We start from the raw sequence: 115,343 nt of genomic DNA, 5'->3' as shown, positions 1-115,343 counted from the left end.
CATGCGCCCGTTTTTCTTTTTGACATGCTATTCGCCCCTTTATGGATAAGTTGATGGTAGGTATCGTTATTCTTTGACCGCGCCCAGCACAATGCCTTTGACGAAATATTTTTGCAGAAACGGATAGACCGCGATGATCGGCACCGTGCTGATAAAGATCTGCGCGGCCTTGATGCTTTGCTCCGACAGCGCAGCGGCTTCCGACGGACTGAGCGCCACGTTTTGAGCCGAGTTTTGCACCACGACCGTTTGCAGGAACGACGCGAGCGGATATTTTTCCGTCGTGGACATATACAGCAGACCGTCGAACCAGGAGTTCCAATGACCGACCATGATGAACAAACCGATCGTAGCGAGTCCGGGCAGCGACAGCGGCAGATAAATCCGGGTAAAAATCACGAAAAACGAAGCTCCGTCGATAAAAGCCGCTTCTTCCAGCGCTTTCGGGATCGTTTTGAAAAAGTTCATGATCAGGATCAGATTGTACGCCCCGAATGCCCCCGGAAGCACAAGCGCCCAAATGGTGTCTTTGAGCCCCAGTTCGGAGATCAGGATATACGACGGGATCAACCCGCCGGAGAACAGCATGGTGAACACGAAAATCCACATCAACGCGTTGCGTCCGCGAAAGTCTTTGGATAACGCGTAACCCGCTGTCGTGATGACGAACATGCCGATCAGCGTGCCGAGCACCGTACGAACGATCGAGATCCACATCGAGCCCATGAAGTTGCGGTTGTTGAACGTTTTAACGTAAGCATCCGTATTGAACTCGATCGGCCAAAACGAGACCAGTCCTCCGTTGACCGCCGCTTTGCTGCTGAACGACTGCGCGAGCAGATGCAGCAGCGGCAAAAAGCAGGACAACGCCACGACGATCAGCAAAATATGGTTGAATACCGAAAAGATGCGATATCCTTGCGATTTATGATACATCCGGCTGCCTCCTCGGTCAGAAAATTTTGTAGTTGGCGAATTTGTACGCGATCCGGTACGAGATCACGATCAGGATCAGACTGATGCCCGATTTGAACAACCCGACCGCCGTGCCGAAGCCGTATTGGCCGTTGAGCAGCGAGGAGCGGTACACGTACGTGTCGATAATATCGCCGGTGCTGTAGACCAGCGGATTGTAAAGGTTGAAGATCTGATCGAAGCCCGCGTCCAATATGCCGCCCAGGCTGAGCGTCGCGATCACGATAATCATCGGCAGCATGCTCGGCAGCGTCACGTGCCAGATCTGCTGCCAGCGGTTGGCGCCGTCGATCTCCGAAGCTTCGTAAAACGACGGGTCGATCCCGGCGATGGTCGCCAAATACACGATCATGCCGAACCCGAAGTTTTTCCACAGATCGCTCACGATGACGGTCGGCCGGAACAAATTCGGATCGCCGAGGAAAAAGATCGGTTCACTGCCGAACCAGCCGGTGATGATCCGGTTGATACCGCCGTCGAGTCCGAGAATATCGATCATGATGCCCGCGATCGTCACCCAGGACAGAAAATGCGGCAAATAAACGAGCGTTTGGATACTTTTTTTCAATCCGGCCAGCCGGATCTCGTTCAGCAGGATCGCCATCACGATCGGGACGATAATGCCTACGACAATCTTGATAACGGCGATAATAAGCGTATTGACGATCGCCTGCGTCGCTTCTTCATATTGAAAAATACGCTCGAAATTGTCCAACCCGATCCAGCGCGAGCCGGTCATGCCCAACCAGGGCTTATAATCCTGAAACGCCATGACCAACCCGACCATCGGGCCGTACGAGAAAATAAGCACGAACACCAGCGCCGGCAAACAAAGCAGATACAGCGGCCAGTGTTTGCGGATTTCGATCTTCCAGGGTGTCTTATGCGTTTTTTCCCGTTCTCGTACTTTGGTTTTTTGGTTTTGAACTTGCGCTGTTTTAGTGATGACCCGGACCCCCTTCGCTGTTTTTCGTCGCGACGACTTCTGTCTTTTTTAGGCTAACAAAGAATGTCTGTACAAAAAATGGCCCAATTTCAATATCGTAGCCCCATCCTCAACCTTTTTAAAAGCGCTTACAAATTTTCTTTTTATTTTGCCCGTTGCCCTTTATGATAGAACTAGTACTCTGTACCAGGCTCTTTTGGCAGGAAAACGAATCGATTGCCGCCGGGAAGTGAAGAAGATGCAAAAAGTCGACATGAAGCGATTTATTTATTTTTTCGTATTTTTTCTGTTGCTGACGCTGAGTTTGTTTTTTGTCATGAACACGTTGGACTCGCGCACCATTCAGCAAAGCCTGGTCGCCAACGCCAAAAATCAGGTCGGCTACGCGGAAAGTGTCGTCGACGATATGCTGTACGAAGCAAGTATGTACGGCATTCAATACACCGCCGACAGCTCCGTGCGCTTTTACCGACAGCAGATTCGCGAATTGGACAGCTACAACGCCCAGATGAAAAAAAACGCCTTGGTCGAACGCATGGATAACTCCCTGCTGTCCAACCAGTCGATTGAATCGCTTGCCGTGTATTGGAAACAGGAACATGCGATTATCGCAACCAGGCAGGACCCTTTCGCTTACGAAATCTACGGATCGGTAGAACAACGCGGCTGGAAAATGGTGAATGGAAACCTGTACTATTTCTCGTTATACCCTTACATACGCGAACCCCGCACACCCGATGAGATTCAATACGTGGTCGGCGTCAAGCTGAAAATGGACTATTTGCGCAACGTGCTGCAAAAGTCGTTCAACGAAGGCGGCTCGGAAGCTTTTTTTCTTGTCGGAAACGGACCTACGATTAGCAACGGACCTCTGGTCGAAGGCATTGCGAATCAAGCGCGCGATACGATCACCCCTGATCCGGAAGAGATTGTTAAATTCGACTATACATCGGGCGGCGAAGATTATTTCGTGCTGTCCCGGTATATCGAGCCGATCGATACGTATCTCGTCACCTACACGCGCACCAGCGACCTGCTGGAGCCGCTCAACCGCAATCGGCAGATGTTCGTCGGAAGCATTATGGTCGTGCTGCTGATCGGATTGACCGTGATCGGCATCTTTTACCGGAATTTTTACCGCAACGTGCAGCTTCTGCGCAGTCGGTTCCACCAGGTGGAGCGCGGCGATTACGGCGTGCGGATCGGCAGCATTCCCGGTGCGGCCAGTACCGAATTCGGGACGTTGTTCGGCGGATTCGATCATATGGTGGCGCGTACGGAAAGTCTGCTTGACTCGCTCAAGACCGAGACCGATCTGAGACGAAGCGCGGAAATGAAGCAGCTTCAAGCGCAGATCAACCCTCACTTTTTGTACAACAGCCTATTTTTCATCATGTCGATGGCCCATAGTTCGCCGCAAGCGGTCATTCGCATGAGCAAGCACTTGGCCGAATATTATCGTTATTTGACGCGGCTCGGTTCGGAAAGCATCACGCTGGAAACGGAGCTTGAGCTGGCTGACCATTATCTGGGCATCATGGCGCTGTGCAAAACGATGGAGTACGAGATTCGTCTGCCTGATCTGTTGAAAAAACAACCGATCATGCCGCTGATTATCCAGCCGATCGTGGAAAATGCTATTTTGCACGGGATTGAGGAGCGTCAAGGCGCACACCGTGTGTCGATCGTCGTCGAGCCTACGGATACGGGAGCGGTCATTACCGTAGCCAACGACGGACGCGGCCTGACTGCGGATGAACTCAGCCAGCTCAAAGCGGACATCGCAAGTGCCGAACCACCGCCCGGAACTCACGGAGTCGGACTATGGAATATTGAAAAAAGACTCAAAAATGCTTACGGCAGCGCAGGCGATCTGGATTTTGCTATCAATGAATGGGGAGGACTTTCGGTCGCCGTACGGATCGAATTCGCCGCTCAAGAAGGAGGAAGCTATGGAGTTATTGATCGTGGATGACGGGCAATACGTCGTGGAATATTTGAAGCATCTTTTGGATTGGAAAAAGTTCGGGATGGAGCACGTGGAGACGACGACCAACCCTGCCGAAGCGCGTGCGTTGATCGACAGCGGCCGGTTTCATCTCGTCATTAGCGATATTCGCATGCCGGAGATCTCGGGACTGGATCTGCTGGAGCATATTCACGAGAGCCGGCTGCATACCAAAGTGATTTTCCTGTCCGGCTACTCGCAATTCGATTACGCGCAAAAAGCAATCCGGTTCGGCGCGCTGGATTATTTGCTGAAACCGGTAGATCAGAGCGATATGGAAAAAGCAATGACCCAAGCGGCCAAACAGTTGCACAAGCAGCACCCGGTTCCCAGCGAGTATGACCAGCCGGCAACCCAAGTGTCGCCGCAAAACGTGGTTCGGGTCGTTCAGGCCTATATTGCCGACCATCTGGGCGAACCGCTGAGTCTGGACGATCTGGGACGCATCGTGCATCTCCATCCGGTCTATCTCTCCCGTCTGTACAAACAGGAAACGGGAGAAAATCTATCGGCTCATATTCTGGGCATGCGGTTGGAGCGCTCGGCGCGTTTGCTCCAAAACTCGACGCTGCATGTGGTCGATATCGCGCGGATGGTCGGGTATCGGAAACCGCAGTATTTTATTAAGCTGTTCAAGGAACGGTACGGGACCACGCCTTACCAGTACCGGCGGGGGACGTAAGGATGAAGCAGGACGGGAAAAGAGAGAAATCAGGATCAAAAGTCAACATTGGCTCGATAAATAGCACGTTTTAAGAAAAAAGTTGACTTTATGCTCACAATCTTTTAAAAAAAAGACCAAAACGGCTTTTTTTATCGGAGAATGTGTGCAAAAAGTCAACATTGGACAAAAATCGGGGTGTTGTTGGCGCGAAAAGCGATCGGAACGACAACATTCGTAGAGCCAATCCGGCTTGCGGTTTATGTCGGCGGAGACAAGCGAATAGTGAGCGTACGGTCAAACGGCGTCAGAAGGTTTAGCAGCACGATTTTGCAGCCGCTCGGCGGGTTGGCTTCGCGAACGCTCTGTGACAGGTGGGCAAGCTCGGCTCCCTCCAGTTCGATCCAGTCGTCGCCGTATTGATAGCGAAGCGTGCCGCCGCTCCAAAGCCAGCGATCGTGTCCGGCTTCCAGCAATTCGCCGGAGGTGATCTCGCCTTCGGAGCCGAATACGAAAGCGAGCTGCGTCATAACGTCAGCCGGTTCTTGAGCCGCGATACGCAGCGTCCAACTCTGTCCGTTCTTCGAAGGTTGGGCTTCGATCCGGACACCGAAAGTCTGTTCATGCGTCAGTTCGCGGGCTTGGTGAGGGAGCAGATACCACGGACTGACCGGCGTGGCGGAAGATGCAGGCAACAGCTCGCTTTTGACAGGGCCGTAGTAGCCTTTCTTTTGCTCGCCGGATAATACGTAACCTCCACCCTCAAGCGTCTTCATCTCCTGCATAGGCACGTATCCGGGCGAGAAATACGAAGACGCTTGCACAGCCAGCATCCGGGTTGATCCGTGACGCAGCGCGAAGAAAGACGGAGTCTCGGTCATCAGCGTAACACTCGTATTCCCGTCGCGAACACGCGCTACCGGAGCCCCGAAATCGGTATGCAACCGACTATGGAAAATACGTCCGTGATGCCCTGCCCCCTCTATCTGCTCCAAATAACCGCCGCGCAGAAATTCACCATTTAATACTTTCTCGTATTTCTTGGGCACAGCGTCGGCTGCGGACGTACCCTCCGGCGCAAACGGTCCGCGAAGCTCCGGTTCAAGCAGCATGCGTACCAGAACATTGACCGAAGCAACCCCCGGATCTTCCAGCGCCCGTCCCGCTAATTCCGCCATACCCGCAAACAGCGGATCTCCGTCTTGAAGCGCCAACATGGCATACGGCAAATAATACGGAGACAGATTATGAAAATGTCCCAAGTCCTGACGCCCGGAATAATCGGTCACGACTTCGCCTGACGGATGCACCAGATACACCATCATGCGCAAATTCAGACGTACCGGCTCCAGCAGCTCCGGACGATCCAGCAGACGCGCCGCGTAGATCAGCATAATATCGCTCACTGCGCTATAAATCCCGTTGCTGCGTTCCGTCCATTCCCCGTCCGGCGTAATATCCATCCCTTCAGCCAGCCATTCATCGGCGCGCATCCGCGTAGCCTCGCCGCCGAAAAGCTTGTGCAAACAGCCCAATGCGGCGCACAGAACCCAGCGATGATTCGGGGTATGACAGCCGCCTGTGACCAATGCCGGAACCGTGCGTTCCAGAAAAAGCTTCATTTTTTCCAAAACAGGTGCAAGCGGCTCCCAACCGGATCGTTCCAACAACTCATACAATTGCGAATATCCCACCACCACAAAAGCGGTATCCGGCGGAGAGTGGTAATTGGTCCATCCCGGCGAAATCGAACCGTCAGCGTGCTGCGCCCGCAGCACAAATTCCGAAGCCAGCAACAACCTGCCCGGCAGTTCCTCATCGTGATAAAAAGCAGAATCCGGATTGACCAGCGCCGTTCCCCAGTTGCACATATCTGTCGGCGTTCCCGAGGTATGATTCACCCAGGCGATTCCTGTCGAAGGATCGACGGTCCCGCCGTAATATCGACTCTCCTGCTCCAATACCTGTCTTGAAAGTCCCTGTCGTACGGCTTCATCATTTTTTTGCACCAGCCGCTTGTATAGCATGGCGTTGTCCCCCTGTCTTTAGCTCCCGTTCATCCAAAGGCATCACCCGTACGTGACGCATCCACGCATCGCCAAGCGCACATCTTCTTCCACTTAACGAGCTTCCGTTGCTTCAACGCTGGACATAAGCGCTTCCCTGCTGCCTTGACGCCAACTTTTCCAGCAGCAACCGATGGCTTTCGTGGATTTGATGTGGTTCGCATGCGGCTTTCAGCTCATACACTTTGACTCCGGCACGTTCGATCATCGGTAGATACGCATCGTAAAAGCGGGAATCGCCGCTATGCACATACGGGCACCAGTGGTCAGACAGCCCGATCGTTTCGTGAATATGTACGCCGACGATATGATCCATCAATCCTTCCATCTCGCCGACGCTATCGTACAAACCGAGCCGATCCATCATGATCGCGTGTCCGGTATCGTACCAGATGCCGACAGGCGCTCCTTTTAACGCATCAATGATCGTTTTCGCTTCCGCCAGCGTCGGCATCTGGTTCGGACGCGAACGCGTTTCAATGCCGAAGCGCACATCCAGTCCTTTCGATGCGGCCAGATTGCCGACTTCGTCGAGACTGGCAATGATGCGTTTGATATAGCTGTCCGCTTCGCTTTCCCTGCGCTCGATAAACGCAGCCCAGGCTGTGCGGTAAACGTCCGATTCCCGTCCGTTTTCGTGGTACAGCTTCTCTAACTGCTTCACGTCGGCGTGGGCAATCGGAACTTCTCCGGGATGTACCACAACCGCTTTTGCCCCGTAACGATGCGCATACTCGGCCGAACCGACCAGCAGCTCCACCGCTTTGCGCCGGCGTGTTTCATCTTCGAACCCGAGCAGCACAGAGTCTGTACCATAATCCGGGTCGGGCGTATGGGGAAACGTATTATGCACGCTGGAGATGCCGATCTCGCCGCGTTCGATCATCGGCTCGATCTCTTTTAGCATCTCCGTCGTCACATTATAATTCAGCTCCACGCGGCGAAAGCCGAGTTCGGCAATCTCTTCGATCATCGCTCGCCCACCGGGCTGCCGGCGAATATTCCAGCAGGTGGAAAAGGAATATTCGCCTTTGTCATGCAGATGGCTTTCTTTCATCCGGTAACGCTCCTTCCACTATCCGTTTTGCCGCGACCAACGACGATTAGCCTTTGACCGCTCCGAGCATAACGCCGCTTACAAAGTATTTTTGCAACCACGGATACACAAGCAGAATCGGTACGGTCGCGAAAATAACGGTTGCCGCTTTTAGCGCTTCAGGCGTCAACGCCGTGCGGTTCGCGCCTTCCATCTGAGTCAGCTCGGTCACCATGTTGTTTTGCACCATCTGGAACAATTTGAGCTGAAGCGGATAGATTTGCGGATCATTGATATACATCAGAGCATCCTGGAACCCGTTCCAACGTCCCACCGCGTAAAAAAGAGCCAGCGTCGCCATAACCGGCAGCGACAGCGGAAGCACGATTTTGATCAAGGTGTGCATGTACGAACTGCCGTCGATCTCCGCGGATTCTTCCAGGCTCGGCGGAATGTTTTTGAAGAAAGTGATCAGGATAATCAGGTTGAACGGACTGACCAAGCCCGGCAGGATCAACGCCCATACCGTATTGATCATATGCAGATCGCGGATCAGCAGATATTCCGGAATGATCCCGCCGCTGAAGAACATCGTGATCACGATCAGATACATAAAGAATTTGCGGCCTTTGAGATTGCCTTTGGTCAGCGGATAAGCCGCCGCGATCGTGAATAGCATGCAGAGCAGCGTCGTCGCCACCGTCAGAATGACCGTGAAACCAAGCGAAGTGAGCATCGAATGATCGGAAAAGACCTGAGTATAGGCTCCCCAGTTCAATTCAACAGGAAATAACGTCACTTCCCCCGACGTAATCGCCCGGTTGGAGCTGAGCGATACCGCGATCATATGCACGAAAGGCAATAAACAGAAGAGGACAAACAGCGATACGCATGTAATATTGACGATATCGAAAATCCGGTTCGAGGTGCGTGCGCTCATCTCGGAGTCTCTCCTTTCCCTGGTTCAAAAATGGATTGTGCCGCAGCAGTTACGGTTACAGGATGCCGTCTCCCGTCACTTTTTTCGAAATATAGTTGGAGCCCAAAATGAACACCAGACCGACGACCGCCTGGAACAGTCCGACGACGGTTGCCAACGTATATTGTCCCGCTTCAAGACCGATCCGGTACACGAAGGTACTGAGCACGTCCGAATATTCGCGTACAGCCGTGTTACCGATAATGTAAGGACGATCGAAGCCGATACTGACCATTTTGCCCAGATTGAGAATAAGCAGCGTGATGATCGTCGGCTTGATGCTCGGTAGGGTGATATGCCAGATTTTCTTCATCCGCGACGCCCCGTCGACGTCCGCAGCCTCGAACAACTCCTTGTTGACGCCTGTCAAAGCTGCCAGATACAGAATCGTTCCCCAGCCTGCGCTTTGCCAAACGCCCGTGAACAAGTAGGTGATCAACCACGAGTTTTTGTCGGTCAGGAAAGGAATCGCATCCATCCCCAGTGCTTGCAGAACCGCGTTCACCATCCCCGATTGGGTACCGAACAACTGATACACGATCCCGCCGATGATGACCCAAGAGATAAAGTGAGGAATGTAAAGCAAGGTCTGCGAGATTTTTTTGAACCAGGCATTCCGGATCTCGTACAACATGATCGCCAGAATGATCGGAGCCGGGAACGAGACCAGCAGATCAAGAAAATTCAGCATAAAGGTATTGCGCAGGGTAATGTAAAAATCATTCATGGCAAACACTTCGCGGAACGCCTCAAGACCGATCCATTCGCTGCCGTTGATGCCCTGGAACAAGTTGAAGTCTTTAAAAGCAATCTGTACCCCGTACATCGGGCCGTAGCGGAAAATCAGGAAGTAGGCAATCGGCAGCGAGAGAAGCGCGTACAGCTGCCAGTAACGTTTGATGTAAGACTTTCTTTTGCCGAAATCTCCCGTTTTGGTTACTTGAGTCGCTTTGGTCAAAGTCAAGTCGGTCTCCTCCTCGCGGACAGGTCGGGCGTCGTCGCCTGGGTAGGGAAGGCTTCGATCCGATCTGAAAATGAAACCGGGGCAAACTGCTCACCGTCTGGCGTTTGCCCCGATCCTTTCTGTTTGCGGCTTAGTTTTGAGCTTGCAGCGCTTGCTCCAATTCTTCTTTGAGCGCGGAGCCGCCGATATTCATGTAGTCGTTCATTTCACGTTCGTACACGGCTTCGAACTGATCCGGTTTCGCCATAGCCGATTGCACGATGATGATTTTGAGCTTGTCGTTCAGCGCCGTACCGTATTTCGATTCGGCTTCGATCGGACGGTCGAAGATGATCGGACCGACGGTATCGGCATTCGCCACGTCGATCGACGCTCTCATTAGTTCCTGATTGTTTTTCGGGAACCCGGCAATCCAGGCTTTTTCGTTCATTTCCTGATCGCCGATCACTTTGCCGTTCGCCATGATCGCCATATCGCCGGCATTGTACACACGGTCTTTGATATCTTGCGCCGCATCTTCTTTGATCACCGGAATGCCGTCCGTCATATCGTAGTTTTCGCCTTCCACGCCGTTGGACATCGTCAGCAGGTTATCGCCGGATGTCATCCAATCCAGGTATTTGACCGCTTCCACCGAGCGTTTGCTGCTTTTCGGAATCATGATGTACAGGCCGTTCGTGCCATAGCGGGACTTGATATGTTTGCCGTCCGCATTGTCGTTGGTGTAAGCGTCGAGCGCCACGACTTTGCTGTCCGGAAGGTTTTTGTACAGATTTTCCAGCGTACCGTCCGCGTACAGGATTTGGCCGACGTCTTCGGTCATGAAGCCGGTCAGGCCGTTTTGGAAGTCTTTGTTCAGTTGTTCCCGTTCTTCATCAAGACTGAAGTCCTGGCTGATCAGACCTTCGTTGTACAGCTTGTTCAGGAACTGCATCGCGTCTTTGAAGCCTTCGTGTAGAGGCAGCTCATACCGTTGGCTGTAAGTCAGATCGCCTTGAACCGGCTTGATGAACGAGTAGATCAGCGGTTCGTATTGAGCAGGTGCGAGTGCCATGCCCATCGGGATGACTTTGGAGCCTACGCCGCCCGGATCTTTCTCTTTAAACGCTTTCAAAGTTTCATACAGCTCATCTGTTGTGGTTGGAGCCTTCATACCGAGCTTATCCAGCCAATCCTGACGGATATAGGAGTTGTAACGCGCCGTGATCGCCCGTTTGCCCGGAATCGCGAATTGCGTGCCTTCGAGTTGGCCGAACTTCAACGTATCGTCGCCTAAGTAGGATTTGAGATTCGAACCATGTTCTTCAAGCAGCGGGCCGACATCTGTCAGACCTCCTTGCTGCGCATAACGGAAAAATACGCTGGAATCATAAACGAATACGATATCCGGCACGTCGCTTGCGCTTGCCATCAGTACGTTCAGCTTGGTCGTTTCTTCGGAGCGCTGGATCGGTACGAATTCAACGTCGATGTTGTTCGGATCGCCGAATTCTTTTTGTACATATTGCGTCAGCCAGTTATTGGTGATCGTGTACGGCGATGGGCTGTTGCCGCGGTCGAACACTTCTACCTTCAATGTAACGCGTTCCCCATTCGTGCTTGTCGATCCCGACGCCGCTTCTTCATTGGAAGCAGAGCCGCTACAGCCCGACAGCAGCGCGACGCCCATTACTGTAGCGAGTGCGGCCCCCATCGCTTTTTTCATGACCCCTCTACGCGTGTTCCGTGTCATTTTCCCATCTCCTTTTTCTGTGGTATGGCAGACTATCGGAAAATCTTTGGCCTCCATCCGGCAAGCTTGCACGTTGACCGTTTCGGAGTGACCCCAGTATTCCATATCACGACGCCGGGTGGCAATAAACCTCTTTCGGATGCCACCTTCCAACCAAAATCTACCTTTCGGTTTATTGCCCTGACTTTTTTCGTCCAACCTACTTTTTTCGTAAAAAAGTCAACAAAGAAATCGCTTACATCGCATGGGAATGAGCTGTCGATAAACTTTTTTCGTGCAATGCACTAAATTCGTATTTGCGTTTTTTGCGTGAAAAAGCCGCATTGTAGCGCTTTTCTCTGGGGGAGAATGAGCGACAAGTGCGGCTTTCATAGGGTGGAGTAGACTTTAAGAAAATCGGGTAACGCGCTTTTTGGTGTGACGCGTGACGGTGCGCGGTGCGTTAATCGCGCCGGATTTTCGAGATCGTTGGGCGAACCCTTCTTAGGGCGTGAAGGGTTCGCAATGTGGATAGGGTGGGATTTTCGAGCGCGGTTAACGCACTTCATTAATCATATTTCTTTTCTGTCTCCGATAATCTCCCGGCGTAATCCCGGATATTCTTTTGAACACACGACCGAACGTAATCGCATTCGCATAACCCACTTGAAGGGCGATATCCTGAAGCGGGCATTCGGTCTCCAGTAACAATCGCTCGGCTTCCTTCATACGCAGCTCGGTCACGAAATCCACGAACTTCATATCGAACTCGGTCTTGAACAGATAACTAGCATATTTGCCCGAGATTTGGAAACGGTCGCTTAGATGCTTGAGAGACAGGTCGGGATTAGCGAAGTTTTCTTCGATGTATGTCTTCATTTCGCTGACCATTGCGCGATAGCTTTTGGTTTCGCTCGCCGAGACATACAAACGGAACAGGTCAGTCAAGTAGTCTGCCAAAATGCTTTTCACATCGGCTAAGGTTGCAGCATCCTGAAGACGCTGCTCAAGTCCTGCCGTCTGCGCATCCGATAACCCTTGTTCCAATCCTTCGGACATGACGGCGACTTCGCGGCCCAGCATTTGCAGCAACGCCTGGATCAATGAAAGAATCGCCTCGTCTTTTACGAAATCCTGTTCAAATCCGGCAAACAACAGATCCAACTGCTCCCGCCATTGACCGTTCGACATTCGGAATTGCTTGACCAACTCCGCGATCGTTTGTAAGTAGCGGTACGTCTCCAAAAGTTGGGGTGCGGAATCCTCGGTATCTGCCAGCATGACGTCGTCGCTCAAAAGCAGCTTATGCCGCATAACGGACTCGGCAGCCTCATAGGAGACCCGAATGCGCTCCGCCGACTGCACGATAGGACCGATCCCGCAGCAAAGCGACAATCGGAGATGACTGGCTACCCACTCCTTATAACTTTCGGCGAGTCTACGCAGCTCCTCTGTCGTCTCCGCATCGTCTTCTCCAGCGAGAAAAATAACCGCAAGCCGGTCGCTTCCGACCCATTCGGCCCAAGCCTGAAGCTTTGCCCCCCGGGATAGTTCCTGGAAGACATTCATCAAGGCATATTTAAGGGTGTTCTGATCCCCTCGGGTATACCGATCGCGGAAGACGCTCTCATATCGCTCAATCTCATGTACGACAACGGCAAAACGCGAAGACGCAGAGACTCCGATTAAAGGAGAAAACGTTTCGAGTTTGCTGGCTGCCTGTTCCGTACGCTCTCCCCGCAATAGCTCAGTAAATAACCGGCTGCGCTGGAGCAGCTCGTTTTCCCGGCTTTTCTGCTCGTAATCTTGGGTATGGTGAATCAGATTCTCCAATACGCCGTCGATTAGCTTTAATTCATCCGTACGTTTTTCTCCTTGATCCATCGCCCGAATCTGGTACGCTTCAATGCGATTCATGATCACCTGCACGGGTTTGTAGTTGCGTCGTGTGATGTAGATCAGATACAGAATCGCGCAGACCACGGTTCCGATCGCGATCGCGACCCACAGATAGGAGATCACGGATACCCATCCGAACAAACTGGCTGCCCGAATCCCGCTGGAGAACGTCCAACCCAGTCGATTCAGCTTTAGTTCGTTGAGGGCTTTGCCATCCCCTTCTTCGGCATGGGCTTGATAAACCAATTGTCCATCCGCATTGGCAATCGTGACAAACGACAACTGTTCATTGACCATATTGTCGATCAGACGCTCCAACGCGCTCATTTTCAAATTGATGACCAACACGCCGTCCGTTCCGAACGGAAGCGGCATATTCTTGTTGATCGTCAGCACCCGAACCGGCTGCACGGAAAAGCCTGACGTATACTCCCGTAATGGCTGCCAACCCGGTGTCAATTCACCTGAGTTGATCTGCTTCAGCCAGTCTGCATCGGAAAAGCCGGCAGCCTCTGTACGGCCACTTTGAGTTAAAACGCTTTCATTTTTTCGATCATAAAGATAAACGGATTCGATGTATAGGGAAGCATCCGTCATGCTGCGCAAACTGCGTGCGATCGCATAGACGTTGGCCGTTCGGTCCCCCTCGGGTTCATTAAAATAAGCTTTGTAAGCCGAAGTTTCTTCTACCGCTTCGAGCACCGATATTTCCGCTTCTTGTACCGCGCGATCTACATTGTCCACCAGATAACGAGAAGCGACGCCGTCGGCTTTCTTCGTCTCTTGACGAGAAATATCGTTCACGAACACGAAAGAGGCAAAAATCAAAATAGTGACGGTCAGCAAAAAAATCGGAAAATAAGACAGCAATAGCCGTCGGTACCATGTTCGGGACAATGGACGACTCCCTTCTCGCACATTAACGATTCAACCGCACTTGAATCATTAGAACGATATAATGATGACGACTTTCAGCAATCAGCCACTTAACTTCGGTACAGCGCTTCGCCAAGTAAAGCAATCGCCAATGCCTGGCCATATGCCATCGGTGCCATGACAATCTGCGCATAATCTTCACGCAGCTTCCCGATCGGCGTGCCCGCGGATACCCCTTCCACCGAACCGTCTTCTCCGATTCGCGCCAATACAGCCTCGACAGCCTTCATCGCCGCCTCGGCAAAATGCTCATCCAACAGACCCCGTCGCACCCCGAAAAGAATACCTGCCGCGATTGCGGCAGAACCGGAAGTCTCGGTATAGCTTGCCGGATCATCCAGCAAGGTATGCCAAAGACCGTCTTCATGCTGCAATCGCAGCAACGCTTCACCTTGAGACCGGAACGTCTGGGTCAGGTAAAGAAGCACGCCTTCATCCAGATAGGGACGCATCAGATCGATATATTCCGGCAGTCCCAGCGTAAACCATCCATTACCGCGACACCAAAAGGCTTCGCTAAAATTATGACGTCCGGTAAAGTTCCAACCGTGGAAAAAGAGTCCGGTCTTCCGGTCATACAGATATTTAATATGTAGCAACAGTTGATGCAGCGAAGATTGTCGCCAATCCGCACGGTCATATTTAACCCCCATTCTGGCTGTAAACAAGATCGCCATGAACAGGGTATCGATCCAGATCTCATTCTCGTTCAACGTGACTTCAGCGGCTGTAGCTCCCGTTGTCATATGCTGATAGCCATTCTCTTCTGTTCGCGGCAACCCTTTTGCCAACCATTCGGCCCATTCCAGACTGAGCGCTTCGGCTTCCGGCAGCTCCATCAGGGATAAAAGAGGTGCTGTCGTATTGATGTTACGGCTAGGCAGTCCTTCCTCCAGCCGCTGAACCATCCAAGGCTTGGCATACTCGGAAAAACGCTCATCCTCAAAATACGCACCGACTTTCGCCAGTCCGTAGAGTCCGATGCCTTGCGGCCAATCCCAGACATCCATGCCAAAATCACGAGCGAAATAACCTCGACGCGCTGCTTCTCCGTCAAGCGCTTTCAATTCATCTTCATTGTCAGGGCGTTGCAAGTTCATGAGCCTCTGGGTGACTTTGTCCAACGCTTCTACAATCCGATCTCGCGGCTGCCCGTTTGGTGCCGGAATTCTATTCAACTTCGCTTCCATGGCTTTATTGCTATTCATGTCCTGCCTCCGTCCATCTATTTATGTAATTCGTAAGCCAGGCAGCTCCGTTCCATCGAACTGCATAGCAGCAAGAAATTAAGCGCTTACTTTCTTGTTATCACTCATTATAACATCTGCTTCATCGCTGCAACACAAAAAAACGTCGCGTATCTTTTACCCGAAGTAAAAGATACACGACGTTCTGGCCTTACAGATGCCGAGGACCGGACTCGAACCGGTACGGGAGTACTCCCGGCAGATTTTAAGTCTGCTGTGTCTGCCATTCCACCACCCCGGCATAATGAAGGAAATCATTTATTGCCGACTTGAAAGATCATAGCATGATTTTCCTGACTATGTCAATAAAAAGCCGTATACATGTTGCTACATTTATTAAAAATGAAGCTCAGGCATACGGCTAATGAAAAGCATAGTTGAAATTAGATTTTAAAGCGGTTTACATTGGTGTACAGTTGCTCGGCCGTCTCGGACAACGAAGACGAAGAGGACGCGATCTCTTCCATCGAAGCCAGTTGCTGTTGCGTCGCAGCCGATACTTCTGTCATTCCCGACGAAGCTTCTCCGGCAATGGTCGAACTTTGGTTCACGTAATGCAGAATCTCGGTCGTGCTGGCAGACATTTCTTCCGCTCCGGCCGATACTTCTTCGATATCCCCCGCTACCTTGCCAACCGCTTCAAGAATATCTTCGAACGCTTCGCCGGCTGCCGATACCATCTCGATGCCTTTGTAGACTTCGCGGTCGTTCGCGTCCGCTGCTTCGATCGCGCTGCTTGTATCGGCTTGAATCAGCGATACCAGTTCCGTGATCCGTTTTGCCGATTCGGACGATTGTTCAGCCAGCTTGCGTACTTCATCTGCCACAACCGCAAATCCACGGCCGGCTTCACCCGCACGCGCTGCTTCGATAGCTGCATTCAGTGCCAACAGATTCGTTTGCGAAGAGATTGCCGTAATATCGCTTGTAATCATGCCGATTTCTTCCGAACGCGTACCCAGCTCTTTTACGACACCGCTCATGGATGTTACGGATTCACGGATCGAGTCCATCTGGCTGATCGCCTGACGAATCGCCTGGTTGCCGCTCTCGGATTTGTGTGCCGCTTCAGCCGCCGACGTTGCAACGGTCTGCGCACGTTCCGCAATCTGTTCCGCGCCAAGCGACATTTCCTGCATCGCTTGCGAAGACGTCTCGGCAATATCAACCTGGCGAACCGTGCCCGCCGCTGTTTCTTGCACCGTTGCCGCGATTTGCTCCGAAGCCAATTTGTTTTGTTCGGCGCTTGCCGTCAATTGTTCCGACGAAGCGGCAACCAGTTCGGAAGAAGCGGCGACGGATTCGATCAGTTCGCGCAGGCTATGCGACATATCGTTGAACGACGAAGCCAGCGCGCCGATCTCGTCGCGGTTGCGGACTTTCAGCGGTTCGCCCGTCAGATCGCCTTCCGCGATGCGTTCCGCCGCTTTTTGGACGCGTTTGAGCGGCATAGCGATCATACGGCCGAGCAGCACGGCGATCAAAGCGGCCAGCACGACAGCGGCGGCACTGACCACGATAATAATCGTCGTAGCGAAAGCCGCTTTGTCCGAAGCTTCCTGCGTCATGCCCTGTGCTTGGCGATTGTCCAGTTCGATCAATTGCGTAATCGTATCGTTCGCCGTATTCCACGACTCGAAGATCTCGCGGTGCAAATCGCGCGCCGTTTCCGCATTGTTGTTTTGCGCGGCCTGAAGCAGATTCGGAACAGCTGCGATATACGCGTCATAGTTGGACGAAAACCCGTCATACAACTGCTGCTCCTCGTCGCTGCGGATCAATTGCTGATACTGTTCGCGTTCTTGTTCGATCTTGCTCAGCAAAGCCGTATATTTATCCTGGATTTCGGACACGTTGCTCGAACGGCTTTCGACCATCATATTCAATACGAGACGCTCCACGTCTGAAACGTCGCCGTTCATCGTTCCCAGCAGCGTTACGCTCGGCATCCATTTGGTATTGACTTCTTTGGCTTGGTGTCCCATGCCATTCAAGTTGCTCAAAGCTACGAAGACAACAAGCAAAAGCAGCAAAATAACCCCTAAAAATCCACTCAACAGTTTGGTTTGAATCGACATTTTCATTTCTTTTTCTCTCTCCTGTCTATGATTGTTGCTACAAGATGCACATAAGCCGTTCATAACCGTTCACGGACATTTATTTTAAGCCTTATTTATTATCGACGAAATTCGTCAAAATTTTATATGAAGAATCGGATTTCGTTTTTTAATTATCCGGCAAGCTCGATTCTTTATTAGATAACTTTTGTGAATTTTTCACCTTTTTATTCTTTAATACGGAGAACAAAAATCCGGAAAAGTTTATTGAAAAAAGGGTTGGCAACGCGTTTACGCTATGCTAATATAGTCCCAACAAGAAAGGAGGTGCGTTCACATCTGTAACAGTATGCTGAACGTATCCCTTACCCAAGTCGGTGCAGCTCTTTAATTAGAGATTGCCCGGCGGCGCGGGATACGGAAGCTAAGAAAGCAATAGCGCCATGGGTAGAAAAGCCGTCCTCCGGGACGGCTTTTTCTTTTTGCGCCGATGTTTAAAAGGCTACCTCGATTTGAGGTAGCCTTCATATTGTCGGTGAAGTCAGGTTGGAGCGGGAAGCGAGAAGACTCCAGGAGAAATTCGTTAGCGGATGCTTACGAAGTGGCTTTCTCCGAAAGCCTGTAGGTCGCGTGTTGAAATCGGGAAAATAGGATTGAACTTTTATTTGTATTTTCCCGATTTCAAAGGCGAACATTTCATTCCTTCACTGAATTTCTCTCTCCGTCTTCTCGCTTCTAGTTACGTTAGACTTTCTCGTCGATCTGTTCATGCTACTTTAGCATTTTTTATATTATTTAAGACTTCCACCTACGAATAATTGATCACTCTCTCCGACCCCTCCTGAAACAGAGATCATCAGTTTTTTGGCTGCTTGAATATCTACGGTCACGTTTTGAGGTGCCGAAGCCGCAGCAATTTTAATTTCTTTAAAAACAATCTCATTTTCATCCATAATTTGAACAGTGAGCTCACGTTCATTTTCAATTCCCGCAAAAGTCAATTCCGCCGTCTGGTAAGCTCCTTTTGTCAATAAGATAGCTTCCCTGCTTGCCGAGTTGATACCACTGAATAATAAGCCTGATTTATAGTCTTTGCCTGCTTGAACAGTAAATTGTTTATCCTTCGTTTTCTGTACAGAGTAATCATTTTCCAACGTAAACGAGATCAAATCCACAGAATCTTGCTTCTCGCCCACGTAGATTGTGTTGCTATCCTTCTTCCAATCCACTGCAACGCCCAACAGATCAGATACTGCTCGTACCGGCAGATAAGTCGAGCCGTTGTATGTGATCGGCGGGGTCTTGTTCCCGGCAGCATCTTTAGGCGTCCATTCCAATCCTGCGCTCTCCAGCTTGACTCCCCAGTTCAAAGCTGCGGTGATTTTCTCGGTTACAGGTGCTGCACCTGCGCCGATCGCCGCTCCCGTTAACAATGTACCCGCCAATATTGTAGCAAAAACCTTCTTCTTCAACCCAATCTCTCCTCTATTAGCAATTTACGGATTGATTGTATACCAAGTTAGCTAGCAAACGATATGAAATAAATCTCACCCATGCAAAGTAATCGATCGATTATTCTTCTCCATCTCTCGCCGCCGAAACGGCGAAGGCTTACACGCCAGAATCCGATCCTTGCGAAACGTTCTCCGTTCCCCGCTCGTCAAACAAGTCGAATACACCAACTCACCGCGGATACCGTGCACTTCGATTCTTCGCTGCGATAAATTCCCATCCTTATCCATATACACGATCTCCACGACTTCTCCCACATATTTCGTCGGCATATCCAAACCCTCCATTCAAAAAAGAACATGTGTTCTATACTTAAATTATATAGGAACACATGTTCTTTATCAAGCCAACAAATCCTTTTTCTCTACACAAAAAAGCCGCCGATTACAACCGGCGGCTTTGCTCTTCTTCCCCCAAACAATCCTGTACGCGCCGCAAAAGCGAAGGGAAAAATTCAGTGAAAGACGCCTTTGAACGCGGAAAACCAAAGGTTTTCTGCGTGAGACAGCGTCTTGTGAAGCATTTCGAAGAAATGCACTTCGGAAGCATATGCTGGTAATTTCTCCCGCAGCGCCTCAACCAAGCGGACCAGAATCCCCTCCCCTCTTCTACTTATGAAGGTGAAACGGTACAGTCGTTACAATAACGTCCTTATAGTTAAGCAGATAAGCCCTCATCATCAAGCTTGTTTGATTATGCAGCACCGCTTCCCACCAGTGCTTTGTGATAAACTGCGGAATCAGCACGGTAATATTGTCCTGTTCGCCTTTTTTCCATTCTACGGTATCAATGAACTTGCGAAGCGGACGCATGATGCTGCGATAACGGGATTTGAGCACGATCAGGCGGATGCCGGGGTCCCATTCTTCCCACTTTTCCTCCATCTTGCGAATCGACTCGTCATCAAAGCCGATATACACAGCCACTACGCTATCCGACAGTGTTTTGGCGTAGCTGACCGTATTGCGAACAACCTGCGTAATGCCCGACACCGGAATGATAACCGTATTGCCTTTGACGCAAGGTTTGTCGACCGCAAGGTCAATCCGAAGCTGATCGGCCGTATTTTCATAATGCCGGTGAATCTTCGCGAACAGATAGACGACGATCGGCAGGAAAATGAACACGACCCAGACCTGCGCGAATTTGGTGAAAACGAAGATTAACGTAATAGACAGCGTCGTCAGCATCCCGATCGTATTCACGACGAGCTTGCCTTGCCAGCCTTTCGGTTTGTGTTTGATCCAGCGGATCATCATACCGAGCTGGGACAGCGTGAACGGAATAAATACGCCGACGGCATACAGGGGAATCAGGCTATCCGTATTTCCTTCAAACACGACGACCAAAATAGCCGACATGACGCTCAAGAAAATAATCCCGTTCGAGAAACCCAGACGGTCGCCACGCACCATGAACATATGCGGCAGATATTTATCCTTCGCCAGCATGAATGCCAGCAGAGGAAACGCGGAATAGGCCGTATTGGCCGCAAGGAACAGAATGATCGCCGTCACGCCCTGAATCATAAAGTACATCCAGCCGCGGCCGAACGTCGCTTCGGCAATCTGGGAAATGACCGTCGCCTTCTCGTCCGGACGGATGCCGTACCAATAAGCGAGCAGCGTGATTCCGGTGAACATCGCGCCCAGGATCAGCCCCATCATTACCAGCGTAGCGGCCGCGTTTTTCGGAGCCGGATCGCGGAAGTTCGGAATGGCGTTGGAGACGGCCTCTACGCCAGTCAGTGCCGAACAGCCCGAGCTGAACGCCTTCAGCAGCAGGAACAGGCTGACGTTCGAGATGGTCGCTTCCATCTGCGGAGCCGCCGCCGGTGCGCCTCCCGTGAAGTAATTGATCGTGCCGATGATAATCAGCAGGAAGATCGATACGACGAACGCATAGATCGGAATCGCCAGCACGGATGCGGACTCGGTCACGCCGCGCAGGTTCATCAGGGTCAGGAAGACGATCATGGCGAGCGCGATCAGTACGCGATCGTCATGCAATACCGGGAAAGCTGATGTGATCGCATCCGTGCCTGCCGAGGAACTTACGGCTACGGTCAGAATGTAATCGACGAGCAGCGAGCCGCCGGCGATCAGGCTTGAAAATTTCCCGATATTATCTTTGGCGACGATATAAGCACCGCCTCCGGTCGGATAGGCAAAAATCGTTTGGCGGTAGGAGACGATCAGAATCGCCAGCAAAGCCAGCACCGCCAGAGCAATCGGCAGCGAGTACCAGAGCGCAGCAGCTCCGGCCAGGATGAGGACAATAAGGATTTGTTCGGTTCCGTACGCGACGGAAGACAATGCGTCTGACGAAAGAATAGCCAGTGCTTTGAGCTTGCCGAGCTTTTCGCCCTCGAGTTCGTTCGATTTCATCGGTCTGCCGATCAGAAATCTTTTGATTTTGCCTGTCATGGTTGGTTACTTCCTTCTTTGGTTGATGTCGTAAGTTAGAGGTTCGATCGCGGGTACGCTAACCACCCGAAGCAGAATCTACCGCTTTACTTTAAGGATTTCATCCATAATTAGCAATCTCAGATTAATGCCGTTTTCATTCGTTTTCGTCCTTTTTTTCACACTTTCAAGATAAGGCATCCTCGCCGCGAAGCACAGCGCGTTCAATCTCATTCGCACGCTGAAATTCATGGTTTATGGACATACGCACATGAAATTTCATGAAATGTTTCATCCAGGCTAAGAACGTGTATGGTTTTAACAAACCAGTAGAAAGGGTGAGAAGCATGACTAGAGATCCCCAAGCCGAAGTGAAGGACAAAGGGCCCGGCCCTGACGGCATTCCCGAAGCCGATCCCCGCTACGAGGATACGGACCCGGGCGAATTCAAAAAAGTGACGCAGGACAATCTGACCCGCGACGAAAGCCTAATTGTTGATCCTGAGGATTCCGAGGAATACGATCGGTAGATTCGATAGGTTTGCAGCGACGTGTTTGCTTGAATATCGGCAAATTTTCGTACACGAATAAGCCTTTTTTCCGGTATAATGAAGCTTCGACTACCGGCTAAGGAGGCTTTTTCGTGTGAGTAAAAAAAATTCCCGTAAGAAAAAAGGTCGCGCACCGTCGCTAATTACGATTGTAATCGCAATTGTACTGGCTTTATTCGCCCCTCAAATCTATAAGGTGGTAGGTCCTTTATTGGATCTGGATGTTGATTTTGGTAATACGGGGACACCTGCCGGGGAAGTTGTGACGCTCGAATTTCCGGTGGATCGTTACCCGAAGACCGCTGCACATATCCAAAATGCCATCAGCAAGGGAGAATCTGCTGTTTGCACGATTGATCGCGACGGTGCCAAAGAGAACCGGGAAGAATCGCTGCGCGGCATTCCGACGAAAAAAGGCTTGGACCGAGACGAATGGCCGATGGCGATGTGCGAAGAAGGCGGCACGGGTGCGGATATCGAATACATTCTTCCTTCCGATAACCGTGGAGCCGGTTCCTGGGTCGGTAATGCTTTGGAGAACTATCCGGACGGAACGCAGGTCGAGTTTTCTTTTCAATAGGAAACGAAGACACATACTCGTGACTTGTCTCGCTTGACGGTCTATTCGCTTTTTACCATAATTAATTAGGAACGTTAATTCGAAAAGAAATGGAGGCGGCGGCATGCAGAATAAGCAGTTAAAACCTTATACCAACGTCGCCGTTCTTCTGTTGTGTTTGCTTTTTGTCTTGCTGCCCGATATTCGCTTTGCCGCTTCGGATCTTGTTTCGCCAGAAACGGAGCTGCGGCACTCGGCGTATCATGTGCAGTATCACTATACCCCCCCTGCCGCGCATCATCCGACGACTTACCCGGACACGCCCGGTCTGCCTGCTTTTCTCTGGCTCTCGTCGGCTTGTGTGGCACTTGTGCAGCGGAATCTCCATGCAGACTCGCGTATTCCGATTCTGTGTAAGCACCGGATGCTGAGGCCGCTCAAATTCAGGTGTTCGTTCGTGGCTCTTTTCCGGTTTGCGATCTGAATTCAAGTTCGCCCGGAAAGGAGGAAACACTGATGTCTAAAGGAACTTTGCACCGTACGGAAGATCATCACAAGCAGGAAGGTCTGATCATGGTTCGCGAGTTGCGCACGATTCTGTTCTTTACGTTGGGGTCGATTGCGGTTGTTGTGGGATTGTCGTTCTTTATGTAAAAGGGGACGTTCTGTTTGTGCGAAACCGGGGCTACGGGAGGAGATCGTTCAAAACGCTGTCTCACTCGGAAAACTAACTGATAGAAATTCTAGGGGAGGTTTTCCGAGTTCAAAGGCGTTTTTCACTGATCTCCTCCCTCCGCCCTCTCGCTTCGCTCGAAACAGAGCCTTTTAAATAAAGAAGCCGTTGAGAGTAAGAGGATAAAGAAGTAAGAGAATTGACGACAAGGCTGCTTTAAAAGTCGATAACGGCTTTGAGGCAGCTTTTTTTGTTTGCGAAAAGGGTGGCATCGGATAAAAAGCAAAAAAGAGCCCCGGCGCCTAGGCGTCGGGGCTAAAGTCTATGTTACAGAGGGGTTGTGTCATTAATATATCCAGTTAAGCTTAAGCGTACCTGATAGAAACCTGAAGATTATATTAAAATTTCGGAAAAGAGCAAATACGGTATCGAAAAGGCTTAATCGGGCTTCTGCGATGTAGTGGTTTGCTTGCCAGAATGCCGAGAAAATCACGCACGCGCGGAAAAAGAAAAGGCTTCGGGAAAAATTGCCGATGTAGGCTTCGGAAGCGCTTCTTCTCGCAATGATTCTATTCGCGTATTGAAATAAGTGCTCAAAGACACTTATTTTGTTCGATTTACTGCCGATTGTTCAAATAAGCGCGGATATACAGCTATTTGAAGAAAAGAAGCGTAAAAAAGCAGGATACGGAGAAATTAAGTGTATATCTGCATCTATTCTTCCGAAATGGATTAATTCGAAGAAAATACAAAGAAAAGCTGCCGGGCAGGTCCGGCGCGACGGGAAGCAGAAAAACGGAGAAAGAAAGTCAGCGAAAGACTTGAAGCATTTCGAAGAAATGCACTTCGGAAGCCTGTGCCGGCAATTTCTCTCGGAGTCTGCTCTCTTTTCGCTCTCGCATAACTTTTTCCACGGCCTGAAAAACTAGTAACTTGACCAACCCAACCTTACATTCGATTTGGTCAAGCTGCTGGGCCGTATACGCAAAATCAGGCGACGTACATCTTTTGCGTACACGTTCTAGTAACTTGCTTTCTTTTTTGCTAAAAAGGGTTGACGGTTATTTTTATTTCATATACTATAATTAAGAAAGTAAATACTAAAGATATTGTTCAGGAGGAAATTATCCATGTCCCACGTTCTTTTCGTAAAAGCAAACAACCGCCCGGCCGACCAATCGGCAACGGTAAAACTGTACGACAGCTTCGTACAAAGCTATAAAGCCGCTAACCCGAACGATCTGGTAACTGAACTGAACCTGTTCGAAGCCGATCTTCCTTACTACGATAACGATATGATGACTGGCCTGTACAAAGCAGCTAACGGCATCGAAGCCACTTCGGAAGAGCAACGCCTTGCGGGTCTGGCTAACACCTACCTGGACCAATTCCTGGGCGCTGACAAAGTCGTGTTTGCCTTCCCACTGTGGAACTTCACGATCCCGGCTCAACTGCTGACTTACCTCTTCTACCTGAACCAAGCAGGCAAAACGTTCAAATACACAGCTGAAGGCCCTGTAGGCCTGGTAACCGACAAAAAGGTTGCTCTGCTGCAAGCACGTGGCGGCGTGTACTCCATCGAGCCGATGAGCGGCATGGAAATGTCCCTGAACTACGTGAAAAACACATTGGGCTTCTGGGGCATCCAAAACCCTGAGACTGTTGTTGTCGAAGGACACAACCAATTCCCGGACCGCGCAGCTTCGATCATCGAAGAAGGCGTTAAACAAGCGGCTGAACTGGCTGCCAAATTCTAATTCGACTTTTCTTTCAAAAAGGTTCGCTTCGGCGGACCTTTTTTTGCGCGCGGTTTTGCCAAGCCTCTCCGTATCAGATAAAAAGCCCCGCCCATAAAGGACGAAGCTCGTATAGCCAACGCCTCGGTCATTCAAAGGCGTTAAGCGTGTATATGCGATTAATATACTTAGTGACGGTTCGATTATGATTAGTGGCCCGGAACTTCCGTACTTGAAATGTCTTCGATAGAGAGTTCCTTCAATTCTCCCCATTTGCCGATGGTCAGCTTGCCGCCTCCCAGATCGAGTTCCGTAATTTGTCCCACGAACAGCTCATCTGAGCTATACACCCGAATCACGACAAAGTAGCCATTCGTAAAAATACGCTGCAAGTCCGCGTGCACCTTCGTTACGTTCCGTTCTTCGATTTCCATATGAGTCTCCTTAATAAGGACCCACAAACGGACAGTCCGAACTGTTGAATAAGCACGGCTATCAAGTTGTACTCCTTTTGCAATACCCTAACTGTAGCATTCCGATGTGATAAAAAGCAAACTTTTTTCAAGGACGAGATGTTTCGGCGCGTGAAAATCGGGTAAAGTATTGAGTTGATATGTTATATTTTCCACAACGCAGGCGTCTTGATGCAACTTTCGACTTTTTTATGCGTAATGGAAATTAGAGTATGATTCCAGAGCGACGGGAGAGGAAAAAACATGGCAGGAAGAGCGCGGTATAGACGGAGAGAGCGTGAAGGGAAATTCAGCGTATTGCTCGACTTTTTCGACATTTTAATCGAAGTACTGGCTTTTGCTCCAAGACTGATTTTCGGATTTTTCCGAATCCTTTTCAAATTGTTCGATTGATTCAACAATGTCAAAGAACCTGCTCCTTTTGCTCAAAGGACGCAGGTTCTTTTAGGGTAAGCCGGCAAAATCAAAGATACAGCGCCTGGTCCGCCTGGATACGCTCTCCCGCCGCTACTTTCGCCGACGTCCATTTGGCATCTTGTCCCGCCCAAAAAGGATCATCATGCGAAAGCCCGAGCGGCAGGAACACGGTCGAGCACAAGTACAAACTCCCTGCGCTAATGTAGCCTTCCGCCAGTTCCGGCTGATATCCGTACAAGCCCGGCGTCAGCCATCCCTGCTCGTCCAGCGTTCCGGGAGATTCCATGATGCGCCGAATCACAGCGGTTAACGCGCAGCGTACCTGCTCCGGCGCAATCTTTTCCTCCAAAAAATGCTGAAGAGACGCCTGAGCCAAATGCTGGAACGCTCCGAAACGATACACGATTGAGCGGCCGATCGGCGGATACGTGCCGTCCGGTGCGATCATATGCTCCAGCACCGAGGCGTAACGCGAGGCTCTCGCCAGCACGGTGTCGGCCATCTCGGCGTAACCGGGCGATGTATCGCAAAGGAGCGCCACAAGATCCACCAGCATCGGCTGAATCACGAAGCTGTTGTAATAATCCCAATGGAAGTCTTTGCCGTCTCCGTACATGCCGTCGCCTTTGTACCAGTCCATATGCAGATGCAGCGCCAGATCGATGCGCATTCGGTCATACTCCTCTTCGCCCAGTACGTGCAACGCCGCTTCGACCATTGCGCTGAACAGCAGCCAATTCGTTTTCGGCGGAACGGTGCGGCGTGTACGGCGCAGTTCTGTCATCAGCCGCTGCTTCACGGGTTCAGGCAATTGACCGGCGATCGCTTTCGGGGCGCGAACCAGTGCATGAGCCAGGAAAGCGGCATCCACCAGCGGCTGGCCGATATCGGAAAAGTTCATGTAATCCGGCGAAGAGGGGTCGGTCGCAGAGTCGATGCCATCCAGCACCTTTTTGGCATGTGTAGCTCTCCGTTCCTCTTCCTCGCCTTCAAGCCCCTCCGACTCCAACCAGGGCGCCATGCCGCAGATCAGTCTTCCGAACGCCTCCAGACACGCGTACGGAGCGCGGTCCGGATGAAACTCAAGCGGCAGACGCTCCTTCAGCTTACGTTCGCCGAGCGCATTTAGCACAGGGTCCGCAATCTTCAGCATCGTATCCAACCAATACTGCCGGGTCTTTTTTCCTTCGGCTGTTTCTTGTTTGTCTACCATAGGTGTTTATCCTGATCCAAAAACCGCAGCACGGCTTCGATAAAGAAGTAGTCGCCGTAGATAATCGGGATTTCGTGTTCTCCGCCATGATAGGCAACCGTTCCTCCGCCGACGATGCCGTCCTCTTCCGGGTTCCAGTTCACGAATTTCGCCTCGGTTGCCTGTAACATACGGAATGCGGCTTTGACATACAGAGAACGTTCATATTCCGGTACCGCTCCGGCAATCTCCAGCAAGCCGCAAGCCGCGCACATCGCCGCCGTCGTATCGTACACCACCGGCTCGGCGGGCGCGCGGAAGTCGACCAGCGGCAAATCGCCTGTCGAAGCCACATTGGCGATAAAGTAATGCGCGATACGTTTGGCGGCGTCCAGGTAGTCATTGTTGCCCGTATGACGATGGCTCAGAGCCATGCCGTACAACGCCCATGCCTGCCCTCTGCTCCATGAAGAACCGCTTTCGTAGCCTTGTCCGCCCGGATTTTCCAAGACGGAGCCGTCAGCCGGATCGAAAATCATAATATGGTTCGACGAACCGTCTCCCCGCAGCGTCGTACGCAATACCGTATCCGTATGCAGAATCGCGATGTCCCGGTATCTCGGGTCCTGCGTCTCGTCGCTTGCCCAGTACAGCAGCGGAATATTCATCAGGCAGTCGATAATCATCCAGCCGGAGCGGTTATGGCCCGGATCGTCGTTCCAGGCACGCAAAAACTGTCCAGCCGGATTGTAGCGTCCTGCCAAAATATTCGCCGCATGCAGGCCTCTTGTCCGGGAACGCGGATTGCCGGTCAGCCGATAGTCGGCAACCGCAGAATGCAGCCACATGAACCCGACATCGTGATGCAGACCGTCGAAGCCGTGGAGCGCGGTGTCCAGCCGTTCCTCGACCTGTTCCGCCGCAGTGCGGTAAGAGGTCTCCCCGGTCGCCTGATACATCTGCCACAGCATGCCCGGCCAAAAGCCGTTCGTCCACCAATAAATATCTTTTTCGCCCAAGTCTTCGTAACGTCCATTAACCGGAATGTACGGGATATTCGCACCGATGCGCGCACATTCTGCTTGCATCTTACTTTGAAGCTTGCTCCACGTACGCTCCAACCATACTCGGTCTTCCTGATTGATTTGCTGATTGACCTGCTTTTCGACATTCATATTCATGTTTTTTCACTCCTTCGTCAACGTTCTGTCCTCTCTACCTTCTCCTTTACTATAAAATCTTGCAGAGATGCAAAGCGATAATCTATAATGAGCAAAAACTGACACATTGTGCGAATAAAAGGAGGACCGAATGCTCAAATTGGTGAAGTGCGGCTTTAATTCGACGCATCCCGAAGGGATTTTGATCGATCGTCCGCAAGGTTCGGGTTACTATGTTTTCGTCTTGTTCAAAAGCCGGACGCAGGTGCAACTTACAGAACGCAGCTGGATGGCGAACCCGGATACGTGGACGATTTTCCGACCTGACACCCCTTATCGTTACCGCAATCTGGACCCCTCCTTCGTCAACGATTGGCTGCATTTCGGCGGGGAAGAAGCGGAAGCGCTGCTCAGTGAACTACAGCTTCCGTTGGACGAACCTGTTCCCGCGGTCTATTCGGCTTCTCTATCACGCTTGGTGATGGAGCTTCAGCGCAGTGTCTGGCTCGGCGGACCGCTGCAAGAAAGGATTATTTCTTCCGACCTGACCGGATTTTTGATGAAGCTCGGCAATCTGCGTAGACTGCGCCCTAGACCCGAACGTACGGATCGTTATTTTCCGCAGTTGTCCGAGATCCGAAGCCGACTCTATAGCATGCCGCAGCAGCGATATACGATAGACGAACTGGCAGCGGAAGTTAGCTTGAGCCGCTCCCATTTTCAACATGTCTATAAGGAATTGTTTGGCTGCCCCGTCTCGCTTGATATGATTCACAGCCGCTTGGAATTCGCCAAATACCTACTCGAAAACGGCTCTCAGTCTGTCGGCGTCGTTTCAGCTCTTTGCGGATACGAGAACGAGACCCACTTTATGCGGCAGTTCAAAAAGTTCACCGGACGCACGCCCAGCGGGTATCGGAAAAGTCTGCGGACGCTATCCCCTACATTGCCCGGGAAATAAAGAAAACACGTAAAAGTTAAATCTCACTCTGTACAAACCTCCAAAATCGGCTTACGATTTATCAGGATAAGAAAGAGGATCAGGAAAGGAAGTTAACGAATATGCTAGAGGCACATACAGCCAAGCTGTTGCAACAAACGATGAGAAAAAGTATCGAAAACCACGAAATTGCCGGCGCTAATCTGATGGTTATCCAAAACGGCGAGGAAGTATTTTACCATCAAGACGGTTTCGCCGATCCGGACCGCCAAAGCCCGATTACTCGCGATACGATCTTCCGTCTGTATTCGATGACCAAGCCGATCACGGCCACTGCGGTGATGATGCTGTTGGAGCGCGGGGAAATCGATCTGTTTGATCCGGTAAGCCTTTACATTCCAAGCTTCCGCAATCCCAAGGTAGAAAAAGACGGACAGTTGGTTCCTGCGATGCGGGAAGTCAATATTCAGGATCTGCTGAACATGACTTCGGGGCTGGTGTATGGCGGAGAAAATAAGGCGGGACGGCATACCGATGCTCTTTTCCGGGAGCTGAATCAACGTCTTGAAGGCGATACGCCGATGAGCACATTAGAGTTTGCCAGCCGTTTGGGCGAAGGTCCGTTGGCTTTTGAGCCTGGCTCCGATTGGACGTATAGCGCTTCCGGGGATGTACTGAGTGCCATCGTGGAGAAGGTGAGCGGGAAGCGTTACGGTGAGTTTTTGGAGCAGGAAATCTTTGAACCTTTAGGAATGGCCGACACAGGCTTTTGGCTATCCGAAGCTCAACGCAACCGATTGGCGAAAACCGTTCAAAATGACGGCGCAGGCGGATTGAAGTTGTATACGGACAACCATCTGGGCGTGGTGCATCAACTGGATCGCAAGCCGGCATTCGAATCGGGCGGCGCAGGGCTGGCTTCCACGATCACCGATGCGGCGAAGTTTACTACGATGCTAATGAACGAAGGGCAACTGAACGACGTCCGACTGCTGAATCCGAAAACGGTTCAAAAAATGACACTCCCCAGTCTGACTTCCTCGCAGCAAAAAGGATTCGAAGGCTGGCATTCCCTTGTCGGGCACAGCTACGGCAATCAAATGCGTATCCTGACCCATCCCGGGCAAGCCGGCCTGATGGGTAGCGTAGGCGAATACGGCTGGGACGGATGGTTGGGCGCCTACTTCACCAACAGTCCGCAGGACAAGCTGACGTTCCTGTTTATGGTGCAAAAAAGAGATGCCGGGACACTCCCGATCACGCGCAAGCTACGGAATATCGTATTTTCTGCGATGAATCCATAAAGCAGCATCCATACTGAAACAGCCCGCTTAAAAGGATGTGTAACTCCTTTTCCGGCGGGCTGTTCGTTATTCGAATACGATGCTGCGGTTGCGACCCGATTCTTTGGCCTGATACAGAGCCAGATCGGCTTTCCGAAACAGCAGTTCCGAAGCCGATTCGTCTTGGCGGACCGCGATCCCGAGCGAGACCGTGATCCGTCGCGGGACGGGCATCAGGCTGGTTTCGACGGCTTGACGAATACGCTCGGCCGCGATCAGCGATTCGCCTTCTTCAACGTTCGACAGCAGAAGCACGAATTCTTCGCCGCCGTAACGGAAACAATGATTATGCAGTCCGGTATGGGTCGACAAAATCGCGCCGAGTTCTTTGAGCACTTCATCGCCTTTTTGGTGGCCGTACGTATCGTTGATCGTTTTGAAATGGTCGATATCAAGAAAAACGACCGCGAACGGCTTGTTTTCCCGAATCCATTCCTCGGTCAAACGCTCCAGCGTCCGGCGGTTCAGCACTCCCGTCAACGGATCGTGATTGGCTTCGCGCAGCAAATAGGCTTCCGCTTCGCGCGTTTTTCGCTCGGCCAGCAAAATCGCTTGTTTGAGCATTTTCGTTTCGTAATTCCAATCGTGCACGTTCGGCACTTCTTCGGGCGCTCCGCGATTGGCGCGATGCTCGATATACCGGGCCAGCGTATGCAAAGGCATCGACAGCTTATGGGACACGAACAGCGTGAGCAGCAGCACGACGGCGATGCCGGGAAGCATATACAGTCCGGTTTCCAGCGTCGAAGCTTTGGCGAATTGCAGAACGTTGGTGTACGGAGTCTGGAACACGACGCACCAGCCCGTTTGCGGGATCATCGCGTGACCGGCCAAAAAGCGCTCGCCGTCCTGCTGATCGATCGTGGCCGTTCCGCTGCCTCCGCCCGAAAAAGCATGGCGGACCATCGTATCGGATACTTCCTGCCCGATCCATTGCTCGTTAGGATGGTATACGTATTTGCCGGCTTTATCGATCACGTAAAAATAAGAGCCGTCGGCTTTGTGATTGTGCGTACCCAGAATTTCGCCCAGCCGATTTTCTTCTTCGAGGTAGATCGAACCGGCAAGAATTCCATGGTACGCCCCGTCGCGGGAAAATAAAGGTTGGCTGACCGTTACGATATATCGCCCGGTCGGCGCGATATACGGCGGCGAAATCGAAGGAATTTTCGCGGATAAAGCTTTCACCAGCTGCGGCGTCGTAATCGTCGTTCCGGTCAGGCCGATATCCGGCGCGCTGTAAGTCAAAACCGACCGCTCGTCGATGATGACGACCGAGTTAAAAAAGCCGCTCGACTTTTTGAAATAATCCAGGTTGCGCTGAATCATCTCCGGCGAAGAATCGATCGCAGCCGCGTAATCGGCCGATTCCAGCAACGAATTTTGCATCGTTTCGATCGCCGTGCTGCTAATCCTCGCCAGCTCGCCTGCATGGTATTCGTTCAAACGGAGCGTTTGCGCAGCCAAAGCTTCACGTCCGTTGACATAACTCATATACGACCCGATCCCGGCCGCCGATAAAAGGATAAAAACCGACAATAACCCGATCACGGTGGATAATTTGATTCCCTGGTCGAACCTTCCCGCTTCCTTGTTCATATTCCCCTTCTCCTCGACAGCAAGATGACTCGCTTTTTGTATATATCGGAAGATCGAGGCGATTAATTTCGACAGAATGTAAAAAAATTCAGTATAAAATGACTAGACGGTTATGCGTCGGCAGGCGTGGTTTTTTAACATCCAACAGCAAAAATCCCCTCACTCTCAAAAGAGTAAGGGGATTTGCCATGATGGACCCTACAGGACTCGAACCTGTGACCAACCGGTTATGAGCCGGTAGCTCTAACCAACTGAGCTAAGGGTCCTGGTTCCAAATGCAGCCGTAAGGCCGATTCGGGACAGCCAAACTTTAATTGCGGGGGCAGGATTTGAACCTGCGACCTTCGGGTTATGAGCCCGACGAGCTACCGAGCTGCTCCACCCCGCGACATTGTACAAGCTGTTTATTTCGAACAGCGACAATGAATAGTATAGCTTTTTTTGCCAAGTAAGTCAAGATGTTTTTGAATTCAATATGGATAGGAGCGTTTGCCACGGCGGAGATTCGCTGCCGAACGTCAGCGTTCCTTCATCCGTAAACGGCCCTTTTAACCAGCGACGTCCTTCATTCTCCCATTGCTCCAAAGCTTGCTTCGCAGGAATCCGCCCTTCCAGCACATGCTGGAACAATTGCCTTCCCGTATCGCCGATCTGCCACAACTGCGGATTCGCCTGAATAGCTTGATCCTCCCGCTCCGCAATCGGCTCGGCAGGTCGCAGCTTCGTGAAGGCGTCGCTTCTATAGCCATACTTGTTGGCCTCCGATGCGATAGCGTCCAAACGGCTTGGCATCCGATACGGATCATGCAATTCCATTTTCTGCACACGTTCCCCTGTAACAAAACGAATAAATTCCCAAGCCTCGTCTTTATGCGTACTTGACGAGACAATTGAGAAGGTATCTCCAAGCTTCACGCCGGAACCGATATCTTCTTTGCCCGGATGCACGGGAACCGTCACCGTTTTCCATTCAAACGGATCAAAGCCGCTGATTCGCTCCGCATTCCGCGCTGCCGTTTGCAGATCGGAAGCATAGCTGCTATCCGCGAGAGTCATGGCTACCTTTTCGCCGAGGAACAGGTCACCGCCAAACGGATCATATGCCTCGGGATCGGTCGCCGGACGAAGCGCCAGCGGAATCGCTCCCTGCTTCGCCATATCCGCTAGCGTCGTCCAAAGCTCCAGCCACTGCGGCGTATTGACCGTCATCTCCTCCGAGTCCAAATCAAAGGTAGACAGGCCTAAAGGCTCTGTATACGCGCGTATCGCCCACAAAGGATCTTCCGCCAACGTCTGGGTAAAAGATAACCCGTAAGCCGGATTCCCTTTTTCATCTTCGCCGCTAGCAGCACGCGCCAAAGCGAACACCTCGTCCCAAGTCATTCCGTCCTCGGGGGGCTTCACGTTATTGCGTTCAAACCAATCGACATTATAATACAAGGCAGACGAAGCATACTCCGGCGTGAGCGCGTAAATCTCTCCTCCGCCCAGATCCTTGAGTCCGTTGATCACAGCAGGCGCAAATTCCTGTTCGGTTTCGCCTGTTTTCTCCATATAAGGAGCAAGCGGCTGCGTCCATCCCTTTCCAACGGCCGAACGAAGCAGCTCCGGGTCCAAAATCAACACATCAACCGAGCCATTTCCTTCGGTTAACTTTTGCAATTCCTCAAGAGGCGCCTGGGCTCGTACCTGCTCCGAATCCGGTTCCAGATAGCGATAACGCGTCGTATCGATCGCAGGCACAATCTCGATGTTCAATTCCGGGTGCATATATTCATAAATATCCGTATAGGTTTCCCGATAATACCGATCTTCCGCTTCTCCGGTAACAATTCCGATTCGCAGCGTGTTTGTGACCTCTGACTCTTCACTTTTCACGCCGCTGGATACTCCTTCTTGCGGTGCTTCTACAGACGGTTGCTCGCTACTAGCCGAAAAGCACCCAGGCAGTAAAAACAACGCTGTCAGGGCGGCCGTAACACCTTTCCAGGAAAGGCCTTTCTCCTTCTGCATGACCTTCTGCCCCTCTCGTTGTCGCATACGGGTAGGTTAACGTTAACCAATGGATTAACATCTCTTTATATTGGACGCTGCGTTAGGCGAATAGGTTGCGCATCGAATGATTGTTTAAAATCAGCTTACTTCATTGCGAGCATGCCGTCCAGATACGAAGTCGGTCACAAAGCAAAAAGCCGGAATTCCGCTCTGGAAGTCCGGCTTACGCTGTACAGTTGTCTAGTAGCTTATTTACCGAAAGCCGACGGGTCTTCACGCCATGATTTCAACAATTCGACCTGGCTTTCTTGAATCGTTCCCAGCTCCAGCGCCGTCTGCATCAGAGCGGTGTAATTGGACAATGTCGCAAGCGGAACATTTTCCTCGGCAAAAGCTTGAATCGCGCGATCCAACTGGTAGCTGAAGATCGCAAGCACCGCCAAAGGCTCCGCTCCTGCTTCGCGCACAGCCAGGGCAGCTTTGAGCGAACTGCCGCCTGTGGAGATCAGGTCTTCGATCACGACGACCTTTTGTCCTTCTTTGATCAGGCCTTCGATTTGGTTCTGTTTGCCATGCCCTTTGGCTTTGTCGCGAATATAAGCCATAGGTAGATTAAGCTTCTGGGCCACCCAAGCCGCATGCGGGATACCGGCTGTTGCCGTCCCTGCAATGACTTCCGCATCCGGGTACCGGGTACGGATCATTTCCGCAAAGCCTTCGGCAATCCGATCACGTACTTCGGGGTAAGCCATCGTCAGACGGTTATCGCAGTAAATCGGAGATTTGATGCCTGATGTCCAGGTAAAAGGCTCGTCCGGCTGCAAAGCTACCGCACCGATATTCAACAGATCCGCCGCAATTTTAGCTTCGATCGTGGTTTGTGTCGTCATATTCATGTTCCTCCAGAATTTCGAATTTGATCAGGCTTGTCCGTGTTCCATCTCCGCCAAAATCTGAAGCGCCGCCGCTCTCGGATCTGCCGCTGCCGTAATCGGCCGTCCGACTACGATGTAATCGCAGCCGCCGTTAATGGCTTGACCTGGCGTTTTCGTGCGTGACTGGTCGTCGGCCGCGCTGCCCGCAGGTCGAATTCCCGGCGTTACGGTCAGAAAGTCCGCTCCGCAAGCCGATTTGATGCCTTCCGCTTCCAATGGGCTAGCTACCACGCCGTCCAATCCTGCCGCCGCCGTCAATTTGGCATAACGGATCACGGCATCTTCCACGCTGCCGGGAATGCCGATTTCTTCGTTCATCGTCAACTCATTCGTGCTGGTCAGCTGCGTGACCGCGATCACCCACGGACGCTTTAGCGACGAATCCGCGGCAAGCGCTTCTTCTACGCCTTGCATCGCGGCCGACATCATCGCCGAGCCGCCGGCCGCATGGACGTTGAACATATCGACGCCCAGCTTGGTGATACTGTTCGCGCCGCTTTTGACCGTATTCGGGATATCGTGCATTTTCAGATCGAGAAAAACCGAATAGCCCAAAGACTTCAGTTCCTCCACAAATTTAGGGCCTGCTTGGTAAAAAAGCTGCATGCCGACTTTCATATAACAAGGAATGCCTTCCAGCTTGCGGATCATTTCCCGTGCGGAAGCATCATCCGGGTAATCGAGTGCGACCATCAGCCGCTGTGCTAGTTTTTCATTAGTGATCGAAGTCATAAATGTCCTCCGTATATGAATTTGAGAGCCCGGCTCATCCGAGCGCACAGGAGAGGCGCCCGCAGAACTCTGCGTGGCGCCTTCCGTTCAACCGTGCTCGCCCGCTGCTGCCGGGAAAACCGCTCGGATATGTGATTGTTTATTGGGGCTGGGCGCTTACCGGCATCGCACGGGAAGTGAAACTTACCGTCTCCAGCATATCGAGCAACGCGGCTACCGTATCGAGCGAGGTCATGCACACAACTCCGTTTTCAACCGCTTCGCGGCGGATTCGGAATCCGTCACGCGCCGGTGTTTTGCCTTTGGTCAAGGTGCTGAAAACGAAGTTCGCTTCGCCATTGCGGATTTTGTCCAAAATATTCGGCTCGCCTTCGCTCAGTTTGTTGACGCGAGTCACCGGAATGCCTGCTTCTTCAAGCGCTTTTGCCGTTCCGCCTGTCGCCATCAGCGAGTAGCCCAGCGTGTAGAAGCCTTTCATCAGCTCGACCGCTTCCGCTTTGTCTTTGTCTGCGACGGTTACGATGATCGAGCCCGTGGACGGGATCTTCATGCCGGCGCCGACCAGACCTTTGTACAAGGCTTTGGCATAATGTTTGTCGCGGCCCATGACTTCGCCTGTCGACTTCATTTCCGGACCGAGCGTCGGCTCGACGCGGCGCAGCTTCGCAAAGGAGAACACCGGAACTTTGACCGCGACCTGCTTGCTTTCCGGCCACAGTCCTTCTTTGTAGTCCAGATCCGCCAGCTTCACGCCGAGGATCGCTTGCGTTGCCAGATTCGCCATCGGGATATCCGTTACTTTGCTCAGGAACGGAACCGTACGCGACGAACGCGGGTTGACTTCGATCACGTAGACTTCGTCTTTGAAAATGACGAACTGGATATTGACCAGGCCAATCGTTTTCAGTTCTTTCGCGATACGGATGGTGATGTCCACGACTTTGTCTTTCAAAGTCTGCGACAGATGCTGCGGCGGGTACACCGCGATCGAGTCGCCGGAGTGAACGCCCGCGCGTTCGATATGCTCCATGATTCCCGGCACGAGTACCGTCTCGCCGTCGCAGATCGCGTCGACTTCGACTTCTTTGCCCAGCATGTAGCGGTCGATCAAGACCGGATGGTCCGGGTTGACCTTCACGGCTTCTTCCATGTAGCTGAGCAGCTCTTCGTCGGAGTACACGATTTCCATCGCGCGGCCGCCCAGGACGTACGAAGGGCGAACCAGTACCGGGTAGCCAAGACCTTGTGCCGTCTCGATGGCCTGATCGACCGAAGTCACCGTCTTACCCGCTGGCTGCGCGATGTTCAGACGGGACAGCAGCGCTTCGAAACGCTTGCGGTCTTCCGCTTCGTCGATGCTGTCCAGCGCCGTGCCGAGAATGTTGACGCCCGCGTCTTGCAGCGGCTTCGCCAGGTTGATCGCCGTTTGCCCGCCGAATTGCACGATGACGCCGATCGGCTGCTCCTGCTCGATTACGTTCATCACGTCTTCGAAGAACAGCGGCTCGAAGTACAGGCGGTCGGACGTATTGAAGTCGGTCGATACCGTCTCCGGGTTATTGTTGATGATGACCGCTTCGTATCCGGCTTTGCGGATCGCCCATACGGCATGCACGGTCGAGTAGTCGAATTCGATGCCTTGCCCGATCCGGATCGGACCGGAACCCAGCACGATGATTTTCTTTTTGTCCGTTTGCGTCACTTCGTTTTCCTGCTCGTAGGTCGAGTAGTAATACGGCGTTTCCGATTCGAATTCGGCCGCGCACGTATCGACCATTTTGTAGACCGGAACCAACCCGATTTCTTTGCGGTAGGCGCGCACGTCGGCTTCTTTCGTCAGCTTGCCCCCTTCGCGCCCCGGAGCGCGCAGCTCGGCGATCGCGCGGTCGGTGAAGCCCATTCTTTTCGCTTCGTACAGCAGCTCGTCGGTCAGCTCGTCCGTTTCGGCCAATACGGTCTCGAAAGCAATGATGCGTTCGATCTTGTCCAGGAACCACCAGTCGATCTTCGTCAGATCCTGAATGCTTTCCAGCGTGTAACCGCGGCGGAATGCTTCGGCAACCAGGAACATGCGCTCGTCGTCCGGCTTCGCCAAACGATAGTCCAGATCTTCCTGCGACAGCTCGTTTGCCCCTTTGAGCAGCAGGCGGTGCGTACCGATCTCCAGCGAGCGGACCGCTTTGTGAATCGACTCTTCGAACGTGCGGCCGATTGCCATGACTTCGCCGGTCGCTTTCATCTGCGTACCCAGCTTGCGGTTGGCGCGCGTGAATTTGTCGAACGGCCAGCGCGGGATTTTCGATACGATGTAGTCCAGCGTCGGTTCGAAGCAAGCGTACGTCTGGCCCGTAACCGGGTTGACGATCTCGTCCAGGGTGTAGCCCATCGCGATTTTGGCTGCCATTTTCGCGATCGGGTAGCCTGTCGCTTTGGAAGCAAGCGCCGACGAACGGCTGACGCGCGGGTTAACTTCGATGACATAGTATTGGAAGCTGTGCGGGTCGAGCGCGAACTGCACGTTGCAGCCGCCTTCGATATTCAGCGCGCGGATGATTTTCAGCGACGCGGAGCGCAGCATTTGGTATTCGCGGTCGGACAGCGTCTGGCTCGGCGCTACGACGATACTATCGCCGGTATGTACGCCGACCGGATCGAAGTTTTCCATGTTGCACACAACGATACAGTTGTCGTTCGCATCGCGCATGACTTCGTATTCGACTTCTTTCATGCCTGCAATGCTGCGTTCGACCAGACATTGTCCGATCGGGCTGTAGCGCAAGCCGGAAGCTACGATCTCGCGCAGTTCTTCTTCGTTCGCGCAGATGCCGCCGCCTGTTCCGCCCAGGGTATAAGCCGGGCGTACGATAATCGGATACCCGATCTCGCCCGCGAAATCAAGCGATTCCTGAAGCGTCGTCACGATCACGCTGTCCGGTACCGGCTGTTCCAGCTCGCGCATCAGTTCGCGGAACAGGTCGCGGTCTTCGGCTTTTTCGATCGAGTGCAATTGGGTCCCCAGGAGCTTGACATTCTCGCTTTCCAGCACGCCTGCACGCGCCAGTTCGACCGCCATGTTCAGACCCGTTTGTCCGCCGAGCGTCGGCAGCAGGCCGTCCGGGCGTTCGTGGCGGATGACTTGCGTTACGAAGTCGAGCGTGATCGGTTCGATGTAGACTTTGTCCGCCATGTTCGTATCGGTCATGATCGTCGCCGGATTGCTGTTGATCAGCACGACTTCGACGCCTTCTTCCTTCAAGGCTTGGCACGCTTGCGTTCCGGCGTAGTCGAATTCGGCGGCTTGACCAATGACGATTGGACCAGAGCCAATCACCAGGATTTTTTTGAGTTTATCGTTTTTCGGCATAATTAGCGTGCTCCTCTCATGGCGGCCATCATAGCGGCTTGACGCGGCTGCTTCGGACTGCTCTTTTTATGTTCGCGGATCATTTCGATAAAGCGGTCAAACAGGTAGCTGTTGTCGAAAGGCCCGGGGGCGGCTTCCGGATGATATTGTACGGAGAACGCCGGGAATTTCGTATGGCGCACGCCTTCGATCGTTTTGTCGTTGTTATTGATATGCGTGATTTCCAGATCGGTACCGGCAAGCGAATCTTCTTTGACGGTATACCCGTGGTTTTGCGACGTGATGTAGCAGCGGCCGGTCGCCAGCTCTTTTACCGGGTGGTTGCCTCCGCGGTGTCCGAATTTCAGCTTCTCCGTATCCGCTCCGCCGGCCAGCGCCAGCAATTGGTGTCCGAGACAGATGCCGAAGATCGGGTATTCGCCCAGCAGTTCCCGGATCGTTTCTACCGCGTGCGGCACGTCTTTCGGGTCCCCGGGACCGTTGGACAATTGGATGCCGTCCGGATTGAGGCGGCGGACCTGTTCGGCCGTCACGTCTTGCGGCACGACCACGATGTCGCAGCCGCGCGCGCTCAGTTCGCGCACGATGCCGCTTTTTGCGCCGTAGTCGATCAGCACGATGCGTTCGCCGTGGCCCGGGCTGTTATACACATGCGGCGTCGAGGTTTTTTGCACTTGATCCTTCACCAGTGCGGAAGTTAGCAGCATTTCTTGCAGTTCTTCGACCGAATGCTCCCCTGCCGTCAAAATGCCGCGCATCGTGCCGTGGTTACGCAGGATGCGGGTCAGCATACGGGTGTCGATATCACTGATGCCGACGATCCCGTGCTCTTTGAGCAATTCGTCCAGCGTGTACTCGGCGCGCCAGTTGCTCGGCACCGGCTCGTAACGCCGCACGACGAAGGCGTTCACGAACGGGCGGACCGATTCGAAGTCGTCGCGGGTAATGCCGTAGTTGCCGATCAGCGGGTAGGTCATCGTCACGATCTGGTTGCAGTACGACGGATCGGACAGCACTTCCTGGTAACCTGTGATGCCTGTATTAAACACGACCTCGCCGGTGGTGTCGCCTTGAGCGCCGAACGAGCGACCTGTGAAAAGGGTGCCGTCTTCGAGCAGAAGTTTTGCCTGCATGGGTGAATCCTCCTTATTGGTGGGTGGGGATGGAGACGCTACGGGCTGAAGAGGGCTTTCGATCGCTGTTGAAATCCGTTTTTCTCTGATTGGATTAAGACATAGCTTGTGGGAGAAAAACGGATTTCAAAGGCGAGCGCTTCGCTTCTTCAGCTCCTCTTCAGCCCTCCGCTCCTGTTGGTGGGTGAAGTTACCTTTTTAAAAGCGGAAAAGATTTAGAGATTAAAGGCTTAAGAGATTAAAAGCTTGGTTTGGAAAGCGTCATTGAAGTTTGATGCTCAAACTTCTCGACGGTTCGGTAGAGCTTGCATACGCTAGTTTTATATAGAAGAAGATTTTTCTTCGGGTGGTCGCGGTTAAGGCGATGATGCGAAAAGGATCAGACCGTTAACGCTTTTCGCAAAACGCCGGACTTGCTTGCACGGTCAGGCTCCGAAGTGCCTGACCGTGCGGTTTGTGTCCGTGTTAAGCATTGACGGGTTGCGCCAGGTCCGCTCCGTAGACGGCGCGGCCGGCTACGAGGGTCATGACGGGCCAACCGGAAAGTTTGCGGCCGGTGAACGGGGTGTTGCGGCCTTTGGTCGCGAACGTTTCCGGGTCGACCGCTTTTTCGAGTTCCAGGTCGATGATAGCGATATCGGCGACGGCGCCGACTTCCAGTTTGCCGGATTGCAGGCCGAACACTCTTGCCGGGTCTTGGGTCATGCGGCGGACCAGGAAGTCGAGACTCCAGCGGCCGGTTTTGACGAATTCGGTGTAAAGCAGCGGGAAAGCCGTTTCGAAGCCGACGATGCCGAATGGCGCAAGCTCCATGCCTTTCGCTTTTTCTTCCGCGCTATGCGGCGCATGGTCGGTGACGATGATGTCGATCGTGCCGTCTTCCAGTGCTTCGATGCAGGCCGCGACGTCGCGAGGCGTGCGCAGAGGCGGGTTCATTTTCCAATTCGTATCCATGCCCGGGATGTCTTCGTCGGACAGCACCAGATGGTGCGGACAAATTTCGGCGGTGACGCGGACTCCGACCGATTTCGCCAAGCGAATCAATCGAACGGACTGTTCCGTGCTGACGTGGCAGACGTGGTAGTGCGCGCCTGTCGCTTCGGCCAGCAGCACGTCCCGGCCGACATGGATCGCTTCGGACTCGTTCGGAATGCCTTTGATGCCGTGTTTTTTGGAGAAGCTGCCTTCGGACACGTACAGCCCTTTGACCAACGAGTCGTCTTCGCAGTGCGCGATGACCGGCATGTCGATCGCGGCTGCCCGGGTCATGGCATCTTTCATCATCTGCGCGTTTTGCACGCCTACGCCGTCGTCCGTAAAGCCGATCGCGCCTGCCGCTTTCAATGCTTCGAAGTCGGTCAATTCCTGGCCTTGTTCGTTTTTCGTGATCGCCGCGTAAGGCAGTACGTTAACCAGGTTGGCTTCTTTGGCTTTGTCCAACACCAGCTTGACCGTCTCCGGGTTGTCCGTTACCGGCTTGGTGTTCGGCATGCAAGCGATCGTCGTGAATCCGCCTTGCGCCGCCGAACGCGCGCCGCTCTCGATCGTTTCTTTATGCTCGAAGCCCGGTTCGCGCAAATGCACGTGCATGTCGATCAGACCCGGTGTTGCCAGCTTGCCTTGTGCGTCGTACACCTTCAGTGCAGCTCCGTTCACATCGCTCGCCGCCGGCTTTTCCGTATCGCTCAGGATTGCCAGCACCTTGCCTCCTCCGATCAGAATGTCGCGGTTGCCCTGTTCGCCCGGCACGCTTGCATTTTGAATCCATACCTCTACATTTGCATACTTGGTCATTGTTAAAAGTCCCTCCGGTTCCGTTCTTTTTTCGCTTCTATCTATATGTTCGATCTGCCGCTTCTGTTATTTATCTCAATGCCCGTTCGACGACCGCCATGCGGATCGGCACTCCGTTGCTCATTTGCGAGAAAATTTTCGAGTTCGGCGCTTCGACCAAATCCCCGTCGATCTCGACGTCGCGGTTGACCGGGGCCGGGTGCATGATGATCGCGTGCGACTTCATCGTTTTGGCGCGATCCGTCGTCAATCCGTATTGGGCGCGATACTCGCTTTTCGACTTCAGGATGCCTTCGCCGTGACGCTCAAGCTGCGCTCTCAGCATCATGACCACATCGGCGTTCAGCGCTTCTTCCATGCTGACGTACGGCGCGTAAGCTTCCAACTCCGGCGCTTTCATGCTGTCCGGCGCGCAGAATTTCACTGTAGCGCCCAGCGTGCGCAGCGCCCACAGATTGGAGCGCGCCACCCGGCTGTGCTTGACGTCTCCGATGATGGAAACGGTCAGGCCGCGAATCTCGCCGAACTGTTTGCGCATCGTGTACACGTCCAGCAGCGCTTGCGTCGGATGCTCGTTGTTGCCGTCTCCGGCGTTAATCAGCGGTACCCGTACCTGCTTCGCCAATTCTTCCAGCACGCCGATCGGCTTCAGGCGAATCACGCCCGCGTCGATGCCCATGCTTTCCAGCGTGCGTACCGTGTCGTAGATCGACTCTCCTTTTTCCATACTGGAAGCGGCAGCCGCGAAGTTCAATACCTGCGTGCCGAGACGCTTTTGCGCCATTTCGAACGAGAATCGGGTACGCGTGCTGTTTTCGAAAAACATGTTGGCGATAAAGCGGTCTTCCAGGATCGGCGCTCTTTTTTCCGTATGGCTTTCCCAGTAAGCGGCTCTCAGCAGGATCGAGTCAAGCTCGGAGGCGCTCAAGTCTTTGAGGCCGAGCAGTTCGCGTTCGCGAAGCGAGGAGCGGTAGGCGATCATACCAGCACCTCCCGGCGGCTGCTGATGCGTACTTCTTCGTTGTCGTCGATCTCGGTCAAAAAGACTTCGATTTCTTCCGTACGCGAGGTCGGCACGTTTTTTCCTACGTAGTCGGCCCGGATCGGCAGTTCGCGGTGTCCGCGGTCGGCGAGTACGGCGAGTTGGATCATTTGCGGTCTTCCGCAATCCATCAGGGCGTCCATCGCGGCGCGGATCGTGCGGCCGGTGTAGAGTACGTCATCGAACAGGATCACGGTTTTGCCTTCGATAGAGATTTGGGATTCGCCGAACAATTCCTGGCAGTTGATCGTAGCTTCGCTTTTCTGGCGATCGTCGCGGTACAAGCTGATGTCGATCTCTCCGCAAGTGACCGGCGTTCCTTCGATCTCGAAGATGCGTTTGGCAATCCGCTGCGCCAGCGGCACGCCGCGCGTTTTGATGCCAACGAGTACGCAGCCTTCGATCCCTTTGTTTTTCTCCAAAATTTCATGGGCGATCCGTGTCAGTGCTCGGCGAATAGCGGCTTCATCCATAATGACGTGTGTTTCGTTCATGTGTGCGCCTCCTCAGGCAAAAGGTTTGTCACCCTTCGGCCCCGTGAACGTCGGTTTCTTCTTGTATCTGTATACAAAAAGACTCCTTGCCCAGGCGGACAAGGAGTCGAAATCGACATGTTGATTCGACGAAGAGCGCTAAAAATCGTTCCGCTCTCGGCGGACGTATTTTTAGTGAATCGTCGTTCACGTTACCTTGCCAGTCTCACGGGACTGAATTAAAGGTGCTATTCATTGGGCGCAAGTTCCGCCTCTGTTGCAATGAATTATGACAGAAGGGTTATCTCCTGTCAACCACCTGTTTGGATGTGCTTGCGCGCTGCCTTTTGCCTGTGAATAAACCTATACGAACGATCTATACATTCTTTATACACAAAAACAATGTTTTATGTATATTTATTTTGCCATTTTTAATAATTATACATCTAAATTCATATTCATTCAACGATTTTTTATTATAGATTTTCTTTCAAAAAAATATCCTACAGGTGAAACGTTTAGATTTCCATCATTTAGAATTTTATTCATTGCAAACTTTGTTTCATGCACGAAATAGGCCTAATATCGAAAACGTTTGCTGGAATTTCCTTTTGGTTTTGCCGAAATAAACGGTATGTATAGACCGGGTGTACGCGGAACGCAAACGGTTTTTTTGAACACTTGATCGTTTACTCACAACGTATTAAGTACCATGACCGAATCAACTCTAAAGGTTGCGTCCATCGGTCATGGTATTAGCTTGCGTCTACCAGAGGGGGAAAACTAAACATGGGATTTTTGCAAGGAAAACGCGTTTCGTTATCATTGGGCAATAAACTGCTGATCTTTTTTATTGCCATCTTGATCGTATCGCTACTTAGTTCTGCCGTTTTGTCTTATCAATCGGCCAAAACGGCGCTCGGGCAGGAAATGATGACCAGCGCCACTTCAAGCGTGAAAACGATGAACGCGATCGTGGAGCGCGATCTTCAAGCCCGGATAACCGCCGTCGATTATCTGGCTTCCACGCTGGATCGGCAATCTTTCGCAGCGGCCGGATCGGAAAGCGGCATCACCAACGCGGCTCTCGAAACGTACGATTTGACGCAAAACGATATCGATCTTGCTTACGCAGGGTCGGAAAACGGCGTCTATATCGCGTCGACTTACGATAATCTGCCCGACGGTTACGATCCGCGCACGCGCGACTGGTACACGTTGGCGATGAAAACGCCCGGCAAAGCCGTCGTCACCGAACCTTATATCTCGGCTTCGACCGGCACGACGGGCATCACGATCGCCAAAAGCCTGAATGACGGCAGCGGCGTGGTCGGACTCGATATTTCGATCACTTCGCTGCTCGATACGACCAAGTCGATCCATATCGGCTCGGAAGGCTATGCCTTTATCGTGACGTCCAGCGGCAACTATATTTCGCATCCTACGATCGACGCCGGTTCGAGCGATACCATTTCTACCCGATTGTCGAACGAACCGCAATCGTCGGGCCAATTCGATTACACGTTTGACGGTCAAGCCAAAGTGCTCGTTTACGAGAAAAACGAATCGAGCGGCTGGATCATCGCGGGCAGTTATTACGAAAGCGAAATCCAGGCAGCCGCCCAGCCGATCCTGCATCGCATGTTGATCGTGCTCGCCGTTTCGCTTATCGTCGGAGGCGCTTTTATCTGGTTGCTGACCCGCTCGATCGCGCGTCGTTTGCGCCGCGTGGCCCAAGCGGCGGAAGCAATCAGTTCGGGCGATCTGACAGGCAGCGTGGACGATCGCAGCGGGGACGAAATCGGGCAGCTCGCCGCTTCGTTCCGCAGTATGAACGCTTCGCTCGGCGCGCTTGTGCGCTCGATTACCGGATCGGTATCCGACGTAGCCGCTTCTTCCGAAGAACTCAGCGCCAGCGCGGAGCATACGGGCAAAGCCAGCCGGCAAATCACGGAAGCGATCGAAGGCTTTGCCGATGTCAGCGAACGTCAAAGCGACAACGTGGCGGCAAGCTCGCGCAGATTGGCGGAAGTGTTCGACTGGTTAAAAGAAATCCGCAGCGATTCGGAACGCCTCTCCGCTTCTTCGCGGCAATCGGCGGAAATGGCCGAAGAAGGCGATCTGTTGGTAGACCGGACGCTGGAGCGGATTCGCGAAATCGACGGCTCGGTCCGCGAAGGCGGTGACGTCATCTCCGGTTTGGCCGAAAAATCGCAAACGATCACCGGAATTTTGCATACGATCGACGAGATCGCTTCGCAAACCAATCTGCTCGCGCTCAACGCTTCGATCGAAGCGGCAAGAGCCGGCGAAGCGGGACTGGGCTTCACTGTCGTCGCCAGCGAAGTGAAAAAGTTGGCGCAGCAGTCGGCCGACTCGGCCAAAATCATTGAAGGTCTGATTCAAGATATCGTTGCCGATATTCACGCTTCTCTCGAAACGTTCGTCAAGATTCGTTCATCCGTGACCGGAGGGTTGGAAAGCGCCGAATTGACTGCCGGGAATCTTCGCCGTCTCAAAACCGCTTCCGAACATGTCGCGAGCGATCTGGGCGGAATGAATATTCGCGTAGGCGAAGTGGCCGGGCACGCCGAAGAAGTCGCGCAGTCCGTCCGCGAGATCGCCAAAGCGGCGGAAGCCAATCAATCGGGCACGCACGAGATCGCGGCGGCCGCCGAAGAGCAATTGGCTTCGATGGAACAGATCGGCGAATCCGCCTCTTCCCTCGCCTCGCTCGCGGAACAGCTGCAAGGCGAGGTTGAACGCTTTAAAATCGATTAAGCTTTTACTACGCAAGCGCAAATTCAGCAATCTTTTCAAAAGCACAATAAAAAGCCGACTTCCGAATATTCGGAGGTCGGCTTTTCAGTTTACGAATCATCAAACGGTAAGGTTCAAACGCGGGAAATCCTTTTAAAATTCGAATTCCACGTCGCTCAGACGGGTTTTGATTTCTTGAATGACGCGTTTTTCTTCGGCTTCGCCTTTGGCTTCGAAGGTAACGGAGAAACGCACGAACGAACCCGCGTCGTCCCACGGCACGGTGGAGATCAATTTTTCGCGGATCAGGAATTGCGAGAATGCTTCGCCGCTGCCGAAAGCTTCGCCGCCCTTGATGCCTTTAGGCGCCTGTACGTACAGGAAGAACGAGCCTTTCGGTTTGGTTGCGGTAAAGCCCAGTTCGTTCAAAGCCGCTACGAGCATATCGTGGCGACGGGAATATTTGTCTGCGATTTGTTCCGTGATCGACGGATTAGCGAGACCGTAAGCAGCCGCTTTTTGAATCGCGATAAACTGACCGGAATCGTTGTTGTCTTTGACGTCGCTAAAAGCTTTGACGATGAGCGGGTTACCCGCCACGAATCCGATTCTCCAACCCGTCATGTTGTACGACTTCGACAGGGAGTGCAGCTCGATACCGACGTCTTTTGCACCCGGCGTGCTCAGGAAACTAAGCGGCTTCAGGCCGTCATACGTCAGCGCGGCATAAGGAGCATCGTGGACCACGATCACTTCGTTGGCTTTCGCCCACTCTACGACTTTGGCGAAAAACTCCGGAGTCGCGCTTGCGCCTGTCGGGTTGTTTGGATAGTTCAGGTACAGCAACTTGGCGCGCTTCGCGATATCGGCCGGAATAGACTCCAGATCCGGCAGGAAGTCGTTTTCTTGGGTCAGTTGTACGTTGTGCACTTCGCCGCCCACGTATTTCGTGTGCGTGCCCAGAACGGGATAACCCGGAACCGTCAGGATTGCCACGTCACCTGGGTTGATGAACACGGACGGCAGCATCGCAAGCGCCGGCTTGGAGCCGATCGAGTGCACGATTTCTGTTGTTGGGTCGATGCCTTCGACTTTGAAAACGTCAGCCAGGTATTGAGCCGCAGCGGCTTTGAATTCCGGAATGCCGTTGTCGGCATAACCGCGGTTTTCAGGCTTTGCCGCTTCTTCGGCAAGCTTCGCTACGATGCCTGCGTCCGCCATCTCATCGGGTTCGCCAACGCCCATGTCGATCAGCTCGACATCGGGGAAAGCTTGGCGTGCTGCCGCTTTGGCGCGTTTGATTTTTTCGAATTTATAAATATTGGTGTCCTTGCCGTAGTTGGCTCCACCGATCCGATCGGCGAAAACTTGCTGGACGAATGTGTTTTGATACTGTTCGATACTCATGGTTAAGGTCAGCTCCTTGGGCAGAATGTTCTATATTCCATGATGCCTTAAATCGGCGGGGAGGAACATGGATTATGTGGCGGAAAATTTAGTGTTTTTGCGCAGGTGGAGGGGAGACGCTTCGGGGTGGAAGGGCCTGCGGATCGCTGTCGTACTCCGGTTTTCCTCGATTGGAGTAAGAACTTTACTGGAGGTGGGAAACCGGATTGCAAAGGCGAACGCTTCGCTTCCTACGGCTCCTTCCACCCCTCCGCTCCGCCTGCGCATTGTGGGTAGGGAGAAAAGCACCTGCCCCTTTAGACGGGGCAGGTGCTTGAGCGGGCGTTGCCCTTGGGTTCGCCTGATTGGGAGGCGAACTAAGGATGGGCTCCGCGTTGCGAATCGCCAAGGGCTAAAGGCTGGGATGGGCTCCGCTTCGCGAATCGCCAAAAGATTAAGGTCTGGACTCTCGCGTCGCGAATCGTCAAGGGCCGAGGAACGGGCTCTTGGGTCAGCGGCTGCGGAGGTAGGTTAATAGCTCTTCCATATCGGCAGGCATTGGAGCGGAGAACTCAAGGCGTTCTCCGGTCGTTGGGTGTGTAAAGCCCAACGAAGCGGCGTGCAGGGCTTGGCCTTGCATTTTGAGGCCGCCGGTACGGCCGTACATGGGATCGCCGACCAGAGGGTGGCCGATGAATTTCATGTGGGCGCGGATCTGGTGGGTACGGCCGGTTTCGAGCTTCAGTTCGAGCAGCGTGTAATCGCCGAAGCGTTCGATGACGTTGAAGTGCGTGACGGCGTGCTTGCCGCCGGATTGGACGACGGTATACATTTTGCGGTCGTGCGGGTCGCGGGCCAGGTTGGCTTCGACGGTGCCGTGGGTATGCGCGATGTTGCCGCGTACCAATGCGTTGTAAATACGGCTCACGGAGTGTTCTTTAAGCTGCGCGGACAACGACGTATGCGCTTTGTCGTTTTTGGCCGCCATCAGCAGACCGCTGGTGTCTTTGTCGATGCGGTGCACGATGCCGGGACGAAGTTCGCCGTTGATGCCGGACAGGTCTTTGCAGTGGAACATCAGGGCGTTGACCAGCGTGCCGGACGAATGGCCGACAGCCGGGTGTACGACCATACCGCGCACTTTGTTGACGACGATCACGTCGGCGTCTTCGTAGACGACTTCAAGAGGGATATCTTGCGGTACGAGATCCACCGATTCGGGTTGCGGTACGCGAACCTCGACTAGTTCGCCTGCGGACAACTTATGATTGGCTTTGGCGATGCGTCCGTTTACGGTCACATGACCCTGCTCGATCCAAAGCTGAATCTGGGAGCGGGAGACATTGCCTTCTATGGACTCGGTCACGTATTTATCAAGGCGCTGCTTGTTGCCTTCGGCAGCGACGCTCCATTGCAAGATTTCTTCTTCGTTGCCGTTCTCGTCCGCCGAAGCGTCAGGAACATTGGATGGTTTTTCGGTCATGTTGTTTAGTCCTCCGTGCGTTGTTCTGGCTGTGTTACAGGTTTAGGTTCGTTCGGGCGGCGCGAATCGAGCAGCGTATCCAGGATGATCAATACCACGCCAACCACGATGCAGGCATCTGCCACGTTGAAGATCGGGAAGCTGTAACTGCCGAAGTTGAACAGGAAAAAGTCCACGACTTCGCCCATGCGAACGCGATCCAGGAAGTTGCCGAGCGCTCCGCCCAGCACCAAACTAAGCGCGACCGGAAGCATACGCGCTGAACCTCTGGCATTTTTTACCCGTTGAAGATACCAGATGATCCCGGCTACGACCACCAGAGTGACGATGATAAAAAACCACTGCTTTTCCTGTAAAATGCCGAATGCGGCGCCTTTATTTCGGTGCGACGTCAGAATGAAAAAATCGCCGATGATCGGAATTTGATCTCGAATTTCCATACGTGTAGCTACCAGATACTTTGTTCCTTGGTCGATCAGAAAAGCTACAAGCGCGATCACATAATAAATCACGTTAATCCGTCACCTCGTATTTAAGATACATGCACATGAGTACCGGGAAACGACAGCAAATGCGTCCTTTCCAACCCGTCTATTGTAGCACAGCGCCGAATAGAGCGTCTATCATCCTACCTCGTTACAAACAAACAGCGCCTGTCGGTTTTGCACAGGCACTGTTTGCTGCGTCTTATCTTTTGGTTTCCGGCAGTCGGTTAGTCAACTTTGATTCCGACTTCTTTGCCGTTCAACGTCACTCGCTCCATGCCGTCTTGGCTGCCGAACGATACGTTGTTCACCAATACGTTTTCGCGAAGAACCGAATCGAACGCGGCAAGTGCGGCTTGCAGCTCAGCGTCGACGTCGAGCGTCAGGTCCACGTACTGCTCCACTTTAAGGTCAAGTTTTTTGCGTGTATCCTGCACGGCACGCACGATTTCGCGTACCCAGCCTTCCTGTTCGAGTTCAGGCGTGACATCGGTGTTCAGCGCTACGGTCAAGCCGTAACCCGAAGCGGACGCGAAGCCTTCTTTGGCTTTTTTCTCGATCAATAGCTCTTCGCTGCTCACTTGCAGCTCTTCGCCTTCGGTCGACGCGATATTAAACGAACCGTTATCCACGACCGCGCGTGTTTCTTCGGCTGTCATGCCTTTGAAATGGTTTTGCAGGAAGCCGACGTTTTTGCCGTACTTTTTGCCCGCTACCTTCAGGTTCAGCTTGAGCGTGTAATCGACGAAGTCGCTGTCTCCGCTTTCGATACGGATTTCTTTCACGTTGATCTCGTCTTTGACGATCTCCGCGTAATCCGCCAGATCGAACTCGCGATCCATCGACACGATCAGCTCCGACAGCGGTTGACGCGTTTTGAGACTGTTTTCGTTCCGCACGTTGCGCGCCAATTCCACGATCTGCTGCGACGTTTTCATATCGCGCTCCAGCTCGGCGTCGATCAGCGAAGCATCGGCTTCCGGGTAATCGGCCAGGTGCACGCTTGTTTTTCCGCCCAGATTGCTGTACAGATCTTCCGCCAGCACCGGCATGAACGGCGCGATCAGACGCGCCAGCGTCGTCAGCACTTCGGTCAGCGTGCGATACGCATCCAGCTTGTCTTCGGTTAGGCCACTGCCCCAGAAGCGGTCGCGCGAACGACGGATATACCAGTTGCTCAGGCCGTCGACGAATTCTTCGATCCCTTTTGCCGCAGTCAGGAAGTCGTTGTCGGACAACGCTTCGTTCGCCGTCGTCACCAGGCTATGCAGACGGGACAAGATCCAGCGATCCAAACGGCCTGTCGGTACTTGGAACGGATGCTCGGCCGGATCGAAGCCGTCGATATCCGCATACAGAGTCAGGAACGCATGCGTATTGACGATGGTGTCTACGACCTTCGACTTTGCTTCGCCAACGACGCTTTTCGAGAAGCGCTTTGTGTTCCACGGCGCGCTGTCAGCCAGCATGACCCAACGGAAAGCGTCCATGCCGTACTCTTCCAGCACTTCCCACGGATCGACGACGTTGCCTTTGGACTTGGACATCTTCTGGCCGTTTTCATCCAGAATATGGCCGGTTGCCATCACGGATTTGTACGGCGCTTCGCCGGTAATCATGGTCGATACCGCGAGCAAGCTGTAGAACCAGCCGCGCGTTTGGTCGATGCCTTCTACGATCATATCGGCCGGATATTGCGCTTTGAACGTTTCTTCATTTTCGAACGGGTAATGCTGTTGGGCAAACGGCATCGAACCGCTGTCGAACCAGACGTCGATCACTTCCGGCGTACGGGTCATGACCGCGCCTTCGGCGAATGGAGACTTCAGTTTGATCTCGTCCACGTAAGGCTTGTGCAGCTCGATGTCTTCCGGTACGAAGTCTACGGCGCGCTCACGCAGATCGGCAATGCTTTTCGGTGCGTACTGCTTGCCTGTCTCCTCGCACACCCATACGTTGAGCGGCGTGCCCCAGTAGCGGTTACGGCTGATGTTCCAGTCGATCAGATCGTCCAAGAATTTGCCGAAGCGGCCGTCGCGGACGTGATCCGGGTACCATTTGACGCCTTTATTGTTTTCGATCAGCTTGTCTTTGACCGCGGTCGTTTGGATGAACCAGCTATCCGTTGCGTAGTACAGCAGCGGCGTGTGGCATCTCCAGCAGAACGGATAGCTGTGCTCGTATTTCTCTTTGCTGTACAGACGACCTTTTTCCGACAGATATTTCACGATCTCGATGTCTGTCTCGCCGTCTTTGACGAAGCGTCCCGCGAAGTCCGTCACGTCGGCTACAAAGCGGCCTTGCGAATCGACGAGGTTGATAAAGCTGATCCCGTTCTCGCGGCAGACGCGGTAATCGTCTTCGCCGTGCGCCGGAGCCATATGCACGACGCCCGTACCGCTGGAATCCGTAACGAAGTCCGCGCCCAGGATAACATGTCCTTTTTCCGGCGTGAAGTAGTGGAACGGAGCGTCATAGCTCAAGCCTACCAGCTCAGAGCCTTGCAGTTCGGACAGCGTCTCGTATTCGCCTTTCAGCACGCTCTCCGTCAGGTTTTTCGCCAGGATCAGCACTTCGCCTTCCTGCTTCACCTTCACGTACGTCATGCTTGGATTGACAGCCAAAGCGATGTTCGAAGGCAGCGTCCAAGGCGTCGTCGTCCAAGCCAAAACGAACTCGCCATTCTCCAGCTTGAACTTGGCCGTTGCGCTCAGGTCTTTGACGTCTTCGTAGCCTTGGGCTACTTCGTGCGAGCTCAGCGTCGTTTGGCAAGAAGGACAGTACGGGCTGACACGGTGTCCGCGGTATAGCAGTCCTTTTTCATGGATCGTGCCGAGTAGGTTCCAGACACTCTCGATGTATTTGTTATCCAGCGTGATGTACGGGTTGTCGAGGTCTGTCCAATAGCCGATCGCTTCGGTCAGATCGCGCCACTGTTTCTCGTACGTGAACACACTTTCTTTACACTTTTTGATAAACTTCTCGACGCCGTACTCTTCGATATCGTGCTTGCCAGAGATGCCGAGCTGCTTTTCCACGCCCAGTTCAACCGGAAGTCCGTGTGTATCCCAGCCTGCTTTACGCACGACATGGAAGCCTTTCATCGTCTGATAACGGCCTACGAAGTCCTTGATGACGCGTCCCAGCACGTGTCCGATATGCGGAACTCCGTTTGCGGTTGGCGGGCCTTCGTAAAAAACAAAGTTGGGCTTGCCTTCGCGGTTTTCGATCGATTGCTTGAACGTATTCTCCTCGTTCCAACGGTTGAGCACACGCAGGTCGCGTGCGCGCGCTTTTTCTTTTACATCGACTCTTTGCATCTTGGTCGGCTCCTTTTTAATAAAAAATAAAACCCCGCCCCTGAAAAGGGACGAGGTTAGCTCGCGTTACCACCCTTGTTTCGCCAATTGCACGTCCTGTCCGAAAAACGTCTGAGCACTCCGCTTTTCGGGCACCGCGCAAAGTAGCGACACCTTAGTCTCCGTATCGATCAATACGGGTCCGCTGTAACGGTCGGCTTCCGGTACGGCCTACTCTCTTTTTGCTACTCTCGTGATCACGATGCAAAAAGGATTCGAACGTACTTCTCCGGGATGATCTTCGGTCTATGCTTCGTACGCCGGCTTGCAGCTCGTAAAGGCCCGGCTCTCTGAAGAACGAATGACATGACTTACTGTTCCCATCGTTGAATTTAATTCATGATTGTTTACGAATAAAACACCGATATGGCGTCTTTTATTTATAGCGCTAAGCGCGCCGGTTGTCAATAGTTGACACGGAAGCCGATTCTTCGCCGCTGCTTAGTACAGCTCACTTGAGCGACGTTCGGACTGGGCTTGTTCCATTTCGCGATCAAGCTCGCGACTCTGACGGTCCAGGGCATCCCAACCATCCTGGGCCAGCAGTTCAAGCTGTGCTTCGATGAGTGTCCGGAAACGCGTACGGTAGATCGAAGCCTGCTTTTTCAGTTCTTCCATCTCTACGGCAACTTTGCGCGATTTAACGAGCGACTCGTTGATGATGCGATCGGCGTTTTTTTCCGCTTCTTTCACGGTCAACTGGGCTTCCTTTTTCGCGTTGCCACGGACTTCGTCCGCTGCTTCCTGCGCAACGATAATCGTCTTGCTCAGCGTCTCTTCCAGGTTCATGAAGTGATTCAGACGTTCTTCCATGGAAGTCATCCGGTGCAGCAGATCCTTGTTCTCCCGAATCACGCTCTCGTAATCCTTAATCACCTGATCCAAAAACTCGTTGACTTCATCCTCGTCGTATCCCCGAAGACGCCGGCTGAATTCTTTGTTATGTATATCCAGCGGTGTTAATGCCATGATGTGCACCTCCAATGTATTAAGCACGCTGCCAACCCCTCGGCGAAAGCTCAGGCTGTGTCACGTCCGTGCATAAAGCCGCTGCGCTTCACGCGCAGGCAGCCCTTTTGGTTCTATCGGAATTTCGACACCAAAATGTGAATTCCTGCATCGTTCCGCACAAACCGTTATACAAATTTACCAATTCGGACACGGTAACGCCCTTTTTTTGTCAGATCGCCGATCTCCAAAACCCGGAAGCGACCAAAGCCTTGCAGTGATACCGTATCGCCTGCACGCAGCGTTTTGGAAGGGTCCTCCTCCACTTTCCAGTTCACCCGGCAGCGCCCTGCCTTGATCGGAGCGAGAATCTTCGCCCGACTCATGCGGTAAACGTCGCTAACGATTCCGTCAAGCCGCGGCGACGCGACGGTCAGTTCCGTTTCGGCAAGCTCCGACTCCGAAGCGGACAGTTCGTTAATCGGCAGCACTTCGGTAAATACGCTGACCCGGTGCACCTGTCTCAGCTCCAGATTAAGAAAATCCGCGATCTCGGCAGCTACCACGATGTGGCAACCGTCTTCGCGCGGATGGATATCACCGATCTTGGCACGTTTCATGCCCAGTCCAAGCACCGATCCCATATAGTCGCCGTGCGCAAGCTCCGTGAATTTGCTGTCCGCCGGAGTGATCGACAGCACGGCCAATTTCATATCTTCGTCGCCCAAATCCCGGTAATCCGGCGCAATGACGGCCCGGCACCGCTCCGCTTGGGGGGTTCCGCCTTCCAGCCGAATCGCGACGTCCGGCTCCGAATTGGCCAGCATCGACAGAATCTGAAGCTGACGCGGATCGAGAAAATCAGTCAGCTTCAGCTCATGGTAGCGAGCCGCTCCTTCCAGCCATTCGGAAGCACGGTCCACGAATTCGCGTTCGTCGGGATGGACGTGTTCGTGTATGTTTTTAGACATGAAAATTCCTCTTTAGCTAATGGCACTCGCCAGCAGTTCGATCAAGTAGAGAACGCCGCGTTGCACGAATTGGAGAACGAAAAACGCCACAATCGGCGAAATGTCGAGCATACCGCCAATCGGCGGAATAAAGCGTCTGAAGATCGAAAGGTAAGGCTCCGCAATCTTGCCTAAAATCACGCCTACCTGACTTTCCCGCACATTGGGTACCCACGACATAAGAATATAAATGATCAGAATCCAGGAGTAAATTTGAAACGCCCATGGAACAATAACGTTATGAAGCAGAGCAAGGAATTCCATTAAATCGTCTTCACCTCATTTGATTAAATTCGTGATCCTCGCGAATCAGGTCTGCGATCGTTCCTTCGACCTCGACCGTATCCGGCGTGCACAGGAAGATATCTCCTCCGACTTTGGAAATATTCCCGTTGATCGCGTAGACCGTGCCACCCAAAAAGTCAATAATTCGTTTGGCATGGTCGCGGCGCACCTGCTGCAAATTCACAACAACGGAACGATGCGCGCGAAGATGATCCGCAATTTGTTGGGCATCATCATACGTACGGGGCTCAACCAGAATCACTTTGACATTTTTTTGCGAATGAATGCTCACCACATTATTGGCTTTGCCGTTTTTTCGGGATTCCTGGTTAGCAGCCGCTTCATACGGTTGATCCTCGGATTCCACGACTTTTTCGCGCTCCACGATCTCCTCTTCTTCCTGCAGGCCGAGAAAATTCATAAAACGGTTCATGACACCCATCTTCAGTCCTCCTCTTTTCCTACCAGAATAGAGCCCAGGCGAACCCAGGTCGCACCTTCCTCAATCGCCACTTCAAAATCTCCCGACATGCCCATGGACAAATGCTCGATCGGCTTTGTTTGGACGTTTTTCGCATTCAATTCGTCCCGAAGCTTTCTCAATCCACAAAAGACTGGACGAGCCGACTCGGCATCCGAATCAAGCGGAGCCATCGTCATAAGCCCGATCACTTCGATATGAGGGAATTCACCCAGCTGCCGAATAAAATCAAAGGCTTTCTCCGGCGATATGCCTGCCTTCGTATCTTCGCCCGACACATTGACCTGAACGAATGCCTTTAAGGTTATATCGGCCGCTGACGCTTGACGCTCCAGTTCTTTGGCCAGAGATAAACGGTCTAATGAATGGATATACGCAAACTTTCCGATAACATCCTTGACCTTATTGCTTTGAAGCTGACCGATAAAATGCCAGACGCCGCGGCTTCCCAGTGCTTCCCACTTGGGTTTGGCACTTTGCCAGCGATTTTCTCCAAGATGGACGATGCCGCTATCCAGCACTTGTTTTGTTTTGTCGACAGAAACGTATTTCGTTACTGCTACAATGTTCACTTCTTCGGGCGATCTGCCCGCGCGTTCACAAGCTTCCGATACGACCTTGTTCACGTGCGCGATCCGCTGCTCCAATGTCACCGGAACGTGCCTCCTTCTTTCAGTCCGATCCAGCTTGCCATTCTTCCGGTCCGCCCATTTTCCTGTCTGTGCGAAAAGAACAAATCGGTCCGGCTGCTTGTACACCAACGGGTGCATGCAATGCTGTCGGGACGTATTCCTGATCTTATCATAATGTGTCGGTTCAATTCTTTCAAGTTTAGCAGCGCTTTCCCGCCCCCGGAATCTACGGAAAAGTCGGATAATTGGCGCGAATAGGCAGGTAAGTCCCGACTAAGCACTTCACGCACGCGATCCAACACGGTTGCATCGACTTCATAACGGCTTTCGCCGATACAAGGTCCGATCGCCGCCTTAATATCTTCGGATCGACTGCCGTATTGTTCATTCATTTTTTCTACCATGCGACGTCCGATCTCCGCGACCGTTCCTTTCCATCCAGCGTGCGCAAGACCGACAACCTGCTTGACCGAGTCGAAAAAGTACAAGGGTACGCAATCGGCATAAAACGAAGTAAGCAGAACGCCAGGCACATTCGTGAGCAGGCCGTCCGTATCAGCAAAAGCACTCTCGCGATCCAACCTTCCCCGGCCGCGGTCCGCTTCGGTCACAATCGCAATCTCTGCCAAATGCACCTGTTCGCCGCTCGTCCAGTCTTCAAAGCGAAAACCTGCCGCCTCCGCCACTCTGGATCGATTCTCTGCTACATCCGCCGGATTGTCGCCTACATGCAGCGCACAGTTCAATTCAGCGTGATACCCTTTGCTTACCCCTCCCGAGCGTCCCGTAAAACCTGCACTTAGCGAATCAAACTCTGTCCACGCCGCAATATCGAATACTTCGGCCCCATTATCCGCTACTCGACGGACAAACGGTTCTTGAACGCTTATCATTTTTCTCGCTTCCTCCTTACCGGATGCGGGTAGCCACAGCACTTCCCTTTGAACGATTGAAAAAAAGATTCGCTTCCGAATGACGAAAGCGAATCTTCCTTAAATCGGACTGTTTAGTCGTTATTTTGACGTGAACGATTGCGCAGGAACGTGGGAATGTCCAACTGATCTCCGCCTTGCTGTTGAGGATCGAAGGCTGGACGTTGCGGCTGTTGCTGCGAACGGTCAGTTTGAGCTTCAGGCTGTTGTTGCGTCGAAGGTTTGCGAACGATCGGTTTCAATTGTGCAGGCTTGTGTTCAAAACCGGTCGCGATAACCGTTACCTTGATCTCTTCCTTCATATTCTCGTCGATAATCGCACCGAAGATCATGTTGACTTCCGGGTCGGAAGCTTCGATTACGATTTCGGCCGCTTCGTTAACTTCGTACAGCGACAGATTCGATCCGCCGGTGATATTCATGATCACGCCTCTTGCGCCTTCGATCGACGTTTCGAGCAGCGGGCTCATAATCGCTTTGCGCGCCGCATCTGCCGCACGGTTTTCACCGGCTGCTTCCCCGATGCCCATCAACGCGGAACCGCGTTCGGTCATGATCGTTTTTACGTCTGCAAAGTCAAGGTTGATCAGACCCGGAACCGCGATCAAATCGGAAATACCTTGAACCGCTTGACGCAATACGTTATCCGCTTCGCGGAAAGCTTCGAGCATCGGCGTTTTCTTGTCGACAATCTCAAGCAAGCGGTCGTTTGGAATAACGATCAGCGTATCTACCTTTTCTTTCAATGCTTCAATGCCAAGCTCGGCTTGACCTGCGCGTTTGCGGCCTTCGAACGTGAACGGACGTGTGACGACCCCCACCGTCAGCGCGCCGCACTCACGTGCGATTTCGGCAATAACCGGAGCTGCGCCCGTTCCCGTACCGCCGCCCATACCCGCAGTAACGAATACCATATCCGCACCTTTGAGTGTGTTGCTAATCAGTTCGCGGGATTCTTCCGCTGCTTTTTTACCGACATCCGGATTGGCCCCCGCGCCAAGACCCCGAGTCAGCTTATCGCCGATCTGCAATTTGTGCTCCGACTTGGCCAAATGAAGGGCTTGCGCATCCGTATTGACCGTAATAAACTCCACGCCTTGCACGCCGTTTTCGATCATGCGATTGACGGCATTGCTGCCGCCACCGCCAACGCCGATCACTTTAATGCGTGCCAGGCTCTCCATTTCGAAATCGAATTCCAACATATTCCTCCATCTCCCCCTCGTTTTCCTTGGATGGGCTCGTTTTTGTGTTCTTCATATAAATTCGCTAAACATATTTTTGAGCTTTTCTAGGAAACCGGTTTTCTGGCCCGTCTCCGGTTTTGGGCTCGATTGAGGGCGGTTCACAGGCTTTTTACCCGGAATCGCGGCTCCCCGACTGCGATTCTTGCGAATCACGCTGTACAGGATTCCGATTCCGCTGGCAAAAGCCGGGTCGCGAACGCCGATGTAATCCGGCACTGCGAGCCTGACGGATGCCGCCAGTTCGCTCTGCGCGACTTGTAAAACACCCGGCATCGCGACCGTTCCGCCGCTCAACACATAACCTCCGGAGATGTCCCGATAACCCATACGATGGATCTCCTGATGGATGAGTTGGAAAATCTCCTGAACCCGCGGCTCAATAATTGCGGCCAAGTCTTCTTGGGTATATTCCTTCTCGACCGAGCTGCCGATCCGGTTGACCTTGAATACCACGTCCGCCGCAGCGTCCGCCATCATGGCGCAACCATACTTCAGCTTAACCTTCTCCGCTTGATCGGTTACTGTGCGCAAACCGTAGGCAATATCATTCGTTACGTATTCGCCCCCGATAGGAAGCGTCGATACGGCAGTCAGATGACCATTTTCAAAAATCGAAATGGTAGCCTGTCCCGCGCCAATATCGAGCATAGCTGTACGCATCGTCTTTTCATCCTTGGTAAGTGCCAGCTGGCCGGCCCCGAGGGAAATCAGCACCAGTTCTTTCACCTTCAGGTCGGCTTTCTCCACGCAACGCAAGAGGTTATGTATAGCCGTCTTGGCGCCAGTGACGATCGTAGCTTCCACCTCCAGGCGGGATCCGATCATGCCCCGCGGATCCTGAATTCCCTCCAAGCCGTCAACCACGAACTGCTTGGCAACGACGTCGATGATTTCACGTTCCGGCGGAAGAGCCACAACCTCGGCAGCCTTGGTTACACGCTCGATGTCGTCCTCTCCGATCTCGCGATCCTCGTTCGATACGGTGACGACGCCGCGACTTGCCTGCAATCCGATATGGCTGCCCGATATGCCGACATAAACTTCCGTTATTTGAATACCGACCATTCGCTCGGCATGTTCCACTGCGTCGCGAATCGATTGGACGGTTTGATCGACGTCAACGATGGCGCCTTTTCGGATTCCTTCCGAATCGGCCGATCCAACTCCAATAATATTAAAGGTTCCATTGCTGATTTCCCCAATAATAGCACGAACTTTGGATGTACCGATGTCCAAACTAACAATGATGTCATTGTTGCTCAAGCCCTTGGCACCTCCCGTTTGCAAAATTGATCATCTGGTTCGTTTAAAGCCGGGCTTTATTCGTATCTTCTTAAGAATAATTCAACACGGCTTAAACTTTCCCTCTTTCATTTCGAATTTTTTTATTCAGTTTGCGTATCTTTTTATGAGAATACAGCAAACATTATAGCATTTTTTATGATCCGGGAGTAGCAGGCCCTAAGGCTCTTATTCGCCCTCTTCCGTTTCGAGATCGGTATTTACGAAAGGCACGTAAACATTGGATTGGAGCATTGTGATCAATCCCGGGCTCTGCGTCTCGGTAATGCCGTCCAAAATTTCCAATCGATCCTTCAGCAGGGATACGGTTGTGTATACTTCAAAACGGGATCTTGTATAGATTCGGATTCCGTCGGGATACGACTCTTTCGGAGCCGGCATAATCTCCGACAGATCAGCCAACAAGCTGTCCGGTACCGAAGCCAGAACACGGCAAAGCTTTGCCTTTTCCTCTTCTTTCCCCTCCCATTCAGTCAGCATCGGCTTCTCTGCCGGCAACCCCTGATCCCGTATAGTGATCTCGGCGCCACTCCCCAACAAAGCCTGCACACTACCGTCTTCAAGCAGTTCGTAAGCGACCGGACTATACTCGTCTACGCGAAGCAGTATCTTCCCGGGAAACCGCTTCTCTACTGTCGCAGACTCGATCGCATTCAAATTCGACACGATTCGCTGCTGCACACTCGTTGCGCTCGACGCGAAGAATTGACCTCCGATACGCAGTCCCGCCGCTTCGATCACCGCCGAGCGGTCGACGTACACATTGCCTTCGACTTCAATCTGCTGAATCTGGCTTAGCGAAGAGCGGAAAAAAATAACGCTCAACGCAGCGCCCAGCAGAACGATCAGGACCAGCCAAAGTTTCCAGCGTCCCTTGCGTCTAGGCTTGCGCGACTCTTGCTCTTGATTTCCGATCGGTTTAACGACTTTCAGCATGGCCATTCTCCATCCGGCCGCCAGACGTCCATCCCGGAAACACAACAGGACGAAGCCAAGCAGTTAATTGCGTAGTACGCGGAATTCACGTCTCTTCCATGCAAGCCCGATCCGATTCCCGGTCGTGCTTGCATATTTAGGCGACTGAATTTTGTGTTACGTTCATTATACACGTGCCGCGCTCGATGGCAAAGACGAAGGTTGCTCACAAAGCGCCTCGGCGAATAGCCTGGGCACGTACAGCCAACTTTCGAAGCTCGGCGGCGATTACAGCCGCCGAATCCGGCTTGCCGAGCCTTGCTGAACATTCAGCCATTCTGAGGCGTAAATATTCATCGCGGACGACCGCTTCCACTGCCGTCAACAGACTGTCCCCGCTGAGATCTCGTTCGGCAATCACAATCGCCGCCCCGTCATCTTCCAATGCTCTCGCATTGACTTCCTGATGATTATTTGTGACATTCGGCGACGGAATCAGTAGCGCGGGAATCCCCAGCGAAGTCACCTCAGCCAGGAAAGAAGCTCCCGCACGACTGACGACAAGCATGGAAGATGCCAAAACTTCCGGCATGCGCTCCACATAAGGAAGAACATGCAGATTGGCAGGCATCACCCACGGTGCTTCTTCCAGACTGCGCTTTGTTTCGTCGTAGTAACGTTTCCCCGTCACATACACAAAATGCACGTCCGGCATGCGCACAATATTCATAATCATTTGCAGCATGGCCTCGTTAATGGCTTTTGCTCCGATGCTTCCTCCAACAATAAGCACGATAGGCGTTCCTTCGGGCAATCCCAATAAACGGAATCCTTCGGCCGCATCCGCCCGATGAACTGTCGTGGCTCTTGGGTTTCCGCTGTACATGACTCTTTTGGCTTTGGGGAACTGATCCTGCGTACCGTCAAAACTCACGGCGACCGTACTCACGTATCGGCTCAAAAAACGATTGGTCAGGCCGGGAATCGCATTTTGCTCGTGAATCAAGGTTGGAATCCGCAGTTTGTGGGCAGCGTAGACCACAGGGCCACATACGTAGCCGCCGGTTCCTACCACAACGTCGGGTTTGAACTTCTCCAGCAACTCGGACGAAGTCTGTACGCCTTTCAAAAAACGAAGTACAGTCTTGAGGTTATCCGCAGACAAACTTCGCCGAAAGCCCGTGATATCCAGTGTTTCGAACGGAATGTTTGTTTCTGGCACGATTGAATTTTCCAACCCCCGCTTGCCTCCGACATATAAAAACTCGGTGTCGGGCCGATCTGTTTTCAACTGTTCAGCAATGGCAAGAGCCGGATAAATATGCCCTCCCGTTCCGCCTCCCGTCAATACAACGCGCATACGATGTCCTCCCGTCTATTCGGATATCGAGCGAACGGCTTCTTTGAACAGACGGCCTCGCTCCTCGAATGATGCGAACATATCCCAGCTCGCACAAGCCGGAGACAACAGCACGGTATCTCCGGTTTCCGCCAACTGCTTGGCCTCGCGTACAGCTTGGCGCAGCGTCTCTGCCGGATCTTCCATAGGTTCTACAACCGAGATCCGTTCGACTCCCGCTCGTCTGGCGACGCCTGCAATTTTCTCGCGCGTCTCTCCTAGCGTAACAATCGCTTTGATCTTGGTGTGCATGGCAGGCGTAAGCTCTTCATAATCGGAGCCACGGTCAAGACCTCCGGCAATCAGTACCACAGGTTGATCGAACGCCGACAATGCCGTGAGCGTTGCTTTGGAATTGGTTGCTTTCGAATTATTGTAGTAAACAATACCTTCGCGCTCGCCCAGTGCTTCCAGACGGTGCTCCACGCCTCCAAAGCTGCTTAAAGGCCCTTTTAACGCAGCAGGACTTACTCCGGCGGCAATTGCCGCTGCGCAAGCCGCCATCGCATTCGCCGCGTTATAAGCACCCGGAATGCCGAGTTCGGAGGCCCGAATAATCTCGTGCACCTCTCCGACTGCATCTCGGTAGACAATAAGACGCTCTATATCGTCTGCTTCTCCGTCTAACCGGTAAGAAGGCGAAGCATAGACGCCCTCCAGCTTCAGTTCTTCATTGACGGAGAACGGAAGGATTCGACCTTTCAAATAAGGCACCAGCTCTCGACAGAACGGATCATCCCAATTAATGATACTCGTATCTTCCGGTGTCTGATTGACAAAAATCCGCGCTTTGGACGACGTGTAATCTTCCATGGAACCGTGATAGTCCAAATGCGTCTCCGCCACATTCAACAGGCAAGCAATCCGCGGAGCAAAAGCCTGTGTGCCTTTAAGCTGGAAGCTGCTCAATTCGACGACAAGCCAATTGTCGGCTTTCGCTTCCAGCGCGGCATCGCATAACGGGGTGCCAATATTGCCTGCGACAATAGGCTTTAATCCGGCACTCTCCAGCATATTGCCAATCCAGGTTGTTGTGGTCGTTTTTCCGTTGGAACCCGTGATTCCGATCATCGGGGCCGATGACAGGTGATACGCGACTTCAACTTCGGTAACGACTTCAATTTCCAACTCCAAAGCTTTGACAATAGGCGGAGCCGAATACGGAATACCCGGATTTTTAATAACCAAAGCAACGTCCGGACGAATCAGATCGTCAGGATGCCCCCCACAGATCACGGAAATCCCCAGCGCTTCAAGCACAGCGGCTTCCGGACTTTCTTCGCGAGGCTTACGGTCATTAACCGTCACTTTTGCGCCAAAAGCGTGCATGGTTTTGGCTGCCGATACGCCGCTGCGAGCCAGACCCAACACGACAACTTCCCGATTTGCATACTCCTTTGGATGTTCCATCTCTCTACAGCCCCTTATCTAGATAAAGTCCGACTGCCGCCAAAATCAGCGATACGGCGAAGAAAATTCCAACGATTCGCCATTCCGACCAGCCGGACAATTCGTAATGATGATGAATCGGACTCATTTTGAAAATTCGTTTGCCACGCGTTTTGAAAGAAATGACCTGAAGCACGACGGACAGCATTTCGATTACGAAAACGCCGCCGATAACCAGGAACAAAAACTCGTGCTTGGTCAAAATTGCAATCATCCCGATCGCTCCGCCGATCCCAAGCGATCCTGTATCCCCCATGAATACTTTGGCCGGATGCGCGTTGTATGCCAAAAATCCCAATGCCGCCCCCGCCATCGCGGAAGCCGCCAAAGCGGACGGAAACTGAGTGGCCTGCACAGCGATAAGCGCGTAAGCGCCAAATGCCGGGATACTCACCGCGGATAGCAAACCGTCTACCCCATCTGTGAAATTAACCGCGTTGGATATAGCCAGCAGCATCAACACGATGAACGGATAGTAAAACCATGCTCCCCAGTCAAAAGAGAACGACGTGCCCGGAATCGACAATGCCGTACTGTGACCGGAGTCGATCAGCAACCAGCAGGCAATCGCCGAAAATAAAAGCTGTCCCAACAATTTTTGCAAGGAAGTCAGACCCAATGAACGTCTTTTCAAAATTTTGATCAGATCATCCAAAAAACCAACCAGTCCGAAGCCCAGCGTTACGACCAGCAGCACATAAAATTCAGTGTTGACGACCGAGAATTTGACAAAAGCCAGCGTAAAAGCCAGCAGAATGACCACACCGCCCATTGTAGGCGTTCCAGCCTTCTTCAAATGCCCTTGCGGCCCTTCGCCGCGAACCTGCTGCCCAAGCTTGAGCTTTTGCAGCAGCGGGATGCACAGCGGGCCTGCCAATACGGCAAGAATAAACGAAACGGCAGCCGTCACAAATAAAAGCTGTAAATCCATAAGTCCTTTAAACTCCTTTTGTAGCCAATACTTTGACCGCATCCAATCCAAGGTTTTCGATGGGCGTACCCTAACCTTTTAAGCGGTCACGGTACCAGAGGCTCGTCGCGCAAAGCATATACCACTTCTTCAAGCTTCATCCCGCGCGAAGCTTTGACAAGCACAGCATCGTCCGGCTTCAAATTTCGGCGCAAATGGGCGATCATTTCTGCCTTGTCGAGGAATGCGTGTACGGTTCCTGCTCCCATCGTTTCCAGAGCGCCTTCTGCCGAGTCGGCAGACAAAGGCCCATACGCATAGATCGCACTGATTCCTGCCTGAGCCGCGTAACGTCCGATTTCCCGGTGATACTCACGCTCGTCTGCACCCAGTTCCAGCATATCGCCAAGTACCAGTACGTTAGCCGCGTATCCGTCCAGGCCAGCCAGTACGTCGATAGCAGCGCGCGCAGACGTGGGACTCGAATTGTAGGCATCGTTTAAAAGGGTCAGCCCCGATACTCCCACTAAGCGCTCGATTCGCATGCCCGTCAATTGCATCTTCGCAAGTCCGTTTTTCATTTGGGCAGACCCGACACCCAATGTACGGGCTGCCGCCATCGCTGCAAGTGCGTTGGTTACGTTATGACTACCCAGTACGGGAAGCGAGAAGCAAAGATCTCCTTCGCGATGAGAAGAAAACGTCATTCCCCCGCCTCTGCGCATCATCCCTGTCGGATAATCATCATTGGTGCCTTCCAGACCGAACGTAAAGGTACGAAGCCCTTCAGGCAGCGAATGTTCGATTTCCTTGAGTACAAACGGGATTAGCGGTTCATCGCCGTTATAGACGAGCAGACCGCCCGGCTTGATTCCCAATGCGATTTCCAGCTTGGCGCGGGCGATATTTTCGCGACTGCCCAGGTTGAGCAAATGAGATTCGCCGATATTGGTCACGATCGCAACGTCAGGCGGCGCAATTTTAGCCAACAAAGCAATTTCGCCTAGGTCGCTCATGCCCATCTCCAGCACGACGATCTCGGTATCTTCCGGCATGGACAACAAAGTCAGCGGCAACCCCAGATGGTTATTGAAGTTTCCCTGCGTTTTATGTACACGGAAAGAGTCGCTGAGCAGAGCAAATACCATATCTTTGGTTGTTGTTTTACCATTGCTGCCTGTAATCCCGATGACTTTGGCACAGCTCTCAAGCAGATACGCGGAAGACAGTCGCTGAAGAGCTTCAAGCACATCCTCAACTTCGATCAATGCGCCTTCAGGAGCTCCATCCCGTCCACGCTGCCATAGCGAAGCGCCTGCTCCTGCCTGCAAAGAACCTTCGACGAAACTATGTCCATCCACATTCGCTCCGCCAAGCGGTACGAAAAGAACGTCAGTCGTAATCTTGCGCGAATCGATCGCGACTCCGGCTATCTTTTTTTCCGGGGAGGCCGTGCCGATCAAACGGCCTCCACACTTATCGGCAACCCGGCCGAGTGTCCATTCGATCACTTCGCGACTCCCCTTACTGCTTCTGCTGCAACAAGACGATCGTCGAAGTCCAGCACCTGTTTGCCTACCAATTGATACGTCTCATGTCCTTTACCTGCGATAAGCACAACGTCTCCGGGCCGCGCCTCGGCAACCGCCAGGCGAATCGCTTCCGCACGGTCAACCACCAACGTATAACGCGCCTTTTCTACACCGTCTTCAATCAAACCGGCTTCGATATCTTTTAGAATAGCATCCGGATCTTCCGTACGTGGATTATCCGAAGTTACGTAAGCGATATCGCTATACTTCACCGCAATGCGTCCCATAATCGGCCGTTTGGTACGATCTCGGTCGCCACCGCAGCCAAACACACACAACACGCGCTTTTCCGCGAATTCAACTACCGTTTTCAGCACATTCTCCAGACCGTCCGGCGTATGCGCGTAGTCGACGATAATGGCAAAAGACTGGCCTGCATCGACCGCTTCCACCCGACCGTCCACGCCCGCAACCGACTCCAGGCTTTGCTTGATCCGATCCAGCTCCACGCCTTCGATCAATGCAGCCGTAATCGCGGCCAGTGCGTTGTAAACATTGAATTTACCGACCATTCGCAATTGAATATCGGCCGAACCTTTGAACGTATCGACATGGAAAAACGTTCCTGTGGATGTGATCCGAATATCCGACGCGCGAACGTCGCACTCCCGCTCAACGCCGTAAGTGATCACTTCGGCAGAAGTTACTTTCATGTACTCTGCCGAAGCATCGTCGTCCGCATTCAATACCGCATATTTACGCTCGGACGAATCCGCCGGAAGCGCATTGCCCAGACGAGAGAAGAACAAGCCTTTGGCTGCACGATATTCTTCCATCGAATGATGATAGTCCAGATGGTCCTGAGACAAATTGGTGAAGATGGCCGTGCGGTAATCCGTCCCCTTAACGCGTCCTTGCTCAAGCGCATGAGAAGAAACTTCCATGACACAGCATTCTACGCCGCGGTCAACCATATCCGCCAGCGAACGTTGCAGTCCAAGCGATTCCGGCGTTGTACCGGACATCGGGAACGTTTCGCCGTCGTAACGCATTTGGATCGTGCCGATCAGCCCTGTATTCACGCCATGATCCTGCATGATGCGTTCGATCAGATAGGTCGTGGTCGTTTTGCCGTTTGTTCCGGTTACGCCGATCATACGCATCTTGCGGCTTGGTTCATCAAAGAACGTGTTCGCCAATACCGCCATGGCCATACGGCTATCACGTACAAGCAACTGCGGCAGCTGGGTATCCAACTCACGCTCCACAACCAGCGCAACCGCACCTTGTTCTTCAGCTTGCTTCGCATAGTCATGACCGTCTACCGTGAACCCAGGCAGACAGATGAACAAATCACCCGTACCCACTTTACGAGAATCGATCTCGATCCCTGTACATTCTGTTTGTCCATCGCCAATCAATCGAGCCGTAATCAATTGTTGTGCCAGTTGGTCCAATCGCATCACTCATTCTCCCCTTATCCCATTATTCATTCAAAGTCATCCGTATAATCCCCTATGCCCGAGCCGCAAAACGCCCGAGCCCGCTGATGGCAGGCCCGGGCAGTGCTTCCCCTCAGTTGAGCGGAGCTGCATCGCTTTCCGGAGCGGGATCGGCCGGAACAACGGTTCCGCCGTCGATTACCGGATCATTGGTTTCGGTCTCTGCGCTTTCTTCGACAGACTCTTCGGCCACGGCTTCCCCGCCGGTGGAAAGATCTTCGAATTCGGCATCTTCCGTACCCGTTACCGTCGTTTTGGCCGATTTGAGCGTTAACACCACTACCCGATTGCCTTCGGCATCCTGGGTTAGTCTTTGTTCGGAAACGAAGCCCGAACCTTTGGTGCTGATCGATACGTTCAACAAGGCGAGAATATCGACAGCGTCGCGAAGCGACAAGCCGGTCAGGTCAGGGATATTCATCTCGTCTTTGTTTTCAGTCAGCATATAAATTTTTTGTCCGGCATACATTGAACTGTTGGCGGAAGGATATTGTTCGAGCACGGTTGTGCCTGCGCCGATTTGCTCGTAGGCGATACCTTCGTCGAGCAGCTTGGACTTCGCGTCTTCCAGATTCATTTTTAGCAGATTCGGAGCCGTGACTTTAAGCAGCGTATCTCCTGTTTCGGCGTTTTCGGTTTCGCTTTGAATTTCGGTGTCGGAAAACTTTTTGGCGACTCCCATATATTCAAGCGTTTGGGACAAGATTTCTTTGGCGATCGGAGCTGCATGCTTACCTCCGCTCGCTTTCTCGACATTCGGTTCATCAAGCATAACGAAAATCGCAACTTTAGGATCGTCGGCCGGAGCGTATCCGATAAAAGAAACGGCAGAACGCGATTTATCATAGATACTTCCGTCTACGCTAACCGTGCCTGTCTTTTCCGCCGTACCTGTCTTGCCTGCCACGCGATAACCTGGAATGTAGGCATTTCGTCCGGTTCCGATCACTTGGTCGGAAACGACTTGTTCCAGATAACCGCTGACCGCTTTTGCCGTTTCCGGGGTAATCACGTCACGAACTTTGTGAACTTCATTTTTTGTGATGACTTCTCCGGTTTGCGGATTGCTTTCAGATTTGACGATATGGGGCGTTAACAAATGTCCTCCGTTTGCAACAGCGGAAATCGCGACGATTTGCTGGATCGGCGTTACGTTCACATTATGACCAAACGTAATGGCGGCCTGATCGATCAAAGGACTGTTTTCGGTAACGCTCATCGTACCGCTAAGTTCTCCGGGAAGTTCGATCCCCGTTTTTTCGCCAAACCCAAAGTTTTTGATATATTCCGCCAAGGTCTTGGTTCCGACCATTTCCATCCCTATTTTGACAAAAGCAACGTTACTGGAGTGCTTAACGCCATCCAAATAACTAATCGTTCCCCAACTGCGACTAACATCATGCACGGTACGATTGCCTACTTTGATAGCTCCGGATTGGTAGAAATCATTCGGGTTGAATTTACCTTCTTGAATGGCAGCCGATAACGTAACGATTTTAAAGGTGGAACCCGGTTCGTACATGCCGGAGACGGCTAATGCCCGATAAGGGTCATTTTCAGGGTCTGCGTATTGGGAGTAGCTATTCGGATCAAAAGTAGGCATATTCACCATAGCCAGAATGTCCATGGTGTTCGGATCGGCTACGATAATCGACGCACTTTTCGGTTTATACTCGTCGAATGCCTTTTTCGCTGCTTGTTCGGCATAAAACTGAATCGTGCTATCGATCGTCAATTGAATAGAAGTCCCGTCTTTCGGCGCGACGACTTCGCTGTTTCCTTCCGGGAGTTCGACGCCTTTAGCATCCCTTTGATAAGCGATTTTACCGTCTACGCCTTTTAATAACTCATCGAATTGAGACTCTATGCCGTATTTGGCATTCCCGTCGTTGTCCACGAACCCCAGCACGTTCGCAGCCAGCGTATGCTGGGGATAGAAGCGCTTGATCTGATCGTCGAATACGATGCCGATATCGGCGGTATCGCTCAGATCCTTTTCTTTGCGGACGGACGCAATCGCCGCTTCGATCTCGGCTTTGAGATCGCCGTCGATCTTCCAGCCCTGCGGCCGAACTTCGACCCATACGCTGGGATCGCCTTTTTTGTACGCGCCCGATTCGCTATCTTTGTCGTAAGTCCGCGAGACCATGTCCCGCAATTTATCCTCGGACACGCCCAGCTTATCGTGCAGAATTTTCACCACATCGTCCGCAGTGCCGCGCTGGTTGATAATGTTCGGTTCCACAACAACCGAATAAGCCGGCGAGTCTACGGCTAGTTCTTTGCCGTTACGGTCCGTGATGGCCCCGCGCTCGGAACGCAAAATCTTCGAGGCCGACCACTGTTTTACGGCTTTGTCGTGCCAGAAATCGCCTTGAATAACCTGAAGGAAGAAAACTCTTCCGACCAGAACGAGAAAAAAGAGGGTAATCCCCCCTCCGATTAAAAGCGTACGCAGTCTTACTCTTTTTGTCAGCATGGCGATAGAACCTCCTGCCTGTTTCGATCAACGCTTGCTTGCGAGGCCAAGCGTCGTTCGACGCCAAGGCCTCTGTAATGAACGTCTAATTATCCGTGTCCGCTGCCGGCGCTTGTGATTCTTCGCCGCTTTGGCGATCAACGAAGATCGGCTCGTTCTCTGTCGCTTGGACAAGACCCAAAGCGAGGGCTTTCGGTACGATATCCTGGCGCAGTTCCTGTTGATCCCGCTGTGCCTGCGCGATATCTTTGTTGATCTGATTCGTCTCGCTTTGAACCGACGCGATCTGATGGTTCAGGTCATAGATATGTACATATCGCCATGCCACAATGCTGCACAAGGCGACCGCGACCAAAACGCTGGCCAGATAAAGCATCTTTTCCCGCATAGGGAGCTCGACTCGGCGGGTCACTACCGTTGTCTTTTGCCGGTATTGCTGTGAAGTTTGCTGCTTCTCCCGTTCCCGGATCGCCAGATTTCCGCGTGTCTGTGCCATTGACCAGTCTCCTCGTTTAAGAATTGGTGTTATTTCAGTTTTTCCGCCACTCTAAGCTTGGCCGAACGCGCTCTCGGGTTTTGTTCGATTTCTTCGTCCGAAGGCAGGATCGGCTTGCGATTGATCAACTTGATACTATTCGGACCTTCGTAGACTTCCACCGGGAATCCGGGAGGAGCAACGTTTTTGCCGGTATAGCCAAGTAAAATCTGTTTACAGATTCTGTCTTCGAGCGAGTGGAAGGTGATCACGCTCACCCTGCCATCCTTAGCCAAACATTTTACCGAAGCATGTAAAGCATCTTCAAAAGCGGACAGTTCATCGTTAACCGCAATACGCAAAGCTTGGAAACTGCGCTTGGCCGGATGACCGCCCGTTCTTCTTGCCGCAGCCGGAATGCCTTCCTTGATAATCTCGGCAAGCTCCGTCGTCGTCTCGATCGGCTGTTTCGCTCGATGCTGTCCGATCTTGCCTGCGATGCGGCGCGAAAACTTTTCTTCGCCGTAACGGTACAAAATGCGTGCAATGTCTTCTTCCGGCCATTCGTTGACGATGATTTTCGCCGTCAGCTCGGAAGAACGGTCCATGCGCATATCGAGCGGCGCTTCGTGATTATAACTGAATCCTCGAGATGCTTCGTCAAATTGAGGCGAAGAAACACCAAGGTCAAACAAAAAACCGTCGACTTGCGGATTGCCTTCTTCGTCCAGCGGAACGCCGGCCTGCTTGAGCGCATGCTCCAATTCCCGGAAATTGGTTTTGACCAGCGTGACGGCTTCCCCGTACGCCGCAAGCTTCTCGCGCGCGTTGTCGAGCGCCCAATCGTCTTGGTCCAAAGCGATCAGACGGCCGCCTTCCCCGAGCTTCGACGCGATCAAAGCGCTGTGTCCCGCTCCGCCGAGCGTGCAATCCACGTAAATGCCGTTCGGCTTGATGTTCAGCCCCGCGACCGCTTCTTCCTTCAGTACCGTGATGTGATGAAACAATTTCGTATCCCCCAGACTTACACTGTCGAATTAATAAATAGGTTTGTTAAAAATCAATATCGAAATCGGATAGCTTCTCCGCAATATCGCCGAAAGACTCTTCGGACTGTTGGTAATATCGGTCCCAGTTGTCTCGGCTCCAAATCTCTACCCGGCTTCCTGCGCCAATCACGACGCATTCTTTGTCCAATTGTGCGTATTCGCGCAAATTGGCGGGTAAGTTTGCTCTTCCCTGCTTATCCCATTCGCACTCTGCCGCACCCGAGAAAAAAAACCGGGTAAACGCTCTGGCATCAGACTTCATCAGGGGCAGGTTATTCAGCTTGCGTTCGAGAAGTTCCCACTCCTGCTCGGAGTAAACGAAAAGACATTGGTCCAATCCGCGCGTAATCACGCAGGATGTACCCAATTTATCGCGGAATTTGGCCGGCATAATCATCCGACCTTTGTCGTCGATGTTATGTTTGTATTCCCCCATAAACATCGGTTGACCACTCCTCGCCTTTTCTCCTCCACTTCATACCACTTTCCACCACTTACAGCATAATAGATTCGACGAGCAAAATCAAAGTCCTTCCGCAAATTTCACGATTTTTCGCCGAATTTGACGTTTTTTTCGAATTTGTTTTTCCTTTTCATAAAAAATCAGGCCGCTTCTCCCATTCTCGGGGAAAAACGGCCTGAACATTTACGTACTGCATGGCAAAATTTAATCCCTTACACGTTCCAGCTTTGCAGGTATTTTTTCTGCATATCGCTCAATTCGTCGATTTGAATGCCCATGCTTTCCAATTTGTAGCGCGCCACCTGCTCGTCCAGTTCGAACGGAACTTTGATCATATGATTGCCGATCTCCTGGTAATGTTCATTCACGTAACGAAGCGACAACGCCTGCAACGCGAACGTCATGTCCATGATTTCCGCCGGGTGGCCGTCAGCCGCTCCCAGGTTCACGAGTCGGCCTTCGGCCAACAGATAGATTTTACGTCCGTCTTTGAATCGGTATTCCTCAATGTTTTTGCGTACTGTGCGGATCGATTCCGAACGTTCTTCCATATCCGGTTTATTGACTTCCACATCGAAATGACCGGCGTTGGACAAAATGGCCCCGTCTTTCATCACGTCGAAATGTTCGCCCGCGATCACGGCTTTGTTTCCGGTTACCGTAATAAAGAAGTCGCCCAGCGGAGCCGCTTCTTTCATTGTCATGACGCGGAAACCTTCCATGTGGGCTTCAACCGCTTTGATCGGATCGATTTCGGTGACGATGACATTCGCTCCCAATCCACGCGCGCGCATCGCCATCCCTTTGCCGCACCAACCGTAGCCGACCACGACAACCGTTTTCCCCGCCACGATCAAGTTGGTTGTACGCATAATACCGTCCCACGCCGACTGTCCCGTGCCGTAACGGTTGTCGAACAGCGATTTGCAGAATGCGTCGTTGACGCCGACCATCGGGAGCTTCAGCGTGCCTTCGTTTTCCAACGAGCGAAGCTTGATGATGCCCGTCGTCGTTTCTTCCGCGCCCCCGCGAATCGTTTCCAGCAGTTCGGGGCGCTCGCCGTGCAAAATGGTCGCCAAATCGCCGCCGTCGTCGATGATCAGATCCGGCTTGGCTTCCAGCGCTTTGATATTCAATGCTTTAAGCTCTCCCGGAGCCGGTTGGTATTTCGCGTATACGGTAATGCCGTCTTCGACCAATGCCGCGCATACATCGTCCTGGGTCGATAAAGGATTGCTGCCCGTAATCGTCACTTCGGCTCCGCCGGCTTGAATGACCTTCGCCAGATACGCCGTTTTCGCTTCGAGATGCAGACATACGGATACTTTCAGTCCTTTAAAAGGTTGATCCTGCTCGAACTGCTCCCGAATACGATTCAACACAGGCATATGCGCCGCCGCCCATTCAATCTTCAAACGACCTTCGGGCGCGAGATCGATATCCGCAATAATGCTGTTTTGTTTAGCCAATGAACTCATCGTATCCCTCCTGTTTCTTTGATAGGGGATGCTTATACTTCGATAATCCGATGCCCACCTGTCAAATCGGGCTCGATACTCATCAGCGAATCGATCCAATCCAAGCCATAGCGGTTCAGCATATAAAAGACGGTATAGACACGTTCTTGCGGACGATCCAGCGGGAATAGCGTTTTGTACATCCGTTCCCACCTACGCAGCTCCGCTTCGTTTTGCTGGGCGATGGTCTGCTTGGTTTTAGTCTGTAAAAAGGCGATTTGATCCACGATCTTCACCTGGTTTCTCTCCCCAAGATTGGATAAACCGGGTTGAAGTTCGCTCAGACGTCCAATCACGGGTGCGTACAACCGTTCAAATTCGGCTTTTACCTGTTCAAACAATTCGTCCATGCCCAGCTTATCCTGCTCCGCCAACCAAGCTTCTTTTCGAGATTCGAAACGCTCCATCACGTCTTCGAAAGTTAAACCGTATTGCTGCATATGCTTCTTCGTTACCGGATCAAGCAGCGTGAACGACATCCGCGGTAGCAAAATCGGCATTTGCATACCTGCGACTTTGAATCCGTCCTTTGTGCCTGCCCAGTACGCAATCTCGCCCAGTCCCAACACCGCTTGAAGCACCGGGAACAAATAATCCTGCATCAACGGACGGGTCAAGACGTTATTGCTGAATCGCTCGGGACATCGTTCCAATAGATCCAGCAACTCTTCTTTGGTAAAAATCACCGTTCCGCGACGATCCATGAATTTGCCGTCCTGCTTATACAACAATAAACGCTGGCCGTCATGGATATAAAACAGGTTCGCTGCGCCTTCTACGGCTTGAGCCTGCTGCTCGTAGCCGACCTCTTCTATTCGTGCGGCCGCAGTCAGATACGCCTGTTCAAATTCGTCATTGCGTTCAATCAACTGCTTAAACATCGGACGTTCGAGCGCGCGCAGTGCCGGATCGGCGGAATCAACCAATACAAGACCGTAACGACCGAACAGACGGCCCACCAATCTGGCAAAGCCTTCGCTGAGGTTCAATGCCTCTACAAGTTCGCGGCGCAACAGCTCTAAAATCTCTGCTTTGAATTCGGAGTCCGCCAATACAAGCTCCAGCTCCGTAATGGCTTGTTCCCATTTTTCTTTCGACACAGTAACCTGGCTGACCGAAGATTTCCCGTCATGCCAAGATTCCATGCGCAGTCTGCGTACTTCAAGCTCTGAGGTCAGCACATAAGTATGATCGGCTTCATCCCAGTCATGATCTTCGCCGGCAATCCAAAATACCGGCACAACCTCGCGACCCAGCTTTTGGGAAGCCACACGGGCAGCGTGTACGATCGTTGCCGCCTTATATACAACGAGCAGTGAACCGGTAAACAATCCGCTCTGCTGCCCACCTACGACGACGAGCGACTGCTCGCCCTTTAATTTCTCCAACGATTCACGCACAGCCGGATCATCGTTATATGTCGCGTTGTAAGACGTCAGCACCTCTACCAGCGCGTTGCGGTCAACACGCGGGCGATGAGAGACATCCAGCCATTCAGCGCGACGTTGAAGCGATTGATCGCTTTGTAAATCGTATTCGTATAGTTCATGTGCATGTTGCCCACGCACGTAATCTTCTCCCAAGGCCGAACCCTTGCGAAGCGCCTGCGGAATGACATTCATGTCTGGCCTTGCCTCCTGTCTGCGATCTGCTTAAACCCTTCTTGATTGTACCCAATCGTTCCCAAGTCGTCAAAATAACTTTCATCCTTTTCGGAAGAAAGTTATTTTTGATAAGACAGATTGACCCTTTGTGCCAAAAAAATAAAAAACCGCCTGTTCGAACGACATCCGTTCGAACAGGCGGTGGAGCTTAATTTGCTCAGGATCAGCTCAATGAGGCATAGCAACCCAGTGTCCCGGCGAAACTTCGACCAGCGACGTTTCTTCGGTTTTTTCGTCGGCCGAACGAATCGGACCGCCGCCTTCAGCGGACATCAAGATACGCTTTTTCTGCGATTCGATTTCCGGGTCCGGAACCGGAATCGCGGACAGCAGCGACTTGGTGTACGGGTGGATCGGATTGCTGTACAATTCTTCGCTGTCAGCCAATTCGACCATTTTACCCAAATACATAACCGCTACGCGGTCACTGATATGCTTGACCATCGACAGATCGTGCGCGATGAACAGGTAAGTCAGGCCAAGACGGTCTTGAAGCTCCTGCAACAAGTTAACCACCTGTGCCTGAATCGATACGTCAAGGGCAGAGATCGGCTCATCGCAGATGATGAATTTAGGATTAACCGCCAAGGCGCGGGCAATCCCGATCCGTTGACGTTGTCCGCCGGAGAATTCATGCGGATAACGCGTGGCGTGATCCGTATTCAGACCTACCAGGTCAAGCAGTTCTTCGATACGCTTTTTGCGCTCGCCCGAGCTACCTGCCATTTTATGAATATCCAACGCTTCGCCAATGATATCCGATACCGTAAAGCGCGGATTCAGCGAAGCATAAGGGTCCTGGAAGATCATTTGCATATCGCGACGCATCGCCTTCATTTTACCCGGGGACAGTTTGTAAATATCCGTGCCGTTAAAACGAACGCTGCCTCCGGTTGGTTCGTACAACCGAAGAATAGTACGTCCGGCTGTCGATTTACCGCAACCGGATTCGCCTACCATTCCGAGCGTCTCGCCTTCGCGAATAAAGAAGTTCAGGTTGTCGACCGCTTTGAGCACTTTCCCGCCGCCTACATTAAAATACTTTTTTAGCCCTTCAACTTCGATCAGGTTCTTTCCTGTCATTACTCCCATGGCTGACGCCTCCTTCTTTATAAAATCTGCGAATTATTTGTTTTTAAGCGACGGATCGAGTGCGTCGCGCAGTCCGTCTCCCAGCAGGTTGAACGCCAGCATGATAATACTGATCAGAACTGCTGGGAACAACATCCGCCAAGGGTAGTACATCCAGCCTGTCAGCGCGTTTTCGACCATCGAACCGAGGGACGAGATCGGCGCTTGTACACCCAGACCGAGGAAGCTCAGGAAGGACTCGGCAAAGATCGCGTTTGGAACCGACAAAGTCAACGTAACGATGATCGGACCGCTCGCATTTGGCAGAAGGTGACGGAACAACAGTCGGCCTGTGCCTGCCCCCATCGAACGGGAAGCCAGAACGTATTCGCGGTTTTTCAGTTTCATAATTTCACCGCGAACGATCCAGGACATGTTAATCCAGCCTGTAATCGTCAACGCCAGAATGATCGTACCCAAGCTTGGCTCGAAAACAACCAGCAGCAGGATCGTAACCAGCAGGTAAGGAATCGCGTACAGAACTTCGGAGAATTTATTCATGATCGTGTCTACGCGGCCACCGAAGTAACCCATGATTCCGCCGTAGATAACCCCGATAAACAAGTCGATCAGTGCCGCAGCGACACCGACGATCAAGGAAATCCGTGCGCCGGACCATGTCCGAACGAACATATCGCGGCCCAGATCATCGGTACCGAACCAGTGCAAAGCCGAAGGCTTTTGGTTGGTTGCCATCAGATCATTCGTTTGATAGTCGTAGCCGTGTACCCAGTAAGCCACGTAAGGCCCAAAGATCGATGCGATGATGATAACCACCAGCGCCACGAGACCGCTCATCGCAACCTTATTGCGACGCAGGCGTTCCCAAGTATCGCGCCAAGCCGTTAGGCTCTCGCGCTTGATGACTTCAGATTCGCGTTCATTGATGTTAACAGGCTCGAAATCGTTCGCCGTAACAACGGGAAGAGACTGCTTGTTTGTGATGTTGTCATTCGCCACTTGCTTAGCCCTCCTTGCCCGATGTCAGTTTGATTCGTGGATCGACGAGTACGTAAACGATATCGGTGATAAAGCGCGCGGCCATCAAAATGATACCGTAGAAAAGAGTAATACCCATAATCAAGGTGTAGTCGCGGTTGGTGATACTGTCGACAAATACTTTACCGATACCGCCGATACCGAAGATGCGTTCCACGACTACAGAACCGGTGATGATGTTAGCTGTCATAGGTCCAACGTAAGTTACGACTGGCAGAATCCCGTTACGAATAACGTGCTTCCAAAGAATCGCGGGCCATTTCAGGCCTTTGGCCTTAGCCGTTTTGATATAATCGGCATTCAGAACTTCCAGCATGCTCGAACGCGTAAGCCGTGCAATGTACGCGATCGGACCTGCAGACAGCGCTACGACCGGCAGAACATAACCAAGCGGACTTCTGAGACCGGTAATCGGCAGCAACTTGAGTTCAAGACCAAATAAATATTGGAGCAGCGATGCCATAACAAAACTTGGCACGGCTATCCCGATGACGGCTAGCACCATAACTAAACTGTCGATGAATTTCCTGTGATACAAAGCAGCAAGTAGCCCTAAAGCCACCCCGACAATCGTCGATACAACAACTGCGATCAAGCCCAAACGAAGCGAAACGCCGAATGTTTGACCGATAATATTGCCGACTTCCTGGTTCAGTTTTTTCATCGAGATGCCAAGATCGCCTTGTACGATATTACCGAGATAATTCACATACTGAGTCATCACAGGCTTATCAAGACCGTACTGGGCTTCGAGTCTTGCTCGAATTGGAGCGGGAACTTCTTTTTCGGACATGAATGGATCGCCCGGAATTGCTTTCATCAAGAAAAATGTCGCTGTGATCAAAATAAACAGCGAAAGCAACGTATATAGAAGCTTACTGGTTACATAGCGTGCCATCTGCGAACCTCTCCTCCTTGTTCATTCTGCCTAATAGTAACCTACCTGATTTATAATTGCACATTCATTATTTTCAACCCTATTTACTGGTTAAGCAAGAGCAAAAATGGAAGTTTGACGAACATGCAAAAAAATCGGGATATATATGTGTTTCCATATATATCCCGAGCTGTTATTAACTTGGGGCTTCCTAACTAAAAACCAGAAATCTTAGTGTTCTTCCAGGTAAGCGCGAGTGAAGTTGATTGCACCGGAGAAGTCTGTTGTTACGCCTTTCAGGTAAGGCTTAGTGAGCGATGCTTGAGTGTAGTAGTAAACAGGCATGATAACCATGTTGTCGCCAACCAGAATTTTTTCTGCGGCAGCCATATCCTGCATACGTTTCTCCGGATCGTTACCGCCTTTGTAAGCTGCGTCGATCAGAGCGTCATACTCTTTGTTTGCGAAACCAGTGTTGTTGTTACCGCCGCCAGTCACGAACATATCCATGAATGTCATAGGATCGTTGTAGTCGGCAGACCAACCAGCACGAGCGATTTGGAAGTTACCCGTTTTTCTGCTTTCAAGGAATACGGACCATTCTTCGTTTTTCGTTTGGATCTCTACGCCCAGGTTGGTTTTCCACATATCAGCTACAGCCAGAGCCAGCTTTTGGTGGTTTTCGCTTGTGTTGTAGAGCAATGTGATCGAAGGAAGCGTTGTAATGCCTTCTTCTTTCATACCTTCTTCAAGCAATGTTTTTGCTGCTGCCGCGTCTTCTTTGAAGTAGTCCTTGTCGGAATGCTCATCGCGGAACGATTGGTTGTTCAGACCTGCGATCGAAGTCGGAACGAAACCGAATGCAGGAGTTTGGCCTGCTTTTGTAACGTTATCGATCAGGGATTGACGATCGATTGCCATTGCAAAGGCTTTACGGATTTTAGCATTGTTGAACGGTGCTTCTTTTGTGTTGAACTCATAGTAGTAAGTCGAAGCGATATCCGTCAGTTTGAATTCGTCTTTCAGTTGCTCGGACAGCGGTTGAATTTGGTCAGTTGGGATTTCACCGGTAGGCGCGCCCGCATAATCAATTTCTCCACCTTGGTAAGAAGCCGTTTCAGTAGCGCCGCTGTTTACGATCGAAGCTGTAACGTTAGTCAGCTTGATGTTTGCAGCATCCCAGTACTTATCGTTTTTCGTCCAACCCATTTCCGAACCTGTAGTCCAGGTTGTCAGGGTGAACGGTCCGTTAGTTACCATTGTGCTTGCGTCAGCCGCCCAAGCTTCGTTGCCTTCAACTGTTGCTTGGTGAACCGGATAGTACGTATAGAACGAAGTCAGACCCAAGAAGTAAGGAGTCGGGTTTGCCAGCGTTACTTCCAGCGTGTTCTCGTCGACGGCTTTAACGCCTACAGTCGAGAAGTCTGTTGTTTTGCCAGTGTTGAAGTCTTCAGCACCTTTGATGTAGTACAGTTGGTAGGCATAGACTGGAGCCGGAACAGTTTCCGGGCTCAGCGCACGCTGCCAAGCAAATACGAAATCGTTTGCCGTAACAGGATCGCCGTTGTTCCATGTTGCGCCTTGACGCATGTGGAATGTGTAAGTCAGGCCGTCTTCCGAAATATCCCAGCTTTCAGCAGCGCCTGGAGCAGGGTTGCCGTCAGCGTCGATTGTCGCGAGACCTTCATACATGAAGCGCAGCGCAGTGTTGGCTTGGCTGTCTTGAGCTTGTGCCGGATCAAGTGTTGGCGGCTCTGCACTCAGGTTCAGGTGCAGGGTTTGGTCAGCTGCCAGGTTGGCATCGGTAGCAGGTTCGGTAGTTGTACCTTCACCTGTCGTGGTTTCGGTTGGTGTACCCGAATCCGTAGTAGTTGTCTCTTCGGCGCTTCCGCATGCCGCGAGAACCGTGCCGATTACAAGAACCAGCGTCAGAAGCATCATCCAGCTTTTCTTTTTCATCCTGCAACTTTCCCCCTAAAAAAAGATTAATTTTTTTATTGATTATACCCCGCACCGTAAAAAAAATCTATAACCTTTTTTCAGAATTTTGCGCTTTTTTTCAATTTTCGCTCTGTTTCTGTCACATTTCCTGTCTCAAACCTTGATTTTCCGGCAAAAAAGCCGGTTTTATTTTTATTTATGTTTTCCTTATGTAACATAACTGTGTCAGCTTTTTAAGATGTGCATGATAAACCCAAAAATCCCCAGCAGCATATAACAGGGAGCCAACAACAGAAAACCTAGCCGCCAAAACCCTTTTGCCAAACGTCCCGGCTCTATACGCCCCCGCTTACGATTTTGGGCGCTCCCAAGCAATCCGAGAATAATCAGCAGGATCAACAGCACGACATAGAACCCTATCGAAGAATCGAATACGTAATTATAAAGAGCCGAGACCGCAAAAATCAAAAAAGGCGTCGTAAAATCCATGGCTCGCTGGAATGATTGTTCCTTCGGTTCTTTGCGTAACGCACTAATTGCATAGACGAGTATGAACGGTACAAAAGGCAAAACGCATAATGTAATCAGCACGCCGGAGACCGTTTGAAACATATCATTCCTCCTGCTTGAACGAATTTTAGATTCGCGATGTCCATCCATTCAACCCTTCGATGAGGTAAAAAAGAGTTTGATTGACAGGTGCCTGCTTGCCCGAACGATTGGCAAGTTCAACGACTCCTCCACTGATCCAGGCCGCCTCTGTCCGGTCTCCCCGACTTACGTCCTCCAGCATCGAAGAGCGATTGTGGGCCGTTGCCCGGCAAACGCTCAATAATTCCTCCCACCATGTCATAGGCGCTTCGATTCCGGCAGCGGAATAGATCGTCATAATTTCATCAAATACGGCTCTCATGAATCTGATTCGCTCTTCTTTTTCGAGTAACGCACCATTTTCAATCTTCCATAGAGCCGTCAAAGGGTTGATCACAGCGTTGATAAGCAATTTTCGATACATCGCGATCTCGATTTCATTCGACACGGCCAGCGATAATCCTCCCAAGCCAAGGGCCTTAACCAACATTTTCTCCGCCTGCTCTTGCTTGGCCGACGGTTTTGGCCAAGCAGGAGCAAGCCTGCCAAACAAGGTGCTCCCTTTGCCTGCGTGCAACACAGCGGCGGCATCAAGTCTGCGCGCACCCTCGGTGGTGACAGCCGCATAGACGGGAACCTCCGGTAACGCCTCCGTCAAGCGTTCGATATGCCCCACTCCGTTTTGCAAACAAAAAAGTCGGTCTTCTGCCCGAACATTGGCTTGAAGCCTGGCGATCAATGAAGCATCCAGATGTTTTTGCTTAACAGCCAACACGATCCAACGCGGTTGCCCCTTCTCTTCTGAAAAACGGTCTATTGCATGGGCAGCTATGATAGCAGGAGAGCCTATACTCCATACTTCCTTTTCCGTCGGTCCATTGACTTGAATACCGGAATCCATAATTTTGTTTGCCTGTTCGGTTGTGCGGGTATATAACACGACCTCTGCTCCGCCTTTTGCCGCCGCCGCTGCAAATAACAAGCCGAGCGCCCCACCACCAATAACTTCAACTCGCACTCTAATCCCCCTTGCCGATCGACGCAACTTTCTGACGTGGTTTACGCCTGTAACCGTCAGCCGTATAATTAAATTAAGAAAAACCTGTTATAAGTCATTATTTTACCATAGCAGAGAACTCATCATGATCAGGTTTCAAAAAAAGCGCCAAGGGCGTGCCGGAAAGCGAGGGTTCCTTTGTGTCAAAACGTCTATGTGCCGGCCTGCTCGCGACAGTGCTCGTCTGCGTCCCCTTGGCTGAGTCGGCCGTCGCCGAACCGCTGCCTGGTGAATGGACGCCAGAGCAACGCAAGCTGCTTCAAGATACGTTGTCCCTGAACGAGTTGCAGCGCGATACCGAGCGAATTGCCGAGGAACAAGATAAACTATCCAAGCAAAAAGAACAGTTAAACCAAGAAGTGCAGCAGCTCGAAACCCGGATCTCGGAAAACCGGGAACGTACAGGCACTATCGTTCGAACCCAATATATGCAGCAGCAAAGGCCTTTCCTGTTGTCTCTACTCAATGCTCGTTCATTTGGCGAATTCAACCGTTTATATACGTACTATCGCCTGGCTCTCCGCCACGACGAGAACATTTTGATCGGTTTTCGCGAAGATACGGATACGTTGCAAAAACGCCGTGATCAACTCGCAGCCAATTCCGCACGCCTGGAAGAAGTCAAACGCGGTATCGAGGAACAACGTAGCCGCTTGCTTGCTCTCCAACAGGATATTGATGCTGGCTTATTAACGAGCGACGATCCGGAAAGCTTAAATCGGCTCGCCGAGGAATTGAATACGTATTGGAATAATGTAGGGCTGTACGAGGTGGATGAATATTTCTCGGAACTGGCCGCGGCCAGCAACAAGTTGCCGGACTATTTGCAAGATAGCGGCAAGCTAAAAGTATCCGGACTGGGAACGAGATATACGATTGAGCTTACGGACCAAGAATTGAATGAGTTCCTGCGCTCGCAGAATCCAGACTTCGAAAACTTTGCTTTCAGCTTTGAAGACGGACTTGTTGTTGCGGAAGGTCGACGAGACCGGCTTACTTTGCGTATCGAAGGCCGGTATACGCTTGAAACGGAACCTCAAAATGCGGTTTTGTTCCATGTAGATCGGCTGGTGTTTAACGGTCTGGAGCTTCCTGCAAGCACTCGAACGGAACTTGAACAAAAATACGATCTGGGATTTTATCCCCAACAGGTTGCTCCGGTCGAAGTGAACGAAGTCAAAATGGAGAACGGCCAACTCAAAATTTCGCTTCGTTTGGTTCTGTAATCTGGAAGGATTACCCTTTTCTATCCGCGACGCAAAAACAAACGCTTTGCCGAAATCAGGCAGGGCGTTTGTTTTATTTTGCACTGAATTTAGGGCTGAAAAAATGCGCTAAGTCCTTCAATCCCTAATGTCCCTTCGTAAAAACGCTCTAAAGACCGACTCCAAGAACCTTCCCTGGCAGCCGTCTTTTTGGAGTCTGCCGAAGAACGGCCAACTTGGGCATCCGGCAGCCAACGTTGCAAAGATAAAGAAGCCGGTTCATCGTAAATTGCCCGTAACATAGGCAAATGCCCCGTGGATTGATACCAAGAGGATTGAGTTTCATGACCCGTTATGTAGGCAATCCAAAGAGACGACTCCCGCGATCGGTCGCTATTTGCCGCGATACCCAGACAACGTAAAGCTGCTGTTTTGAACGAAGAAGCGATTGGAGCTAGTCGCAATGTTGAAGTCTCTTCCGAACCCAAACGAGATAATCGGTCAACAGCCAACGGAAGTTCGTCAGATTCGACCAGCGTTCGAAAACCAGAAGGCAATTGTCCACTCTGAGCGGACACTCCGTTCAAGTAGGTCCGATCCCTCAAACGATCAGCCAGCGCCAACGCTTCCTCCAAAGATTGTTCAGACTGCTCTTCCTCTGTGCCTTTCCACAAAGCAATCAAAGCTGCAAACGCACGAACGTCTCCGCCCGGAAATCCAACAATAGTCTTGACAGCGCTCTCGTTTTCTTCCCACGTTTTCCATTCTTCTATATTCCGGGGCAGTTCGCCTGACGTTGCGGTAAATCGTTTCGGGTTCCAGACAACGCCGTACGGATCGAAATCAAGAGGCACACCCCAGCGGTATCCGTTCCATTCGACTGAGGCTGCGGAAATCGGAAGCGAATCGGAAGCCGCGACAACGCCTCCCTCATATAAATCCGCGGGCAATAAGCGACCGGAAGATGCGAAATCCGCAACCCAGGCTCCGTCCAGCATCAACACATCGGGCTCTCTGCCCGTGGCATAAGCTTCACGATACGTCTTATAAGCTTGTTCGGGAGCAATATTCACCAAATTAACGACTGCACCGGATCGCTGCTGATACTCTTCATTTAATGCTTGCAAGAATTCAAACTCCGACGTGCCCATCATCGTATACACTTCGATCTCGCGCAATGGTTGCCGGGATTCTCCTCCTCGCAGTGCGGCAGCCTCTTCATCCGGCTCCTTCCGCGGTCCGGTCTGTGCAGTCTCGGGCAAAGACGGCGACAGATTGATCAGAGCAAGCAGCAATACGCCAAATAGCACGAGATGGTTTTTTCGCTTCAATTCTGTCCCCTCCGTTTCCTGCTTTCCCTATTGTACCAAACGATCCTTTTTCTAACCAAAAAAAGAATCCGGTAGCAAAACCCGGATTCTTGGAATTTGATTGCATAGCTTTCTTCTATAAGAGGTCGGCTGCCAGCTGGGCCAATTTGGAACGCTCGCCTTTTTCCAAGTGGATATGTCCCGCTAGCTTTTGCGACTTGAACTGCTCCACCGCGTAAGTCAATCCGTTACTGGCTGCGTCCAGATAGGGGTGGTCAATCTGATCCGGATCACCAACAAGCACCATCTTACTGCCTTCGCCGGCACGCGAGATAATCGTTTTGACCTCATGCCGGGACAAATTTTGTGCTTCGTCGATAATGATGAACTGCGATGGAATCGAACGCCCGCGGATATAAGTCAAGGCTTCAACTTGAATGCTGCCCATCCCCATCAAAATCTTATCGATATCCCCGGCGCTTTTGGTATCGAATAAAAACTCCAGGTTATCGTAAATAGGCTGCATCCACGGACGAAGCTTTTCTTCTTTTTCTCCCGGCAGATAGCCGATATCCTTGCCCATGGGGACGACAGGGCGCGCAACCAGCAGCTTTTTATACTTCCGTTCGTCTTCGACCTTCGTTAGAGCAGCGGCCAGGGCCAGCAAGGTTTTGCCTGTTCCAGCCTTGCCTGTAATCGTGACCAGCGGAATGTCTTCTGATAATAAAAGTTCCAAAGCCATGCGTTGCTGCGCGTTCCGAGCGACAATTCCCCATACCGGATCATGTCCCTGGAACAACGGCTCCAATCGCTTCGCATCCGCATTTAGCTTGACCAGTGCCGACTTGCTTCCGCCTTCATCCTTGAGAATAGCAAATTCATTGGGGTAAAGCCGTTCAGCCGGGCCACCGACATCCGAGACAAACAAATATTTATCCCGGTAAAAACGATCGATGATCTCATCTGGCACAATCAGGGGTACATACCCTGTGTAGAGCGAGTCCGGGTCAGCGGCCCGATCTGTCATGTAGTCCTGAGCGACAAGGCCAAGCACATCGGCTTTGACTCGAACCAGAACGTCTTTGCTCACCATGACAACCAGACGTTGCTGGGCCTCCGGCAGCTCTTCCTGTTCTTTATGATAATTGAGCGCAACAGCCAAAATGCGGTTATCGTTCGTCATTTCGCCGAAGAAATCCTGCATGGTCTGGAAGCTGCGATGATTGAGTTCAACCCGGAGCGTGCCGCCCGATTCAAGCGCAACCCCGTCGTGCAAATGCCCGAGTTCTCGCAAAGCGTCCAATTCTCGCGATACGCTGCGCGCATTGCGTCCAATTTCGTCAGCCAGCCTCTTTTTCGAATCGATCTCTTCCAGCACGGTAGCCGGAATGACCACTTCATGTTCTTGAAACGAAAAAATAGATCGGGGATCGTGCAGCAGAACGTTGGTGTCGAGAACAAAGAGCTTTTTCACGAAAAATCCCTCCCGAGGCTTAGTGGAACCGCGAGTCTTCATCGAACCGTCAGACGATCCTAGAAGAACTGATCGAAACCGTTCACCACCCCCTTTCAAGAACATGGGATAAAGGCAAAAAAGCCTGCGGCGAGCCGCTAGGCTTTTTTCATGGCACTCATGACCTGGCTGTCGAGCAATTCAGCGGCATGTCGGTCAAGCGCACGGGTATATTCAGGAGGCGAAGACAGATGGGCGCCATAGAACAGCGCGTTTCGAACAGCTTCGACATCCACATCGAAACAACACATTTTAAAAGGAACGTCCTGAAGCGGATTTTGCGCGACGCGCGCAGTTCCGTTGATGGCAAACATTTTCTCGCCTCCAAAGACGGTAAGGGTCACCTTTGGATTTTCCAGCATGTTGCGCACCAGACGCGAGCGATGATCGACCGCAAATCGCAGTGTCGCCGGATTGACGGCATATAACCAGGAAATAGCCGTGGAAGTAGGGCCGTTGGTTTCAGCGTCAACGGTAGCCAACAGCGCGAATGTATCACTCTGTAGCTGCGTGAACAGGAATTCGGTCATTTGCGTAACGGCTTCGGACATCACATGGCCTCCTATACGGCGTCTGATCGGAATCTTTAAATGCTTGCCTCATTATAACATATCGCGAATCAGGCATTCAATCATTCTCCGGCAGCAGGTACGGCAGGCTGGTGGTTACCGGCCAATTCATCTTTAAGCGCTTGTTTGGCAGCAGCAAGTTCGCTATCGCTGATGTACACATACGGACTTTTCCAGTTTCCGGTCACTTTCGGGAAGCTGATATTTTCTTTCGGGATATCCCAATAGGTTTTCACCAGATTGAGAATCTGCTTGTTTTCCAGATCGGTATCCGTGTTGTCGGCTACCGCATCAATCAATGAACCTGACTTCGTCAACACATTGAATGACTGCACCTTGTCCATAATCGCACCGATCACCTGTTGCTGACGCTGGTTACGGCTAAAGTCGTCGGATGGCCCGGTAGGCGGGTTACAGTTCGTTTTCCGATAACGGACATAGTCCAGCGCGTTTTTGCCATCAAGCTTCTGAAGCCCGGCTTTCAGATCGATATCCGTACCGTCTGCCGTATCTTTGTAACACATATCCATCGTAACGTCGACGTCGACGCCGCCGAGCGCGTCCACGATATCCCGCAAGCTCTGGAAGTTGACCACCGTGACATAATCGAGCGGGATATCAAAGTATTTGCCGAGCATACGCTGCATCGCTTCTTTCGCTTCGGTCTCGCCTTTTTTCTCTTGAGCGAGGAAGGTCGGATAATACGCATTGACCTTGCGAACCTTGTAGCCTTCAAGCTCAATACGGGTATCGCGCGGCAGCGAAACGATCGTAGCTGTATTCGTATTTGGATTCATGGCTGCGACCATCACGACATCGGTCAGATGCGATCCCGTTTCCGAACGGAAATCGGTTCCGAGCAAAGCCATTGCGATCGGTTGGGTATTCGCCGGTTTCGCAGGTTCGCCTCCGGTTCCGATCGATTGCGATTTTTGGTACACCCATCCAAGGTACATGCCTGTGCCTATGATCAATAAAACAAAAACAATAGCGAAAATCGTCCAAAATCGTTTGGCGCCGCTTTTTTTGCGTTTTGGGGTTGGTTTACGTCCTCCGCCGTTACCACCGGAAGCTCCTGAACTTCGACGAGGCGAAGTCGTTTCGTTGGAACGTCCGCGGTTACCGCTTGAACGTGGCGGCAAACCGCCGCCTGTTGTGTTGCCCATTTCATACCCAGCTCCTTCTCTTGTACGATCCGTACGACAGACGCAAGCGTTCTTTCGCACAAATGAAAACAGGGTCCGCACGCCACCTTGGCGGCGGACCCTGTTCACCGCTTCATCAAACGTCTTCTGTTAAGACGTCCGCGAAGCGGGAAAAGTTACCGATTGCTTGCTTTGTTTTAAAAATTTACGCGTTCGCTTGAGCTTGCTTGCGTTGTTTCTCCGCACGCTCGCGCTCGCCTTTTTGCAGGATCTTTTTACGCAGACGAACGTTTTTCGGCGTGATTTCGCAATATTCGTCGTCGTTCAGATATTCCAAAGCTTGTTCCAACGAGAACAGGCGCGGCGTCTTCATTTTAACGGTATCGTCTTTCGTTGCGGAACGTACGTTAGTCAGTTGTTTTTCGCGGCAAATGTTGACGACGATGTCGTTATCGCGCGTGTGCTCGCCAACGATCATGCCTTCGTAAACTTCTGCGCCCGGTTCAACGAACAGCGTGCCGCGATCTTCGACGCCGAGGATGCCGTACAGTGTCGAGTTTCCGTTTTCCGTCGATACCAGAACGCCTTGGTGACGTCCGCCGACTTGACCGCCGATCAGCGGGCCGTAGCTATCGAACGCATGGTTCATTACGCCGTAGCCGCGAGTCAGAGTCAGGAAGTTCGTACGGTAACCGATCAGACCGCGAGCCGGAATCAGGAATTCCAAACGAACTTGGCCTGTGCCGTTATTGATCATGTTCACCATTTCGGCTTTGCGCATGCCAAGGCTTTCCATAACCGCGCCCATGCTTTCTTCCGGCACATCGATCAGGAGACGTTCGATAGGCTCCATTTTCTTACCGTCAACTTCGCGTACGATAACTTCCGGCTTCGAAACTTGCATTTCGTAGCCTTCGCGACGCATGTTTTCGATCAGGATACCCAAGTGAAGTTCGCCGCGGCCCGATACGACAAACGCATCCGGGCTATCGGTTTCTTCAACGCGCAGGCTGACGTCGGTTTCCAGTTCGAAGAACAGACGGTCGCGCAATTTACGGGAAGTGACCCATTTGCCTTCGCGGCCCGCGAACGGACTGTTGTTAACGAGGAACGTCATTTGCAGGGTCGGCTCGTCGATCTTCAGGACCGGCAGAGCTTCGGGATTTTGCGGATCGGCAATCGTTTCGCCGATGTTGATGTCCTTGATCCCCGCGATTGCAATGATGTCACCTGCGCCGGCTTGTTCGATCTCCGTACGTTTCAGACCTTGGAATCCGAACAGCTTCTCGATACGGGCTTGCTTCATGCCGCCTTCGCGCGTCATAACGGCAACGGATTGACCTTGACGAATAACGCCGCGGTTAACGCGACCGATCGCGATACGGCCCAGGTATTCGTTATAGTCCATCAGCGTTACCAGGAATTGCAGCGGATCTTCCGTGCTTTCCGTTGGCGACGGAATGTTCTCGATGATGGTGTCGTACATCGCTTGCATGTTGTCGTCTTGCTGCGCGGCGTCAAGGCTCGACGTACCGTTCAACGCGGAAGCGTACACGACAGGGAAATCGAGTTGGTGATCGTTTGCGCCCAGTTCGATAAACAGGTCGAGCACTTCGTCGATGACTTCGGAAGGACGGGCAGCCGGACGGTCAATCTTGTTCACGACAACGATTGGAGTCAGGTTGTGCGCCAAAGCTTTGCCCAATACGAAACGAGTTTGCGGCATGCAACCTTCGTAAGCATCGACAACGAGCAGAACGCCGTCAACCATCTTCATGATCCGTTCCACTTCGCCGCCGAAGTCGGCGTGGCCCGGAGTATCCACAATGTTAATCAGGAAATCTTTATAGGTAATCGCCGTATTTTTCGCCAGGATCGTGATACCGCGTTCTCTTTCGAGATCGTTGGAGTCCATGGCGCGCTCCTGCACATGCTCGTGGTCGCGGAAAATACCGGATTGTTGCAGCAGTTTGTCTACCAGCGTCGTTTTACCGTGGTCGACGTGAGCGATAATCGCGATATTGCGGATTTGTTCTCTCGAATGCATGAATGGAATGTTCCCTTCTCTATTAAAAATGTTAAAAAACGGATGCTCGTGGTTCTCACAAAAGAAGCGTCCGGCAAACCCGCCGACGCTCCTCAATCCCTTTGATTATACATGATTTTCATGAAATTTCAAGCCTTTTTACATTTTGCGCCATCCGCTGCGTTTACCGCTTTGGGATTCCGGCCAGAATAGCAACCAGGCTCCCGCGAGAATCAGAATAATCGAGAATGTGTAAAGAAAAAACGGACCCAACAGACTGAAAATAAACAAGATCATCGATAAGCCGATCAAACCGAGCGAGGCGTAATAAATCCCTTTCGGACGTTGCGTATTCAGCAATGCGTACTCGTAAAGACCTACGCCCGGACCGAGCACAAAGGCTGGCCACAGCACTTCGATCAAGCCAAAGCCCCAAGTATTGCACAATGAGAATACGATTCCGTATACAGTCAACGTACCGCCCGGAACAAGCGCCCACGCCGGAAGCGTACGGGCCGCAAAAGCCAAATGCAACGCTACGCCGGGTATCAAAATCAGAAGTGGCCAGAAGACGCGACCGAGAAAAGCAAACACGCCCCACTGTCCCAACAGAATGATGAGTCCGGCAGTTAAAATAAAAATCCCGACAGCCTTCTTATTATTATTTGGCATCCGACTCTCTCCTTGCGGAATTTTCACGTCGCCTTGCGTGGAGAGGAAGCGCGCGAACGCGTCCTTCCCTTTTGTTATCGGAATATTCCGGCTGTTTATTCAGTCATTAGGCAAAACTTTAATCATCCTTTTCAGAACCAGTCCTGCTTGATCGCGGCTTCCGCTTCTGCTGCTTCACGACGCAAACGGGCACCGCCCGCCAACAATTCGATCGTTTCCGTTCCGGCTGCCGCTTCTTCGATCAGACGTTCCAAATTCGGAGTCACCGCTTCGATCTTGTTCACGATACGCAAATTCGGATTGGTGGTAGGCGATTTCGGAACAAACAACGTACAGCAATCCTCATAGGGCAAAATGGATGTCTCGTACGTTCCGATCTTTCGCGAAAGGCGAATGATTTCATCCTTGTCCGTCATCACGAGCGGTCGCAGAATCGGCAACTCGGTCGCACGTTCAATCACATTCATGCTCGGCAGCGTTTGGCTAGCGACCTGACCCAGGCTTTCACCGGTTACCAGCGCCAGTGCTTTTTCGCGTTCGGCGACCTTGGTCGCAATCCGCAGCATCGCCCGACGCATCAAGGTAATCATGAGATTATCTTGACCCATTTGCGTAAAAGAAGTCTGAACTTCGGTAAAAGGCACGATATGCAAACGCACCTTGCCTGCATACTCCGCCAGCCCCTGCGCCAGATCAATCACTTTTTCTTTGGCTTTTTCGCTCGTGAACGGATAGCTGTGGAAATGGATACATTCCAGCTCAAGCCCGCGCCGAAGCGCCGACCAACCCGCCACGGGACTATCGATCCCTCCGGAAAGAAGCAGCAGCGCTTTGCCGTTCGTTCCGAGCGGGAAGCCGCCTACGCCGGGAATCACTTCTCCGTATACGTAAGCCGCTTTATCGCGGATCTCCACACGCAGTTCCAATTCCGGATTGCGCACATCCACCTTCAGCAGCGAAAAACGCTTAAGCAGCGGAGTCGCGACTAACGGATTCGATTCCTGCGAGGAATAAGGGAAGTCTTTCCACACCCGCCGAACATTGGTCTTGAACGTCGTTTCCCGATCCAGTTCCATGTCTTCGATCAGTTCTCCGGCTGCACGGATAATTTCATCCAATTCCGGCTGCACGGCGCGAACAGGACTGAGCGATGTCATTCCGAATACATTTTGCAGAATCGGAATTAACGTTTCTACGGGTTCGCTGCCGGGATCGACATAAATCCGTCCGAATTCACGGCGGATTTTCGCGTCCGGGTACGGACGCATCAGCGCGCGAACATGCTCGACCGCTGCCTTTTCAAAACGAGCGCGATTGCGCCCTTTAAGCGTAACTTCGCCAAAACGAAGCAATAGATAATCATACTTCTTCATGGTTTATCTTTTTCTCCCCTCAAGCGGTGCAAGACGATCTACGGCACTGCCAATCACTTTCACTAGCTGTCGAACTTCGGATTGCCCATGCTCATCGCCCAAGCTAATCCGAATGCCGGATATTGCTTCTTCGTGTTCCCGTCCCATCGCACTCAGCACGCGGCTTGGCTTCTCCGTTTTGGCCGAGCAGGCCGATTGGGCGGATACTTGCACTCCAAGCTCTTCCAGCGTATGCAGAATCACCTGAGATTTCAAGCCCGAAAATGTAAAATGTATAATATGCGGCGATGATTGCTTCGGCTCGGTCAATCGAAGTCCGGCGTGTCGATTCACTTCGGCTACCACCATCTCACGCAGCGCATTCATTTTCCCGGCACGCTCTGTTCGTCCTTCTGCCGCTAAACGGAAAGCTTTCGCCGCGCCCACAATAGCTGCAACGTTCTCCGTGCCTGCCCGTATGCCGCTTTCTTGCCCGCCTCCGGAAAATAGGGGGAATAGACGAACACCCTCACGTACATACAGGATTCCGACTCCCCGGGGTCCGCGAATCTTATGAGCAGACAAACTGTATAGATCAATGCCGGCTTCGTTCAAATCAAGCGAGAGCTGAGCAAATCCCTGCACCCCGTCCACATGAAAACGAACACGCGGGTGAAGTCTTTTTAGCTGCCGGCCGATTTCCGCAATAGGCTGTACGGCACCCGTTTCGTTGTTTACATGCATAACACTCACCAGTGCAGTGTCTTCGCGAACAGCAGCAAGCACGGTGTGAAAAGATACGATACCGTCGGCTTCAGGCCGTACGTAAGTTACTTCGAAGCCTAGCTGCTCTAACTGCCGACAACTTTCATATACGGAAGCATGCTCAATCGCTGTAGTCACGATATGCTTTTTCCCATCGTTACGGCCCAGCATCATGCCTTTAACGGCTAGATTGTTACTCTCGGTAGCACCGGAGGTAAACACAAGCTCTCCAGGCTTCACGCCTCCGATTGCAGCGGCACACACTTCTCGCGAACGCTCCAACAGCTTCGAAGCCGCTTCGCCGCCGCGATGGATGGATGACGGATTTCCGCTATGCGCCTCCATCACCTCGGCCATAGTGCGGATAACATCCGGAGCAGTCGGAGTCGAAGCCGCGTGATCAAAATTCAACATGCCTTGAACCTTCTTTCCTTACGTCGATTCTTCTATCTTAACGCGCAACTTCTTTTCTTCCAAACAGCAAAAAGATCAAAAAGGGAGAGTATCGCAGCCCCTTTTTGATCTTTGCCTGACTGGCGCCTATGTGGCTTAAATATATTTGGCCTGGGCGGATTCGACCCGACCGATATATTTCTGGGTTTCACGCGGGAGTTGATCGAACTTGGCATTCAAATCTTCTTCCGTGCGGATTCCGAGACGCTGAAGCGTACCGGGTCCGGCGTTATAGGCCGCAAGCGCCAAGCGCTGGGAACCTCCGAAGCGAATCAACATCGAAGCGATATAACTGGAACCGCCATTGATGTTCTGCTCCGGGTCGAAGGAATTCGTTACGCCCAGTCCGGCAGCCGTTCCGTCCATCAACTGCATCAAGCCTTTCGCTCCGGCGCCGGATTGCGCATTCGGATTGAACGATGATTCCGCGTCGATGATCCCGTTGATCAGCGATTGCGGAATGCCGTATTTGGCGCTTGCGGCTTGTACGATATCGGCGTATTGGGCAGCTCCCGTGTTCGGCGTGCCCGATCTTACGGTCGGTTCGGATACCTGGGGCATCTCGATCTTGGCGCTTGAGCTGTCCAACGAAGCCGCTCCGTTTAGCGACATCGCGCCTTTTTTAAGCGAATCCACCTGATCGGCAGGCAACGAAATAGCGGCAAGCGTCTTGAGCAGTTCTTCCGCGGAGATCGAACTTGTCCCGGACTGTTCCATTTTTTGCTGTAAAAGCGCCGCAAAAACAGACGAGTCGATCTTGCCCTGTGCCATATTATTGAGAGAAGACTTATCCAAATTCATGCTATCCATCCATTGGAATTCGATAAGCTGCTTGGCTGTCTTCGGTTCGATAATCATTGGTAGCATTCCCCTTCCTCGGTGTTAAATCCAGCTTAGCCCCGACAGACCAGGTTTGCAAAGGGACTTACGGACCGGTTATCCGGGATTCCGTCCATTTACGAGCGTGGTGCACTCATCCGGCGCTGGCTCAAATAATCGCTCTCGTAGTAGTCCAGATCATCACGCAGTTCTTCATATGTTTTGGTTACGTCGAGAATGATCTCACGCGCTGGAGCGGCAATAGCCCTGCGGAAACGAATCGCTTCTTGCCCGGTATATGCGTAACGGCCATCTTCGGCATAACATTCATTTTTCGGATAAAAGAAACTATTGATGACGTTATGGTACACCTTGTACAGTGTATCTTCCGCGGAATTGATATCGAAATTGGCCCGGCGAAGCAGCACTCCGATTTTTTCGGAGGATGTTTCCGAGAACACGAGCAGATGGCGAAGATCAGACAAAAATCCCTTGTAGTAAGCAACTTCTTCCTCGTCCTGCGACTCCGCAAGCTGGGGCAGCGAATACTCATTCAAAAAAGCTTCGATTCTCAGACTGGCGGCTTTCAACTTTTCTCTGGTCGATTCACATAATTTCTGTACGTTAGGCGCTGACATAACGGCGTTTCCCCCTTGGTATTTGATCGCGCGCTCGGCGCGAACCGGGCTTCCCTGCAAACCCAATTCTTGCTCCGTCCATCGTAGCATAAATTTTAAGCAAAAGCATCCGGCGAGCCGGCAATAAAGCTAACTGATAAACAATAGTTATCAGTTGCAAAGACAGCGACACATACAGTCGCAAGCGGATCATTCGCAACTGGTTACAGAGGTAGCGATGCGCAGAGTCGCAAGCGAACCGTTCGCGTCCTTTTGCTTTCCTATCCCTATATTCGGAAAATGTTGACTATTCGATCACTTTTTTCGCTGAAAACAGCTAAAAAATAAAGAAAGTTGACCTTTTGCACACATTTTTCGATAAAAAAGCTCGTTTGATCGTTTTGGAAGCAAAAATGTGAGCATAACGTCAACATCTTTATTCTCAAAACGATATTCCCGCGAATTTGCTGACGTGACGTCAACATTTGCGCGCGCAATCCGCCCGAACAAGCCTTTCACTTTCTACTTAACCGCTTTGCCGACTTCAAAACCTTCGTTGCGTAGCGAATCAAACGATCGCAACGCAAAACGGCGTGCGCTTTCTTCGTTAACGAAGAAAGCGCACGCCGCCGATCGGATTGTTCGTGCAAACAATTTTCACGTTTCTTGAACGTAACCGATTGCTCGGGCGATCAAGAAGCTTGTCGGGTTGCGTCAGTGCGGAAAGTTTACCGTAAGCCGGGTTCTGTGCTGCTTTGCGGTTCAGACGGGAACTACCCTCCCGCTTTGAGCGACAATCATCTGTCTAGGCCGTTTATTGCTAAACGGCTCAAGCGACCAACCTAAACGCACCCCGGGCAAGGGCTGTTTCCGGCAAAGCCGGGAACTGCGTTTCATTAGGTCTTGCTCCGGATGGGGTTTACCAGGGACGAAGTCACCAGCGCCCCTCGGAGTCTCTTACACTCCGGTTCCACCCTTACCTGTGCACGCCCGGAGGCGGCCATCGGCGGTCCATTTCTGTGGCACTAATCCTTCAGCTCGCGCTGACTGGACGTTATCCAGCATCCTGCCCTACGAAGCCCGGACTTTCCTCCCGTGCCGCCTTACGCGACACCGGCGATTGTCTGTTAAACTTCCCTTAAGCAACGGCATTTAGTATACCTCAAAAAAATGCAGGTGACAAGTGTTTTTTCTTTACACGAATCGGAAAGGTTCCGTGTTTGGCTCCGAAGCGTGTACGGTTGTTTCGCTGCCGTTCTCGGATAGCATTTTACCCAGCAGATCCGCGACTTCGCGCTTCATGATTTTTTCCGAATTATGTCCGGGATCAATAATCGCAAGTCCGGCCATCAGTGCGTCATGCGCCGTATGGTAGTCGATATCGCCGGTAATCAGCACGTCCGCTCCTTGGCGAATCGCATGATGGATGTACCGACTGCCCGAGCCGCCCAGCACAGCAGCTTTTTTCACCAAACGTTCCGGGTCTCCCACCACGCGCGCCGCAGGCACGTCAAAGCCTTTTTTCACGACTTCGGTCAATTCCGCCAACGTCTTCGGTTCCGCCAGTTTGCCAATACGTCCAAGCCCGTACGCTTTGCCCTTTTGTTCCAATGCGTACAGGTCATAAGCCGCCTCCTCGTAAGGGTGAGCTTTGAGCATCGCTTGTACGGCTTTGGAGCGCAGGTTTTCCGGAAGAACGGTTTCGATCCGAACTTCCTCTACACGTTCCAACTTGCCTACGCTGCCCACATGCGGATTGGCTTGATCGCCCGGCAGGAAAGTTCCGGTTCCTTCCGTGTTGAAGCTGCAATGCGAATAATTACCGATGTCTCCCGCTCCGGCAGCAAGAATCGCATCCAGTACGCCTTGATGATGGCTTTTCGGCACATAGACCACCAGCTTGTACAGCTGCTCGCTCTGCAATTCCTCAAGCGGCTTTGGATCTACGATTCCAACCAGGTTCGCCATCCAATCGTTCATGCCGCCTTCCGCCACATCCAGATTGGTATGACTGATGTAAACGGCAATATCATGCTTGATGAGCTTTTCGTATAATGCTCCCGTCGGCGTATCCGTACGCAAATGGGCAAGAGGACGGAAAATGATCGCATGATGGGCTACGATCAGATTGGCGCCCAGCGCAATGGCTTCATCCACCACCTCCGGTGTGACATCCAATGCAACCAACACTTTGGTAATTTCTTTATTCAATGTGCCGAGCTGCAAGCCAATCTTATCGTTCTCAACAGCCAACGATTTGGGCGCGAATTTTTCCATCAATTGAATGACGGTTTGTCCTTTGGCAAGCATGCCAGCACCTCCTTGAGTCGTTCGATATGACGTTCAAGCGTTTCTTTCTTGCCTTTTGCATCCTCGCTATCCGAGCGTCCCATTGAATCGGCAACACGCTCCAGTTTGGCAATCTCGCCAATCCATTTCTTATGAAATACAGGTGAAGCCTCGCGCACAAGAAAAGGACCGAAATCGAGCAATTGCTCGCGGTCGAGCGTTAACGAAGGTTCTCCCACAGTTGTATCCGCATAAAGCTTGGCATTTTCCTTTTCCGCCAACTCACTGCGATCGCCTGTCAGCACTTCGTAAATTTTGCCGTCTTCTTCAAGGATCGTCTCGCCGCGAAGTAGCCAACCTTCTGCCAACAGCCAGCGACGAACCAGGTCTTCACCTACATTCGGTTGCAAGATCAGACGGCTTACGCCTTCCAGTTTCGCTTTTCCTTCAGTCAAAATTCGAACGATCAAGGCCCCACCCATCCCTGCAATAGTAACCACGTCCGCTTCTCCCGCTTGAATCGCTGCCAATCCGTCTCCGAGTCTTACGGCAATCTTGTCTTGCAATCCCGCTTCTGCAACTTGCTTCGCAGCAGCGTCATAAGGCCCACGATTCACTTCTCCTGCAATAGCCGAAACCACTCGTCCTTCCTGCACGGCACACGTCGGTAGCAGCGCATGGTCGGAACCGATATCCGCCAGGCGGCTGCCGGGCGGAATCAGTTTGCAAATCGTGTTCAATCGTTGTGATAATTTCATACAGACACCCACGCAATCCATTTTTTTCGCCAGATAAATAAGAAGATAAATGCCAACGCCAACTTCCCCAGAATGTACAAAATGATTCCATCCGGTGCATTTTGACGCAGCAGCAAGCTGTCGAGCTCAGGCATGAACCAGAGCGTCACCCCAACCGCAAAGTAAATGGAAGCAAAACGCTTCGCTTTATGATGAGCAAGCCAGCTAAGCCAAAGCAACAGCGCGCTAAGCGGCAGCCACAAAAGTTGCAGCATCGGCCAAGAAGCTCCGGGATTCATTTGTCCGAAAAACTTCGCATATAGCAGAATCAAAGCGCCCCAGCCGCTGTAGTGCAACAGTCCGCTCGGCACGATCATCCCTACCGCAAGCCATATAACCGCACACGCGGCAATCAAGCCAAGCATGGACATCTCTGTAGGCCAATTATTCAACCGAATCATCCAAGCCCCCAAGGTAAGTAATACAAGGCTGCCGACCGCATACAGCATTTGCCCGCCCATACCGCCCATCCAGGCTTTTCCCCTGGCGTATGTACCGAGCCCGTAGCAGAATGAGACAAGCGCCGCGATCGCCGCCACTTGAAACGGCCAATCCAGAACATGGAAATAAAATCCAATCAGAAAAATCAAAGCCACGCTGACAAACGAGAGTGCCCACAGCTTAAAATTGCCCTGTTGTAGGGATGAAACCGACAACGTACTTTTTTTCTTTGGCTGCGTTTGCTCGTCATCATATAAGTTTAACAAAAAATCGCAATAATGTTCGGGTAAAAGTTTACCCTTACGCCAATTTTCGATTTCCATAATGATGACTCTCTTTTTTTCCCGTTCCAAAAGCGTTCCTCCTTATAGGGCCAGTCTTTTATCCGTTACCACCGCTGAAGCCGTTCTCATTTTTATATCGGCAAATCGCTTCGCTGCGATTACACGCAAGCCGCCAAGCGGCTATTCCTATTTATTGTAACCAAAAAAGCGCGGGACGCCTATCGGGCGCTTTGCATGAATAGTCGGGACTTTCGAGCGATTCAACAAACTGTCTATTACGCAAAAGACCGCCGGAGCAGCGCCCCGGCGGTCTGATCGGTCAATTATTCCAAGAAATCTTTGAGTCTTTTACTGCGGCTCGGATGACGAAGCTTACGAAGCGCCTTGGCTTCGATCTGACGAATCCGTTCGCGAGTCACTCCAAATACCTTGCCGACTTCTTCAAGCGTGCGCGTGCGTCCGTCATCCAGACCGAAACGCAATCTGAGCACGTTTTCCTCGCGGTCGGTCAATGTATCGAGCACATCTTCCAACTGCTCTTTGAGTAACTCGTAAGCAGCAGCATCCGCCGGTGCCAATGCTTCCTGGTCTTCAATGAAATCACCGAGGTGCGAGTCGTCTTCTTCGCCGATCGGAGTTTCTAACGAGACGGGTTCCTGAGCGATCTTCATGATCTCCCGGACCTTCTCTACGCTAAGTTCCATCTCGGCGGCAATTTCCTCCGGCGAAGGCTCTCGGCCAAACTCCTGTAGCAGCTGGCGGGAGACCCGAATCAGTTTGTTGATCGTCTCGACCATATGGACGGGAATCCGAATGGTCCGGGCCTGATCGGCGATCGCCCGGGTAATGGCCTGGCGAATCCACCAGGTGGCATACGTACTGAATTTGAACCCTTTTTTGTAGTCGAATTTCTCCACTGCTTTGATGAGGCCCATATTGCCCTCCTGAATCAAGTCCAGGAACAACATCCCTCTTCCGACATAGCGTTTGGCAATACTGACGACGAGACGAAGATTCGCTTCCGCCAGACGGCGCTTGGCTTCTTCATCGCCTTCTTTGATCCGCTTTGCCAATTCTACTTCATCGTCGGCAGAGAGCAGGGGAACGCGCCCGATTTCTTTGAGGTACATCCGTACCGGGTCATTGATTTTGATACCCGGCGGAAGCGCAAGGTCATCTTCGAATTCCGATTCCTCACTGCCTTCTTGTTCGCCTCTCGAACGGGGACGTTCTTCTTCCTCGTCGCTTTCGTCTCCTACTTCGATTCCCAGGTCACCTAGCTGTTCATAGAACTCGTCGATCTGTTCCGGATCTTGATCGAACGGAGACAATTTCTCGGCAATCTCTTTGTAGCTGAGATGCGATCTTTTTTTGCCAAGTTCGATCAATTGTTCCTTCACCTGGTCGAGAGTCAGTTCGCCTTCCAATTCCGTATGTTGCTCATTCGCCATTCTGAGACTCCCTCCTCCCCGGATTTCGAACCAAAAAACGTGTTCGCTATTGCCGTTCCAGGGCTATGATTTCACTTGCGATTTGAGCAGCGAGCAGGAAATCACCATCTTTTTCGGCACGCATCATATCTTCACGCTTGCGTTCAATTCCACGCAACTGGGGCACCTTACGGACTTCCCGGATGCAATCGTCGAGTACCTGCTCGTTCCACTCACGCGGGCCCTCCATCATGGCGATGGCGCTAACCGCCTTCTCTAACTTCTCATCCTGCAAGGAAGAAATGAAGCGGCTGCTATCGGGCTCGCGGTCCTGCGCGTAAAAAGCATAAAGATAAGCGGATATGGCCGCATGTTCGGGCAGATTGAACTCGTTTCCGAGTCGCTGCTCCACATAATCGGATGCTTGGCGGTCCTGAAGCATTAAGAATAGCAAGCGTCGCTCTGCCGTCTGATAAGCAGGCAATAAATCACGGTTGGGACGCGCCCGGCGTTCTTGCGGGAAGAAATCTTCTTCGGCGTTGCCATAATTTCCTCCGCCGCCTCCGAAGTTTCCTTTCTTCCCGTATCCGCCTTTGTTCGCGTAGTCTCCACGATCCCGGCCCCTGCCGCCATACTGTCCGCCGCGACCGCCTTGTTTGGAATCCGAGTAAACGGGTCCCGGATCTCCTTGGCCTGGAGCGGGTCTATTCTGCTCCTGACGGATCAGATTGCAATCTTGCTTCAAGCTGTCGAAGGAAACATCGACTTCGGAAGACAATTCACGCAGGTAGACTTCGCGCTCGGTCGGTGAAGTTAGAGCGGCAATAACCGGCAATGCGGCTCTGGCATAATCGACCCGGCCGCTTTCTTCCGTTAAACGATGGCCGCGACGCAGATTGGCCAAACGGAACTTCGTGGTCGAAGCCGCATCCTCCACAACCTGACGGATAAAGCGATCGCCGCCGTTGGAACGAATATAATCGTCGGGGTCGACGCCCGGCGGCAGCATGGCGATCTTCACCTGCAAGCCTGCCTGTTCCAGTATCGGAATGCTTTTCAGCGCCGCATTCTGACCTGCGTTATCGCCGTCGTAGCAGACAAGCACTTCGTCAGCCGTCGTTTTAATCATGGCTGCGTGCTGTTCGGTAAGCGATGTGCCCATCGTGGCGACTCCGTTATGCACGCCTGCTTCCCAAGCCGCGATCACATCGCCGTAACCTTCGAATAAGACCGCCTGACGTTGCTTCCGAATCGCGCTTCGCGCCTGTCCGAAATTGTACAGCACCCGACTTTTGTTAAACAATCGGCTTTCCGGCGAGTTCACGTATTTCGGATGTCCTTCACCGAGTATGCGCCCGGCAAAAGCAATGGTCTTGCCGCTTCGATTCGCGATCGGAAACATAATCCGTCCACGAAAGCGGTCAACGTATCCTTCTCCGTTTTGCTTGGCTGAAATCAGACCGCCCTTCTCCATTTCCGTCAGATCGAATGAGCGCTTATCCAGGAACTGGACGAGCGTATCCCAGCGATCCGGCGCAAATCCGATGCCGAACTGGTCGATCATTTTGTCGCCGATACCGCGCCCGCGCAAGTATTCCAGCGCCGGACGGCCGTGCTCTGTGTTTTTTAACAAAAAATGATAGAATTTTTCGCTCCATTCATACGCCTGAAGAAGGCGTCCGGTTTCTCGGTCTTGAGGCGATTCCGGCTTTCCGGAAGTGCTTTGGAAAGGGATATGCGCTTCTTCCGCCATAATCTTCACAGCTTCGGGGAAAGATAGTCCTTCGATTTCCATCCTGAATTTGATGGCGTTGCCCCCCATGCCGCAGCCGTAGCAATAGAAGATTTGGCGATCCGGCGTCACCGTAAAAGAAGGGGTCTTTTCGGAATGGAACGGGCATAGGCCTTTCATATACTTCCCCTGTTTGGTCAGATGTACATGTCTGCCAACCGTTTCGACGATATCGTGCTGTGTCAGCACCGCATCGATCGTTTCCTCCGGAATATTGCCGTATTCCGTACTCATAATAACCACCTTCTAATGAAAATAATATTCGCTGTACCTAATGCTTCTCCTGCAAATCATGTAAAAGTTTTAAACATTTTTCCGAAAAAGCCGCCCGATCCTCCGCCGTAAACTTTTTCGGTCCTTTGGTTCGGCCTCCCGCGCGGCGAACTTTTGCACTGACGTGTCGGCGGTCCAGCAGCAATTCGATATTGTCTGCATCATAAACGACGCCTCGTTCAGATAGCGCGTAAGCCCGCTTTGCCAATACCAGAGCAGCCAGGCCATAGTCCTGCGTGACGACCAAATCCCCTGCCCGCAAATGGTTGACGATAAACAGATCGGCACTTTCTTTGCCCCGATCAACCCTTATTACTTGCACGCCGGCTTCTTCGCGCAGCATGTGATCGTATGAAGAGACCAACACTACGGGTACGCCGAGCTTTGCCGCCGCATGCTTGATTTCGTCCTTGACCGGACAAGCATCGGCATCGACCAGAATACGCATGCCTTCCGACGTGGCTTCCACAATAGCCTCCCTTCATCCGGGCACGGTATGCTGCTATGCAGCTCCGCCCGAACCTATGCGAAAAACGGAACGTTCCCCGCCATTTGCTTGAAGAAGCGAGAGCCGTTAGGTTCTGCGCTTCCTCAAGCAGAAGAGAAACAATTTATCCGGTGCCGCCGTATGGCGACCGACCTTGCTCTCTGCGCGGGAAAAATTCCGTATCGGGTTATTATTCAATTGGCGCAAAAAGCGGGGTACACCTTTATTTTACACCGATCTTACTGCCAAACCAACTTTCCGAAATCGGCAAATTGTTTGAGGTCGCTATCAACGGCAGCAAGCAGAGCCAAACGGTTGGCGCGTACCTTTTCATCCTCTGCCATTACCATTACCCGGTCGAAGAACGTCGTAATCGGTTGCTTAAGACCGGACAATGCTGTCAGTTCCGCGGCCGCTGCCGTCATCGTTCCTTCTTCTTCGGCGTAAGCCCAAGTCTCGCGTTGCCCGTGCAGCAATTCCCACGATTCGAACAGTTCGCGTTCCGCTTCGTCTTCGAACAGCTCAGGCTTCACTTCGCGCTCTTGCGCTTTCGCAGCCAGATTGCTTGTACGCGTGAACGATTCGACCGTCGTCTTGAAGTCCTCTTCATGCTGAACAGCGTGCATCAGAGCCTTGCCGCGAGCCACAACCGCCGCGATATCTCCGAACCCGGCTGCGATTACCGCATCTACGATATCGTAACGCAGCGTATCCGACAGCAATTTTTTCACGCGGAGTTCGAAGAAGTCATGCAGGTCTTTACGCACTTCGTCTGCCGAGCGCTTCAAATGGCCTGCTTGCTCATGCACGGCAATCGACAGGCCGAACAACTGCTCCAGCGTCAGTTCCAGATGATGATCGAGCAGGATTTGTACGATACCGGCCGCTTGGCGGCGCAGTGCGTAAGGGTCCTGCGATCCGGTCGGAATAATGCCGATGCCGAAGAATCCGACGATCGCATCCGTTTTATCAGCCAGGCTGACTACCGAACCGACGATCGAAGCCGGAACCGATTCGCCTGCAAAACGAGGCTGGTAGTGTTCGAATACGGCACGGGCTACTTCTTCCTTTTCGCCTGCTTTACGCGCATAATCTTCACCCATCACGCCTTGAAGCTCAGGGAATTCGTACACCATCTGAGTCACCAGGTCGAATTTGCAAATATCGGCCGCGCGGCTGATATGTTGCGCCGTTTCGCTACCCAGTTTCAGTTGCGTCGCAATGCTGTCCGCTGTCTGGCGAATCCGGCGAACCTTGTCTCCCGTGCTGCCCAAATCTTCATGGAAAACGACGTTCTCAAGTTTCGCCAGTGAATCTTGAATCGCGACTTTCTGATCTTCTTCGTAAAAGAACTTCGCATCGGACAGACGGGCGCGCAGCACCTTTTCATTACCTTTTGCGATGACGTCCAGCGATTTGGCATCGCCGTTACGCACAGTCACGAAAAACGGAAGCAGCTTGCCTTCGGCGTCCAGCACCGGGAAGTAACGTTGGTGCTCGCGCATCGACGTGATCAGCACTTCCTGCGGAATGTTCAGGAACGACTCTTCGAACGTACCGAACAATGCCGTAGGCGTCTCGACGAGGAACAGCACTTCTTCAAGCAGATCTTCCTTGATCGCGATATTCCAGTTCTTTTGTTCGGCGAGATCGCGAATTTGCTTCAGGATCAACGCTTCGCGTTCTTCGACGTCAACCAGTACATGCTGGCCGCGCAACGCTTCGACGTAATCGGAAGCCTGTGCAATCGACGTCTCGCTGCCAAGGAAACGATGTCCGCGCGATACGCGGTTCGTAGCGACATCGGTGATCTCGAAAGGTACGATGTCCGCCCCGAACAAAGCGACCATCCAACGAATCGGGCGGATAAAGCGGAAATCGTACGTGCCCCAACGCATATTTTTCGGGAACGTCAGCGAAGAAATGATGCTTTTCAAGCCTTCCGGCAGCAACGCGGACGCTTCTTGTCCGTTCAGGCTTTTCGTGGCATAAATATACTCCACGCCGCCAAGTTCTTTGAACGTAAAATCGCTCGCTTCGACGCCTTGACTGCGGGCAAAGCCCAGAGCGGCTTTCGACCAATCGCCGTTTGCGTCCTGCGCGATTTTGCGGGAAGGACCTTTTACTTCTTCATTCACGTCATCTTGCTTCTCCGCCACGCCGCGAGCCAAAACCGCCAGACGGCGAGGCGTGGCATAAGCTTCGACTTTGTCGTAGCTCAGACGCGATGCGTCCAACCATTTTTCCGTTTTCTCGCGCAGTTGGTTCATCGCGGCGCGCAGGAAGCGAGCCGGTACTTCTTCAAGCCCGATTTCGAGCAACAGATCTTTTGCCATTACGCTTCCACCTCTTTCTTAATAAGCGGGAAGCCCAGCTTCTCGCGTTCTTCAACATACGCGGCTGCGACTTTGCGGGCCAGGTTACGCACTCTTGTGATATAGCCGGTCCGTTCCGTAACGCTGATTGCGCCGCGCGCGTCGAGCAGGTTGAACGTATGCGAACATTTCAAAACATAATCGTACGCCGGGAAAACCAGGTTTTCGTTCGCCGCGCGTCCGGCTTCCTGCTCATACATGTTGAACAGAGTGAACAGCATTTGAGCATCGGACAGCTCGAAGGTGTATTTGGAATGCTCGTACTCGGCTTGACGATAAACGTCGCCGTACGTCATGCCTTCCACGTATTCCAGATCGAACACGTTCTCTTTATCCTGAATGTACGAAGCCAGACGCTCCATACCATACGTGATTTCGACCGCGACCGGATTCGTTTCCATGCCGCCGACTTGTTGGAAATACGTAAATTGGGTAATCTCCATACCGTCCAGCCAGACTTCCCAACCAAGACCCGCACAACCCAATGTCGGGTTTTCCCAGTTGTCTTCGACAAAACGGATATCGTGGATCAACGGATCGACGCCGAGTGCTTTCAGGCTGTCCAAATACAGTTCCTGAATATTGTCCGGCGAAGGCTTGATGATGACCTGGAATTGGTGATGCTGGTACAACCGGTTCGGATTTTCCCCGTAACGACCGTCGGATGGGCGACGCGAAGGCTCGACGTAAGCGACTTTCCAAGGCTCGGGTCCGAGCGACCTCAAGTACGTCATCGGGTTCATCGTGCCGGCGCCTTTTTCGGTGTCGTAAGGCTGTGCGTTAATACATCCCTGTTCCGCCCAGAACTGCTGGAGCGTCAGGATCATGCTTTGAAAATTCATCGTAAGCACTCCTTTGTGGATTGGATCGGCTGACCGGACGGGGGAATTTTTGCAGTAGGGTGGAAAATAAATGGAAATACGCAAAAAACTCCCGTCCTTACGCCTGATTAGACAGACGTAGGGACGAGAGTTGGTTGTGCATCGGAGATAAGGATAAACATTTATCAAAGACAGGATAGACTTTTGAAAAAAGAATATTCCGTTCGAAGAAGACCTTTAAATTCATCGTTGATGAATTTTAGTTGGAGGTCAAGTTCAAGAGATTTGATAAATGCAAAAGGTATCTTCGATACCTTTCCTCTCGATGCACATCTTCCGTTAATCGCGTCAAGCGTTCATGATTGAACGCCGGTTCGGACTTGATTAACGTAATAACACCCGCGGTTCCACCCTACTTGAATGCGTGGCGATCGTCGAACGATCACGAATCGCATTCCTCTTTTCCGTACGCTTGGCGTCTTGCTCGCTCCCGGAAGTGCCTGATCATGAAAATCGCGGTTCGTCCGGGCTTGCACTCTCCCCGGCTCGCTGTTTTAAAAAAAACCGTAGTTTGATTCCCATGCTTTCCGTTCAACGCGTGACGAGACGTTCGGCAATGTCACTTTATTGTAAAGCGGCAAGTCTTATTTGTCAAAGCCGTAGTTCTCCAGTTGATCGAGAAAACGTTTGGATTTCAGGTTCATGCCGATATGCTCGCGCATCAACGCTTCCATCACTTTTTTCAGCTCGGCTTTGGTTTCCGGCTTGACGTCCACATTGCCGAGTCGGCGCAGATCGAGTCTCGCAAATACTCGAAGCAGCGATAAGGCCCGGCCCGTGACCGGGACGGCGTACGGATCGGCTGCTCGGAAAGGAATGCTGAGCACGCCGCCGAGCCTCGGACTGATCAACGCATCGCCTTCGACGTGACGCTGACTCGCCGAGCAGATCTCCAGTTCAGGGCCATAGCCCGAAGCTTGAAGCATTTTCATCTCAAAAAGCCGGGTCATCACTTCGGGATCTTTGCCTTCGCGCATCCCGCTCAAAAAAGCCTGCAATTGCTCGAACCAGAAGCTACCGGTATCCTCGTCTTGCAGCCCCCGATCAATCAACTCGCAGGCGTAAGCTCCGTGCGCAGCCAAAATCAAGTCTTCGCGCAGCTTATGGTTCGACTCGAAAATCTCGCCGTCGTTCAGCGTGCCGAGCCCGCTTCCGCCGCGGAAAAAACTGAATATGCCATACGTAAAAGGCTGGGTTAGCGAAGCGTGGCGGCTTTTAACCTTTTTGGCTCCGCGGACAAGCACGCCGATTTTGCCATGCGTCTGCGTACAGAGCGTAATGATCTTGTTTGTCTCCCCGTAGTCCATAGCCCGGATCACGATACCTTCGAGACGGTACAGCATCTAAGCGTCCCGGTGGAAGCCCAGATCACGCAGAACGCGATCCTGGTTGCGCCAATCCTTTTTCACTTTGACCCATAGCTCCAGGAAAATCTTCGAGCCGAGCAGGTTTTCGATATCCTGACGGGCACGTTTGCCGACTTCTTTCAGCATTGCGCCCTGTTTGCCGATGACGATGCCTTTTTGCGAATCGCGTTCGACGAAAATAACGGCGCCAACGGAAACAACGCCGTTATCCTGCTTTTTCATATCTTCGATCGTGACCGCTATCGAGTGCGGAACTTCTTCACGCGTCATTTGAAGAATTTTTTCGCGAATCAACTCAGCGATAACGAATTGTTCCGGGTGATCGGTAATTTGGTCTTCCGGATAATATTGCGGACCTTCCGGAAGATACTTGCCCAACTGCTCCATCAATGTGTCCACGTTGTTGCCGAATTTGGCCGAGATCGGTACGATCTCCGCGAATTCGTATAGCTTGCGATACGTCTCGATCAAAGGCAGCAGCGCTTCCGGCGCGACCAGATCGATTTTATTCAGAATCAGGAACACGGGCGTTTTGATCTTGCCCAACTGCTCGATGATATAACGGTCACCGCCGCCGATTCCTTCTGCCGCATCGATCAGGAACATCGCCGCTTCGACTTCGCCCAGCGTATTCAATGCCGTATTATTCATGAAGTCGCCAAGCTTGGATTGACGTTTGTGAATGCCGGGGGTATCCAGGAAAACGATTTGTTTACTGTTATCGGTGTACACCCCATGAATTTTGTTACGTGTCGTTTGCGGTTTATCCGACATGATCGCAATCTTTTGTCCGATAATTTGGTTCATCAGCGTCGACTTGCCGACATTCGGCCGACCGACGATCGCGACGAAACCGGATTTAAAGCCTTTTCTGCTTTGCATCGTATTCCTCCTCTTGATGTCTTGTTATTTATCCAGATCCCAGGGTCCGAACGCATCTGGCAATAGCTCACGGATCGTGGTTTCACGAGTTTCGCCTTTTAGATTGCTAAGCACGACCGGCATATCCGGCTTGCACAATTCAACCAGTACCTGACGGCATACGCCGCATGGCGCAATCGGTCCATCCGTATCACCGACAACAGCCAACATCGTAAAGCTTCCCGGTTGATGGCCATCGGCGACTGCCCGGAACAAGGCCGTACGTTCCGCGCAGTTTGAAGGTCCGTATGCCGCATTTTCGATGTTGCAGCCGTGATGTACATGTCCATGCTCGTCGAGCAGGGCAGCACCTACTTTGAATCCCGAATAGGGCACATAAGCCTTGTCCCGGGCTTTAATTGCTTCCTGAATAAGCGTAGTTGTATCGATTGCCATGATTGTGTTGCCCCTCTCCGCTTCACTTAAGTGGAATTCTATTGTACACCTGCAAAGCGTCCGCAACCAGCACTATTCGCAAGTTGCCGGGTCCGTTTATATCCAGCCCCATGATTTGGCGATATTCAGCAGCGGCGGCACAAAAACAATACATCCAATCACGGCGGCAAAAAACGCGGAAGCCAATACAGCCCCCGCGGCAGCGTCTTTTGCTTTTTTCGCCAACGGATGGAGCCGATCGCCTACAATCAAATTAACAGCAGCTTCGACAGCCGTATTCATCAATTCGGCGGATAAGACCAAACCGATCGCCAGACACAGCAATCCCCAGTCCAAACGCGGAACTTTCAGCAGCGCACCCAGAAGCAGCACAGCCGCACATAAAGCCAGATGCACCCTGAAATTCCGCTCCGTCGAAGCCGTCGCCCGAACGCCATCCCAGGCATTTCGGAACACATCCCCCCAAGTACGCTGCTTGTCCATTAGCGTGTCAGTCCGATTTGTTGCAGGACCGCTTCCTGTTTGCCCATCATGACCGCTTCATCCTCCGGCGTCTGATGGTCGTAACCCAGCAAATGAAGGAATCCGTGCACAAACAAGAAGCCCAGCTCCCGTTCAACCGAATGTCCGTAATCTTCGCTTTGCGCGATCGCACGCGGTACGGAGATAATGATATCACCCAGCATTTCATCAAACTCCGGGCCTACCTCGTCTTCCGTTTCCACTTCATACGTAATCTCCGGTTCTTCACCTACCGATTCACGCATCGCAAAAGATAACACATCGGTGGGACGATCGATATTGCGGAACTCTTTGTTCAAACGGTGAATTTCTTCATCGTCGACAAAAGTCAGCGCCACTTCCCCATCCGTCACGCCTTCCACGGCTCCGGCTGCGATAAGCAGTTTATTCAATTGTTCAATCAGTTGTTCGCTGATCTCGTACTCATTTTGTTCGTTGCTCCATTCCAGTTGCAGACTCATGCGTCAATTCTCCTTTGTCTTGGGCTTAACCTCTTCAGGATATTCGATCCGAGAATGGAAAATTCCCATTACCGCTTCTTTAAGCGTCTTGGCAACCACGTCAAGCTCTTTGAGCGTAATATCACATTCATTGAACTGTTGATCGTCCAGACGGCTTTTAATAATTTTGCCGATCATCGATTCGACTTGGTCGATTGTTGGCTTATGCAGAGAACGTACAGCCGCTTCGACACTGTCTGCGATTCCGACCACGGCGGCTTCCTTCGATTGGGCTTTCGGCCCAGGGTAGCGGAACTCCGCTTCCGTAAAGTCCGGCTCTACGCCACGCTCTTCGGCTTGCTTCAAAGCCTTCTGGTAGAAGAAATACAGGAACGTCGTTCCGTGATGCTGTTCCGCGATATCACGAATGCGCTTAGGCAGTTTGTATTCTTTTTGCATTTCCACGCCATCTCTGGCATGCGCCACGATAATCGATTTACTCAGCTTGGGATCAATGGAGTCGTGAGGATTCTCGATGTTATTCTGATTTTCGATAAAGTAGCTCGGGCGCTTTGTTTTACCAATATCGTGATAATACGAACCCACCCGGCACAACAGTCCATTCGCACCGATCGCCTCGGCCGCAGCTTCCGATAAATTGCCGACCATGACGCTGTGATGATAAGTCCCCGGCGTCTCGATCAACAGCTTACGTAACAGCGGATGGTTGGGGTTCGACAGTTCAACCAGCTTAAGCGCCGACAAAATCCCAAACGTTACCTCGAAGAAAGGCATCAGACCAATCGTCAGAATCGCAGTCAACAACCCCGAAGCCAGTGCGAAAGCGACCGGATAAAGAATCGTGTTACGGTTCAAGTCCGCATCGCCGATCAACGACAGTGCCAGTACGGCAACCGCCCCGAATAAACTGACCATGATCCCGGCTTTAAGAATCGTAGAGCGTTGGCTGGCCTTATGCACGGTAAAGATTGCCGCGTAGGACACAACCAATGTATAAAAGCCGAAGTGGAAGTCAAAGATGCCTGTGCCCGACTGCCCGGCGTTCAATACAATACTCGCCAACACCGAGAAAATAATCGCGCTAAAATAAGCAAACGAATTGTTGAGCAGCAGCGTAATGAGCGTACAACCAATCGCGACCGGAGCCAAATACCCGACATATTTCGAGGTATCGCTTTGCACAAGAGCCGTCAGGTGCATCGCGATCAGCATGATGAAGTAAATGAGCGCAATCATCAAAAGCTGCGGGTTATCGTAACGGAATTCCGCTCCGCTCTGACGCGTGAACAGGAATAGACCAAAAGCAAGCAGAACGGACAGCAGAAGCAAGCCGAACTGCGGCCAGTAATTGATCTCCGTCTTCAACATATCGTTTTCTTTGAGCAGATTATAGGTGTCCTGCGTAATGATCTCGCCGCGCTGCACCAGAACTTCACCCTGACCGATATAAACCGTCTCGGTATTCTCACGCGCCTGCACGGCTGCTTCCTTGGTTGCTTCTTCATCGTAAAAACGGTTCGGCGTGATCGAGAGCTTAATCAACTCCTGCACCACTTCGCGCGAAGTCCGATCGGTGAGCGTGCTTCGGCTGACGAATTCCGCGACCTGGGCTCTCGCGGTCTGCGCATCCGTGACTTGATCGCTCATCAAACGAGACACAATGCCTGTCGCTTCCGATTTCATTTGTTGAATTTGCGCCGGTGTTAATGAAGGAATCTTGTAAAAGGTTTCTTCCGGGATATCGTATTCCTGTTCGCCTACGCGCGTTCTTACTTCTTGCAACAGCGTCGAGGAATAGGCTCCGTTATTGCCACTATTACGAATCGAGTTTGCCATGAACTGGCTAACCTTCTGCGGCAATTCTTCCCTGTAGATCTCGATCTTGTTCGCATCCGTCAATTGATCGTCCTGATTCAAGGTATCGATCCGATCAAGCAGTTGACTAATCAGTGTATCGTTACGCAGCGAGAAAATTCGATAGACCTGTTGAACCTTCTCAGCCGCCTCCTCCTGCGCTTGAAGCGTCGCTTTGCTGTTCGGAATCTGCGCCGGGGCCAAAATTTCTTTGTCGCTGGGCATGTTCACCTGAATATCGTACTTTTCAGGCATCAGCTTCGGGTACAGTCCGATATAAAACATCAGCGTCAAAAGCAGAAATAAAATAAGTTTAACGATCCCGCTGCTTTTCCAACCTGACAGCTTGGGGTCGGTTTTGCGTTTCCATTTTTCTTTTGAAGCCATAGGGAAGAACCTCCGGTATTAGACTCCTAAGCTCGTTCGCAAATGAACTTGGAACAGCCTTTTACTCGATGCTTTCCGCCGCTTTTTCGTAAGCCACGATAATTTTTTGTACCAACGAGTGGCGGACTACGTCTTCTTGGGCAAACGTCACAAAGCCGATATCCGAAATTTCGTTCAAGACCAGACGAGCTTCAACCAGACCCGACTTTTTGCCGCGCGGCAAGTCGATCTGCGTCACGTCGCCCGTAATGACCATTTTGGAGCCGAATCCGAGACGTGTCAGAATCATTTTCATCTGTTCCGGCGTCGTATTCTGGGCTTCGTCCAAAATGATGAAGGAATCGTCGAGCGTACGTCCACGCATGTAGGCGAGCGGCGCGATTTCAATCAGACCGCGCTCCAGCGCTTTAGCGACCTGATCGGTGCCCATGATGTCATACAGCGCATCATAGAGCGGACGCAGATAGGGATCGACTTTTTCTTGCAGATCGCCTGGCAGGAAACCCAGACTTTCACCTGCTTCAACCGCTGGACGGCTGAGCACGATACGCTTCACTAGCCCTTCCTTGAGCGCAGTGACAGCCAATACAACAGCCAGATATGTTTTGCCGGTACCGGCTGGGCCGATCCCGAACACGATGTCTTTTTTCTTGATCGTCGTTACATAATGTTTTTGTCCGATCGTTTTGGGACGAATCGGCTTGCCCCGGAATGTGACGGCGATTTCACCCTTGAACAAATCAAGCAGTTGGTCAGCCCGGAATTCTTTGGCCAGATCCAGTGCATATTGTACGTCGCGCTCCGTTAAGTTATAACCATTACGTACCAATTGAAGCAATACGTCAAACAGATGCTCCAGTCGGTCTGTTTCCTGCTGCGGTCCGTGGACGGCGATCTCTTCTTCACGGCTATCGATACGCGCTTCAAACTGTCGTTCGATCAATTTGAGATACGTGTCTTGCGGGCCAAACAGGGCCAATCCTTCCCCCGCGTTATGTAACGGGATCTTGATGCTTCTCGTCTGTTCTGTCAAAAGCTCTCAGTCTCCTTAATCGATGTAATGTTCAGCTTCAGCATAGATTGTTATTCCTCAACTGTACCATTCTCCGACTCCCCTTGCAAAAGATTTTGGGTGGGCTTTTATTCGTCAGAATCCGAAGAAATGCAAAAAGCCGGCCTATCCGTTTAGGGCGGAAAAGGCCGGCAGCCCCACCATCCGAAGATGGCGACTCCGCAGAGTTATCGGCGTCCGGAGGAATATGGCTTTCTTGCACGGGGTGAACCCAGGACTTCAGCCCATAATACGCCTTTGCGTAATTCGTCCGCTGTCGGGTTCGACATCAGCGACGACGCCGAAGCCGTTTGAACCGAAAGAGCCGTATCACTCGAAGTCGAATTTTTCGGCTTTGATGAATCTTTTCGGGAACCGGAAACCGCACGCTCGATTTGACGCGTTGCGTTTGCTACGCTGCGCTCGCCGCGTTGCATCGAGCGCTGTTCCCGTAGTCTTTTTTCGATCTCGGCATTCATTTGGCGAGAAGCTTCATCAAGATTGGTCCGTTCCGTATTCATGCCGGACCGCTGCGAATCGGAACGACGATTTTCGTTGCTTTGTCGCGAACTTGTCGGCGCACCGTTAAATGGCGACTGACGTTCACCTTCAGCAGGTTGCACACGCCGGGCCGGATTGCCTTGTCTTTGCGGAGAGGCGCCTCGTCCTCCGAAAGGTTCGCCGCCTCCGTTGGGTTTCGCATTCTTTTTACCGAATACGGAAATCAGCGCACCTACAATGATAATGACGATAAAAAAGTTACTTGTGATCCATTCCAAGAACTGGGGCATAGACTCCCCTCCTGTTCTGCCTTTTGCTTACCGTTTATTTGTTGTTATGCGGGTCCTGCTTGTCCACATGGGTAACGTTCAAGCCGCCCAGCGATCCGCGCATTTCCGTATCGGCTTCGAGATTTTTCATATTCAGGTAATCCATGACGCCAAGCTTGCCGCCGCGCAGCGCTTCGGCCATCGCGATCGGAACTTCCGACTCGGCTTCCACGACGCGAGCTTTCATCTCGATAACGCGTGCGTTCATTTCCTGTTCTTCCGCTACCGCCATGGCGCGGCGTTCTTCGGCTTTCGCCTGGGCGATACGCTTGTCGGCTTCCGCCTGTTCCGTTTGCAGGAAGGCACCGATGTTTTTGCCTACGTCCACGTCCGCGATATCGATCGACAGGATTTCAAACGCCGTACCAGCATCCAGACCTTTTTCCAAAACGGTACGCGAAATTTTATCCGGGTTTTCCAAGACTTCCTTATGCGTATCGCTGGAACCTACGGTTGTGACGATACCTTCACCTACACGGGCAATGATCGTTTCTTCGCCAGCACCACCGACAAGGCGATCGATATTGGCACGCACAGTTACGCGAGCGATAACGACAACTTCGATACCGTTACGTGCGACTGCCGATACGCTAGGTGTTTCGATCACGCGCGGGTTAACGCTCATTTGCACGGCTTGCAGCACGTCGCGGCCTGCCAAGTCGATTGCGGCAGCGCGCTCGAATTCTAACGGAATGTTCGCACGGTGTGCGGCAATCAAGGCATTTACGACTCGGTCAACGTTACCACCCGCCAAATAGTGACTCTCAAGTTGGTTGATTGTTAAGCTCAAACCAGCCTTGTGCGCTTTGATCATCGGATTGACGATTCGGGCTGGCGTAACCCGGCGCAGTCGCATGGCGACCAGCGTAATAATCCCGATGCGCAGGCCGGAAGCCAATGCTGAAATCCACAATGCCACCGGGAAAAAGCTGAAGAAAATGCTCAAAATAATAATACCGACCACTACGATAAGTAGCGGCGTAATCCAAACTGCATCTGCCATAAGTACCCCTCCAAATTTAAGGTCCGAAGCGACCAAGACATTCCGTACGACGCTCCGAACTCCGTTATGTCGTTCACTTGCTTCAATATTTCCTGCTTACGTTACAGCCTTGGAAAAATCAGATCGGTTCGATCGGTCCCAACCCGCTGTTCCATTTTTCTTGTACGACAACTCGGCCACCTTCTGTTTTTACAATCACGATCGCTTTGTCCCGTTCAATGAACGCGCCTTCACTAACGACGTCAACCCGTTCTCCGTCGATCAAGATCGTACCCGACGGCCGAAGCGGCGTTAGGGTGATCCCGTCGCGTCCAACCAATTCATGACGCGTGATTGCAGAATTATACCCGGCTTCCGACGTCAGGCTGTCTTTCAAAATAAAGCGATTCCAGATTCCCCGCTCCTTGAAGACAAAGACGACAATCCCTACCGCTGCCGCCGCCAATACGAAAGCGATTCCGAGCGTTTGCAAAGCATGCCCTGTTGCCCATGCTGCCATGACTACTCCTCCTATCAGCGAGCCAGCCCCGAGCAGGCCCAGAATACCGAAACTCGGCACGAACACTTCAATCGCCATAAGAATGATCCCCGCCGCGAACAATAACCATACGTAAGGTCCGGCCAAGCCTTCGAACGTGCTTGCGAAAAAGTACAAAATAAACGCACTTACGCCGAGCAGTCCCGGGAAAATCAGTCCAGGCACGAGCAGTTCGATAATGACGCCGGCAAGTCCGATAAAGAGCAACAGCGTAAGCATCACGGGCGTCGTCAGAAACGTCGAGACATTAGCCAAAAACCCTGCTTGCTCCGGCGCCGAATTCGCTACACCGGCAGCAGATGCCGAAGATGCGAACGACGTCAGGACAATCAGCGGAATGCCAACCAGCCAAACGACGCCCCACAGCGCTGCCGCCATGCCAATCCACCATTTGGAACGCGCTTGTGTATCCATTAGGTCTCCCTCCTTCTTTTGAATGTTGTCACATGCACCCAAATCCATTCCGTCGGTTCCCTCTGTTTGTACACATGCGAAAGTGTCTCAATACTAGTATACGCGCAAGTCGGCCGGGCGTTTCAAAAAAATCCCGCTTTTCGCAAAAAAGTTGAAATTGCATAACAAAAACGCCTTTCCGGAACCCCGGAAAGGCGTTTATTTTGTTCGTTTATTGCAGGTACTGCTGAACCACTTGGTTAACCAACTTCCCGTCGGCGCGTCCTTTGACTTTCGGCATCAGAGCGGCCATGACTTTGCCCATATCGGCTTTGGAAGAAGCACCGGTTTC

97 protein-coding genes, 3 tRNA genes and 1 other RNA gene (2 of these 101 only partly in view) are annotated in these 115,343 nt (G+C 52.1%); 12 read left to right on the top strand and 89 right to left on the bottom strand.

The genetic code is table 11. The features are described 5' to 3' along the window. The 3 genes in view from WKI47_RS10425 to WKI47_RS10415 are tightly spaced (at most 40 nt apart) and all read right to left on the bottom strand, a layout consistent with a single transcriptional unit that may run on beyond the window. Positions 1–26, bottom strand: the 5' end (the start) of a protein-coding gene (locus WKI47_RS10425) for a hypothetical protein (RefSeq protein ID WP_340227064.1). 1,654 nt of this gene lie to the left of the window's left edge; only the first 26 of its 1,680 coding nucleotides appear in the window; the start codon lies at positions 24–26; the stop codon falls past the left edge of the window. A 40-nt stretch (positions 27–66) separates the two neighbouring features. After that, a complete protein-coding gene (locus WKI47_RS10420) occupies positions 67–936 on the bottom strand; it encodes a carbohydrate ABC transporter permease (RefSeq protein WP_340227063.1) in 870 nt (289 codons plus the stop codon). A 16-nt stretch (positions 937–952) separates the two neighbouring features. Continuing rightward, positions 953–1,786: an ABC transporter permease gene (locus WKI47_RS10415; RefSeq protein WP_425355452.1), complete on the bottom strand. Its 834-nt coding sequence runs from the start codon at positions 1,784–1,786 to the stop codon at positions 953–955. A gap of 373 nt (positions 1,787–2,159) precedes the next feature. On the opposite strand from WKI47_RS10415, the gene WKI47_RS10410 reads away from it, so the two are divergent. After that, positions 2,160–3,896: a sensor histidine kinase gene (locus tag WKI47_RS10410; protein WP_340227062.1), complete on the top strand. Its 1,737-nt coding sequence runs from the start codon at positions 2,160–2,162 to the stop codon at positions 3,894–3,896. After that, positions 3,874–4,611 (top strand): response regulator, encoded by a 738-nt coding sequence (locus WKI47_RS10405; protein ID WP_340227061.1) that lies wholly within the window; start codon positions 3,874–3,876, stop codon positions 4,609–4,611. Before WKI47_RS10410 ends, WKI47_RS10405 begins: the two co-directional genes overlap by 23 nt. 239 nt (positions 4,612–4,850) lie before the next feature. On the opposite strand, the gene WKI47_RS10400 is transcribed toward WKI47_RS10405, so the two are convergent. The 12 genes from WKI47_RS10400 to WKI47_RS10345 all read right to left on the bottom strand — a co-directional run bounded on the left by WKI47_RS10400 (position 4,851) and on the right by WKI47_RS10345 (position 21,423). Next, positions 4,851–6,617 (bottom strand): hypothetical protein, encoded by a 1,767-nt coding sequence (locus WKI47_RS10400; RefSeq protein WP_340227060.1) that lies wholly within the window; start codon positions 6,615–6,617, stop codon positions 4,851–4,853. A 112-nt stretch (positions 6,618–6,729) separates the two neighbouring features. Next, the gene (locus tag WKI47_RS10395) at positions 6,730–7,713 is read right to left on the bottom strand and encodes a sugar phosphate isomerase/epimerase family protein (protein ID WP_340227059.1); all 984 of its coding nucleotides are present in this window, start codon (positions 7,711–7,713) and stop codon (positions 6,730–6,732) included. Between the two features lie 46 nt (positions 7,714–7,759). Next, the gene (locus WKI47_RS10390) at positions 7,760–8,632 is read right to left on the bottom strand and encodes a carbohydrate ABC transporter permease (protein WP_340227058.1); all 873 of its coding nucleotides are present in this window, start codon (positions 8,630–8,632) and stop codon (positions 7,760–7,762) included. Between the two features lie 55 nt (positions 8,633–8,687). Continuing rightward, positions 8,688–9,629: an ABC transporter permease gene (locus tag WKI47_RS10385; RefSeq protein WP_340227508.1), complete on the bottom strand. Its 942-nt coding sequence runs from the start codon at positions 9,627–9,629 to the stop codon at positions 8,688–8,690. A 136-nt stretch (positions 9,630–9,765) separates the two neighbouring features. Beyond that, entirely contained in the window at positions 9,766–11,367 is a 1,602-nt protein-coding gene (locus WKI47_RS10380) for an extracellular solute-binding protein (protein ID WP_340227057.1), read from the bottom strand. Between the two features lie 534 nt (positions 11,368–11,901). After that, positions 11,902–14,142, bottom strand: a complete 2,241-nt coding sequence (locus WKI47_RS10375) for a helix-turn-helix domain-containing protein (protein WP_340227056.1) — start codon at positions 14,140–14,142, stop codon at positions 11,902–11,904. A gap of 89 nt (positions 14,143–14,231) precedes the next feature. Continuing rightward, positions 14,232–15,389, bottom strand: coding sequence for a glycoside hydrolase family 88/105 protein (locus WKI47_RS10370; RefSeq protein ID WP_340227055.1), 1,158 nt, complete (start codon positions 15,387–15,389; stop codon positions 14,232–14,234). Between the two features lie 197 nt (positions 15,390–15,586). Continuing rightward, positions 15,587–15,669 (bottom strand) — tRNA-Leu (locus WKI47_RS10365). A 142-nt stretch (positions 15,670–15,811) separates the two neighbouring features. Next, positions 15,812–17,512 carry a methyl-accepting chemotaxis protein gene (locus WKI47_RS10360; protein ID WP_340227054.1) on the bottom strand — a complete coding sequence of 567 codons (1,701 nt, stop codon included), beginning with the start codon at positions 17,510–17,512 and terminating at the stop codon, positions 15,812–15,814. Positions 17,513–18,276: 764 nt separating this feature from the next. After that, a complete protein-coding gene (locus WKI47_RS10355; protein ID WP_340227053.1) occupies positions 18,277–18,957 on the bottom strand; it encodes a stalk domain-containing protein in 681 nt (226 codons plus the stop codon). Between the two features lie 75 nt (positions 18,958–19,032). Further along, entirely contained in the window at positions 19,033–19,269 is a 237-nt protein-coding gene (locus WKI47_RS10350) for a hypothetical protein (protein WP_340227052.1), read from the bottom strand. 336 nt (positions 19,270–19,605) lie between these two features. Next, complete coding sequence (locus WKI47_RS10345; RefSeq protein ID WP_340227051.1) at positions 19,606–21,423, bottom strand: APC family permease; 1,818 nt, start codon at positions 21,421–21,423, stop codon at positions 19,606–19,608. A 326-nt stretch (positions 21,424–21,749) separates the two neighbouring features. Between WKI47_RS10345 and WKI47_RS10340 the strand changes: the two genes are divergently transcribed. The 6 genes from WKI47_RS10340 (at position 21,750) to WKI47_RS10315 (ending at position 24,942) form a co-directional block, all read left to right on the top strand. Continuing rightward, positions 21,750–21,932 (top strand): hypothetical protein, encoded by a 183-nt coding sequence (locus WKI47_RS10340; protein ID WP_340227050.1) that lies wholly within the window; start codon positions 21,750–21,752, stop codon positions 21,930–21,932. A 232-nt stretch (positions 21,933–22,164) separates the two neighbouring features. Next, positions 22,165–22,533 carry a NucA/NucB deoxyribonuclease domain-containing protein gene (locus WKI47_RS10335; protein ID WP_340227507.1) on the top strand — a complete coding sequence of 123 codons (369 nt, stop codon included), beginning with the start codon at positions 22,165–22,167 and terminating at the stop codon, positions 22,531–22,533. A gap of 103 nt (positions 22,534–22,636) precedes the next feature. Next, the gene (locus WKI47_RS10330) at positions 22,637–22,996 is read left to right on the top strand and encodes a hypothetical protein (RefSeq protein WP_340227049.1); all 360 of its coding nucleotides are present in this window, start codon (positions 22,637–22,639) and stop codon (positions 22,994–22,996) included. A gap of 32 nt (positions 22,997–23,028) precedes the next feature. Next, positions 23,029–23,166 carry a hypothetical protein gene (locus tag WKI47_RS10325; protein ID WP_340227048.1) on the top strand — a complete coding sequence of 46 codons (138 nt, stop codon included), beginning with the start codon at positions 23,029–23,031 and terminating at the stop codon, positions 23,164–23,166. 627 nt (positions 23,167–23,793) lie between these two features. Then, positions 23,794–24,114, top strand: a complete 321-nt coding sequence (locus WKI47_RS10320; RefSeq protein WP_340227047.1) for a hypothetical protein — start codon at positions 23,794–23,796, stop codon at positions 24,112–24,114. A 201-nt stretch (positions 24,115–24,315) separates the two neighbouring features. Then, the gene (locus WKI47_RS10315) at positions 24,316–24,942 is read left to right on the top strand and encodes an FMN-dependent NADH-azoreductase (RefSeq protein WP_037289827.1); all 627 of its coding nucleotides are present in this window, start codon (positions 24,316–24,318) and stop codon (positions 24,940–24,942) included. Between the two features lie 188 nt (positions 24,943–25,130). Here WKI47_RS10315 and WKI47_RS10310 read toward each other — a convergent pair whose 3' ends face one another. The 3 genes from WKI47_RS10310 to WKI47_RS10300 form a co-directional block, all read right to left on the bottom strand. Beyond that, positions 25,131–25,355 (bottom strand): hypothetical protein, encoded by a 225-nt coding sequence (locus WKI47_RS10310; RefSeq protein WP_340227046.1) that lies wholly within the window; start codon positions 25,353–25,355, stop codon positions 25,131–25,133. Between the two features lie 502 nt (positions 25,356–25,857). Next, complete coding sequence (locus WKI47_RS10305) at positions 25,858–27,024, bottom strand: DUF2264 domain-containing protein (protein ID WP_340227045.1); 1,167 nt, start codon at positions 27,022–27,024, stop codon at positions 25,858–25,860. Continuing rightward, positions 27,018–28,184: a glycoside hydrolase family 88 protein gene (locus WKI47_RS10300; RefSeq protein WP_340227044.1), complete on the bottom strand. Its 1,167-nt coding sequence runs from the start codon at positions 28,182–28,184 to the stop codon at positions 27,018–27,020. Before WKI47_RS10300 ends, WKI47_RS10305 begins: the two co-directional genes overlap by 7 nt. Positions 28,185–28,314: 130 nt before the next feature. Here WKI47_RS10300 and WKI47_RS10295 point away from each other — a divergent pair, with 130 nt between their 5' ends. Together WKI47_RS10295 and WKI47_RS10290 are read left to right on the top strand one after the other, a co-directional pair. Further along, positions 28,315–29,124: an AraC family transcriptional regulator gene (locus tag WKI47_RS10295; RefSeq protein ID WP_340227043.1), complete on the top strand. Its 810-nt coding sequence runs from the start codon at positions 28,315–28,317 to the stop codon at positions 29,122–29,124. Between the two features lie 101 nt (positions 29,125–29,225). Further along, positions 29,226–30,407 carry a serine hydrolase domain-containing protein gene (locus WKI47_RS10290; protein ID WP_340227042.1) on the top strand — a complete coding sequence of 394 codons (1,182 nt, stop codon included), beginning with the start codon at positions 29,226–29,228 and terminating at the stop codon, positions 30,405–30,407. Between the two features lie 66 nt (positions 30,408–30,473). On the opposite strand, the gene WKI47_RS10285 is transcribed toward WKI47_RS10290, so the two are convergent. The 11 genes from WKI47_RS10285 to pyrR all read right to left on the bottom strand — a co-directional run bounded on the left by WKI47_RS10285 (position 30,474) and on the right by pyrR (position 43,534). Next, a complete protein-coding gene (locus tag WKI47_RS10285) occupies positions 30,474–32,045 on the bottom strand; it encodes a sensor domain-containing diguanylate cyclase (protein WP_340227041.1) in 1,572 nt (523 codons plus the stop codon). 192 nt (positions 32,046–32,237) lie between these two features. Beyond that, positions 32,238–32,311 (bottom strand) — tRNA-Ile (locus WKI47_RS10280). Between the two features lie 48 nt (positions 32,312–32,359). After that, a tRNA-Met gene (locus WKI47_RS10275) sits at positions 32,360–32,433 on the bottom strand. Positions 32,434–32,498: 65 nt separating this feature from the next. Next, positions 32,499–34,058, bottom strand: coding sequence for an ABC transporter substrate-binding protein (locus tag WKI47_RS10270; protein WP_340227040.1), 1,560 nt, complete (start codon positions 34,056–34,058; stop codon positions 32,499–32,501). Positions 34,059–34,288: 230 nt separating this feature from the next. Next, the gene (pyrE, locus tag WKI47_RS10265) at positions 34,289–34,930 is read right to left on the bottom strand and encodes an orotate phosphoribosyltransferase (protein ID WP_340227039.1); all 642 of its coding nucleotides are present in this window, start codon (positions 34,928–34,930) and stop codon (positions 34,289–34,291) included. Between the two features lie 30 nt (positions 34,931–34,960). Further along, entirely contained in the window at positions 34,961–35,707 is a 747-nt protein-coding gene (pyrF, locus tag WKI47_RS10260) for an orotidine-5'-phosphate decarboxylase (protein WP_340227038.1), read from the bottom strand. 139 nt (positions 35,708–35,846) lie between these two features. Then, a complete protein-coding gene (gene carB, locus WKI47_RS10255) occupies positions 35,847–39,071 on the bottom strand; it encodes a carbamoyl-phosphate synthase large subunit (RefSeq protein WP_340227037.1) in 3,225 nt (1,074 codons plus the stop codon). 2 nt (positions 39,072–39,073) lie between these two features. Beyond that, on the bottom strand, positions 39,074–40,204 hold the full coding sequence (locus WKI47_RS10250) for a carbamoyl phosphate synthase small subunit (protein ID WP_340227036.1): 1,131 nt from the start codon (positions 40,202–40,204) through the stop codon (positions 39,074–39,076). A gap of 465 nt (positions 40,205–40,669) precedes the next feature. Beyond that, positions 40,670–41,998: a dihydroorotase gene (locus WKI47_RS10245; protein WP_340227035.1), complete on the bottom strand. Its 1,329-nt coding sequence runs from the start codon at positions 41,996–41,998 to the stop codon at positions 40,670–40,672. Between the two features lie 70 nt (positions 41,999–42,068). Further along, positions 42,069–42,980 carry an aspartate carbamoyltransferase catalytic subunit gene (locus WKI47_RS10240; protein WP_340227034.1) on the bottom strand — a complete coding sequence of 304 codons (912 nt, stop codon included), beginning with the start codon at positions 42,978–42,980 and terminating at the stop codon, positions 42,069–42,071. Continuing rightward, complete coding sequence (gene pyrR, locus WKI47_RS10235) at positions 42,977–43,534, bottom strand: bifunctional pyr operon transcriptional regulator/uracil phosphoribosyltransferase PyrR (RefSeq protein WP_340227033.1); 558 nt, start codon at positions 43,532–43,534, stop codon at positions 42,977–42,979. The genes WKI47_RS10240 and pyrR overlap by 4 nt, the downstream gene beginning before the upstream one ends. A 768-nt stretch (positions 43,535–44,302) precedes the next feature. On the opposite strand from pyrR, the gene WKI47_RS10230 reads away from it, so the two are divergent. Beyond that, positions 44,303–46,294: a methyl-accepting chemotaxis protein gene (locus tag WKI47_RS10230; RefSeq protein WP_340227032.1), complete on the top strand. Its 1,992-nt coding sequence runs from the start codon at positions 44,303–44,305 to the stop codon at positions 46,292–46,294. Positions 46,295–46,426: 132 nt separating this feature from the next. On the opposite strand, the gene WKI47_RS10225 is transcribed toward WKI47_RS10230, so the two are convergent. The 30 genes from WKI47_RS10225 to WKI47_RS10080 all read right to left on the bottom strand — a co-directional run bounded on the left by WKI47_RS10225 (position 46,427) and on the right by WKI47_RS10080 (position 81,734). Further along, positions 46,427–47,680 carry an LL-diaminopimelate aminotransferase gene (locus WKI47_RS10225; protein WP_340227031.1) on the bottom strand — a complete coding sequence of 418 codons (1,254 nt, stop codon included), beginning with the start codon at positions 47,678–47,680 and terminating at the stop codon, positions 46,427–46,429. Positions 47,681–48,170: 490 nt separating this feature from the next. After that, a complete protein-coding gene (locus WKI47_RS10220; protein WP_340227030.1) occupies positions 48,171–49,142 on the bottom strand; it encodes an RluA family pseudouridine synthase in 972 nt (323 codons plus the stop codon). Between the two features lie 5 nt (positions 49,143–49,147). Next, complete coding sequence (lspA, locus tag WKI47_RS10215) at positions 49,148–49,654, bottom strand: signal peptidase II (protein ID WP_340227029.1); 507 nt, start codon at positions 49,652–49,654, stop codon at positions 49,148–49,150. A 200-nt stretch (positions 49,655–49,854) separates the two neighbouring features. Further along, positions 49,855–52,947, bottom strand: a complete 3,093-nt coding sequence (gene ileS, locus WKI47_RS10210; protein WP_340227028.1) for an isoleucine--tRNA ligase — start codon at positions 52,945–52,947, stop codon at positions 49,855–49,857. A 480-nt stretch (positions 52,948–53,427) separates the two neighbouring features. After that, on the bottom strand, positions 53,428–53,955 hold the full coding sequence (locus WKI47_RS10205; RefSeq protein WP_340227027.1) for a DivIVA domain-containing protein: 528 nt from the start codon (positions 53,953–53,955) through the stop codon (positions 53,428–53,430). Positions 53,956–54,122: 167 nt separating this feature from the next. Then, positions 54,123–54,905: an RNA-binding protein gene (locus tag WKI47_RS10200; RefSeq protein ID WP_340227026.1), complete on the bottom strand. Its 783-nt coding sequence runs from the start codon at positions 54,903–54,905 to the stop codon at positions 54,123–54,125. Positions 54,906–54,917: 12 nt separating this feature from the next. Then, the gene (locus WKI47_RS10195) at positions 54,918–55,208 is read right to left on the bottom strand and encodes a YggT family protein (RefSeq protein ID WP_340227025.1); all 291 of its coding nucleotides are present in this window, start codon (positions 55,206–55,208) and stop codon (positions 54,918–54,920) included. A gap of 10 nt (positions 55,209–55,218) precedes the next feature. Continuing rightward, the gene (locus tag WKI47_RS10190; protein WP_340227024.1) at positions 55,219–55,671 is read right to left on the bottom strand and encodes a cell division protein SepF; all 453 of its coding nucleotides are present in this window, start codon (positions 55,669–55,671) and stop codon (positions 55,219–55,221) included. 2 nt (positions 55,672–55,673) lie between these two features. Then, the gene (locus WKI47_RS10185; RefSeq protein WP_340227023.1) at positions 55,674–56,363 is read right to left on the bottom strand and encodes a YggS family pyridoxal phosphate-dependent enzyme; all 690 of its coding nucleotides are present in this window, start codon (positions 56,361–56,363) and stop codon (positions 55,674–55,676) included. After that, complete coding sequence (gene pgeF, locus WKI47_RS10180; RefSeq protein ID WP_340227022.1) at positions 56,360–57,235, bottom strand: peptidoglycan editing factor PgeF; 876 nt, start codon at positions 57,233–57,235, stop codon at positions 56,360–56,362. The genes WKI47_RS10185 and pgeF overlap by 4 nt, the downstream gene beginning before the upstream one ends. 113 nt (positions 57,236–57,348) lie before the next feature. Continuing rightward, positions 57,349–58,479, bottom strand: coding sequence for a cell division protein FtsZ (gene ftsZ / locus WKI47_RS10175; protein ID WP_340227021.1), 1,131 nt, complete (start codon positions 58,477–58,479; stop codon positions 57,349–57,351). Positions 58,480–58,530: 51 nt separating this feature from the next. Further along, entirely contained in the window at positions 58,531–59,784 is a 1,254-nt protein-coding gene (gene ftsA / locus WKI47_RS10170) for a cell division protein FtsA (RefSeq protein ID WP_340227020.1), read from the bottom strand. A 207-nt stretch (positions 59,785–59,991) separates the two neighbouring features. Further along, positions 59,992–60,759, bottom strand: a complete 768-nt coding sequence (locus tag WKI47_RS10165; protein WP_340227019.1) for a cell division protein FtsQ/DivIB — start codon at positions 60,757–60,759, stop codon at positions 59,992–59,994. A gap of 205 nt (positions 60,760–60,964) precedes the next feature. Further along, positions 60,965–62,098 (bottom strand): undecaprenyldiphospho-muramoylpentapeptide beta-N-acetylglucosaminyltransferase, encoded by a 1,134-nt coding sequence (gene murG / locus WKI47_RS10160; RefSeq protein WP_340227018.1) that lies wholly within the window; start codon positions 62,096–62,098, stop codon positions 60,965–60,967. Between the two features lie 15 nt (positions 62,099–62,113). Beyond that, positions 62,114–63,547: a UDP-N-acetylmuramoyl-L-alanine--D-glutamate ligase gene (murD, locus tag WKI47_RS10155; protein ID WP_340227017.1), complete on the bottom strand. Its 1,434-nt coding sequence runs from the start codon at positions 63,545–63,547 to the stop codon at positions 62,114–62,116. A gap of 4 nt (positions 63,548–63,551) precedes the next feature. Continuing rightward, on the bottom strand, positions 63,552–64,517 hold the full coding sequence (gene mraY, locus WKI47_RS10150; RefSeq protein WP_340227016.1) for a phospho-N-acetylmuramoyl-pentapeptide-transferase: 966 nt from the start codon (positions 64,515–64,517) through the stop codon (positions 63,552–63,554). 86 nt (positions 64,518–64,603) lie between these two features. Continuing rightward, positions 64,604–66,007, bottom strand: coding sequence for a UDP-N-acetylmuramoyl-tripeptide--D-alanyl-D-alanine ligase (locus tag WKI47_RS10145; RefSeq protein WP_425355451.1), 1,404 nt, complete (start codon positions 66,005–66,007; stop codon positions 64,604–64,606). Continuing rightward, the gene (locus WKI47_RS10140) at positions 66,004–67,491 is read right to left on the bottom strand and encodes a UDP-N-acetylmuramoyl-L-alanyl-D-glutamate--2,6-diaminopimelate ligase (protein WP_340227015.1); all 1,488 of its coding nucleotides are present in this window, start codon (positions 67,489–67,491) and stop codon (positions 66,004–66,006) included. The genes WKI47_RS10145 and WKI47_RS10140 overlap by 4 nt, the downstream gene beginning before the upstream one ends. A gap of 112 nt (positions 67,492–67,603) precedes the next feature. Next, complete coding sequence (locus WKI47_RS10135; RefSeq protein ID WP_340227014.1) at positions 67,604–70,009, bottom strand: penicillin-binding transpeptidase domain-containing protein; 2,406 nt, start codon at positions 70,007–70,009, stop codon at positions 67,604–67,606. Positions 70,010–70,094: 85 nt separating this feature from the next. Next, complete coding sequence (locus WKI47_RS10130; protein ID WP_340227013.1) at positions 70,095–70,505, bottom strand: hypothetical protein; 411 nt, start codon at positions 70,503–70,505, stop codon at positions 70,095–70,097. Positions 70,506–70,534: 29 nt separating this feature from the next. Continuing rightward, positions 70,535–71,491, bottom strand: coding sequence for a 16S rRNA (cytosine(1402)-N(4))-methyltransferase RsmH (gene rsmH / locus WKI47_RS10125; protein ID WP_340227012.1), 957 nt, complete (start codon positions 71,489–71,491; stop codon positions 70,535–70,537). Between the two features lie 46 nt (positions 71,492–71,537). Beyond that, positions 71,538–71,975 (bottom strand): division/cell wall cluster transcriptional repressor MraZ, encoded by a 438-nt coding sequence (mraZ, locus tag WKI47_RS10120; RefSeq protein WP_340227011.1) that lies wholly within the window; start codon positions 71,973–71,975, stop codon positions 71,538–71,540. Between the two features lie 233 nt (positions 71,976–72,208). Further along, complete coding sequence (locus tag WKI47_RS10115; protein WP_340227010.1) at positions 72,209–73,474, bottom strand: adenosylhomocysteinase; 1,266 nt, start codon at positions 73,472–73,474, stop codon at positions 72,209–72,211. A gap of 32 nt (positions 73,475–73,506) precedes the next feature. Further along, the gene (gene bshC / locus WKI47_RS10110; protein ID WP_340227009.1) at positions 73,507–75,135 is read right to left on the bottom strand and encodes a bacillithiol biosynthesis cysteine-adding enzyme BshC; all 1,629 of its coding nucleotides are present in this window, start codon (positions 75,133–75,135) and stop codon (positions 73,507–73,509) included. A 210-nt stretch (positions 75,136–75,345) separates the two neighbouring features. After that, positions 75,346–76,260, bottom strand: coding sequence for an ABC transporter ATP-binding protein (locus WKI47_RS10105; RefSeq protein WP_340227505.1), 915 nt, complete (start codon positions 76,258–76,260; stop codon positions 75,346–75,348). 42 nt (positions 76,261–76,302) lie between these two features. Beyond that, positions 76,303–77,268 carry an ABC transporter permease gene (locus tag WKI47_RS10100; protein ID WP_425355450.1) on the bottom strand — a complete coding sequence of 322 codons (966 nt, stop codon included), beginning with the start codon at positions 77,266–77,268 and terminating at the stop codon, positions 76,303–76,305. 4 nt (positions 77,269–77,272) lie between these two features. Then, on the bottom strand, positions 77,273–78,205 hold the full coding sequence (locus tag WKI47_RS10095; protein ID WP_340227008.1) for an ABC transporter permease: 933 nt from the start codon (positions 78,203–78,205) through the stop codon (positions 77,273–77,275). A gap of 210 nt (positions 78,206–78,415) precedes the next feature. Further along, positions 78,416–80,143: a peptide ABC transporter substrate-binding protein gene (locus tag WKI47_RS10090; protein WP_340227007.1), complete on the bottom strand. Its 1,728-nt coding sequence runs from the start codon at positions 80,141–80,143 to the stop codon at positions 78,416–78,418. 207 nt (positions 80,144–80,350) lie between these two features. Next, a complete protein-coding gene (locus tag WKI47_RS10085; RefSeq protein WP_340227006.1) occupies positions 80,351–80,737 on the bottom strand; it encodes a DUF3397 domain-containing protein in 387 nt (128 codons plus the stop codon). Positions 80,738–80,762: 25 nt separating this feature from the next. After that, entirely contained in the window at positions 80,763–81,734 is a 972-nt protein-coding gene (locus WKI47_RS10080; protein WP_340227005.1) for a ketopantoate reductase family protein, read from the bottom strand. 179 nt (positions 81,735–81,913) lie between these two features. On the opposite strand from WKI47_RS10080, the gene WKI47_RS10075 reads away from it, so the two are divergent. After that, positions 81,914–82,999 carry a hypothetical protein gene (locus WKI47_RS10075; RefSeq protein ID WP_340227004.1) on the top strand — a complete coding sequence of 362 codons (1,086 nt, stop codon included), beginning with the start codon at positions 81,914–81,916 and terminating at the stop codon, positions 82,997–82,999. An 89-nt stretch (positions 83,000–83,088) separates the two neighbouring features. Here WKI47_RS10075 and WKI47_RS10070 read toward each other — a convergent pair whose 3' ends face one another. From WKI47_RS10070 to WKI47_RS09925, 30 genes are all read right to left on the bottom strand, one after another. Continuing rightward, a complete protein-coding gene (locus tag WKI47_RS10070) occupies positions 83,089–84,309 on the bottom strand; it encodes an extracellular solute-binding protein (protein ID WP_340227003.1) in 1,221 nt (406 codons plus the stop codon). A gap of 115 nt (positions 84,310–84,424) precedes the next feature. Further along, positions 84,425–85,762: a PhoH family protein gene (locus WKI47_RS10065; protein WP_340227002.1), complete on the bottom strand. Its 1,338-nt coding sequence runs from the start codon at positions 85,760–85,762 to the stop codon at positions 84,425–84,427. A gap of 137 nt (positions 85,763–85,899) precedes the next feature. Next, positions 85,900–86,352 carry a pyridoxamine 5'-phosphate oxidase family protein gene (locus WKI47_RS10060; protein WP_340227001.1) on the bottom strand — a complete coding sequence of 151 codons (453 nt, stop codon included), beginning with the start codon at positions 86,350–86,352 and terminating at the stop codon, positions 85,900–85,902. Between the two features lie 80 nt (positions 86,353–86,432). After that, the gene (locus WKI47_RS10055) at positions 86,433–87,536 is read right to left on the bottom strand and encodes an LCP family protein (protein WP_340227000.1); all 1,104 of its coding nucleotides are present in this window, start codon (positions 87,534–87,536) and stop codon (positions 86,433–86,435) included. A gap of 184 nt (positions 87,537–87,720) precedes the next feature. Then, the gene (typA, locus tag WKI47_RS10050; RefSeq protein ID WP_340226999.1) at positions 87,721–89,562 is read right to left on the bottom strand and encodes a translational GTPase TypA; all 1,842 of its coding nucleotides are present in this window, start codon (positions 89,560–89,562) and stop codon (positions 87,721–87,723) included. A gap of 138 nt (positions 89,563–89,700) precedes the next feature. Then, a complete protein-coding gene (locus WKI47_RS10045) occupies positions 89,701–90,213 on the bottom strand; it encodes a hypothetical protein (protein ID WP_340226998.1) in 513 nt (170 codons plus the stop codon). Between the two features lie 131 nt (positions 90,214–90,344). Beyond that, the gene (gene thiI, locus WKI47_RS10040) at positions 90,345–91,586 is read right to left on the bottom strand and encodes a tRNA uracil 4-sulfurtransferase ThiI (protein WP_340226997.1); all 1,242 of its coding nucleotides are present in this window, start codon (positions 91,584–91,586) and stop codon (positions 90,345–90,347) included. Between the two features lie 3 nt (positions 91,587–91,589). After that, complete coding sequence (locus tag WKI47_RS10035) at positions 91,590–92,744, bottom strand: cysteine desulfurase family protein (protein WP_340226996.1); 1,155 nt, start codon at positions 92,742–92,744, stop codon at positions 91,590–91,592. Positions 92,745–92,879: 135 nt separating this feature from the next. Beyond that, a complete protein-coding gene (locus WKI47_RS10030; protein WP_340226995.1) occupies positions 92,880–93,641 on the bottom strand; it encodes a lytic transglycosylase domain-containing protein in 762 nt (253 codons plus the stop codon). A 98-nt stretch (positions 93,642–93,739) separates the two neighbouring features. Further along, the gene (locus WKI47_RS10025; protein WP_340226994.1) at positions 93,740–94,240 is read right to left on the bottom strand and encodes a DUF3907 family protein; all 501 of its coding nucleotides are present in this window, start codon (positions 94,238–94,240) and stop codon (positions 93,740–93,742) included. Between the two features lie 698 nt (positions 94,241–94,938). Continuing rightward, an RNA gene (gene rnpB / locus WKI47_RS10020) (RNase P RNA component class A) lies at positions 94,939–95,355 on the bottom strand. A 58-nt stretch (positions 95,356–95,413) separates the two neighbouring features. Continuing rightward, complete coding sequence (locus WKI47_RS10015; RefSeq protein WP_340226993.1) at positions 95,414–96,529, bottom strand: Nif3-like dinuclear metal center hexameric protein; 1,116 nt, start codon at positions 96,527–96,529, stop codon at positions 95,414–95,416. After that, positions 96,496–97,266 carry a class I SAM-dependent methyltransferase gene (locus WKI47_RS10010; protein ID WP_340226992.1) on the bottom strand — a complete coding sequence of 257 codons (771 nt, stop codon included), beginning with the start codon at positions 97,264–97,266 and terminating at the stop codon, positions 96,496–96,498. Before WKI47_RS10010 ends, WKI47_RS10015 begins: the two co-directional genes overlap by 34 nt. After that, entirely contained in the window at positions 97,263–98,099 is an 837-nt protein-coding gene (locus WKI47_RS10005; RefSeq protein WP_340226991.1) for a hypothetical protein, read from the bottom strand. The genes WKI47_RS10010 and WKI47_RS10005 overlap by 4 nt, the downstream gene beginning before the upstream one ends. Positions 98,100–98,353: 254 nt before the next feature. Further along, entirely contained in the window at positions 98,354–99,481 is a 1,128-nt protein-coding gene (rpoD, locus tag WKI47_RS10000) for an RNA polymerase sigma factor RpoD (RefSeq protein ID WP_340226990.1), read from the bottom strand. Between the two features lie 46 nt (positions 99,482–99,527). After that, a complete protein-coding gene (dnaG, locus tag WKI47_RS09995) occupies positions 99,528–101,486 on the bottom strand; it encodes a DNA primase (protein WP_340226989.1) in 1,959 nt (652 codons plus the stop codon). 37 nt (positions 101,487–101,523) lie between these two features. Continuing rightward, complete coding sequence (locus WKI47_RS09990; protein ID WP_340227503.1) at positions 101,524–101,973, bottom strand: YaiI/YqxD family protein; 450 nt, start codon at positions 101,971–101,973, stop codon at positions 101,524–101,526. 278 nt (positions 101,974–102,251) lie between these two features. Then, the gene (gene glyS, locus WKI47_RS09985) at positions 102,252–104,348 is read right to left on the bottom strand and encodes a glycine--tRNA ligase subunit beta (RefSeq protein WP_340226988.1); all 2,097 of its coding nucleotides are present in this window, start codon (positions 104,346–104,348) and stop codon (positions 102,252–102,254) included. Beyond that, positions 104,348–105,229, bottom strand: coding sequence for a glycine--tRNA ligase subunit alpha (glyQ, locus tag WKI47_RS09980; protein ID WP_172247103.1), 882 nt, complete (start codon positions 105,227–105,229; stop codon positions 104,348–104,350). Before glyQ ends, glyS begins: the two co-directional genes overlap by 1 nt. Positions 105,230–105,852: 623 nt before the next feature. Then, on the bottom strand, positions 105,853–106,611 hold the full coding sequence (gene recO / locus WKI47_RS09975) for a DNA repair protein RecO (RefSeq protein ID WP_340226987.1): 759 nt from the start codon (positions 106,609–106,611) through the stop codon (positions 105,853–105,855). After that, complete coding sequence (era, locus tag WKI47_RS09970; RefSeq protein ID WP_340226986.1) at positions 106,612–107,517, bottom strand: GTPase Era; 906 nt, start codon at positions 107,515–107,517, stop codon at positions 106,612–106,614. A 24-nt stretch (positions 107,518–107,541) separates the two neighbouring features. Then, positions 107,542–107,952 carry a cytidine deaminase gene (locus WKI47_RS09965; RefSeq protein ID WP_425355449.1) on the bottom strand — a complete coding sequence of 137 codons (411 nt, stop codon included), beginning with the start codon at positions 107,950–107,952 and terminating at the stop codon, positions 107,542–107,544. A 96-nt stretch (positions 107,953–108,048) separates the two neighbouring features. Then, positions 108,049–108,435 (bottom strand): diacylglycerol kinase family protein, encoded by a 387-nt coding sequence (locus tag WKI47_RS09960; protein WP_340226985.1) that lies wholly within the window; start codon positions 108,433–108,435, stop codon positions 108,049–108,051. Next, on the bottom strand, positions 108,435–108,935 hold the full coding sequence (gene ybeY, locus WKI47_RS09955) for an rRNA maturation RNase YbeY (RefSeq protein WP_340226984.1): 501 nt from the start codon (positions 108,933–108,935) through the stop codon (positions 108,435–108,437). Before ybeY ends, WKI47_RS09960 begins: the two co-directional genes overlap by 1 nt. 3 nt (positions 108,936–108,938) lie before the next feature. Further along, a complete protein-coding gene (locus WKI47_RS09950; protein WP_340226983.1) occupies positions 108,939–111,176 on the bottom strand; it encodes an HDIG domain-containing metalloprotein in 2,238 nt (745 codons plus the stop codon). A gap of 61 nt (positions 111,177–111,237) precedes the next feature. Beyond that, complete coding sequence (locus WKI47_RS09945) at positions 111,238–112,209, bottom strand: PhoH family protein (RefSeq protein ID WP_340226982.1); 972 nt, start codon at positions 112,207–112,209, stop codon at positions 111,238–111,240. Positions 112,210–112,415: 206 nt separating this feature from the next. Next, the gene (locus WKI47_RS09940; RefSeq protein ID WP_340226981.1) at positions 112,416–113,018 is read right to left on the bottom strand and encodes a hypothetical protein; all 603 of its coding nucleotides are present in this window, start codon (positions 113,016–113,018) and stop codon (positions 112,416–112,418) included. Positions 113,019–113,052: 34 nt separating this feature from the next. Further along, positions 113,053–114,060 carry a flotillin-like protein FloA gene (gene floA / locus WKI47_RS09935; RefSeq protein ID WP_340226980.1) on the bottom strand — a complete coding sequence of 336 codons (1,008 nt, stop codon included), beginning with the start codon at positions 114,058–114,060 and terminating at the stop codon, positions 113,053–113,055. A 118-nt stretch (positions 114,061–114,178) separates the two neighbouring features. After that, a complete protein-coding gene (locus WKI47_RS09930; RefSeq protein ID WP_340226979.1) occupies positions 114,179–115,012 on the bottom strand; it encodes an NfeD family protein in 834 nt (277 codons plus the stop codon). 211 nt (positions 115,013–115,223) lie between these two features. Next, positions 115,224–115,343, bottom strand: the final stretch of a protein-coding gene (locus WKI47_RS09925; RefSeq protein ID WP_037289974.1) for a GatB/YqeY domain-containing protein. It continues 324 nt past the right edge of the window; 120 of the gene's 444 nt are visible here — the last part of the coding sequence; its start codon lies off the right edge, out of view; the stop codon is at positions 115,224–115,226.

It is taken from the genome of Saccharibacillus sacchari (assembly GCF_037722395.1).
GTDB lineage: Bacteria > Bacillota > Bacilli > Paenibacillales > Paenibacillaceae > Saccharibacillus > Saccharibacillus sacchari_A.
Note: the sequence above shows the minus strand (reverse complement) of the source record. Positions and strands in the feature narration are given on the sequence as shown.

Coding starts and splice junctions, on each gene's coding strand:
- WKI47_RS10420 (WP_340227063.1), bottom strand. CDS start 936: ATGTATCATAAATCGCAAGGATATCGCATCTTTTCGGTATTCAACCAT.
- WKI47_RS10410 (WP_340227062.1), top strand. CDS start 2,160: ATGCAAAAAGTCGACATGAAGCGATTTATTTATTTTTTCGTATTTTTT.
- WKI47_RS10405 (WP_340227061.1), top strand. CDS start 3,874: ATGGAGTTATTGATCGTGGATGACGGGCAATACGTCGTGGAATATTTG.
- WKI47_RS10400 (WP_340227060.1), bottom strand. CDS start 6,617: ATGCTATACAAGCGGCTGGTGCAAAAAAATGATGAAGCCGTACGACAG.
- WKI47_RS10395 (WP_340227059.1), bottom strand. CDS start 7,713: ATGAAAGAAAGCCATCTGCATGACAAAGGCGAATATTCCTTTTCCACC.
- WKI47_RS10390 (WP_340227058.1), bottom strand. CDS start 8,632: ATGAGCGCACGCACCTCGAACCGGATTTTCGATATCGTCAATATTACA.
- WKI47_RS10380 (WP_340227057.1), bottom strand. CDS start 11,367: ATGACACGGAACACGCGTAGAGGGGTCATGAAAAAAGCGATGGGGGCC.
- WKI47_RS10370 (WP_340227055.1), bottom strand. CDS start 15,389: ATGAATAGCAATAAAGCCATGGAAGCGAAGTTGAATAGAATTCCGGCA.
- WKI47_RS10360 (WP_340227054.1), bottom strand. CDS start 17,512: ATGAAAATGTCGATTCAAACCAAACTGTTGAGTGGATTTTTAGGGGTT.
- WKI47_RS10350 (WP_340227052.1), bottom strand. CDS start 19,269: ATGCCGACGAAATATGTGGGAGAAGTCGTGGAGATCGTGTATATGGAT.
- WKI47_RS10345 (WP_340227051.1), bottom strand. CDS start 21,423: ATGACAGGCAAAATCAAAAGATTTCTGATCGGCAGACCGATGAAATCG.
- WKI47_RS10340 (WP_340227050.1), top strand. CDS start 21,750: ATGACTAGAGATCCCCAAGCCGAAGTGAAGGACAAAGGGCCCGGCCCT.
- WKI47_RS10330 (WP_340227049.1), top strand. CDS start 22,637: ATGCAGAATAAGCAGTTAAAACCTTATACCAACGTCGCCGTTCTTCTG.
- WKI47_RS10325 (WP_340227048.1), top strand. CDS start 23,029: ATGTCTAAAGGAACTTTGCACCGTACGGAAGATCATCACAAGCAGGAA.
- WKI47_RS10315 (WP_037289827.1), top strand. CDS start 24,316: ATGTCCCACGTTCTTTTCGTAAAAGCAAACAACCGCCCGGCCGACCAA.
- WKI47_RS10310 (WP_340227046.1), bottom strand. CDS start 25,355: ATGGAAATCGAAGAACGGAACGTAACGAAGGTGCACGCGGACTTGCAG.
- WKI47_RS10305 (WP_340227045.1), bottom strand. CDS start 27,024: ATGGTAGACAAACAAGAAACAGCCGAAGGAAAAAAGACCCGGCAGTAT.
- WKI47_RS10300 (WP_340227044.1), bottom strand. CDS start 28,184: ATGAATATGAATGTCGAAAAGCAGGTCAATCAGCAAATCAATCAGGAA.
- WKI47_RS10295 (WP_340227043.1), top strand. CDS start 28,315: ATGCTCAAATTGGTGAAGTGCGGCTTTAATTCGACGCATCCCGAAGGG.
- WKI47_RS10290 (WP_340227042.1), top strand. CDS start 29,226: ATGCTAGAGGCACATACAGCCAAGCTGTTGCAACAAACGATGAGAAAA.
- WKI47_RS10285 (WP_340227041.1), bottom strand. CDS start 32,045: ATGAACAAGGAAGCGGGAAGGTTCGACCAGGGAATCAAATTATCCACC.
- WKI47_RS10270 (WP_340227040.1), bottom strand. CDS start 34,058: ATGCAGAAGGAGAAAGGCCTTTCCTGGAAAGGTGTTACGGCCGCCCTG.
- pyrE (WP_340227039.1), bottom strand. CDS start 34,930: ATGACGACACAAACCACGATCGAAGCTAAAATTGCGGCGGATCTGTTG.
- pyrF (WP_340227038.1), bottom strand. CDS start 35,707: ATGACTTCGATCACTAATGAAAAACTAGCACAGCGGCTGATGGTCGCA.
- carB (WP_340227037.1), bottom strand. CDS start 39,071: ATGCCGAAAAACGATAAACTCAAAAAAATCCTGGTGATTGGCTCTGGT.
- WKI47_RS10250 (WP_340227036.1), bottom strand. CDS start 40,204: ATGCAGGCAAAACTTCTGCTCGAAGACGGCACCCTTTTCACAGGTCGC.
- WKI47_RS10245 (WP_340227035.1), bottom strand. CDS start 41,998: ATGACCAAGTATGCAAATGTAGAGGTATGGATTCAAAATGCAAGCGTG.
- WKI47_RS10240 (WP_340227034.1), bottom strand. CDS start 42,980: ATGATCGCCTACCGCTCCTCGCTTCGCGAACGCGAACTGCTCGGCCTC.
- pyrR (WP_340227033.1), bottom strand. CDS start 43,534: ATGAACGAAACACACGTCATTATGGATGAAGCCGCTATTCGCCGAGCA.
- WKI47_RS10230 (WP_340227032.1), top strand. CDS start 44,303: ATGGGATTTTTGCAAGGAAAACGCGTTTCGTTATCATTGGGCAATAAA.
- WKI47_RS10225 (WP_340227031.1), bottom strand. CDS start 47,680: ATGAGTATCGAACAGTATCAAAACACATTCGTCCAGCAAGTTTTCGCC.
- WKI47_RS10220 (WP_340227030.1), bottom strand. CDS start 49,142: ATGACCGAAAAACCATCCAATGTTCCTGACGCTTCGGCGGACGAGAAC.
- ileS (WP_340227028.1), bottom strand. CDS start 52,947: ATGCAAAGAGTCGATGTAAAAGAAAAAGCGCGCGCACGCGACCTGCGT.
- WKI47_RS10205 (WP_340227027.1), bottom strand. CDS start 53,955: ATGGCATTAACACCGCTGGATATACATAACAAAGAATTCAGCCGGCGT.
- WKI47_RS10200 (WP_340227026.1), bottom strand. CDS start 54,905: ATGTCTAAAAACATACACGAACACGTCCATCCCGACGAACGCGAATTC.
- WKI47_RS10195 (WP_340227025.1), bottom strand. CDS start 55,208: ATGGAATTCCTTGCTCTGCTTCATAACGTTATTGTTCCATGGGCGTTT.
- WKI47_RS10190 (WP_340227024.1), bottom strand. CDS start 55,671: ATGGGTGTCATGAACCGTTTTATGAATTTTCTCGGCCTGCAGGAAGAA.
- pgeF (WP_340227022.1), bottom strand. CDS start 57,235: ATGATAAGCGTTCAAGAACCGTTTGTCCGTCGAGTAGCGGATAATGGG.
- ftsZ (WP_340227021.1), bottom strand. CDS start 58,479: ATGTTGGAATTCGATTTCGAAATGGAGAGCCTGGCACGCATTAAAGTG.
- WKI47_RS10165 (WP_340227019.1), bottom strand. CDS start 60,759: ATGCTGAAAGTCGTTAAACCGATCGGAAATCAAGAGCAAGAGTCGCGC.
- murG (WP_340227018.1), bottom strand. CDS start 62,098: ATGCGCGTTGTATTGACGGGAGGCGGAACGGGAGGGCATATTTATCCG.
- murD (WP_340227017.1), bottom strand. CDS start 63,547: ATGGAACATCCAAAGGAGTATGCAAATCGGGAAGTTGTCGTGTTGGGT.
- mraY (WP_340227016.1), bottom strand. CDS start 64,517: ATGGATTTACAGCTTTTATTTGTGACGGCTGCCGTTTCGTTTATTCTT.
- WKI47_RS10140 (WP_340227015.1), bottom strand. CDS start 67,491: ATGCGATTGGACCAACTGGCACAACAATTGATTACGGCTCGATTGATT.
- WKI47_RS10135 (WP_340227014.1), bottom strand. CDS start 70,009: ATGCTGACAAAAAGAGTAAGACTGCGTACGCTTTTAATCGGAGGGGGG.
- WKI47_RS10130 (WP_340227013.1), bottom strand. CDS start 70,505: ATGGCACAGACACGCGGAAATCTGGCGATCCGGGAACGGGAGAAGCAG.
- mraZ (WP_340227011.1), bottom strand. CDS start 71,975: ATGTTTATGGGGGAATACAAACATAACATCGACGACAAAGGTCGGATG.
- WKI47_RS10115 (WP_340227010.1), bottom strand. CDS start 73,474: ATGAGTTCATTGGCTAAACAAAACAGCATTATTGCGGATATCGATCTC.
- bshC (WP_340227009.1), bottom strand. CDS start 75,135: ATGAATGTCATTCCGCAGGCGCTTCGCAAGGGTTCGGCCTTGGGAGAA.
- WKI47_RS10105 (WP_340227505.1), bottom strand. CDS start 76,260: ATGACAGGAAAGAACCTGATCGAAGTTGAAGGGCTAAAAAAGTATTTT.
- WKI47_RS10095 (WP_340227008.1), bottom strand. CDS start 78,205: ATGGCACGCTATGTAACCAGTAAGCTTCTATATACGTTGCTTTCGCTG.
- WKI47_RS10090 (WP_340227007.1), bottom strand. CDS start 80,143: ATGAAAAAGAAAAGCTGGATGATGCTTCTGACGCTGGTTCTTGTAATC.
- WKI47_RS10085 (WP_340227006.1), bottom strand. CDS start 80,737: ATGTTTCAAACGGTCTCCGGCGTGCTGATTACATTATGCGTTTTGCCT.
- WKI47_RS10060 (WP_340227001.1), bottom strand. CDS start 86,352: ATGTCCGAAGCCGTTACGCAAATGACCGAATTCCTGTTCACGCAGCTA.
- WKI47_RS10055 (WP_340227000.1), bottom strand. CDS start 87,536: ATGGGCAACACAACAGGCGGCGGTTTGCCGCCACGTTCAAGCGGTAAC.
- typA (WP_340226999.1), bottom strand. CDS start 89,562: ATGCATTCGAGAGAACAAATCCGCAATATCGCGATTATCGCTCACGTC.
- WKI47_RS10045 (WP_340226998.1), bottom strand. CDS start 90,213: ATGCCAAATAATAATAAGAAGGCTGTCGGGATTTTTATTTTAACTGCC.
- thiI (WP_340226997.1), bottom strand. CDS start 91,586: ATGAAGAAGTATGATTATCTATTGCTTCGTTTTGGCGAAGTTACGCTT.
- WKI47_RS10035 (WP_340226996.1), bottom strand. CDS start 92,744: ATGTTGAATTTTGATCACGCGGCTTCGACTCCGACTGCTCCGGATGTT.
- WKI47_RS10030 (WP_340226995.1), bottom strand. CDS start 93,641: ATGATTATCGAACCGAAGACAGCCAAGCAGCTTATCGAATTCCAATGG.
- WKI47_RS10025 (WP_340226994.1), bottom strand. CDS start 94,240: ATGTCAGCGCCTAACGTACAGAAATTATGTGAATCGACCAGAGAAAAG.
- WKI47_RS10015 (WP_340226993.1), bottom strand. CDS start 96,529: ATGCTTGCCAAAGGACAAACCGTCATTCAATTGATGGAAAAATTCGCG.
- WKI47_RS10010 (WP_340226992.1), bottom strand. CDS start 97,266: ATGAAATTATCACAACGATTGAACACGATTTGCAAACTGATTCCGCCC.
- rpoD (WP_340226990.1), bottom strand. CDS start 99,481: ATGGCGAATGAGCAACATACGGAATTGGAAGGCGAACTGACTCTCGAC.
- dnaG (WP_340226989.1), bottom strand. CDS start 101,486: ATGAGTACGGAATACGGCAATATTCCGGAGGAAACGATCGATGCGGTG.
- WKI47_RS09990 (WP_340227503.1), bottom strand. CDS start 101,973: ATGCGTATTCTGGTCGATGCCGATGCTTGTCCGGTCAAGGACGAAATC.
- glyS (WP_340226988.1), bottom strand. CDS start 104,348: ATGGCAAAAGATCTGTTGCTCGAAATCGGGCTTGAAGAAGTACCGGCT.
- glyQ (WP_172247103.1), bottom strand. CDS start 105,229: ATGAATTTTCAAAGCATGATCCTGACGCTCCAGCAGTTCTGGGCGGAA.
- recO (WP_340226987.1), bottom strand. CDS start 106,611: ATGCTGTACCGTCTCGAAGGTATCGTGATCCGGGCTATGGACTACGGG.
- era (WP_340226986.1), bottom strand. CDS start 107,517: ATGCAAAGCAGAAAAGGCTTTAAATCCGGTTTCGTCGCGATCGTCGGT.
- WKI47_RS09965 (WP_425355449.1), bottom strand. CDS start 107,952: ATGGCAATCGATACAACTACGCTTATTCAGGAAGCAATTAAAGCCCGG.
- WKI47_RS09960 (WP_340226985.1), bottom strand. CDS start 108,435: ATGGACAAGCAGCGTACTTGGGGGGATGTGTTCCGAAATGCCTGGGAT.
- ybeY (WP_340226984.1), bottom strand. CDS start 108,935: ATGAGTCTGCAACTGGAATGGAGCAACGAACAAAATGAGTACGAGATC.
- WKI47_RS09950 (WP_340226983.1), bottom strand. CDS start 111,176: ATGGCTTCAAAAGAAAAATGGAAACGCAAAACCGACCCCAAGCTGTCA.
- WKI47_RS09940 (WP_340226981.1), bottom strand. CDS start 113,018: ATGCCCCAGTTCTTGGAATGGATCACAAGTAACTTTTTTATCGTCATT.
- floA (WP_340226980.1), bottom strand. CDS start 114,060: ATGGCAGATGCAGTTTGGATTACGCCGCTACTTATCGTAGTGGTCGGT.
- WKI47_RS09930 (WP_340226979.1), bottom strand. CDS start 115,012: ATGGATACACAAGCGCGTTCCAAATGGTGGATTGGCATGGCGGCAGCG.